The sequence below is a fragment of the Rhodococcus sp. JVH1 genome (assembly GCF_000280725.2).
In the GTDB taxonomy this organism is placed as follows: Bacteria; Actinomycetota; Actinomycetes; order Mycobacteriales; family Mycobacteriaceae; genus Rhodococcus_F; species Rhodococcus_F jostii_A.
In genome coordinates this window covers 2,808,333-2,920,458 of record NZ_CP166289.1, presented here as the reverse complement: position 1 = coordinate 2,920,458, position 112,126 = coordinate 2,808,333, and the positions used below count along the sequence as shown (strand labels likewise).

Genomic DNA, 112,126 nt, shown 5'->3' with positions numbered 1-112,126 from the left:
GTTGCAGAGCCACGAACGGGCGCGGACGGCCATCGCCGAGGGGCGCTTCGACCGCGAGATCGTTCCGTTCGGTGACGTGACGACGGACGAGGGTCCCCGCGAGACCAGCCTCGAGAAGATGGCGGCGCTGAAGACCCTCACCGAAGGGGGACGTCTCACGGCCGCGGTCGCGAGCCAGATCTCCGACGGTGCGAGCGCGGTGCTGCTGGCCTCACCGGAAGCGGTCGAGAGGTACGGCCTGACTCCCCGTGCCCGCATCCACCACCTCAGCGCCCGCGGCGCCGACCCGATCTTCATGCTCAGCGCCCCGATCCCCGCCACGCGTTACGCGCTGGAGAAGACGGGCCTGAGCATCGACGACATCGACGTGATCGAGATCAACGAGGCCTTCGCGCCGGTCGTCCTCGCATGGATCAAGGAGATCGGCGCCGACCCGGCGAAGGTCAACGTCAACGGCGGCGCGATCGCCCTCGGACACCCCCTCGGCGCGACCGGCACGAAGCTGATGGCCACCCTCCTCAACGAACTCGAACGCACCGGCGGCCGCTACGGTCTGCAGACCATCTGCGAAGGCGGCGGCACAGCCAACGCCACCATCATCGAACGCCTGTGAGTACTTGTTAACCGCGGGCGGTTGACAAGTACTCACAGGTCAGGTGCGGGCGTGACCGGCGATGTCCTCCGTGAACGCCTGCATCATCTCGGCGGTGAGGGTGGGACGCACCGTGCCGATCACGTCCAGGTAGTCCTGGGTACCGGCATGGCAGCGTCCCCCCGAGTCGACGCTGCACTCGAACGTCGCCTGCGCAACGGTCCGTGCCGCGTGCGCGACGTCGGCGGGCGTGTAGCCCTCGGTCGCGGCGACGAGGGCGGACACGTCGACCTGCTCGTTGCCGAGGTACCGCTCCCACAGGGCGTGCCGGGCCTCCGCGTCCGGCGCGCCGATCGGCAGCACATAGTCGAAACGTCCGTGACGTAGGAACGCATCATCCAGTGCGCGAACGGAATTGGTGGCGCACACCAGCAACCGTCCGCCGCGTTCACGGAAGTGGACGATCGATTTCAGCAGTTCGTTCACCACCCCGATGGACTGCGATCCGGGCCTGCGCCGCGCCGCCACCTCCTCCACCTCGTCGATGAAGACGACGACGTGCTCGAGTTCGCCCATCGACGTGAACGCCTCTCCGAGACCGGCAGCGAGACCGTTCTCGCCGGCCGCGAGCCGCGACGGGAACAGTTCGACGAACGGCCAGCCGAGCCGGCTGGCGATGGCACGCGCGAACGTCGTCTTCCCGGTTCCCGGCGGTCCGAACAGGACCACGGCGCGCGGCGGTGCCACGCCGTGGTCGGCGGCCAGCGCGGGCCGCGACAGGGGGAGCACGATCTTGCGTTCGATCAGCGACTTCTCCCGGGACATGCCGGCGACCTGTTTCCACAGTCCGGCGGGCGGTACCGCGCCGCCGAGCGTCGCCAGGACCCCGGCCGTACGGGGCGACACCGTCCCGAGCTTCTCGTAGTACGTGACTCCGCTGCGGGCGGTGAATCCGGAATTGCTCAGCGCGGTGGCACCGGTCTCACCTTCGGGGAGGAGCGCGCTCACCCGCCGCACTCCTCTGGCGAGGAGCTGGTGCTCGAGCTGCGACAGCAGGGCGCTGCCGAGCCCTTGGGCACGCCATTCGGGATCGAGGGAGAGGCGCATGACCCAGGCGCGGTCCTCATCGACGCGAGCGACCGCCGTCCCGATGATGAGACCGTCCTTCGTCGCGACGACCGCCGGGTGACGGTTCAGCAGACTTCCGACCACGTCCGACAGCGCGAACAGGGGCGGTTGGTCCGTGGTGGTGGAACTGCTGTCCATGCGCACGACGGACTCGAGATCCTCCGGTTCGAAGTCTCGGATGCTCCAGGCGTCCATGCGCCCTCCCTGATGTGGATGGCGGATCCTCAGACTACGTCTGCTGTGAGTACTTATTAACCGCCCGCGGTTAATAAGTACTCACGGGCGCGAAGCGCTACGCTCGAATCCACAGGTGACGAGTCCTGAACGGGGCCGTGATGCACGAGTTGGCAATCACCCAGAGCGTCGTCGACGCCGTCTGCGAGACCGCCGCGGGACGGACGGTCCACAGTGTGCGCGTGCAGGTGGGGGCGTTGACGGCCGTGGTCGCCGATTCGATGCAGTTCTGTTTCGAACTGGTCACCGAAGGGACCGTCGCGCACGGTGCCCGTCTCGACATCGACCACACCCCGGGCGGTGCGCACTGCCGTGAGTGCGGCGCGGACTTCGCGCTCACGGACCTGGTGTTGCTGTGCCCGTGCGGAAGTGCGGACGTGGAGGTCACGTCGGGTCGGGAACTACGAATCCTCTCGATGGAAGTGAGCTGACGCAAAATGTGTGCCACCTGTGGATGCGGAGACGAGACCGGAACCAGGATCACGGTGCCCCACGAGCACCCCCACGACCACGAGCACCCCCACGACCACGACCACGAGCATCCGCACGACCACGAGCATCCGCACGACCACGACCACGAGCACACCCACGAACACCCGCACGAGCCTGCGACCGAGACGGTGACCCTCGAGCAGAAGGTGTTGGCGAAAAACGACCTCACCGCGGAGCGCAACCGGGGCTGGCTGGCGGGGCGCGGGGTGCTCGCCCTGAACGTAATGAGTTCGCCGGGGTCGGGGAAGACGACACTCCTCGAACGCACCATCGCCGACATCGGTGGGCAGCGACGCGTGTCGGTGGTGGAGGGTGACCAGGAGACGATGCTCGACGCCAACCGCATCAAGGCGACGGGATGTGCTGTGGTGCAGGTGAACACGGGAGCCGGGTGTCACCTCGACGCCGAGATGATGCGGGACGCGCTGACCGCCCTCGACCCCGAGCCCAACTCGCTGCTGTTCATCGAGAACGTGGGGAACCTGGTCTGTCCGGCACTGTTCGATCTCGGTGAGAAGAGCAGGGTGGTGGTGATCTCGGTGACCGAGGGGACGGACAAGCCGCTCAAGTATCCGCACATGTTCGCGGCGGCGAACCTGGTGATCGTGAACAAGGCGGACCTGTTGCCGTACGTGGACTTCGACGTCGATCTCTGCACGAAGTACGCACGGTCGGTGAACCCCGACCTGCAGATGATCACGCTGTCGGCGACGACGGGTCAGGGCATTGCGCAGTGGTACGACTGGATTGCGAAGCAATGACGCCCATACACGACGGGGTCGAACTGCGCGGTGCGACGCGCCGAGGACCGTTGACATCCGCTCGACGGCGGAGCTAAATAAATATCAGCGCCACACAGGTGGGCCGACGGTCGACTCCGGTGGCGACAGGAGTTGTGTTCACTCCGGAAAGCGACCTGATATGCCGACACAGGAAGCAATCAACGCCGAGGACACCCTGATTCACGTGCTGTGGATCAATGCGGGACTCAGTTGCGACGGCGATTCGGTGGCCTTGACGGCTGCGACGCAGCCCAGTGTCGAGGAGATTGCTCTGGGAGCCCTGCCGGGCCTACCCAAAGTGGCCGTTCACTGGCCGCTGATCGACTTCGAGAACGGCCCCGAGGGCGGCGCCGACGACTTCCTGGAGTGGTTCTGGAAGGCGGATCGCGGCGAGCTCGAACCCTTCGTCCTGGTGGTGGAGGGTTCCATCCCGAACGAGCAACTTCACGACGAGGGTTACTGGTGCGGGTTCGGCAACAATCCCGAGACGGGCCAGCCGGTGACGACGAGTGAATGGCTCGATCGTCTGGCTCCGAAGGCGACGGCGATCGTCGCGGCGGGCACGTGCGCCACGTATGGCGGTATCCACGCGATGGCGGGTAACCCGACCGGTGCGATGGGCGTTCCCGACTATCTCGGCTGGGATTGGAAGTCGAAGGCGGGCATCCCGATCGTCTGCGTTCCCGGCTGCCCGATCCAACCGGACAACCTGTCGGAGACGCTGACGTATCTCCTCTACATGGCCACCGAGCAGGCGCCCATGATTCCGCTCGACGACGCTCTGCGTCCGCAGTGGCTGTTCGGGGCCACGGTGCATGAGGGCTGCGACCGCGCCGGCTACTACGAACAGGGTGATTTCGCCACCGAGTACGGCTCGCCCAAGTGCATCGTGAAGCTGGGGTGCTGGGGTCCGGTCGTCAAGTGCAACGTCCCGAAGCGGGGCTGGATCAACGGTGTCGGTGGGTGCCCGAATGTGGGCGGTATCTGCATCGGGTGCACGATGCCGGGCTTCCCGGACAAGTTCATGCCGTTCATGGACGAACCGCCGGGCGGCAAGATCTCCGCCGCGGCGTCCGGACTGTACGGATCCGCCATTCGGAGCCTCCGCAAGATCACCAAGACCACTTTGGACAAAGAGCCGCACTGGCGCAGTCGCGGTACGAAACTGACCACGGGCGCCACACGCACCTGGTAGTCCCGCTCGGGGTCTCGGGCGGTAGTCCGACGGCCTCGAACACTGAGAGGTACGTCGATGACAACGATCATTCCGGAACCTTCGCACAAGTCGGAATCCGACGGCCTGGTCGAGATGGCGTGGGATCCGATCACGCGCATCGTGGGCAGCCTGGGCATCTACACGAAGATCGATTTCAAACAGAAGGAAGTCGTGGAGTGCCACAGCACCTCGTCGATCTTCCGCGGCTATTCGATCTTCATGAAGGGTAAGGATCCCCGCGACGCCCACTTCATCACCAGCCGCATCTGCGGAATCTGTGGTGACAACCATGCGACGTGTTCGTGCTACACCCAGAACATGGCCTACGGTGTGCAGCCCCCGCACATCGGCGAGTGGATCGTCAACCTCGGCGAGGCCGCGGAATACATGTTCGACCACAACATCTTCCAGGAGAACCTCGTCGGTGTGGACTTCTGCGAGAAGATGGTCTCCGAGACCAATCCGGGGGTGCTCGCGCAGGCCGAGAAGACCGAGGCGCCGCACGCCGGCGAGCACGGCTACAAGACCATCGCCGACATCATGCGTTCGCTCAACCCGTTCACCGGTGAATTCTATCGGGAGGCGTTGCAGGTCAGCAGGTGGACGCGAGAGATGTTCTGCCTCATGGAAGGTCGGCACGTCCATCCGTCCACCCTGTATCCGGGTGGCGTGGGCACGGTCGCGACGATCCAGTTGATGACCGATTACACGACGCGTCTGATGCGCTACGTGGAGTTCATGAAGAAGGTCGTCCCCATGCACGACGACCTGTTCGACTTCTTCTACGAGGCCATGCCCGGCTACGAGAAGGTCGGCCTGCGCCGGACGCTCCTCGGCTGCTGGGGATCCTTCCAGGATCCCGCGGTGTGCAACTTCTCCTACAAGGACATGGAGAAGTGGGGACGGGCCATGTTCGTCACGCCCGGCATCGTGGTCGACGGCAAACTGATCACCACGTCCCTCGTCGACATCAATCTGGGTATCCGGATCCTGCTGGGCAGTTCCTATTACGACGACTGGACCGACCAGGAAATGTTCGTGAAGAACGATCCGCTCGGGAACCCGGTCGACCGCAGGCACCCGTGGAACCAGCACACCAACCCGCACCCGCAGAAACGCGACATGGAGGACAAGTACAGCTGGGTGATGTCGCCGCGGTGGTTCGACGGCACGGACCATCTCGCGCTGGACACCGGCGGCGGGCCGCTGGCCCGGCTCTGGAGTACCGCCCTCGCGGGTCTCGTCGACATCGGGTACGTGCAGTCGACCGGTCACAGCGTGAAGATCAACCTGCCGAAGACCGCGCTGAAGGGCCCGGTCGAGCTGGAATGGAAGATCCCGCGGTACGGCAGCAACACGATCGAGCGTGACCGGGCGCGGACGTACTTCCAGGCCTACGCGGCGGCGTGTGCGCTGCATTTCGCGGAGAAGGCGCTCGCCGAGATCCGGGCCGGGCACACGAAGACGTGGGAGAAGTTCGAGGTCCCCGACGAGGGCATCGGCTGCGGCTTCACGGAAGCGGTGCGCGGAGTTCTGTCGCACCACATGGTGATTCGCGACGGCAAGATCGCGAACTACCACCCGTATCCGCCGACCCCGTGGAACGCCAATCCCCGCGACAGCTTCGGTACGCCGGGACCGTACGAGGACGCGGTGCAGGGGCAGCCGATCTTCGAGGAGAACGATCGGGAGCACTTCAAGGGCATCGACATCATGCGGACCGTCCGCAGTTTCGATCCCTGCCTGCCCTGCGGTGTGCACATGTATCTCGGTGAGGGAAAGACGCTGGAGAAGCTGCATTCGCCCACCCAGTCCGTGACCGGCGAGTGACGAGGTACGCATGGAGAGTGGCGGATCGGAGACGTGGGGGAGTGACGAAGTAGGAGACGACCCCGATCGGTGGCGGACAGCCGGCGAGAGGATCGACAGCCTGTTGGACGCGAGTTCGACAGGTGGCTCGGTGGCACGTGAGCGCGCCGAGCAACTGGTCCGCGAGGTGGTCGAACTCTACGGCGCCGGGCTGCAGCGTGTCCTCGAGATCATCGGCGAGCGCGACGACGACCTCGTCGAACGACTGGCCGCCGACGAACTGGTGGCCAGCCTGCTGCTGGTGAACGGACTTCATCCGCACGACGTCGAGACGAGGGTCGCCACCGCGCTCGACAGTGTGCGCCCCTACCTGGGCTCCCACGGCGGTGACGTCGAACTGCTCGGCGTGGTGGAGGGTGTGGTGCGGCTTCGGCTGACCGGCAGTTGCCAGAGCTGTCCGTCCTCGGCGGTGACGTTGGAACTCGCCGTCAAGGACGCCGTGCTGGCCGCCGCACCGGAGACCGTGGACATCGAGGTGGTGGGTGCCACCCCCGCGGCCGGTTCGGGGCTGATTTCCGCGGAATCGCTGTTCTCCCACGTTCATCCGGACGGATCGGACGGGTCGAGCGGTACCGGGACGTGGGTGTCGGTGCCCGAACTCGAGGACCTCACGCCCGGGGAGGTGGCCGGATTCTCCGTGGCCGGGCTCCCGATTCTGGTGTGCCGGATCGGGGAGCAGTTGTTCGCCTACCGCGACCGCTGCGCCGCCTGCACCAACTCGCTGGCCGGGGCCACGCTGCAGCGGAAAGCGGGCGGGCAGGTGGGTGACGCGGTGCTGCGCTGTCCGTCGTGCCGGGCGCACTTCGACCCGCGCCGGGCAGGCCTCCGTCTGGACGGCGACGCCGATGCCGACACGCTGTCGCCGCTGCCGGTCCTCGTCCGTGACGGCGTCGTCTCCGTCGCGGTGCCCGCCGCGGAGGTGGCGTGATGAGCCCGTCGGGGAACGGACTGCGCATCCTGCAGCGCATCGCGTCCGAACGGCCCGCACCGGTGGTCGGGGAACGGTGCGACATGTGCGCCGTGCCGATCGCCGACGCCCATCAGCACGTCGTGAACGTTCAGGACCGGCAACTGATGTGCGTGTGCCGTGGGTGCTACCTGCTGTTCACCGACGAGAGCGCCGAACTGCGCTTCCGGGCCGTCCCGGACCGCTACCTGTCGTTCCCCGACTTCGAACTCGCACCGGGCCGCTGGGACGAACTGGAGATCCCTGTCGGGCTCGCCTTCGTGTTCCGGAACTCGCTGCTGGCCAAGACCGTCGCCTTCTATCCCGGACCGGCAGGTGCCACCGAATCGGAGCTGCCGCTCGACGCCTGGGACAGCGTCCTCGCGGCCAACCCGGCCCTCGACCGGCTGTCCGCAGACACGGAGGCGTTGCTCCTGCGGGTCCCCGAGCACGGAGACCCCGAGTGCTACCTCGTTCCCATCGACGCCTGCTACCAGCTGGTGGGCGAATTGCGGCAGGTGTGGCGGGGGTTCGACGGCGGCCAGGACGCCCGCCGGGTCATCGACACGTTCTTCCAGACGGTGCGTGCGCGCAGTCGCGTCGCGAAGGAGCCGACATGACCGAATTGTCGTTCCGCGTGGAGGACGTGTTTCCGGAACCGTTCGCGGTTGCGCCGAATCTCACTGCGCGAGTAGAGGTGACGGAGTCCAGCGGTGCCACCGTACACGCGATGGCCGTCCGCTGCCAGGTTCGCATCGACCCGCAACGTCGCCGCTACACGGACGGCGAGGCGGAGGGCCTCCTCGATCTGTTCGGGCCCCGCGAGCGGTGGACGGCCACCCTCAAACCCTTCCAATGGATGCAGACCAGCACCGTGGCCCAGGGGTTCACCGGGTCGAGTGTGGTGGAGTTGCCGCTGCCGTGCACGTACGACTTCGAGGTGACGGCCTCGAAGTATCTGCACGCCCTGGACGAGGCCGGGTCGACGGTGCCGCTCGTGTTCCTGTTCAGCGGAACGGTCTTCACTCGCGGGGTCGCCGGTTTCGGGGTGGAACGGATCCCGTGGGACCGCGAGTCGACCTACGACCTGCCGGTCGGCGTGTGGCGCGAACTGGTTCAGGCGCACTACCCGAACACGGGGTGGGTGCGCCTCGACCACGACACGCTCGCCGCGCTGGCGCGCTACAAGGCGGCGCACGGTCTGATCGGACTGGACGTCGCCATTTCGGACCTGCTGCAGGGAGCCGGGGAGGTGATCGCATGATCTCCCCGGCGTCCCTGCAGCGAGTACGTGCCGTGGCTGACGCGGTCCTGTACGAGGGCTACCTGCTGTATCCGTATCGTGCGAGTTCGTCGAAGAATCAGTCGCGGTGGCAGTTCGGAGTCCTCGGACCGTCGGGTGCGGCGGAGTCGGGGGTCGGCGAGGAACCGCGCATGTCCTGTCAGACCCTGATGCAGGCAGGCGACGGAGCGGGGGTCAACGTCACCCTCCGCTTCCTGCAGCTTCAGGTGCGCAGCATCGAACGCGTGGTCGCAGACTCGGCGGAGTTCGTTCCCGTCGACGAACTGACGGTCGCGGGCGCGAGCTGGCTCAGCTGGGACGAGGCGGTGGAGCGCGAATTCGATCTCGGCATCCTGCGCCCCGCGGAGTGGCCGGGCGAACGCCGTCTCGACGTCCACATCGACGGCGGCACGGAGGTGGAGGAACTGCGGGACGAGGACGGATCCCTCGCCGGCCGGGTGGTGCGCACCCGGTGGCCCGCGCACGCGGTCGTGACGGTGGGCAGCGACGGCGTCGACAGGCTGAACCGCGTGCGGGTGTCGGTCGAGAACGCGACCACCGCGCAGGACGCCGCCGGCTGGGACAAGGACTCGGCGATCCGGCAGTCGCTGATCGGCGCCCATCTGATCCTGGCGGCGGAGAACACCGAGTTCGTCTCACTCCTCGAACCTCCCGCGGAGGCGGAGCAACTCGCGGGAACGTGCGCGCACGAACGGTGCTACCCGGTACTGGCCGGGCTGCCGGGGGAGACGGATCTCGTCCTGGTGTCGCCGATCATCCTGTACGACCACCCCGAGGTGGCCGAGCAGAGCGACGGGGCACTGTTCGACGCCACCGAGATCGACGAGATCCTCACACTGCGCGTCATGACCCTCACCGAGGAGGAGAAGCGGCAGGCCCGCGCCACCGACCCGCTCGCCGCCCAGATCATCGACCGGTGCGACCAGATGTCGCCGGCGACGCTCGCTCAGATGCACGGCATCCTCCGAGATCCGCACCTCCCGGACCCGGATTTCCCGGACCCGCACCTCCCGGATACGGGCCTCCCCGACATGGGGCTCGTCCCGGAACTGACCGACGACATGCCGTGGTGGGATCCGGATGCCGACACAGCCGTTCGCCCCGACGTCGACGGCGTGATCGTGAACGGCGTCCGGGTGGCGAAGGGCACTGTCGTGCGGATCCACCCGTCGCGGCGGGCCGACGCCCAGGACCTGTTCTTCGCGGGACAGCTGGCTCGCGTGGTGACCGTGCACGCCGACGTCGACGGTGGCACCCACGTCGGCGTCGTGCTGGAGGACGACCCTGCGTCGGAGTTGCACGAGTGGTACGGACGGTATCTGTACTTCGCCCCGGACGAGGTGGAGCCGGTCTCGGCAGACACCGGAAAGGATGGACAGCCATGAAGATTCTCGGAGAGATGACCACCGCGGCTCTGGCGTTGGTTGTGGTCGCGGGCGTCGCGGTCGCCGTCATCGCGATCCCCGACATCAGGCGATATCTGCGTATCCGGAAAATGTGAGACGCACGTGACGGTGGGCAGGCGGGTTCTGGTTGCCGGTGTGGGCAACATCTTCTTCGGCGACGACGGTTTCGGACCCGAGGTGCTGCGCGGGGTCGCGACGAGGACGCTGCCGCCGGGAGTCCGCGCCGTCGATTTCGGCATTCGTGGAACGCATCTGGCCTACGAGCTGCTCGACGGGTGGGGCGCCCTGCTGCTGGTGGACGCGGTGCCCGGCCGTGGTGAGCCCGGCGCGCTGAGGGCATTCGAGGTGGGGCCCGATTCCGTCCCGGTTGCGCCGCTGGACGCGCACAGCATGGATCCGGGGGCGGTGTTCGGGAGTCTGCGCGCGCTCGGCGGAACCCTGCCACGGACCGTGGTCCTCGGCTGCCAGGTGGCGAACACCGGCGAGGGAATCGGGCTCTCACCGCGGGTCGAGGCCGCCGTCGGACCGGCCGTGGACTTGGTGTTCGAGATCGTGGATCAACTGCTGGAGTCCGACTCCGCGGCAACGCTGCAACCGGACGGGACGGAGGGCTGAATCATGTGTCTCGGTATTCCCGGTCAGGTGGTGCGCATGTTGGAGGGTTACGGCAACCAACTCGCGCTCGTCGACGTCGTCGGCGAACAGCGCAAGGTGAACGTCGGTATGCTGCCCGAGGACGTCAGCCTGGAACCGGGCGACTGGATCGTCATCCACATGGGTTTCGCCATGGAGAAGGTGGACCAGGCGGGGGCGGAGAAGGCCATGGCCGGGCTGGAGATGATGGGGCGGTCGCGGACGGCCGACGACGACTGACGACGCAGATCACGGCATCCCGGCCTCACGGACGTCCGGTGGTCCGGCGACGAAGTCGCGTGCCCGGTTCCAGCGGGCGTGGTAGCGCTCGCCGAATCGTGACCGGGCCCGGGCCATCCGGCGCGGTTTGTTCGGGTAGCGGCGCATCGCCCACCAGGAGTCGGGTTTGGCGAGGCGGATGGCGCCGATGATCGCCACCGGCTGGAACACGATCCCCACGATCCCGGTGACGAATTTGCCCTTGAGCATGCAGATCACCGAGATGGCGAGGGAGATGGCCAGATAGCCGATCGACGACCACCACTCCGGGGTGCCGATCCGGCCGGTCACGAGTTCGGCGCCGCCGATCATCAGACCGGTGATCATGAGCGCACAGAAGATCGCGTCCACCGACTTCCGGCCGGACGTGCTCCAATACACGTCGTCGAGGTGCACCCACAGCGCGAACTCGTCGAAGGTGAGCGCGAGGCCCACTCCGAAGAGGGCGGCGAACACGTTGAGCGCGGTGCCCTCCGGGGTGGTGGCGATCAATGCCAGCCCGGCAAGCGTCATGAACAGGATCCCGAACACCTGGTGGTGCAGGTGCACGCCGCCGACGGTGATGTCGTTGATCAGACCGCCCCCCGACTCCGCGCCGTCGTCCGTGGGCGCCGCTCCCGACCGCGACCGGATACGGCGGGTGATGGTCCGGGTGACGACGAACGTGACCAGGACCGCGAAGAACAACCACATCATGGGAAACAGGACCACTACCCGGCTGTCGCCTTCGGTGTCCACGACGATCTCGGCGAGAAGGGCCATCTCGACACTCCGTCAGGTGGGGGAAATCATCCTCTATCCGGGTATACACCCCGCTCGTGGACGGCGGACGAAGACGGGATGTTCCGCTCGACGGAGAGTCCGAGTCCGTGGCCGTCCCCGGACTCGTCGGCGGACGTCACGCCCGGAAGTGGTCCAGGGGACCGTGGTCGACGGTCGCGCCCGTGGCGGTCCACAGGCGGGTGGGGTCGTACCAGTGGTCGCGGCCGATCAGGTCGAGGTGTCGTTCGGTGAGGCCGTGCCGGGCGCCGGCGGTCAACGCGTCGTCGAAGGTGAGGCTCGTGGCCGGCAACCGGAGGCGGCCCGAGTCCGCGAGTGCCTGCCCGAGTTCGCGGACGGTCACCGAGTCGGGGTGGCAGGCGTGGAACACGTCGCCGGGGCATGCGGGGTACTGCGCGGCGAGGGCGGCGAGGAGTCGGGCGAGATCGTTCACCGCGATGATCGAGATCCGGGATCGTCCCTCGTCGACCCAGGCCCCCAACGCCTCGACGATCTGGATGAATCCGGGGACGAACCAGCGGTCGCCGGGGCCGTGGACGAAGCCGGGCCGGACGACGCAACCACCCCGCTCGAGGACGCGGTGTTCGGCGGTCAGCCTGCTCGCGCTCACCGCCGAGACGGGTGCGGGCGTGGCCTCGAACTCGCCGATTCCGGTGTGCGGCCCGGACCCGTACACGCCGATGGTGCTGACATAGATCACCCGGTTGATGCCGTTCCGGGCCGCCGCGGCAAGCAGATTCTCGGTGCCCGCGACGTTGACGGTGACGCAGTGCGCCGGGTCGTTCCCGGTGTGGGAGGCGGCATGGATCACGACATCGGCGCCGGTGAACGCCGTTTCGAGGCTCGCCGGATCGGTGAGATCCGCCCGGGCCGACACGACGCCCGGAATCTCGGACTGTGAAGGTGTGCGCGCCACCGCGGTGCAGTGGATTCCGGCCGACGCCAGTGCCGTCACGGTGGCCGATCCGACGAAGCCGGTGGCTCCCACCACCGCGACACGGACCGGCGTGGAGGGTGTTCGACCATCGTCGGTCGCGGTCGACGCTGGTACCGTCTCTCCGGGCAATGGGCGCGTAGTCCGTGCTTTCATCGTCATCGTTCTTCTCTCGTGCGGCAGGGAAAGGTGTGAACGTGGTTCAGCAGGCGCGTGCTGCGGCGACCCGACAGCAGATCGTCCGCGGGGCGGCGGAGATGTTCGAGAAGTCGGGGTTCGAAGGAGCCAGACTCGGCAACATCGTCGAGAACGCCGGAATCACGAAGGGGGCCTTGTACTTCCATTTCCGCTCGAAAGAGGACCTGGCGCGGTTCATCATCGGTGAGCAACACCGGATCTCCATCGCGTCGGTCGAGGCGATCGGCCGCGAGCAGGTTTCGGCGATCGAGCAGATCGTGATGCTCTGTCACGAGATGGCCCGGCAGATCGTGAACGACCCGATCGTGCGGGCCGGTATCCGGATCACCCTCGAACTCAGCGCCGACGACCAGGGCCCCGCCGACCCCTATCTCGACTGGATCAACAGTTGCGAGATGCTCGCCACGCGGGCCGTCGAGCAGGGGGATCTCCTCGCGGACATCGACCCGCCGAGGCTGGCGCGGTTCGTCATCGGCGCCTTCACCGGTGTCCAGACCGTCTCCCAGGTGCTGACGCAGCGCACCGACCTCGAGCAACGTGTCGACGACATGTGGGGGTTCCTGCTCCCCGGGATCATGCCCGCGGCCCGGCATCAGGACATCACCCGGATCCGCCGGGCCCGCTGGACACCCGACGACGCCGACTAGCGAGCGCATGCGCTCACCGTGGTAGGGGCCAGCGCCGCGGTCCCTCGCACGACCGCCAGTCCGCCCTGCACCAACGATCCGCGGATCGACAGCGCGCCGTCGTCGACGACGTCCAGCCGGATCGTGGCCCGCTCGTCGACTTCGGCGAAACGGTGGAACGTGGCGCCCAGGGAAACGAGGTGCGCTTCCGGCACGCCGAGCCGGGCGTAGGCGGCCTGCCGGAATGCCTCCAGCATCAGCATCCCGGGAATGTGATCACACGGGTGGTCGAACAGCACGGGGTGCGCGTCGTCGATCCGCAACTCCCACTCGTTCTCGGAACACCGGGGACCCAGGACGACGTGTGCGTCGTCGACGTGACCGACCAGCCCCGCCGGGCCGGGTGCGGGACACCACGGCGCCCCGATCGACCGCGGCCCGCGCTCACCCCACCGGGCCCGCGAGTACGCGGCCGGCGGAAACACTGACGCATGACCCGTCGCGGTGCCCACGTCCTGTCCGCCGAGCCGGAACCGCAGGTCCACGCGGAAGGCGGACAGCGCCTCGCCGCGGTACACATGCTCGGACACGGTGACCTCGACGATCACGTCGGCGGCCGACGTGCCCACTGCGAGCGCGCCGGGCACCGCCTGCACCCGGAGATGCTGCATGACGAACCGGTTCGGCAGCGGGACGGAGAAACGGGTGTGCCCCAGGTAGATCGCGGTCTGCCGGAGCGTTTCCGCCAACAGCATCGTGTCGTAGCGCCCATCCCGGGCGCGGTAGAAGCCGTGCAGGCGGGGCCACTGCGCGGCGACCACGAACCGATCCGGCCCCGGCAGCGACACACAGTCGGTGAGGAAGACCTCGGCCACGGATTGGCGATGGACGTACCTGCGCGGAACGGTCCGCTCGAACGACATCGGGGGAAGCGCATCGGGTATCGGCCGGGAAATTCGCGCCACAACCCCATCTCCCCACAGAACCGGTCGGCCCGATGCCGCGGACCCGCCGAACTATAGAACACAGACCGCGCGGTCTGTGATGTGGGGAGTGCGTCGCTACCGGCCCTTCAAGCTTCCGATCCGAAGTGACCCCGCGCTGCTGTCCTCGTCGAGTTCCTCCTCGACCTCCCGGACGTACTCCTGCGGATCTTTGTCCGAGGTGTCCACATCCTTCGTGGACCGGTGAACGAGGAAGTATTCGGCGAAGCGCCGCCCGAGCGACTCGCGAAGATCCCCCGATGCGCTGCGGAAGTCAGCGAGACCCTCGCGTTCCTCCTCGGCCATGTGCTCGTCGTTGGCCCGGCGCGTCCGGTCGACTTCCGCCCACCACTCCTCGGAGAGGATGGGGTATCCCGCCGCGGCTCGGACGCCGTCGCGGATGTCGTTGTGGTCCCCGATCGCGTCGAGGGTTTCCTCCTCGGCGTCCTCCTCGCCGACGCGGAGAAGCTGGGGATAGAAGATTTCCTCTTCGGCTGCCGCGTGCAGATCCAGGCGTTTCGCCAACGGTGTCCACACCCCCTCGACGGCAGTGATATCCACCCGACGGTGAGCCTTCAATTCGTCCAGTGCGGCGAACTGTCGTCGGAACCACTCGTGGTCGGCGAAGATCAACTCGATGATGTCAGGCATGATGCAATCCATCGTCGCACATCGGACTTATCGCTTGTCCTTCTTCGCTTGCCGCCGTGCGCCTGCGGCGATGGTGGATGCTTCGAACTTCTTGCGGCCGGAGGATTTCCGGGTGGCGTCTACGCGCGCCTTGCCGGACGAGCCGACCTTGCCGTCGCTGTCGCCGAGCTCGCTGAAGGACGGGGCGTCGCTCCGGGCGCGGGCGAGTCGCGCGTCCTTCAGGTCGCGTGCGCTTGCGCGGGCAGCCGTCGCCAATTGGCCGCTCACCCTGCTCAGCGCTGCCTCGAAGACTTCCACCTTGTCGGCATTGCGCTTGTTGGCCGCCTTACCGGCTCCGCGCGCGCCCTTGTCCGCGACCTTCGCCGCGCCTTCCTGGCGGTACAGCTTCACGTGCTTGTTGCGGGCACGGCGGACGCGGGTGTGCAGTGTGATCAGCTTGTCCTCGTCCAAGTCGGCCATCTGAGCCTTCTTGGTCTCGCGGATCAGGACGAACTCTTCTTCGGACAGCGAGTTCAGAATCTTCTTCATGTCGGCTCCGATCCGGCCACAGGCCGTGAGTTCCAGTCATGGTAGCCGGGAAACGTTCGTGTCGGTCCGTTTCCGCGAGGCCGGGGTCGCTTGCCGAAGCAGGCGCTGATTGGTCTGTGCAAGTTGCCATTCCGTCTGCTCGCGCAACCGGCCCACCCGATCCGGATCGAGACGGTCGCACACGAAATCCCAGTGCACGGCCACCCGGTCACCCACGGTGAGGTCGTTCACGAAAGCCCCCTCTGGCACGCGGTAGTCGGCCGGGTCGTCCTGCTCGGGGCCGAGGGACAACCGGGTGCCGTCCCACGACAGGCGGCGCGACCGGACGACGGCACGATCGTGATCGATGCCGACCACCTCACCCCAGCGGATGCGGCACGAGTCGAGAACCTGCAGCGGCTGAGGCATTCCGGTGTCCAATAACCGCGACCACGGATACACGCCGAACACGTGGAAGTTGTGGGTGGGGGCCGCCTCCCCGAGCAGGTCCTCGGTGAGGTGCTTCCAGTAGTGGCCGGCCTGCGACGCGAGGCGGGCGAGCAGGGCGGCGCCGAACTCGGCGCGGTCGATGCGGCCCGAGAGTTCGTCCGACGTCCAGTAGGCTCGAACAACCCTCTCGTCCAAGGGGTCCGGGATTCCGGCGAGCTGGGCGATCACCTCCTGGTACGGCCAGGCGCCGCTGAACTGCTTCGCCAGCGCCACCACGTCGGTGTCCGGCGCCCCACCGCACGCGACCGCCTGCAGGCGCTCCGAACCGGGAGGGCCGCAGTAGCCCAGGGCATTCGGGGCGTGCGCGTATTGCGCGAACACACGGTGCCCGGACGGCATCCTGTGTTCGCGCGGCATCACCGGTCAGCCTCGCTGACCCAGCAATTGCGCCGTCTCGCGGTGGAGTCGGCCGAAGTTGTAGTACGCGGCGCACGCGCCCTCGGGCGACACCATGCACGTGCCGATCGGCGTCTCCGGTGTGCAGGCCGTCCCGAACACCTTGCATTCCCACGGTTTGATGACGCCCTTGAGGACCTCACCGCACTGGCACGCCTTCGGATCCGCCACCCGCACCCCCGGCATCGAGAACTTCTCCTCGGCGTCGAACTCGGCGTAGTTCCGGTGGACCTTGAGCGCGCTCTGCGAGATGAACCCGAGCCCGCGCCATTCGAAGTGCGGACGCAGTTCGAACGTCTCGGCCATCAGTTTCAGCGCCTGCACGTTGCCCTCCGCGCGCACGACCCTCTTGTACTGGTTCTCGATCTCGCAGCGGCCCTCCCGGATCTGCTGGAGCAGCATGTGCACCGACGCGAGGATGTCGAGGGGCTCGAAGCCCGCGACCACCATCGGTTTGCCGTACACCTCGGACACGAACCGGTACGGCCGCAGGCCCACCACGGTGGACACGTGGCCCGGGCCGAGGAAGCCCGACAACCGCAGGTCGGGGGACTCGAGGATGGCCTTGATCGGCGGCACGATGGTGACGTGGTTGCAGAACACACTGAAGTTCTTCACGCCCAGCGCCCGCGCGCGCACCAACGTCACCGCGGTGGACGGCGCCGTCGTCTCGAACCCGACGGCGAAGAACACCACCTGGTGGTCGGGATTGTCGAGCGCCACCTTGAGCGCGTCCAGCGGCGAGTACACGAAGCGGACGTCCGCGCCGCGGGCCTTGGCCTCGATGAGATTGCCCTTGGATCCGGGCACCCGCATCATGTCGCCGAACGTCGTGAAGATGACGCCGGGCTGTTCGGCCAGCCACATGGCGTCGTCGACACGGCCCATGGGGATGACGCACACCGGACAGCCCGGTCCGTGCACCAGTTCGACCGATTCCGGCAGGAGATGCTCGATGCCGTGACGGTAGATGGTGTGGGTGTGCCCGCCGCACACCTCCATGAACTTGAACTCGTCACCACGGGCCAGTTCGGTGATGGATTTGACCAGGGCGCGAGCCGCCGCCGGGTCCCGGAATTCGTCGACGAACTTCATCCCTGTTACCTCGTTCTTGCTGTTGTCACGCGATTTCGGACGAGTTGAACGCGTCGATCTCGTTCACGTAGTCGGCGCCCATCTTCTGCACCTGATCCAGCGTCAGCTGCGCCTCGATCTCGTCGATCTTCGCCATCGCGAAACCGACGTGCACGAGCACCCAGTCACCGACGACGAGACCTTCTTCGGCGAGCAGTCGCACACTGATCGTTCTCTGGACGCCGTTCACGTCCACCTTGGCCAGATGCTGTTCGGCGTCGACGATGTCGACCACCTGACCGGGTATCCCCAGACACATCGTGGTTCTCCTTCTCGGGCTGTTCTTCAGCAGATTCGGGGGAGCGGGTCACCGACGAGCATGTCGACGATCCGGCTGCCGCCGAACGAGGTTCGCAGTGCGACGATGCCCGGCGGTTCGGCCAGGATCTCGCCGACTACGGTGGCATCGGCTCCCCGCGGATGGGCTCGCAGCGCCGCGACGGCCGCATCCGCCTCGTCCGCCGCGACGACGGCCACGAACTTCCCCTCGTTCGCGACGTACAGCGGGTCGATGCCGAGCATGTCGCAGGCGCCCAGCACCTGCGGCTCGATGGGCAGGGACTGCTCGTCCACGATCACCGCGAGCTGGCAGGCGTGAGCCAGTTCGTTGCACACGGTGCCGACGCCGCCGCGGGTGGCGTCCCGCATCCACCGCGTCGACGGGGCCGCCTTCAGCAGCGTCTCCACCAGCGCGTTTACCGGGGCCGTGTCGGAGGCGATGTCGGCCTCGATCGCCAGGTCACCGCGTGCGAGCATGACCGCCATGCCGTGGGCGCCGATGGTGCCCGACAACAGAACCTTGTCGCCGGCGCGCACGAGATCGGGCGACAGCCGCCTGCCCTCCGGGATGACACCGACACCGGCGGTGGAGATGTAGACGCCGTCGGCGGCGCCCTTGCCGACGACCTTGGTGTCGCCGGTCACGATCTGCACTCCGGACAGGACGGCCGCCTCGCTCATGTCGGCGACGATCTCCCGCAGTTCGGCGATCGGGAAACCCTCCTCGATGACGAACGCCGCCGACAACCACTGCGGGCGCGCACCGGACACGGCGAGATCGTTCACGGTCCCGTGCACCGCGAGATGCCCGATGGAACCGCCGGGAAAACGCAGTGGCTGAACCACGTACGAGTCGGTGGAGAACGCGAGCCGCTCACCTGAGGGCATGGTGAGCGCGGCCGCGTCACCGAGTTGCTCGAGTTCCTCGTTGCGGAACGCCTCGACGAACACCGCGTCGACGAGGGCCGCCGACGACTTCCCGCCCGCACCGTGAGCGAGTGTCACCACCTCGTCCAGCAGCCGCGGCCGGCGTTGCCGGAACTTGTCGATCCGCTCGAGGACCCGGTCTTCGCGTTCCGCCGAGGTGGCCGGTTCGGTGGTGCTCATGAAGCCTCCACGGAGTTGGGAGCGGGCCGCGTCATGTGTTCCTGGGCCACCGACCACAGCCGGTACCCGAGCATCGCGTGGCTCTCCTGGATCCGGTGGATGCTCTGCGAGTGGACGGTGTAGCAGAAGTCGAGTTCGCCGGCGGACGCCATCGCCGCCATCCGGCCGCCCTCGTGCCCCGCGAACCCGATTGTCAGCAGCCCCCGCTGTTTCGCCTCGGTGAGCGCGGTCATCAGGTCGTCGGAGTTGCCCGACGTCGACAATGCGATCGCGACGTCGCGGTCCCGGGCGTGGGCGATGATCTGCCGCTTGAAGATCAGATCGAAGCCGACGTCGTTGCCCAGCGCCGTCACCACGGCCTGATCGGCGGCGAGCGACCACGCCGCCACCGGACGTCCGCGAGCGGGACGGCTGAACAGCGATGCCAGCGTGGCGGCGTCGGTGGAGCTGCCACCGTTGCCGAACGTGTAGAGCCGGCCGCCGCGACGGAACCTGTCGGCCATGTCGATGCCGGCCGCGGTCAGTCCGTCGCCGTACTCGTCGAGGGACTCCTTCTGCAGGCGCGCGCTCTCGGCGGCCTTCCCCCGCGCGGACGCGGCGAGGTCGTCGAGGAGGCTCTGGGCGTCGGTTTCCTCCGAGTCGATGAACGGGTAGAGGAAGCTGGTGCTCTCCGAGTCGTGTGTCGTCATCGGTTCGCCTCCTGACCGGCGTCGTCGAGTCGTGTGATCGCGGCACCCGCGTGCACCAGGACGAGGTCGTTGGGCTGGACGTCGCCGAGGACGCTGACGTCCACCCACTCCTCGCCCGCGGCGGTGCGGACCAGGGCGGGTCCGAGCGGTTCGGCCGGCTCGATCACCACCTCACCGAGACGACCCTCGTCGCTGCACGTGACGCAGACCGTCTCGTCGCACTCCTCGGCGTCGGGTTTCAGCAGTCCCGAGTGCTCGAAGCAGACGTGGGTGAGTTCCCACAGCAGGTGATACATGAGGACGAACCGCCCGGTGGCCGGCACCATCGGATCCTCCGAGTCGACCCAGAGGATGTGGTTCGCCGCACCGGCCGGAGGTCGGGGGCCTGCCCCGATCCACAGCGTCATCGCGCCCCACGCCGGTGCGCGGCGCATCGCGTCGACCACGGCGGGCTCGTTCGCCGACGCCACGGCCAGCAGGATGTCGCCGGGCCTGCTCGCCACCCGGGCCTGCGCCACCGGATCGGGTTCGACGAGTGCCACCGACGGCAGCGCCCGTTTGCCCATGATCACGGGATGCACGAATTCGACGGCGACGTGATGGGCATGTGGTTCCCACTGGGGTGAGATCACCCAGAGTGTCGCACCGTCATGGAATCTGCGGGCGAGTGACAATGCTGCGGCGGCGAGATCCGCAGACAGGTCCGTGTCGACAAGGTGCCCGCCCGCCTCTGCGGTGGTGGTCATTCACTAGCTCCCGTCCCGGACCGGCCGGTCGGGGGCTGCCGACGTCACGGTCCGCGCATGGTTGCCGCGGCACCGATCACCGCCTGGCCGAGGGAGAGTCCTCCGTCGTTGGGAGGCACCCGGTGGTGGGTGAGGACTCGATAACCGCTGCTCTCCCAGTGTGCTCTCACCAGTGCGAGGAATAAACGGTTTTGAAAGACTCCTCCGGTGAGTCCGATCGTCGACGCGCCGGTCACGGTGGCGGCCCGGTCGACGAGGTCGGCGGTGGCGGCGGCGAGGGCATGGTGGAAGCCCACTGCGAGGGCCGCGGGCGGGGTCCCGTCGCGGAGTCCGGCGACCAGTCCGGACAGCAGAAGAGGCAGCCTGAGCTGGTCGTTCTGCACTTCCATGACCAGGGGAGCCGGGTGCGGGGCGGTCCGGGCGAGGGCCTCGAGTTCGATGGCCGCCTGCGCCTCGTAGGTGACCCGGTGCCTGACCCCGAGCAGCGACGCGACGCCGTCGAACAGGCGGCCCGCGCTCGTCGTCCTGACGCAACCGAGACCCGACTGAAGTTGCGACTCCACGGCCGCGCGTTCCGTGGTGGGGATCGCCTCCACGCACGGCAACCCGTCGACGTCGGTGATCCCGCACTCGTGCAGCAGAGCCAGCGCCACCCGCACCGGATTCCGGACCGCGGCGTCACCGCCCGGCAACGAGAAGGGCTGGATGTGTCCCACCCTCCTCGTGTCGAGGACGTTCGGGCCGACGAGGAGGAGTTCGCCGCCCCACACGGTGGTGTCGCAGCCGTACCCGGTCCCGTCGAACGCGACACCGAGCACCGTCGTCCCGACCAGTCCGTGTTCGGCCATCAGCGACGCGACGTGCGCGTGGTGGTGCTGCACGGTGAGCAGGGGGACGCCGGTCCTGTCGCTGTAGCGCCGGGCCCAGTGGTGCGTCGAATATCCGGGGTGCCGGTCGGCGACCACGGCCTCCGGGGTGATCCCGTGCAGATGCGTCAACTGCCGCACCGACGTCTCGAAGGCGCGCTGACTCTCCAGGCTGCCCATGTCGCCGAGATGCGCCGAGCAGAACGCGTAGTCCTGCCGGGTCAGGCAGAAGGTGTTCTTGATCTCCGCGCCCACCGCGAGGATCTCCGGGCCGTGCGCGGGGAGCACGACCGGCAGCGGTGCGAACCCGCGCGAGCGGCGGATCGGCAGCACCGCCCCGGCCTCGACCGCGAGCACGGAATCCTCACAGGGCACCGCGATGCGGCGGTCGTGCATCAGGAACACGTCGGCGATGTCCGCCAATCGAGTGCGGGCGTCGTCGTTGTCGAAACAGAGGGGTTCGCCGCTCAGATTGCCGGACGTCATCACCAGCACCCGCGGTGGGTCGACGCCGGCGCCGGGGGTCCGGGTGAACAGGAGGTGGTGCAGCGGGGTGTAGGGGAGCATCACGCCGAGGTCGTCGATCCCGGGTGCGATGCCGTCGGCAACCGACGCAGTGTTCTTCTTGCGCAGCAACAGGATCGGCCGGGCCGGGTGTCGCAGCAGTGCGCTCTCGGGCTCGGAGATCTCGCACAGCTCGGCGGCGGCGGACAGGTCCGCGGTCATCACCGCGAACGGCTTGTCCGGGCGGTGCTTGCGCGCCCGCACAGTCTCGACGGCGGCGGGGTTCGCGGCATCGCAGACGAGGTGGAATCCACCGAGGCCCTTGACCGCCACGATCCGGCCGTCCCGCAACGCCCCCTGCACCGCGGTGAGGACGGCGTCGTCCCCGTCGATCCGGTGCCCGTCGACCTCGGCGAACAGGTGCGGACCACAGTCGGGGCAGCACACCGGCTGGGCGTGGAACCGTCGATCCGCGGGGTCGCGGTACTCGGCGAGGCACTTCGCGCACAGCGGGAACTCGGCCATCGTGGTGTTGGGCCGGTCGTAGGGGAGGTCGGTGATCACCGTGAACCGGGGCCCGCAGTTGGTGCAGTTGACGAACGGGTGGCGATACCGCCGATCGTGCGGATCGGCCAGTTCGCGAAGACAATCCGCGCACGTCGCCACGTCCGGCGACACCAGCGTCCGCGCACCGGGGACGTGCCTGCTGTCGATGATCCGGAACGACTCGTCGCCGCGCACCGGCACGGGCTGGGCGGTCGCGTCGACGATCACGGCCATCGGCGGTGCGTTCGTGCGCAGCCGGCGCACGAACTCGGACACCGACGCGGACTTGCCCTCGATCTCGATGAACACGCTGACGTCGTCGTTGCCGCAGTGGCCGTGCAGTCCCAGGTCGTCGGCCAGTCGCGCGACGAACGGGCGGAAGCCGACCCCCTGCACGACCCCGTGGACCGTGATGCGCGATCGTTCGACCGTCATCCTCGGATGATTCCCCCGTCGAGGTGCTGGGCGCAAGAGTCCTCCCGCGGACGTCCGGGGGCACAGACGCACCCCTTCTCGGTTCGCGCACGCGAAATTGCGCCCGAAAACGTGCGCGGGAGCCGAAAAGGAGTGCGGCTGCCGGTCTACTCGCTGTCGACGGAGCGCGCGCCGGTGACGGCGTCGATCAACCCGTAGTCGCGCGCCTCGTCTGCGGTGAGGATCCGGTGGTCCCGCATGTCACCGCTCACCGCGTCGACGGGGCGCCCGCAGGAGTCGGCGATCCGCTGCTGCAGCCGCCGCAGCTGCTGCTCGTGGTGTTCGGCGGCGATGGCGACGTCCGACGCCGGACCGGTGCAGGAGGTCTGCGGTTCACGGAGGTGGAACGTGGCGTGCGACGCCGCCGTCCGGCGGTCGGCGGGCGCGAGGAGGGCGACCGCCATACCGCGGACGTCGCCGCGGCAGTGGACGTGCAGCGGAACCCCCATCAGGTCGAGGGTGTCGAGGAGCGTGGCGGCCGCATCGACGTCGGCGTCGACGCCGTGCAGCCACAACTGGACCTCCCCGTCGCCCGAGGCGTCGAGCAACGCGAGCGACGCCGCCGCACGGTTGGTGGCCTCGGCGTCGAGTCGGCCGGTCAGCGACACGATCCGTTTGTCGAACAGGCGCTCGGCCAGCCAGTCGGGACCGGGAGCGGGAGCGGGCACGGACGTGACGGGCATCGGCGCGGGTGGTTGCCGGGGGTCCGGCTGCCAGGGCGTGTGAAACGGCGGGACCGGTGGTGGGGTGGGTGGTGGCCAGATCATGATGATGACTCCCGATGCGCTGAGATCGTCCAGTCGACCGTCCGGCCCACGGCCTCCGCATACCGTTCGAGCGTCGACAGGCGGGGGTCGACGTCGCCGCGTTCGAGCCGTGCCACGGCCGATTGCGACGTGCCCATGTGGGCGGCGATCTCCGTCTGCGTCAGGCCGTGCTCGCGGCGGGTGGTGACGAGCTCGTCCAGCAGCGCTCGACGCCGATCGGACAGGTGCTCCAGTCCGGGAAAAGACGTGCGTCGAGGGGTGGTCGACATACCATCGATGGTATCTCGAAAACGGTATATACGGAGGGGTGCTCATGGCGAAGATTCGTGCCGCCGTCATCGGCGGCGGCATCATCGGTCTGGCGGTCGCCCGGGAACTTCTGCACCGCATGGACGCCGTCGAGGTGACGCTGTTCGAAAAGGAGACCCGGGTCGCGGCCCACCAGACCGGACACAACAGCGGCGTCGTCCACGCCGGCCTGTACTACCCGCCGGGCAGCCTCAAAGCGCGCCTGTGCCGACGTGGTGTCACCCTCCTGCAGCAGTACGCGGAGAACAAGGGCGTGGCCTACGAGGAATGCGGCAAAGTGGTGGTTGCCCACGACTCGTCCGAAGTGGCGCGGATGGACGCCATCTTCGACAGAGCGGTGGCCAACGGGGTCCCCGGCATCCGCAAGGTCGCGGGGGAGGAGATCCCCGAGATCGAACCGCACGCGCGGGGAGTCGCCGCCGTGCACTCGCCGCACACCGCGATCATCGACTACGTGGCGGTCGCGGAGGCTCTCGCCGCGGACATCGCCGCCGCGGGTGGACGCGTGCGCCTCGGCCGGGAGGTCGTGGGCCTGGACAGCCGGACCGCGGAAACGGTGGTCACCACCGGGCAGGGCAGTGAGGTCTTCGACCTGGTGGTCACGTGCGCCGGACTCCAGTCCGACCGGGTGGCACTGATGTCGGGTGAACCGCGATCGCCTCGCGTGGTGCCCTTCTTCGGCGACTACTTCCTGCTCGAACCCGAGCGGTCCTCGCTCGTGAAGGGGCTGATCTACCCGGTTCCGGACCCGCGGTACCCGTTCCTCGGCGTCCACCTCACCAAGCGGATCGACGGACGAATCATGCTCGGACCGAACGCCTTTCTCTCCTTCGGGCGGGAGGCGTACGACCGTCGGGGATGGTCGGCGTCGGACGTGATGTCGGCGGTCGGGTTTCCCGGGTTCTGGCGGTTCGCCGTGCACAACACCGCGGCGGCGGTCCGCGAGGCCCGCACCGTCCTCAGCACGGGCCAGTTCGTGAAGGAGGCGCAGAAGTACGTGCCCGACGTGCGCCGCTCCGACGTCACCCGCGGGCCCCGGGGCATCCGCGCTCAGGCGATGAACGCCGACGGCAGCCTCGAGGACGACTTCGTCATCACCGGGTCGGAACGCGTAATCCACGTCCGGAACGCGCCCTCACCGGGTGCGACGTCGTCCCTCGCCATCGCCGAACACGTCGTGACGGAAGTTCTGGCCCGCGCGACCACGTGACACGCTTCGCCCGATGTCACATCGGTGCAGTCGAAGTAGACCGATGTGACATTAAGCGACCGAAGCGGGGGTCAACGCCGGCGGAGCTGCAGCGTGAAGCCCTCGGGCATGAGGGTGAGGCGCTCGGCGACCTTCAGTCGATAGTCCGGGTCGCCCACGATGTCGTATCGACGCAGGATCGTGCCGAGGACCAGGACCGACTCGTGGAGGGCGAACTGCCTTCCGATGCAGGCGCGTTCGCCGGTCCCGAACGGCTTGTACACGTGCGCGGGGCGGGACCGGATGCGCTCGGGGAGGAAATGGTCGGGGTCGAACACCTCGGGATCGTCACCCCACACGGGGTCGCGGTGCAGGGCGGGGATGAGGACGAGCACCCAGTCGCCGACCTTCATCGGGTACTTGCCGACGAGGGTGGTGTCGACGGTTGCCTCCCTGCCGTACGCGGGGGCTGTCGGCCACAGCCGCAACGATTCGTCGAGCACCCGGCGCACGTAGCGGAGCTTCGCGATCTGCTCGAATGCGGGCTCTTCGTCGCCCCAGACCGCATCGACCTCCGCCTGCGCCTTCGCGAGGACGTCGGGATGCCGCGACAGGTAGTACAGGGCGAACGACAGTGCACCGGAGGTGGTCTCGTGTCCCGCGACCAGGAACGTCACCACCTGGTGGCGGATGTTCAACTCGTCGATGCGATGGGGGTCGTTCTCCCGGGCGGCCCGCAGCATGAGTTCGAGCAGGTCCTCGGGGCCGTCCTCGGCGCTGTCGCGGCGGGCGCGGATCACCTCGTCGACGACCTCGGCCATGTGTTCCAGGTTGGCGATGTTGCGTCGATCCGACCGTCGCATCAGCAGGCGCCCGAGCGCGCTGGACTTCACGAACGTGGTGCGCTGCGAATGGCTCAGCGCACCGACCATCGCCTGCACGAAGGGGTGCGGGCGCTCGCGTCCGAACGAGTCGAAGGAATAGCTGAAGCCGGTGCGGCCGATGGTCTCGAGCGTCAGCTTCGTCATGTCGGAGGAGACGTCGACGGGGGAGCCGTCCACCCGCTCGTCCCAGTGCTCCGTCAGTTCGCCTGCGACATCCAGCATCGTGCGGTGATACGACCGCATCGCGGATTTCGTGAACGCTGGGGCGAGGAGGTTGTGCGCCTTGCTCCAGTTCGGCTCGTGGTTGTACGCGGTGAACAAGCCGTCGCCGCCCACCTCGCGCAACGACGCGACGCCGGGTGCGAGGTGTTTCGCGAACCGGGATTCGTCGGAGAGTTCTGCGACCATGTCGGCACCGGAGGCGAATACGAACCGATTGCCGAGGACGTTGCGCTCGAAGATGGGCCCGAGTTTTCTGCCGATCTCCATCGAATTCTGCAAGGGAGTGCGGATGCTGATCCCGAAGACGTCGCCGACGACGGGAAGCCGCCATCGAGGATGCGGGATGGTCGCATCCGCCGTGGTGTGCAGTGATTCGACGCTCATGTCGACCCCCGTGTCGATGTGGCCTGCGTTACTGAATTGATGTCTAGTACGCAAGGTACCCCTTACTGAAACGGTGTCAAGCAGTACGGTGACTGGCATGACCAGCGCCCGCCGACGACTCGCCCCGGAACAGCGGCGCGCGCAGTTACTCGACATCGGCGCGCGGCTGTTCGCGGACCGCCCCTACGAGGACGTGTGGATCGAGGAGGTAGCCGAACTCGCCGAGGTGTCGCGCGGATTGATGTACCACTACTTCCCGACGAAGCGGGATTTCTTCGCCGCGATCGTCGAACGCGAATCCGAACGACTGCTCGACGTGACGGCCCCCGACTCCACCCTCCCCGTCGAGGAACAGGTCGCGGCCGGCCTCGACGCGTACTTCGAGCACGTCGCGAGCCACCGGCACGGAGTCCGGGCCATCAACCACGGCGCGCTGTCGGCCGACGCCGACATCCGGGCCATCGTCGAGCGGGAACTCGACGCCCAGCAGCGCCGCATCGTCGACGCGCTCGATCCCCCCGACGGTGAGCGGGAACTCGTCGGCGTCGCGGTGCGCGGATGGATCGCCTTCGTCCGTGCCGTCTGCATGGACTGGCTCGACCACCCGTCGATCGCCGAGGGCGAGCTACGTGAACTCTGCCTGCGCTCGCTGCGGGGCATGCTGGGTGGGCGGCTCGACTGATCCGAGGGCTGGCACTTAAATAAATCGCTTGATATATTTAAGCCGAAATCCCTTCGGTGATCAAGGAGATCCCGCATGAGTGCACCCACCGTTACGTCGCAGGGCCGAACGAGCCCGGCGAAGACCGAGGCGGAACTGCGTCGTGAACTGGCGGCGGTGTACCGCCTGCTCGCGCATTTCAAGATGACCGACCTCATCTTCACGCACGTCTCGGTCCGGATTCCCGGGCCCGAACATCATTTCCTCATCAACCCGTACGGCCTGCTCTTCGAGGAGATCACCGCCTCCAACCTGGTGAAGATCGATCTCGACGGCGAACTCGTCGAACCGTCCGAATATCACGTCAACCCTGCGGGATTCGTGATCCACGGCGCGATTCACGAGGCCCGGCCGGACGCGCAGTGCGTGCTGCACACCCACACGAAGGCCGGGTGTGCGGTGGCCGCGCAGGAGCAGGGACTGCTGCCGCTGAACCAGATCTCGATGGAGTTCTACAACCGGGTCGGCTACCACGACTACGAGGGCATCGCCCTCAACACGGCCGAACGCGTGCGGTTGGTCGAGGATCTCCGCGACCACCCCGCGATGATCCTGCGCAATCACGGACTGCTCACCGTGGGTGAATCCGCCGCCGAGGCGTTTCTGCGAATGTTCTATCTGGAGAAGGCGTGTGACATCCAGATCGCCGCCCAGGCGTCGGGTGAACTGCGCGTTCCGTCGCCCGAGATCGCCGAGCACACCGCGCGGCAGTTCGCCGGCGAGGCCACGGACGACTACGCCGACGATCAGGCTTACGAGATGGCGTGGGCGGCGCTTCTGCGGATGCTGGACCGCACCGCCCCCGACTACAAGGACTGACAGCGGCTTACAAGGACGGGCGATCACATCCCCGGTGCGGCGACGACGCCCACCGGGGATGCGCCCGTCAGGACCGCCGCGACATTGCGGGCCGACTGCTGCGCCAGGGTGCGCGCGACCTGCGGTGAGTACCACGCGGCGTGCGGGGTGATCACGAGGTTCGGGATCTGCAGGATCGGATCGTCCTGTGCGGGCGGCTCGTTCGGAAGAACATCGACGGCCGCACCGGCGAGGTGTCCACTGCGCAGCGCGGCGCCGAGCGCGTCGTGATCGACGAGTCCGCCGCGGGAGACGTTCACCAGATATCCGCCGCGCTTCATCGCGGCCAGCGCACGCTCGCCGATCAGACCCCGCGTCTCGGAAGTCAGGGGGACGTGCAGGCTCAGCACGTCGGTGCGGCGCAGCAGGTCCTCGAACTCGACCACCTCGATGCCCTCGGCCGCCAGTTCCCCGGCGCGGTCGCCCAGCCCGCGGCCGCTGACGAGGACGGTCATCCCGAGGGCTCGGGCGCGCAGTGCGAAAGCACCGGCGATCCGGCCGAAACCGTAGAGGCCCAGCACGGTTCCCGCGATCCGCCGCGGCGGCGCGGCGGTGACGTCCCACACGCCGGCATGCACGGAGCGGTCGAGGGCGTGGGTGGATCGGAGCAGTCCGAGGGTGAGCGTGAGCGCGTGATCCGCGACCTCCTCGGTGCAGTAGTCCACCGCCCGCGTGACCCAGAGGCCGCGTTCGTGGGCCGCCGACACCGGCAGGTGGTCGTACCCGGCGGACGTGGCCGACAGCAGTCGCAGGTCCGGGAGATCCGCCAGGTGACGGGGCCCCAGGCCGGTGTTCTCCGGGCCCACGAGCAAGGCGATGACGCCCGGGCCGGACGGGAACTCGGACTGGTGCACGACGTCCGCGGAAATACCCGCGGCGGCAAGCGAATCGGACAGCGCTTCGGCCGGAATGAAGTCGTCGAGGACGACGACGCGGTCGGTCATCTACCTACTGCTCCCGCATCTTCGGTGGTCCGTCGCACGGCGGCGTCCACGCAGCGCGCGGCCGCGTCCTCCGCGCTGATCGCCTTCATGACAACGGGATCCAGGATGGCCTGCAATGCAAGACCGTCGGTCAGTGCCACCAGCGCGACGGTGACGGCGTCCGCGTCGAGGTCGGTGGAGACGGTGCCCTCCCGCTGTGCGGCGACGACCGACTCGCGCACGACGCCCCGCCAGCGGGCGAGGAAGGCCGCGATCTCACCGCGCGCCGTTTCCTCGGCCGCACCCTCCGCGTAGAAGAACAGGAACACGCGGGTCATCGCCAGTCGGCGTTCGTCGAGCGGCAGGATGCTGGCGGTGATGTTCCGCAGCTTCTCGATCGGGCCGGCGCCCTCCTCGTCGAGGATCGTGCGGTACCGGTCGCCCTGGATGTCGCCGGCCCGGCGCAGCGCCGCGAGGAGCAGTTCGTGCCGGGATCCGAAGTAGTGGTTCAACACTCCGGTCGACCACCCGCTCTCCTCCGCCACCGCTCGCGTGGTGACGGCGGAGATCCCCTCCCGGGCGATCAACGCGAGAACGGCGTCGGCGAGCGCCCGTCTCCGCTCGTCGTGGTCGACGATCTTCGGCACGATCATTCCTCCCGCTCGTGCGCACTCACTTTCGTGCGCTGATGCCACTCAGGCTATCGGTGCCGGGACCGGAACCGGGTCTTCCTCGTCCTTTCCCGACACTCGCGCGTTCCACACCGACATCACGTTCGCCGGGGTGGGTTCGGTGATCAGGCTGGTGGCCACGAACAGCACCAGGGCGCTGACGAGTCCGACGTACACCGGTTCGTTCGCCATGACGTCACCGACGACGAACATCGTCGCGATTGTCGCCACGGTACCCACCGCCATGGCCGCCATGGCCGCGGTTCCGGTGGCGCGCTTCCAGACCAGGCCACCGAGGATCGGGACGAGGAGCCCGCCGACCAGGATGTCGTAGGCGATCGTGAGCGCGGAGACGATGTCGTTGATGAGCGCGGCGATCACGATGCTGACGAGGCCGATCACGATCACGTAGAGGCGGTTGCCGCGTACGTCGGCTTCCGGATCGGACGTGTCCAGCTCGGGGCGTGTGCGGCCGAAGATCTGGGCGACCAGCGGAAGGACGTCCTGCCGGGCTACGGTGGCGGTGGCGATCAGTGCGCCGGACGCGGTTGACATCATCGCGGCCACCGCGGCGGCGAGGACGATGCCGCTGAGGCCGACGGGCAGGACGTGGACGGCGACGTCGGCGTACACGTCGTCGGACGACCCGATGTCGGGCATGAGGGCCGACGCGGCCAGGCCGATCAGTGCGCCCGCGACGCCGTACAGCAGGCAGTAGATGCCGGCGGTGACGCCGCCCCACCGTGCGACCTCCGGCGACTTCGCGGTGAACACCCGCTGCCAGATGTCCTGTCCGATGAGGATGCCGAGCGTATAGACGACGAAGAACGTGATGATGGTGCCGGTGCCGATGGTGCCGAGCCCGAGTGCCTGTTCGCCCACGCGCTCCTTGATGCCGGCGTACCCGCCCGCCTTGCTCCATGTGAACGGGAGGAGCAGGACGAAGACGCCGATGGTCTTGATGACGAACTGGACGACGTCGGTGAGCGTGATCGACCACATGCCGCCCATCGCCGAGTAGGCCACGACGATGAGGCCGCCGAGGACCACCGACAGTGTCCGGTCGAAGCCGAACAGCACGTTGAAGATGGTGGCGTAGGCGATCGTGGAGGTGACGGTGAGCATGAGGGTGTAGGCCATCATCACGAGACCGGACGCGCCGGTGGCGTCGATGCCGTACCGGAGTTTCAGCATCCCGGAGACGGTGTAGACCTTCAGGCGCTGGATCCGCGCGGCGAAGAGCAGGCTGAGCAGGAGAACGCCGGCGGCGATCGACACGACCAGCCACATTCCGGAGATGCCGTACTTGTAGCCGAGGCCGACGCCGCCGACGGTGGAGGCGCCGCCGATGACGACCGCCGCCATCGTGCTGGTGTAGAGGAATCCGCCGAGGCGGCGGCCGGCGACGAGGTATTCGCTGGAGTTGCTCGCCCGGCGTTTGCCCCACCAGCCGAACGCGAGCATCGCGCCCAGGTAGATCAGGATGATGGTGATGTCCATGGTGCGTCCTTCACGTGTCCTAGCGGATCGGTGATGACGGGCGCGGTGGTCCCGTCGGTGCCGGTCTCGTCAGACCGTTGCCCTAGACGGTAGGAGAACATTGACGTGAAATAAATCACTTGATACAAATAATCACTTCAGAAAATCGTGAAGTAATGGTGCGAGCCAGCTCACACCCTGTTTTCGACCCCGCCGGAGGAGTGCGATGCGCAGCTCGCTGCCCGATCTGAAGCTCCTCCAGATCTTCGCGGCCGTTGTCCGCCACCAGGGGTTCGCGCCCGCGCAGCAGGAACTCGGACTGTCCGCCTCCGCGATCAGCACCTACATGAGCCAGCTCGAACGGCACCTCGGCATCGTCCTGTGTCACCGCGGCCGGGCCGGATTCGGTCTCACCAGCAAGGGCGAGCTCTACCACAAGGAATGCCTGCGCATCCTCGGCGAACTCGAGGGCTTCGAACGCTACGGCGCCGCGCTGCAGGGGGAGCTCCGGGGAACCCTCACCATCGGCGTTCTCGATTCCACCGTCACCGACGCCACGCTGCCGCTCGCCGACGTGATCGGCGTGTTCAGCAAGGACCACCCCGCCGTCTACCTCGACCTGAAGATCCAGACCCCGCACGAATTGCAGGTCGGCGTGCTCGACGACCGGATCGACGTCGCAGTCGGCGCGTTCGCCTCACCGATGAACGGTCTCGTCTCCCAGGCGCTGCACCGGGAGCAGCACTGGCTGTACTGCAGCGACAAGCATCCGCTGTTCGGCAGGAAGCGGGTGCCGCCGGAGGTCATCACGCAACAGCGGATGGTGACCCGCGGCTACTGGTCCGAGCAGGAACTCGCCCGCCAGGGGTTCCCCCAACCGTCGGCGACGGTGGAGAACATGGAGGCGCAGCTCATCCTCGTGCTGTCCGGCGCGTACATCGGATACCTGCCCGAGCACTACGCGGAGTACTGGGTGGACCGGAACCGGCTCCGCCCGATCCTGCCGGCGTCGTTCGGCTATCAAGCACCGTTTTCGCTGATCTACCGGCGGGGCCGGGCCCGCGAACCGATGGTCCTCACGTTCCGCGAGTTCGTCCGGACCAGCATGGGTAGCTGACCGCCGCTCACCGGGTCGGGGAGCCCAGTTCGGCCGACAGCGCACGGCAACGCTCGACGAGAACCTGACCGTGCTGGGCGCAGAGTGCGTCGTCGAGGCGGAACGTCGGCCCGATGATGCTGAGCGCGCCCACGATCCGCCCCACCGCGTCGTAGATCGGGGCCGCCACACCCGTCGACTGGTCCTCGATGGTGTCGTGGGCGATCGCGTATCCCTCGCTCTGCAGGTCGCCCCGCAGCGCGGCGCCGACGGCCGTGCCCTCGAGCGGCACCGTCTGCCCCACCCATCCCATGTGCCGGATCGCGTGGGTGCCCTCGATCTGCGCGAGATACAGGGCTGTGCCCTTCGGGCCGTGGGTCGACAGGTACGTGGATTCGCGGGTTCCCTCCGCGATCGCGACCATCGCGGGCCGGGCCCGGGACAGCAGCTGGTTGTCGCTGATCGCCCGGGCGCCGATCTGGAGAAGTCGCGGCCCGGCCCGGTAGACGTTGTCGTCGCCGCGGACCAGGAATTCGCTCTGCTCCATGCTGCGGATCAGGCGCAGTGCGGTACTCGTGGCGAGGCCGGCGGCTTTCGCGGCGTCGCCGAGCGTCAAGCCGCCCTGCTCGGTGATCGCGCCGAGCAGTTCGAAGGTGCGGCTCGCGCTGCGGGTCACATCTCCGGGGGCCATGGGTTCTCTCCTGATTGTCGCGGGTGTCGGCGTGAATCTACCGCGACGCGATCTCGGACAGCAGGGGCTGCCGGTGTTCGTCGAGCAGCGGGCTGCGGCGGACCCCGGGGCGCGCGCTGTCGCCGAACACGACCGGCTGCCGGACGTAGTCGATCGTTCCCGCGACCGGATGATCGAACGACTCCACGAGTCCCCGGTGCCTGCTCTGCTCGGACGACAACGCCTGTTCCACGTTCCAGATCTCGGAGCTCGCCAGTCCGGCCGCGCCGAGGACCGCGACCACCTCGGCAACCGTCTTGTCCTTCGCCCAGATCTCGATCTCCGCGCGCAGGGCCGGTTCGTGATCGGTGCGGGACGTGTCGTCGGCGAAACGGTTGTCGCCGAGAAGGTCTGCGCGATCCATGGTGCGGGCGAGCTTCTCGAATCCGGACTGGCTGGCGACGGCCAGGACGAACTGGCCGTCCGACGCCCGGTACGTGTCGAACGGGGTGGAGACGGGATGGCGATTGCCCACTCCCACCGGTGCGACCCCCGACGCCTGCAACTGGCTGTGCGCGGTGGGGAGCATGGCCAGCATGCTGTCGAACATGGCGACGTCGAGGTGTTGCCCCACACCCGATTCCCGCGTGCCGACCAGGGCGGAGCTGATGCCCCACGCCGCGAACAGTCCCGCGACGAGGTCGCCGAACGATTCGCCGAGCCGGGTCGGCCCGGATTCGGGGGAACCGGTGATGCTCATGATCCCCGACATCGCCTGCACGACGAGGTCGTAGGCGGCCGAACCCGCGAGCGGCCCGTCCTGCCCGAAACCAGAGATGGACGCGTAGACGAGCCGGGGGTTGCGGGTGTGGACGGTGTCGTAGTCGATGCCGAGGCGGGCGGTCACGCCGGGCCGGAAATTCTCGACGAGAACATCCGCCGTGTCGAGCAGGTCGAACAGCACCTTCCGGTCCGAGTCGTCCTTGAGATTCAGTGCCAGCGAGCGTTTTCCGCGGTTCAGCACGTTGAAATAGATGCTCTCGCCGTCGCGGAACGGGCCCAGGTGCCGCGAGTCCTCGCCGGCGGCGGGCTCGATCTTGACGACGTCGGCGCCGGCGTCTGCGAGCAGCGCCGTGCAATACGGTCCGGCGAGGACGCGGGAGAGATCGACGACGCGGACGCCGTCCAGGGGAGGCAGGGGAGGCATCACAGGCCCTCTCAGAAGTCGGTCGAGCGCGGGGACGGCGCGTTGGAGGCGATGGTGAGCAGCTGGATCTGCGAGGTGCCCTCGAAGATCCGGAGGATCCGGCAGTCGCGGTAGAGGCGTTCGATCTCGGATTCGCGCATGAAACCGGCGCCGCCGTGAATCTGCACGGTCTGGTCGACGATCGAGAAGCAGGCCTCCGTGGCCACGTACTTCGACACGGACGCGGCGCGGCGCAGGTCGGCCCCGGCATCCTTCACGTCCGCCGCCCAGTCCGCGGTGACGCGGGAGGCGACGAGCTGCGCGTCGCACGCGCCCAGCAGCAGCTGAATCGCCTGGAATTCGGCGATGGGGTGTCCGAACTGCTTGCGCTCGGCCGCGTAGGAGCGTCCCAGTTCCCAAGCGCGCAGGGCGATTCCGTTGGCCATCGCGGCCACATCGATGCGGGCGCGGTTGAGGGCGGTGAGCGCGATGTTGCCGCCGCGGCCCTCCGTTCCCACCACGGCGTCGGGGGGAAGCACCACGTCGTCGAGGAAGACGGTGTAGGTGGGGGCGGACCGGATGCCCAGCTTGTCCTGGGGCTCGGAGTAACTCACGCCGGGGGTGCCCTGGGGGAGGACGAAGGCGGTGATGCCGCGGAAGCCAGCGGACGGATCGGTCTTGGCGAAGAGGACGACCAGGTCGGCCTCCTTGGCGTTGGAGATGTACGTCTTCGAACCGGACAGGTGCCACCCGTCGTCCTCGCGCCGCGCCGTCGTGCGCATCGAGGCGATGTCGGAGCCGGCGTCCGGTTCGGTGAGGGCGAACCCGGCGAGCAGCTCACCGGACGCGAGCCGGGGCAGCCACCGGCGCTTCTGCTCCTCGGTTCCGCCGACGAGGATCGGCTCGAGCCCCAGGTAGTGCGCGGTGTAGATCGAGGCGAGGGCGGCGTCGGTGCGGGCCACCTCCTCGATCGCGATCAGCTGTGTCTTGGTGGACAGGCCCAGTCCGCCGAACTCCTCGGGCACCGAGATGCCCATCAGGTCCTGTTCGCCCAGTCGCTTCACCAACTCCGCCGGGAACTCCCGCGTCTCGTCACGGAACGCCGCGCCGGGGTGGATCTCACGGTTGGCGAATGCACGCACTGCGCCGCGGAACTCGGCGGCGTCGAGCAGCTGATCGGTCACGGAAACTCCTGTCGGAAGATCGGGATTGCCACCTAGTGAAATGACAATGCCACTTGGTGGCATATCGACTATGAAGGAGACCGGCGAATTTGTCCAGGGGTGCCGGTGTCCACGGCACGGAAGCGGGTACTCGACCACGGACGCACAGCGCACACTCCGTGCGGCACGGCAGAGGGAGGCTTCATGCGCACGATCACACGAGGGATCGTCACCGCGGGAACGATGATCGGCGCGGTTTTCGCCGGCGCGGGGACGGGCGTGGCGGAACCCGCCGTGCCGTCCGGCACGTATCAGGGAACGACCACCGCGCCGGCGGGTGAGTTGATCTGGAAGGGCAAGACGTTCCAGGGCGGCACGGTCGTCAACAACTTCGCGTTCGGTCTGACCGGTCTCGCGGGCACGACCTCGCAGGACGGGAACGGAAACACCGTCATCGACTACGGCCCATCGGGTCTGGGGTTCCTGACCGACAGGATTTCCCCCAACGCAGACGGGACCTACACCGGGGCCGTGTACGTGGGCGGCAACCAGGTGGGAAGCTTCGGCCTCGCGAGATAGCTGTCCCGGGGCCTGTCACCACAACGAGGCCGCACCGCTCGGGTGCGACCTCGTCACAGTGTCATCTGCGACCTCGTCGCAGTGTCATCGGGGCGTCGGTCAGACGGCCCGGACATTCTGGGCCTGCGGGCCCTTCTGGCCCTGTCCGACCTCGAATTCCACCCGCTGGTTCTCCTCCAGCGACTTGTAGCCGCTGCCCGAGATCTCGGAGTAGTGAACGAACACGTCCGCGCTGCCGTCGTCCGGCGCTATGAATCCGAAGCCCTTCTCGCTGTTGAACCACTTCACAACACCCTGCGCCATACCGTTCACTCCCTGCAGTTGCCGCCCGGGACCTCACATCGAGATCCCGTTCGCGTGGATATCATCCTGTCATCAAGGCGCGCGTGCTTCCAGTGGTACGCCCACGATTCCTGCGAATCCGGGGCGCTGTACCAGGTCTGCGGAAGAAATTTTCCCCCTCGACCGATGATTCTGCCCCTCGGGGGCGGTCCTACCTGCGACCGAGAATCACCATCCCGAACGAGGAGAACCGATGAATTCCACATCGACCGCCACCGCCGACGCCCGGATCCTCGACGTCCCCGGTGCCGGGCTGTACTACGAAGTGCGGGGCACGGGTCCCGTCGTGGTGCTCGTCGGCGCCCCGATGGACGCCGACTCCTTCGCGCCGGCGGCGGATCTGCTCTCGTCCGACTACACCGTGCTCACGACGGACCCGCGGGGCATCCACCGCAGCCCGGTCGACGACCGGGATCGCGATTCGACCCCGGAGATGCGCGCGGACGACCTCGCCCGGCTCCTGATGCACCTCGACGCGGGCCCTGCCGTGGTGTTCGGCTCCAGCGGCGGCGCCGTCAGTGCGCTCGCGCTGGTGCAGGCGCATTCCGAGCTGGTCCACACCGTGATCGCCCACGAGCCGCCGCTGGACGAGTTACTCGACGACCGCGAGCAGCTGCGCGTGAAGACCGACGAGATCATCGACACCCACCTGACCGGGGATGTCGTGGGGGCGTGGAGGAAGTTCCTGGCCCTGGCGAACATCCACCTGCCCGAGGAAGCGTTCCAGCAGATGTTCGCGGGCGAACGGGATGCGCAGACGGAGGCGGACGACTACTTCCAGCACGCGCACATGCTGCGCCCCACCACCCGCTGGTGCCCGGACGTCACCGCCCTGAGCTCGGCGCCCACCCGCGTCGTGGTCGGGATCGGCGAGGAGTCGGGTGGCCAACTCTGCGACCGTACGTCGCGGGCGCTCGCCGCCGGACTGGGCGTCGAGCCCACTATGTTCCCCGGCGACCACATCGGCTTCGCCCACGACCCCGCCGCGTTCGTCACCCGTCTGCGCGCAGTGCTGGGGGAGGTCTGAGCGGACGCTCCCGGGTGACCTCACACCGCGATCGGGATGCGTTTCGTGACGATCCGATGGATCAACCGGGCGGCGGTGCGGGCCGTGCGGTTGTCGATGTCGAACGACGGATTGAGCTCGGCCACATCGCACACCGCGAGTTTTCCGCTGGCGGCGACGGCGTCGCACACGAATTGGATCGTCTCCGCCGGAACGCCGTACGCGGCGGGAGCGCTCACTCCCGGCGCGACCGCGGCGGGAAGGACGTCGAGGTCGATGGTGAGGTAGACGAGATCGACGTCCGACAGGAACTCGCTGACGAAGACGGCCACCCGGTGCCGGTCGGAGACCGAGCAGTCGTCGTCCAGGAGGTAGCGGACGTCGTATCCGCGTGCGGTGTCGAACAGTGCGGTGGTGTTGCTCGGCTGGCTGATGCCGAGCACGGAGTACTGCAGGGCGGTGCCCGACGCATGCTCCTGTTCGAGGATCTGCCGGAACGGTGTGCCCGAACTCGGGACCGGATCGGACCGCAGGTCGAAGTGGGCGTCCAGGTTCAGGATCCCGATCCGCCGCTTGGGTGTGCGGACGGCGGCCTGTGCCAGACCGAGGTACGTCCCGTAGGCCACCTCGTGGCCGCCGCCGAGGACCACCGGGAACTGGCCGGCGTCGAGCGTCGCGGCGACCACGGAGCCGAGCGCCATCTGCCCGGCCTCGAGACGATTGTCGGTGACCGCGACGGTGCCGGCGTCGTAGACGCGGAGCGGCTCGGCGAGCGCCATCGACGACAGCGCGCCCCGCAGCGCGTCCGGGCCGCGCGCCGCCCCGCGGCGTCCCTTGTTCCGCTCCACGCCCTCGTCGCTCGAGAAACCGATCAGCACGCAGGCGCCGGGCTCGGCGCCGTCGTGAAGGGGCGTCACGGCCTGGTGCCAGCGGAGGTGGTGACTCGACGTGCCGTCCACCCTGCCGACCCAGGGGGGCGGGGGAATCAGCAGGTTCTCCATCATCGCAGGGCCCTCGCTTTCTCGTGACCGGTGTGCGCGGACCAGGCGAGTTCGCCGCCCCGCCACACATCGCTGACCAGGGGGACGCCGGGCCGGTAGGCCAAGTGTAGGTACGACGGCGCGTCCAGCGCGAGGACATCGGCCCGCGCGCCGGGACGCAGGACCCCGACGTCGGCACGTTGCAGCGCGCGGGCACCGCCCGCCGTGGCCGCCCAGATGGCTTCGTCCGGGGTCATGTGCATGTCCCGCACCGCGATCGCGATGCAGAACGGCAGGCTGGTGGTGTAGCTGGTGCCGGGGTTGCAATCCGCACCGAGCGCCACCGTGACACCCGCGTCGAGCAGGGCCCGGGCGTCCGGGTACTTGTTGCGGGTCGAGAAATCCGCGCCGGGCAGGAGAGTGGCCACCGTCGAACTCTGCGCCAGCGCATCGATGTCGGCCTGCGTGGTGTAGCAGACGTGGTCGACGGACGCGGCCCCCAGTTCGACGGCGAGCTGGACCCCGGGGCCCTCGCGGAGCTGGTTGCCGTGGACGCGGGGGATCAGGCCCTTCGCCATCCCGGCGGTGAGAACGGCGTGTGCCTGATCGCGGTCGAACGCGCCGGTCTCGCAGAACACGTCGATCCATTTCGCCTGCGGTGCACAGGCGTCGATCATCTCCGAGCACACCATGGCGACGTAGTCGTCGGCCCGCCCCGCGTATTCCGGCGGCGGAACGTGAGCGGCGAGCAGCGTCACCTCGTCGGTGAGGGAGGCTGCGATCCTCGTGCTGCGCAGTTCGTGCGCGACCGTCTGCCCGTACCCGGTCTTGCACTCCACGGTGGTGCTGCCCGACCGCAGGGACTCGTCCAGCAGTCGCCGCGTGTTCGCCTGCAGTTGTTCGTCGGTCGCGTTCCGTGTCGCCTCGATCGTGTTGCGGATGCCACCCGCCGCGTACGGCTGTCCCGCCATCCGCGCCGCGAATTCCTCCGCCCGTTCCCCGCCGAACACGAGATGCGAGTGGCTCTCCACGAAGCCCGGCAGCACCGCCCGGCCGTCGAGATCGTGCCCGACGTCCCCGGCCGGCGCCGAGTCGGCGCTGCCGACCCAGGCCACCACGCCGCCGTCGAAGACGACGGCGGCGTCGCGGATCAGCCCGAGCGGACCTTCCCCCACTGTCGGGTCGTTGGTCACCAGGGTGCCGATGCCGGTCAGCACTGTGGAGCGGGAGGTGTTCGCTGTCACTGCTGTTCCTTCCAGTGGTTCGAAAATACGGTCGCTCGGGCCTGCGATCATCCTTCGGACATCGGCACGCGCACGCCACGCTCCTTGGCGACGTCGATCGCATGGTCGTATCCGGCGTCGACGTGCCGGATGACGCCCATGCCGGGATCGTTGGTCAGAACCCGCTCCAGCTTCTCGGCGGCCAGGTCGGTGCCGTCCGCGATGCACACCTGACCGGCGTGGATGGACCGTCCCATGCCGACGCCGCCGCCCTGGTGGATGGACACCCACGACGCCCCCGACGCGGTGTTGACGAGTGCGTTGAGCAACGGCCAGTCGGCGATCGCGTCGGAGCCGTCGAGCATCGACTCGGTCTCGCGGTACGGGGAGGCGACGGATCCGGAATCGAGGTGATCGCGGCCGATGGCGACGGGCGCGGACAGCTCGCCGGACGCCACCATCTCGTTGAACTTCAGGCCGGCCTTGTGCCGTTCGCCGTAGCCGAGCCAGCAGATCCGGGCCGGCAGACCCTCGAACGCCACCTTCTCGCCCGCCATCGTGATCCAGCGCTTCAGGTGCTCGTTCTCGGGGAACAGTTCGAGGATCGCCTTGTCGGTGGCGGCGATGTCCTTCGGGTCACCCGACAGCGCGGCCCAGCGGAACGGGCCGAGGCCCTCCTCGAACAGCGGACGGATGTAGGCGGGCACGAATCCGGGGAAGTCGAACGCGCGGTAGTAGCCGGCCTTGCGGGCCTCGTCACGGATGGAGTTGCCGTAGTCGAACACCTCGGCGCCCTTGTCGAGGAAGCCGACCATCGCGGCGACGTGCCGTGCCATCGATGCGCGGGAGTCCTCGGTGAACTTCACCGGGTCCTTGTCGGCCATCGCCTTCATGTCGGCGAAATCGATCCCGAGCGGCAGGTACGACAGCGGGTCGTGTGCCGACGTCTGGTCGGTGACGATGTCGATGGGGGCGTTCATGGCGAGCAGTTCGGGGAAGATCTCCGCGGCGTTGCCTTCGAGGCCGATCGACAGCGGGCGCTTCGCGTCGCGGGCCTCGATCGCGAGACGCAGGGCGTCGTGGATGTCGGTGGCCTTGGTGTCGAGGTACTTGTGCGCGATCCGGCGGTCGATGCGAGTGACGTCGCAGTCGACGCAGATCGCGACGCCGTCGTTCATCGTCACGGCGAGGGGCTGGGCGCCGCCCATGCCGCCGAGTCCGGCCGTCAGCGTGATGGTGCCTGCGAGCGAGCCGCCGAAGCGCTTCCGGGCGACCGCGCCGAACGTCTCGTACGTGCCCTGCAGGATGCCCTGCGTGCCGATGTAGATCCACGACCCGGCCGTCATCTGCCCGTACATGATCAGGCCGAGGGCGTCGAGCTTGCGGAACTCCTCCCAGTTGGCCCAGTCGCCCACCAGGTTCGAGTTCGCGAGGAGGACGCGGGGCGCCCACTCGCTGGTGCGGAACACGCCGACCGGCTTCCCGGACTGCACCAGCATCGTCTCGTCCGACTTCAGGGTCTTCAACGTCCGGACCATCGCGTCGAACGCCTCCCAGCTGCGCGCGGCCTTGCCGGTGCCGCCGTAGACGACGAGCGAGTCGGGATGCTCGGCGACCTCGGGGTCGAGGTTGTTCATCAGCATGCGCAGGGCGCCTTCTTGCTGCCAGCCGAGAGTCGTCAGTTCGGTGCCGCGGGGCGCCGACACGTGGCGGGGTCCGGAAACCGGAGGCGTCGTGGTGGTCATGTCGTGTACTCCTTGATGGTCGAACGAGGAAGAGGGAATAGTCTGGGTGTCAGCGTGATTCACAGTCGCGAATCCGCCATCGCGGTATTCGCCGGATAGATCATCGACGGGGGCGGGTTGCTGCTGCGCCGCGCGAGTGGGTAGTAGATGGCGCCGGTGAAGACGATGCCGACGATCCACGAGATGTCCGCGCCGCCCAGCATTTCCGTGACGGGCCCGGTGTAGAGCTTCTGGGCGAGGAACGGGATCTGCGCGAGAACGCCGACGGTGTAACAGATCATCGCCGTCTTGTTCCAGCGGCCGTAGCGGCCCGCCGGGTCGTACAGCGCCGGGATGTCCACGCGCTCCTTGGAGATGAGGTAGTAGTCGATCAGGTTGATGGCGCTCCAGGGGGTGAAGACCATCAGCAGGACGAGGACGAAGTTCTTGAAGTTGTTGAGGAAGTCGGCGCTGGCGCCGATCGCGATCAGCATCGAGATGGCGACGAACCCGATGATGTACAGGGTGCGGGCCCGGGACGAGATACGCGACTGTCCGTTGAAAGCGGTCACCGTGGTGAGGATCGACATGAATCCGCCGTAGGCGTTGAGGCAGTTGACGGTGAGCTTCCCGACCAGGATCACCAGGTAGATCATCAGGGCGATCGCGGCGGGTCCGGCGAGTTCGCCGATGAAGCCGACCTGGTCGCTGAGGAACGCATCCCCGGCCACGGCGGCGACGAGTGCGCCCAGCGTCATCGACCACTGCGAGCCGATCACGCTGCCCGCGAACGTCGACCAGAACGTCGTCCGCTCGCTCGTCGAGCGCGGCAGGTAGCGGGAGTAGTCCGCGACGTACGGTCCGAACGTCAGCTGCCAGCCGGCGCCGAGCGAGATCGCGAGAAGGAACGTGACGATGTCGAAGTCCTTGTTCCCGACGAACGCGGCCACGTCGTACTCGGCGAACAAGCGGATCGCGAGGTAGGTGAATCCGAGGATGCCGACGACGGTCGCGATCTTGCCGACCACGTGAATGAGTTTGTATCCGGTCACTGCCACGAATGCGGTCATCGCGCCGAAGATGAGGATGCCGACCGTCGGGCTGTCGATGTGGAGGATCTCGTTCACGGCCTGACCTGCGAGGACGCTGCCGGTGGCGGCGAAACCGAGGTACATCAGGACGACGAGGACCAGCGGGAGCACGGCGCCCAGAACGCCGAACTGGGCCCGGCTCGAGATCATCTGGGGCAGGCCGAGACGCGGTCCCTGGGCGGAGTGCAGCGCCATGACGGCACCGCCGAAGACATTGCCGATCAGCAGGCCCACGATGGCCCACAGTGCGTCGGCGCCGAAGACGACCGCGAGGGCGCCGTCGACGATCGCGGTGATCTGCATGTTGGCGCCGAACCAGAGCGTGAACTGGCTGCGCGGAGATCCGTGACGCTCGTCGTCCGGAACGACGTCGATGGTGCGACGCTCCGGCGCGAGGCTGATCTCGGGAGGTCCCTCGTGTGTCATAGGCCTGTTTGTCTCTCTGTGACGAGTCCGGCGCTGCTGGGTCGGTCCCGGGTGCTCTGTCCCATGTCCTGAATCCAGTGTGCTCTGACTCACGTTTTTTATCGCCTTAGATGTATAGTCCTGTATAGACAACCCCCTGTCAAGCGTTCTCCAAGGACCCAGCCGAGAGGCGTGCCGGCCCGCCACTGCACCAGTCGGGAGTGTCGATGCTTCCGACGGAAGGTACTGACATGAGAGTAATTTCGACGTCCTCACATTCGCTCGAGCGCGATGAACAGCAGTTTTCCGCTCCGGAAGCGCCCGAGCGTTTCCGCGACCTCTACCTCCGCACCGCCGGCCATCCCTCCGCCGACGGCGCAGATCCGCAGGCGCGTGATCGCATCGCGAACACGCACCTCGAGACCGGGTGGAACCGGAACCCCGGGACCGCGGTGGTGCGCGGAATCGACGCCGCAGACCCCAGCGGGATCGGGCCCGCGGTGCAGATCGTCACCGACGACATGGCCCTGCTCGTCGAATCGGTACTGCTGACCGCGGCCAGGGTCGGCGCCCCGATCGAGGAGGCGCTGCATCCGGTCCTCGTCGCCCGCCGCTCGGAGTCGGGCACCCTCACCGACCTTCTCCCGATCTCCGACTCCGGGACGGCGGAGTCGTGGATTCACGCGGGTCTGCGCTCCGACACGCCGGACTCGGTCGTCGCCGCACTGGTCGAGGCGTTGAACACCGTCCTCGCCGACGTACGCCGGGTGGACCGCGATCTGGCGCGCATGCGCGAACTGCAGATCCAGGTCTCCGACCGACTCGACTCGCAGACCGGGCAGGATTCGCTGTCCGAAGAACTCCGCGAGGCCGCCGACTTCCTGCGCTGGTGCGAGGCGGGCAACTTCACCGTCCTCGGGTACGCGCGGTACGGCGCCGACGGCGCACCCGAGGAGAGTCTCGGCGTGCTCCACGACCGGGAGGGCGATCGGGCGCCGGCCCCGGAACCCGGCCCCGTCCTCGCGATCGGGCAGGCGGCGCTTCCGGTGTCCGTGCACCGGTCGTCGTACCCGTCGGTGGTCGGAGTTCGGGCCGGAGGAGTGGAGCACCGCTTCGTCGGCGCGTTCACCCCCGCGGGAAGGCACGAGAACGTCCTGGACATCCCGGGCGCGGGACGCAGGGTGCGGGCCCTGCTCGACCGGGCCGGTTTCGACATCGACTCGTTCTCCGGGCAGGCCGTGCTGCAGGTCGTGCAGGCGCTGCCGCTGACCGAGTTGTTCGCGGCGAGCCCGGACTCGCTGCACTCGGCCCTCACCGAGGTCGCCGGCATCACCGCGCGCGAGCACATTCACCTCTTCCTGCGCACGGACGTCCCGGGCGAGAGCATGTCGGCGCTGGTGTTCATTCCCCGCGATCGGTACAACACCCGGACGCGCCTGGCGGCCCAGCGCGTCCTGCTGGACGAACTGGACGGCACCGCAGTCGAATACACCACGAACGTGTCGGAGTACCCGCTCGCGATGGTGCACTTCACGATGCGGGTCCCGGTGGACACCGAGGTGACGGACACCCGGCGACTGGAGATTCAGCGTCGAATCTCCCGGGCCTGCCGGACCTGGGACGACCGGTTCCGCGACGAACTCGACACCGCCGAACGTGATCTCCTCGCACACTATTCGGAGCATTTCCCGGAGGTGTACAAGCACGATTTCGACGCCCGGCGAGCCCATGCCGATCTGGTGGTGTTCGAGAGACTGACGGACGGCGCGATCGACACGCGGCTCGACGCGAACGCGGCGGAGTGGCGCTTCACGTTCTTCGTCGGCGGTGCACCCGCCTCGCTCAGCGATGTACTCCCGATCCTGCAGAGCATGGGTGTCGCGGTCCTCGACGAGCGCCCGTACACGGTCGCGAACAGTCGCGGAACGGTGTGCTGGATGTACGAGTTCGGGATCCGCTACGCGTCGCCGGGGCCGGTGGACGACGCGCTGCCGCGTCGTTTCACGGAGACCTTCGCCGCGGCCTGGGCGTCCCGCGCCGAGACGGACAGCTTCAACGAACTCGTGCTCCGCGCGGGCCTGGACTGGCGTGAGGTGGAGGTGCTGCGGGCATACGCGCGGTACCTGCGGCAGGGTGGATTCCCGTACAGCCAGAACCACATCGCCACGGTCCTCGGTGATCATCCGGAGATCTCCCAGGCGCTGATCCGGCTGTTCGCCGCGAGGTTCGATCCGGACGGCACGGATCCGGACGGCGCTCAGGAGTGCGGCGAACTGATCGCGTCGCTGGAAACGGCGATCGGCGACGTCCTCGGCCTGGACGCCGACCGCATCCTGCGCGCCTACCTGAACGTGGTGCTGGCGACGCTGCGCACCAACCGCTACGCCCGCCCGGGCCGGGAACGGCAGGTCCTGTCGTTCAAGTTCGATCCGCAGCGGATCCCGGAACTGCCGCAGCCGAGACCCCGCTTCGAGATCTACGTCTACTCGCCGTGGGTCGAGGGCGTGCACATGCGGTTCGGCGCCGTGGCGCGGGGAGGGCTGCGGTGGTCCGACCGCAAGGAGGACTTCCGCACCGAGGTGCTCGGCCTGGTGAAGGCGCAGGCGGTCAAGAACTCGGTGATCGTGCCTGTCGGCGCGAAGGGCGGGTTCGTCGTCGCGCGCCCGCCCGCGCCCACCGGCGACCCGCTGCGCGATCGGGACGCCCAGCGCGCCGAGGGTGTTCGCTGCTACCGCAGCTTCATCAGCGGACTGCTGGACGTCACCGACAACGTGGACCTCGCGACCGGTGCCGTGATCCCGGCGCCGCGGGTGGTGCGGCACGACGGCGACGACACGTACCTCGTCGTCGCCGCGGACAAGGGCACCGCGACGTTCTCCGACATCGCCAACGACGTTGCGGCACGGTACGGGTTCTGGCTGGGTGACGCGTTCGCGTCGGGCGGATCCGTCGGGTACGACCACAAGGCGCTCGGCATCACCGCCCGCGGCGCGTGGGAGAGCGTGAAGCGGCACTTCCGGGAAATGGGGATCGACACCCAGTCGCAGGAGTTCACGGCCGTCGGGATCGGCGACATGAGCGGCGACGTGTTCGGCAACGGAATGCTTGCGAGCCCGCACATCCGGCTCGTCGCCGCGTTCGACCACCGGCACGTGTTCCTCGACCCGAACCCCGACGCGGCCACGTCCTTCGCGGAGCGGGAACGGCTCTTCGCGCTGCCGAGGTCGTCGTGGGCGGACTATGCGCCCGGTCTGATCAGCGCCGGCGGCGGAGTGTGGGAACGATCGAGGAAGAGTGTTCCGATCAGCGAGGAGGCGCGGCGCGCTCTCGGACTGAACCCCGGGACCACCGAACTGTCCCCACCCGACCTCGTCCGCGCGATCCTGCGGGCACCGGTGGATCTGCTGTGGAACGGCGGCATCGGGACATACGTGAAGTCGGGCACCGAAACCCACCTCGACGTGGGGGACAAGAGCAACGACGGCGTCCGCGTCGACGGCGCCGACGTGCGGGCCCGGGTGGTCGGTGAGGGCGGCAACCTCGGCTTCACCCAGTTGGGACGCATCGAATTCTCCCGCTCCGGAGGGCGAATCAACACGGACGCTCTCGACAACTCGGCGGGCGTGAACTGCTCCGACCACGAGGTCAACATCAAGGTCCTGCTCGACGCCCTGGTCAGCGGCGGCCGTCTCCCCGCCGACGACCGCGCCGGTCTGCTCGCCGAGATGTCCGGGGAGGTGTCGCGACTCGTACTCTCCGACAACGTCGCCCAGAACGACGTGCTGGGCACGTGCCGGGCCGACGCCGCCGCGTCCCTCACGGTGCACGGACGGCTCATCGGCCATCTGGAAGGGCGCTACGGTCTGGACCGCGCCATCGAGGTGCTGCCGTCCAGGAAGGAGATCGCCGCCCGGGAGCGCGCGGAGACGGGACTCACCTCGCCGGAACTCGCGACCCTCATGGCGCACGTCAAGCTGGCGCTGAAGTCGGACCTGCTGGCCGGCGACCTCCCCGACAGTCCGGCATTCTCGGACGCCCTCGCCGGGTATTTCCCGCGCAGGCTCCGGGAGTCCTTCGGCGACGCCATCGGCGACCATCCGCTGCGCCGGGAGATCGTCGCGACGGTCCTCACCAACGACGTCGTCGACAACGGCGGCATCACCTACGCCTTCCGGTTGGGCGAGGAGGCCGGGGCGAGCAGCGCCGACGCCGTGCGGGCCTTCGCGGTGGTGTCGGCCGTGTTCGACCTGCCGTCGCTCCGGCGCGACATCCGCGACGCCGACCTCGACGCCGCGCTCTCGGACGACCTCACGCTGTTCACCCGGCGGCTGCTCGACCGGGCGTCGCGCTGGATGCTGACCCGCAGGCCCCAGCCGCTCGCGGTCGGGGCGGAGATCGCCCGATTCCGTGACCGCGTCGCGGACCTGACACCGCACGTCGCGGGCTGGCTTTGCGGTGAGGACGCGGAGAATCTCCGGAGTCGAACGGCCGCGCTGGTGGCCCGCGGTGTCCCCGCGGACCTGGCCGGACGTGTGCAACTGCTCCTGGACCGGTTCGCGCTGCTGGACATCGTCGAGATCGCCGACATCACCCAACGCGATCCCCGCGAAGTGGCCGAGGTGTACTACCGGCTCGGGGAGTGCCTCGGGTTGGTGCACCTCCTGGTGGGGGTCTCGCAGCTGGGACGGGGAACCCGGTGGAACGCGCTGGCCCGGTTGTCGTTGCGCGACGAGTTGTACGACACGGTCCGGGCCCTGTGCCTCGACGTGATCTCGGGCAGTGAAGTGGTCGACACCGCGGAACAGAAGATCGGGGAGTGGGAGGACCGCAATGCCGCCCGGCTGGCGCGCGCCCGGCACACGCTCGACGCCGTCGAGGAATCGGGGGAGCACGACCTCGCCGCCCTCTCCGTCGCGACCAGGCAACTGCGCAGCATGGTGAGGTGACACGAGGCGCACCGCGCGATGAGGGCTTACCCGTGCAGTCGGCCGATAGACTGCAACGGCCGACTGCACGGGAAGTTCATCGGTGTTGCAGAGGGATGGGTGTCAGTGGTGGAGATCGCAGTAGTCGACGCGGAGCTTGCTGCGTTGTACAACGGACCGGGGACGGAGTCGGCCCCGGCGTACGAACGCGTCAAGCAGCTGATCGTGTCGCAGATCAACGCCGGCCGCTGGCAGGAGGGCGATCAGCTGCCCTCGGAGAATCAGCTCGTGGGCGCTCTCGGCCTCTCCCGCATGACCATCAACCGCGCGCTGCGCGAACTCAGCGCCGAGGGTCTCGTGGTGCGCCTGATGGGTGTGGGGACGTTCGTCGCGGCCACGAAGACAGCGTCGTCCCTGTTCGAGGTCAAGAACATCGCGGACGAGATCCAGCAACGCGGACACCGCCATCGAACCGAAGTGGTGTACGTGCGTGAGGAAGACGCCGATCCGGCGAACGCCTTCATCCGGGATTCGATCCGCGGCAAGGTGTTCCACTCGCTGATGATCCACTACGAGGACGACACACCGATCCAGCTCGAAGACCGGTTCGTCAATCCCGCCGAGGCGCCCGGGTACCTCGATCAGGACTTCACCCAGCAGACGCCCAATCACTATCTGAGCGTGGAAGCTCCCCTGACGAGGGGCGAGCACGTCGTCGAAGCGATCCTCGCGTCGCCCGAGGAATGCCGGCTCCTCCACATCGACCGCGCTGAACCGTGCCTGATGATCCGGCGCCGCACGTGGTCCTCGCGGGGGCTCGTCAGCGCCGCGCGTCTTGTCCATCCCGGTTCGCGGAACCGGCTCGAAGGGACGTTCGGAACAGCCTGACCGGGGTAGATGCGGACAGGAGACTCACGGCTGCACGTCCTTCGTCTGCGGGGCGGGCCACGTGAGGTGGCCCGCGTGGATGTCGGAGATCGTCGACGTGATCCAGGCGAGTTCGCTCCGCGCCGCGTGGAGTGCGTAATCCGCTTCGACGACGAACAGCGCGGGCACTCCGTCGTCGAGCGCTCGGGTGAGCCGTTCCTGGTCGGATTCGATTCTCGCGGTGAGTCGTTCGGCGCGCTCGGTCAGTGCGTCGACGGCGCCCTCGCCTCCCAGCGCGCCGAGGTAGCTGATCGCCGCGAAGAACGGTGAGAACTCTCGTGCGGCACTGCGGATCTGGAGGTCGAGTCGCCTCACGAGTTCCGCGTGCCCGGCCTCGGTGAGGGCGTAGACGGTGCGGGCGGGCCGACCTTCCCGTTGCGCACGTTCGTGTTCCTCGATCCAGCCCGCCGCGGCGAGGGCCGCGACCACATTGTTCAGCGAACCGCGATTGAGCGGCCACTGGCCCTCCTCGCTGCGCTCGCGCAGCGTGACCTCCAACTGGTACGGGTGCATCGGCGATTCGAGGAGCAGGCCGAGCACCGGCAGGACGAGAGGATTGTCGAGGGCGCGCGCAGGCATGGTTGAAATATATCAGTTTAAATAAACTATGACGAAGTGCGCGGTTCGGGTACCACGACCTCGCCTTTGTCACGATTGGGTCACGGCCCGCTACGGTGGATCGTTGACCACGACGCCGATCATGAAAGAACAAATTCTTGTTACAGAGTGAATCGAAGTTCAGGGCTTATCGTCTCCACGCCGTCGCGCTCCTTGTGGGCGTCCTCTCCTTGGGGGCGGTGGCCTACCGGGAGTTCGATGCGGCGACGGGCTACCTGATGGACCTTTCCGTGTTCCGCGACGCCGGCTACGCCTTCGTCAGCGGGCTGCCGCTCTACTCCCCGGACTTCCCGAGCAGTTCCGGGTTCAGGTTCATCTACGCACCCTTCGCGGCGATCCTCTTCGCGCCGATGGCGGAGATCGACCCCGCGGTCCTGCAGGCGCTGTGGTGCGCCCTCAATCTCGGGCTCGTGTGGTGGATGGTCAAGGCGGCGCTGTCGAAGCTCGACGTCGCACGCCCCGAACTTCTCGCTCTGCTGTCGATGGGCCCGGTGCTTCTCCTCGAGCCGATGCGCTCGAACTTCGACTTCGGTCAGATCAATATCATCCTGATGGCACTGGTGGTCGCCGACTGCACTGGTGCGATCCCGAAGCGGTTCCGCGGAGTCGCCATCGGCCTCGCCGCGGCCGTCAAGATCACCCCGGCAGCCTTTCTCCTGGTCCTGCTCGTCCGCCGCGACTTCCGCTCGATCGGACGATCCCTCGCCACCATCCTGGTCACCGTCGGCCTCGGGTTCTGGCTCCTGCCGCAGTCGTCGGTGTGGTTCTGGACCACCGAGTTCTTCGCCACCGGCCGTGCGGGCGCGCCCGACTTCTTCCGCAACCAGGCCGTCACCGGCGTCATCGCGCGACTCGGGGCGGAGGGCCGGCTGGCCAGCGTGCTGTGGGTGCTCAGCGCAGCCGTCATCGTGTCCGCCGCGGCGTGGTCGGCGTACCGCTTCACCCGGTCCGGTGAGCACCTGATCGCGCTGTCGATCGTAGCCCTGGCATCCCTGCTCGCCGCGCCGTTCGCCGTCACCCACCACTGGGCGTACAGCATCCTGCTGATCCCGATCCTGATCGCACCGCAGTACCGCAGCTGGCGACCCCTCATCGGCGCCGCCACCCTGATCTTCCTGATCGGCCCGAACTTCGTGCTGCAGTCCTCGTCGTCCGGCTGGGTGGAAGCGGCCGTGCGTGAGGTGATCGGAAGCTCGCAGTGCCTCATCGCGCTGGTCCTGCTCGGCGCGGCCGTCGTGGCCGCGCGGTCCCGCACCCCACTACCGGACGTCGAGACGGACGCCGTGCCCGCGGACGAAGACGCGCTGGAGCCCGCCCGCAGCTGAGGCCGCGCTACCCCCCGGCGGGCAAATGTACTTTCCGGCGCCTCAGGTGCGCCGAAAGGTACATTCGCCCAGTGCCGAGGAGCCGCGCAGAGGGCCGGGCGGCGCTATCGTCGAGTCATGTGCCGAAACATCACCGAGTTGCGCGGACTCGAACCGGCGGCCACCGCGGAGGAGATCGAGGCGGCGGCGCGTCAGTACGTTCGGAAGGTCAGCGGAATACAGAAGCTGTCGGACGCCAACCGTGAGCCCTTCGAGGAGGCGGTAGCCGTCGTCACCGAGGCCACCACGAAGCTGCTCGCGGCACTGCCGCCGCGGAAGCAGCCGCCGCAGACGATGCCCCCGCTGCGACGGCCGGAGGTCCGGGCGCGCATCGCGGCGAAGGCCGCGTCATCCAGCTGAGCGCGGCGAAGGCCGCGTCATCCAGCTGAGCGCGGCGGAGGCCGCCACCGCCTAGCCCGACGAACGGGACGCTCGTCGCGTCCGATCGAACGAGCGTCCCGTTGGTTCAGGCGCGGAGGGCGCCGAGTGCGTCGATGCGTTTGATGGCGTCGGCGACGATGCCGTCGATGAGGTCCTTGCATGTGGGCAGGTCGTCGAGCAGCCCGACGACCTGCCCGGAGGCGAGGACGCCGGCGTGGGTGTTGCCTTCGACGAGCCCGGCCTTGAGCAGCATCGGGGTGTTGGCGGCCATGATGATCTGCTGCCAGGTGCGGTCGCTGGACTTCTTCATGGCGAGGCCGTCCTTGACGAGCGTCGACCATTTCATGCCGGTCATGGCCTTGAACTTGGACGCGTTGCGGGCGGCCGCGACCAGGCCGCGCATGTTGCCGGAGTGTTCGAGGCTGTTGACGAGGTCGGTGTTGAGGACCCGGTGGGGCATGCCGTCGACCTTGCGGGAGACGGTGGTGTCCTGCAGTCCCCGGGCGAGGTATTCCTGTTTGACGGAGTCGGGGACCGTCGATTCCTGGGTGAGCAGGAAGCGGGTGCCCATCGCGACGCCTGCGGCGCCGTAGGCGAGGGCGGCCGCGAGCCCGCGTCCGTCGTAGAAGCCGCCCGCTGCGACGACGGGGATGTCGACGGCGTCGAGCACCGAGGGCAGTAGCAGTGTGGTGGCCACGGGCCCGGTGTGCCCGCCGCCCTCGCCGCCCTGCACGATCACCGCGTCGGCGCCCCACGACGCGACCTTCTTGGCGTGTTTGGCGGCGCCGATCGACGGGATGACCACCACGCCAGCGGCTTTCAGCTTCGCGATCAGTTCCTGCTTCGGTGCCAGCGCGAACGACGCGACGCGCACGTTCTCCCGGATGAGCAGGTCGATGCGATGCGGGGCGTCGGACGCGTCGGCGCGGATGTTGACGCCGAACGGTTTGTCGGTGAGGGTCTTCGTCTTCGCGATCGCCGATTCGAGTTCGGTGTATGTCATCGTCGCCGATGCCAGGATGCCGAGACCGCCGGCGTTGGCGGTGCCGGCGACGAGCCGCGGTCCGGCCACCCAGCCCATCCCGGTCTGGACCACCGGGTGCTGCACGCCGACCAACTCGGTCAGCGCGGTGCGGAGCGTGCTCATACCGACACCTCCCGGTCGCGCAGGCTGCGGGGGTCGAGGACCTCGCGGATCAGCCGCAGTTCTTCGTCGGTGGGTTCGCGGGTCACGCCGGCGTCGGCGAGCCCTGCGACCTCGAACGAGGTGTTGTCGGCGACCTGGTCGGCGGTGACGCCGGGGTGCAGCGACAGCGCCCGGAACGTGTGGTCGGGTCCGCCGAAGTCGAACACCCCGAGGTTGCTCACCACCCGGTGCAGGTGGTGGAAGCGGTAGGCGGGGTTCTCCGGGTCGATCTGGTCGTAGCCGACGCCCGAGACGATGTCGACCGTGTCGCAGAACACCCGCGACGAGTGCTTGCCCACCCAGTAGCTGGTGGGGTGGTTGATCGTGTTGCCGGGTGCGCCGCGGACGCCGAACATCTGACGCGTCGGCTGCTGCAGCGGACCGAACGCCGACAGGTTCTGGTTGCCGTGCCGGTCGATCTGGTTGGCGCCCATCACCACGTGCCGGCGGCCGGAGGCGACGACGTCGAATACCTTCCGGAACGGCATCCAGCCCTCGATCGGGGCCTTCACGCCGACGGCGGGGGTGTCCGCGAAGATCAGGGCCTCACCGTCGGTGATCAGCAGGTCGGGTTCGGTGGTCAGTCGCGCGAGCCGGGCGCCGATCAGGGGCAGGGTGGCCATCGGGCTGGCCATGATCTCGCCTGCCCCGGAGAAGATGTCGGCGCACGCGATCGCGCAGTACTCCGCGCGGGTGACTTCGGTGATCGTCTCGCTCATGCCTGCTCCTCTGCAAATTTCTTCACGGCGGCCTGGTAGTCGTCCTCGCTGCCGGACAGGTAGGTGGCGACGAACTGCTGCCACGCCTCGGGGGTCTTCGCCGATTCGGCGTAGTGGCGCTGGAACTTCTCGTCGCGTCCGTAGCTGTCTCCGGCGAGGGTGAAGTGGGCGCCGTTCGGGGCCTCCACCACGCCGTCGACCATCATGCGGTTGAGGATGAGGTTCTGCAGTGGAACGGTTTTCACCAGTTCCTCGGTTTCCACCACGCGTTCGACGGAGACGAACCGCTTCTCGGCGGCCGCGCAGTACAGGTCGTCGAAGTAGGGGTCGACTCCGGTGTAGGCGGCGTTGCCGTGCTTGTCACCGAGGTTCAGATGGACCAGGGCCGCATCGAGATTGAGGGCGGGCATCGCGATCAGCGTCTCCGACTTGCCGGACGCGTCGGGGTAGGGGGAGGTGACGGTGCGCAGTTCGTCGCCCCAGAATCTCCGGACGTCGGAGCCGAGCCCGGCGCGGATCGGCAGGAACGGCAGCCGGGCGGCGGCGGCCTCGAGGCCGCACTTGACCATGCCCTCGTCCATTTCGCGGACCTCGATCTCACCCGCGGTCCGCGCCTTCGCGAACCACGGGTCGTAGAACGGGGCCGAATCGAGGGACACGAAACCGTAGTACGCCTTCGTGACCTTGCCCGCCGAGCACAGCAACCCCAGGTCGGGGCCGCCGTAGGTGACGACGGTGAGGTCGGTGACATCCGAACGCAGCAGCGCCCGCACCAGCGCCATCGGCTTGCGGCGCGAACCCCACCCGCCGATGCCGATGGTCATCCCGCTGCGCAGTTCCCCGACCGCGTCGTCGAGCGAGATCCTCTTGTCGCGCTTGCTCGCCATCGATGTCAGCCTTTCCTGTTGTTCGAGTGGGAGCGGGGCTTGCCGGTCTCGACGAACTCGTCGCGGTGCTCGTCCGAGACGCCGGCCAGGTTGAGCTCGAAGGTGTAGCCCTGCTCGAGGCGGTAACTGGTCTTCACGTCGACGGGGTCGATGCCGTTGATGGCTTCCTTGGCGCAGCGGATGACCCGGGTGTCCTTGGCCGCGATCTTGGCGGCGATGTCGCGGGCGGTGTCGTCGAGTTTCTCGCGCGGCACCACCTCGTACACCGATCCGAAGTGCTGGAGTTGCTGGGCGGTGACGTTCTGCGCCGTGTAGTACAGCGTGCGCATCATGTGCTGGGGGACGAGCCGGGCGAGGTGGGTGGCGGCGCCGAGTGCGCCGCGGTCGACCTCGGGCAGTCCGAAAACGGCGTCGTCGGACGCCACGATCACGTCGGCGTTCCCGACCAGGCCGATGCCGCCGCCGACGCAGAATCCGTTGACCGCGACCACCACGGGCACGGCGCAGTCGTAGACGGCGGCGAACGCGGCCGCGCAGCCCCGGTTGGCGTCGACCAGCGCGCCGTAACCGTCGGTGGCCTGCATTTCCTTGATGTCGACGCCGGCGTTGAACCCGCGTCCCTCCGCTCTCAGGATCACCACGTGGGTGTCCGGATTCCGGCCCGCGTCGAGTACGGCGTCGGCCAACTCGAACCAGCCCCGGGACGGGATGGCGTTCACGGGCGGGTAGTCGACGGTGACCGTGGTGATGCCGTCTCCGTCGGTGGTGGAGGTGATGCCCATGGCATGTTCCTAACGTCTTGTACCGAACCAAGCGATTGCTTGGTAAGTTAGCACATGTGCGGGCCCGACAGCTCTGAGCTGGGCCTGCCGGAACATGCAACAGCGGAGGTATTCGTGGATTCAGGTCTGAACGGGGCGATCGTGCTCGTGACCGGCGGCGTTCGCGGGGTGGGCGCAGGCATCAGCCGCACCTTCCTGCGGGCGGGCGCAACGGTGGTGGCCTGCGCCCGCCGGCCGGGAGAGGCGCCGGTGGAGGTGGACGGCCGGGCGATCGAATTCCTGCCCTGCGACATCCGTGACCCGGAGCAGGTGCAGGGTCTCGCCGATCGGATCGTGCAACGGCACGGACGGCTGGACGTCCTGGTCAACAACGCCGGCGGCGCACCGTTCGCGCTCGCCGCGGATGCGAGTCCGAAGTTCCACTCCAAGATCGTCGAGCTGAATCTGCTCGCCCCGCTGCTGGTGTCGCAGATCGCGAATGCGGTGATGCAGAAGCAGGATTCGGGCGGTGCGATCGTGAACATCTCCAGCGTCAGCGGCTCGCGACCGTCGCCCGGCACCGCGGCATACGGTGCGGCGAAGGCGGGGGTCGACAGTCTCACCGGCAGTCTCGCGGTCGAGTGGGCACCCAAGGTGCGGGTCAACTCGGTGGTCGTCGGCCTGGTCCGCACCGAACTCGCGCATCTGCACTACGGCGACGAGGCGGGGATCGCGGCGGTCGGGGACACGGTCCCGCTGGGCCGGATGGCCTGCCCCGAGGACATCGGCAACTGCGCGGTGTTCCTGGCTTCACCGCTGGCGGCGTACGTCAGCGGTTCGACACTGACCGTCCACGGCGGCGGAGAACGTCCCGCCTTCCTGGCGGCAGCTACAGCATCTACAGAGGAGAAGGCATGAGTGGAGTGGTCGACGGTCGCGTCGTCATCGTGACGGGCGCCGGACGCGGAATCGGACGCGCCCACGCGCTGGCGTTCGCCGCCGAGGGCGCCAAGGTCGTGGTCAACGACATCGGAGCCGGCATCGACGGTTCCGCCACCGGGGAGAGCCCCGCCGAACAGGTGGTCGCGGAGATCGTCGCCGCGGGCGGCGAGGCCGTCGTGAACGGCGACGACGTCGCGGACTGGGCGGGCGCCGAGAACCTGATCAACACCGCCATTCACACGTACGGACGCCTGGACGTGCTGGTGAACAACGCCGGGTTCCTGCGCGACCGCATGCTCGTCGGGATGAGCGAGCAGGAGTGGGACGCCGTCGTGCGCGTCCATCTGAAGGGACACTTCGCGACGCTGCGCCACGCCGCCGCGTACTGGCGCGCCGAGGCGAAGGCGGGTAACCCGGTCGACGCCCGGATCGTCAACACCAGTTCCGGTGCCGGACTGCAGGGTTCGATCGGCCAGGGCAATTACGCCGCCGCGAAGGCGGGCATCGCGGAGATGACCATTCAGGCGGCCGCGGAACTGAAGAACTACGGCGTCACCGTCAATGCGATCGCCCCGGCCGCACGCACCCGGATGACCGTCGGCGCCGGCGGTGCGATGGCGGAGGCGATGGCCGCCCCCGAGGAGGGTTTCGACGCGATGGCGCCGGAGAACATCTCCCCGCTCGTCGTGTGGCTGGGCAGCACGGAGTCGAAGGACGTCACCGGACGCGTGTTCGAGGTGGAGGGAGGCAAGATCACCGTCGCCGAGGGCTGGCGGCACGGCCCCACCCAGGACAAGGGTGCGCGCTGGGAACCGAAGGAGATCGGACCCGTCGTCGCCGACCTGCTCGCGAAGGCCGAAACCCCGGTTCCGGTGTACGGCGCCTGAGCAGGTGAGTGGCGAAGTGTGCTGGGGCACGCATTGCCACTCACCTGCTGCGCGGAGAACTGGAGAGTTGTTTGGACACATTGATAAACAGGTGTCCAGAAGTTAGTGTGCAAGAAGGAAAAGGCTAACGGCCAAGGAGAATTCGTGAAATTCGGCATTACGTTGTTTACGAGTGACCGCGGGATCGGGCCGGCCTCGGCTGCGAGGGGTGCAGAGGCCAACGGGTTCGACTCGTTCTACGTGCCCGAGCACACGCACATTCCGGTGAAACGCGATGCGGCGCATCCTCAGACGGGCGACGCTTCGCTGCCCGACGACCGCTACATGCGCACCCTCGACCCGTGGGTGGCGCTGGCGTCGGCGTCGGCGGTCACGGAGCGGATCGAACTGGGGACGTCGGTGGCGCTGCCGGTGGAGCACGACCCGATCACGCTGGCCAAGACGATCGCCTCGCTCGACCACCTCAGCGGCGGGCGGGTGACCCTCGGCGTGGGGTATGGGTGGAATCTGGACGAGCTCACCGATCACAACGTTCCGCCCGGACGGCGCCGGACGATGCTGCGCGAGTACCTCGAGGCGATGCGTGCGCTGTGGACGCAGGACGAGGCGTCCTACGACGGCGAGTTCGTGAGCTTCGGTCCGAGCTGGGCGTGGCCCAAGCCGTCCCGGGTGCCTCCGGTGATCGTCGGCGCCGCCGGCAACGACAAGAACTTCCGATGGATCGTGAAATCGGCCGACGGGTGGATGACCACTCCGATCGAGCAGGACATCGACGACCGCGTTGCGACGCTACGACGGATGTGGCGTGAGGCCGGCCGGGCCGGCGAACCGCGGATCGTGGTGCTCGACGGCAAGCCGGACGTGGACAAACTGCGGCGGTGGAAGGACCTCGGCGTCACCGAGGTCGTGTACGGACTGCCCGACCGCAGTGAGGAAGAGGTCTTGGCGTACCTGGGCCGTCTGTCCGGAAAACTCGAGGGATTGCGCGAGTCGACCGCGGTGGGATGAGTGAGTGCGGTTGGATGGGATGAGGGCACACCCGAGTAGGAACGTGTTCTAGTATGCTGCCAACTGCTCGAGGAGAGGCCGAAGTCCGTGCGCATCGCACTCTTGTCGTATCGAAGCAAGCCCCACTGTGGTGGGCAGGGTGTGTACGTACGCCATCTCAGCCGTGAGCTGGTCGAACTCGGCCATCAGGTCGAGGTGTTCTCGGGGCAGCCGTACCCGGACGTCGACCCGCGGGTGACGCTGACGAAGGTCCCCAGCCTCGACCTGTATCGCGAGCCGGATCCGTTCAGAACGCCGCACCCGCGCGAGTTCCGCGACGCCGTCGACGTGCTCGAGGTCGCGACCATGTGGACGGCCGGTTTCCCGGAGCCGCTCACGTTCAGCCTCCGCGCCGCGCGACTGCTGAAGCAGCGCGCCGACGAGTTCGACGTGGTGCACGACAATCAGTGCCTCGGCTACGGGCTGCTACAACTCCAGAAGGCCGGACTCCCCGTCGTCGCCACCATCCACCACCCGATCACCCGCGACCGGGAACTGGACCTGGCGTCGGCGAAGTGGTGGCGCCAGGTGACGGTCCGGCGCTGGTACGGATTCCTGCGGATGCAGAAGCGGGTGGCGCGTGCCATCCCCGCGCTGTTGACGGTGTCGCAGTCCTCCGCCGACGACATCAGCGCGGCCTTCGACGTTCCTGCCGGAAACCTGCAGACCATCCCGTTGGGCGTCGATACCGAGGTGTTCCGGCCCCCGGCCGCCGCACGGGTTCCGGGCCGCGTCGTGTGCGTCGCCAGCGCCGACATGCCCCTCAAGGGGGTGTCGACGCTCCTCGAGGCGGTGGCGAAGGTGCACACCGAGCGCGCCGTCGAACTGGTGCTGGTCACCAAACTCGCGCCCGGGGGAGTGACGGAGAAGCTCATCGAGGAGCTGGCCATCGGCGACGTCGTCCGGACGGTGTCGGGTATCGACGACGCCGAACTGGCGTCGCTGCTGGCGTCGGCCGACGTCGCGTGCGTCCCGTCGCTGTACGAGGGCTTCTCGCTGCCCGCCGTCGAGGCGATGGCGTGCGGCACCCCGCTGGTGGCGAGCCGCGCCGGTGCCATTCCCGAGGTGGTGGGAACGGACGAGGAGGCGTGTGTGCTGGTGACGCCGGGCGACCCCCAGGAACTTGCGGACGTGCTGGGCGCGTTACTCGACGATCCGCAGCGCCGCGCCCGGCTCGGCGACGGTGGCCGTCGGCGAGTGCTCGAGCGCTACAGCTGGGCCGCCGTGGCCGCGAAAACCGCGCAGACCTATGCCGAAGCGATAGCGCAGACCCGTCAAGGAGGCCGACCGTGCTGACCGTGGACTTCGACCGGCTGGGTGTGAAGCCCGGCGACAAGGTGATCGACATCGGGGCGGGCGCCGGGCGGCACTCGTTCGAGCTGTATCGACGCGGCGCCGACGTCATCGCCTTCGACCAGAACGCCGACGAACTTGCGGATGTCGAGAAGATGTTCGTGGCGATGGCCGAGGTCGGTGAGGTCCCGGCTGGAGCCTCGGCTCGGGTGGAGGTCGGCGATGCGCTGAACCTGCCGTACGAGGATGCGACGTTCGACGTGGTTCTCATCTCCGAGGTCCTCGAACACGTGCCGCGCGACGGCCGGGCCATCGCCGAGCTGACCCGCATTCTCAAGCCGGGTGGTGTTGCGGCGGTGACGGTTCCGCGGTGGCTGCCGGAGAAGATCTGCTGGGCGCTGTCCGACGCGTACCACGAGGTGGAGGGTGGCCACGTCCGCATCTACCGCGCCGACGAGCTGGCGGAGAAGCTGACGGCCGCCGGCCTGGAGGTCCGGGGCCGGGATCACGCCCACGCCCTCCATTCGCCGTACTGGTGGCTCAAGTGTGCGGTGGGGGTGGAAAACAACGACAACCCCCTCGCGAAGGCGTATCACCAGGTTCTGGTGTGGGACATGATGAAAGCCCCCTGGCTCACGCGCACCGCAGAGATGGTCCTCAACCCCGTGGTCGGCAAGAGCGTCGTGTTCTACCTCGAGAAGCCGAGGGAACCGAGCGTGGTGAAGGCGCCGCGGTGAGAGCCGCCGGCGTCCCGTCGGTTCCGAACGTGTTGTCGGAGAGCCAGGTCAGGCAGACGGCACGGTCGATCGCGGCAGCGCAGGAGTCGTCGGGGGCGCTGCCGTGGTTTCCCGGTGGGCACACCGACCCGTGGGATCACGTCGAGTCTGCTATGGCACTCACCGTCGCCGGCCTGATCGACGAGGCGGAGGGCGCGTACGAGTGGTCGCGGCGCACACAACGACCGGACGGTTCGTGGCCGATGAAGTTCCGTGACGGGGCCGTGGAGAATCACGATTCCGACAGCAACTTCTGCGCCTATCTCGCGGTGGGGGTGTGGCACCACTACCTGATCACCGGCAACCGGGATTTCGTCGACACCCTATGGCCGTCCGTGCAGGGCGGTCTCGATTTCGTGGTCGACATGCAGTCGTCGAGCGGCGAAATTTGGTGGGCCCGCGGCGAGAACGGTCAGGACTGCCCCGAGGCGCTGCTGACCGGGAACTCCAGCATTCACCACAGCCTGCACTGCGGGCTGCTCCTCGCCCGGCTGGTCGACGAACCGCAGCCGGAATGGGAGTTCGCGAAATATACCCTGGGTCACGCGATCAGGCAGCACCCGGAGGCGTTCGCGATCAAGGACGAATACTCGATGGACTGGTACTACCCGATCCTCGGGGGCGCCGTCCGCGGTGAGGTCGCGTCGGACCGCATCGCGTCGCGGTGGGACGACTTCGTGGTCGAGGGACTCGGCATCCGCTGCGTGGACCACCGGCCATGGGTGACCGGCGCCGAAACATGCGAACTGGTGCTGGCGCTCGACGCGATGGGGGAACACAGCCGCGCGCTCGCACAGTTCACCGCCATGCAGCATCTGCGGGATCCGGACGGCTCGTACTGGACGGGGCTCGTCTACAACGACGGCAAGCGGTGGCCGGTCGAGCAGACCACGTGGACGGGCGGGGCGATGATCCTCGCCGCGGACGCGTTGTCCCGCACCACGCCCGGACACGGGATCTTCCGGGACGCGGCGCTGCCCGTGGGACTACCGATCGGCCTCGACCGCTGCGGCGACTACTGTCACGCCAGCGGTTCGCCCGTCTGACCGCCCACCCGCTCGAGAACGCGAAGCGACCCGGTGACGGACGTTTCCTTGAATTGTCCTGTCGCCAGCGCCCGTTCGTAGATCTCGAACGGCGGGCGTCCGCCGTCCGCCGGGTCGGGGAACACGTCGTGGATCACCAGGGCGCCGCCGACGTTCACCCACGGCGCCCACCCCTCGAGATCCGCCGACGCCGCCTCCGACGTGTGGCCGCCGTCGATGAACACGAAGTGCACGGGAGTGCGCCAGAATGTCGCGACCGTCGACGACCGGCCCAGCACACCCACGACGTAGTCCTCGAGCCCCGAGTCGGCCATCGTGTGCCGGAACCGGCCGACCGTGTCGAGCAGACCGGTGTGCGGGTCGACGAACGCCGGTTCGTGATATTCCCAGCCGGGCTGATGCTCCTCGGAACCGTGGTGGTGATCGATCGTGACGATGCGGGCGGCCCGCGCCTTTGCCGCCGCCCCGAGATAGATCGTCGAACGACCGCAGTACGTGCCGATCTCGACGCCTACCCCGCCGGGGGGCAGGTACTGCATCGCGGCCTCGTGCAGGGCCGTCCCCTCGTCCTCCGGCATGAAGCCGGGCGTGGAGTCGGCGAGTCGGAGAAGCTCTGGTGTCAGGTGTTCGGTGCTCATGTGGCCTCTGCATCCGGGGCGGCCGCTCTGGCCGCTTTCTTCCGCTTGTGTAGCACCCCGCCGATCATCGAGTCGAGTTTCGTCCCCAACGGCCAGCCCACGTAGTGGCACAGGAACAGCGCGATCTCCCGGAGTTGGTCCTCGTCCAGTTCCTCGTTGTGCAGGGCCGCCCCCACCTGGATCTCGGCGACGTCGACGAGCCCCTGCGCGGTGAGCGCACCGAGGAGGAGAAGCCGGCGGTCGCGGATGCTCAGCCCGGGCCGCGACCAGATGTCGGCGAACAGGTGGTCGGCGGTGACGGCGAAATGCGCGCCGGGCCCGTCCTGCATCTCGAATCCGTAGACCTTCTCCATCATGGCCAGGCCGCGGGTGCGGGTGTCGTCCGTCATGGTTGCTCCTTCTTGTCGACGGTGCTGTCGACGCCGAGTCCAGGACCCAGGCCCGTGAGCGCGAGCCGGGCGAGCGGCAGCGCGACGTCGAGTCGTTCGCCGAGCCCGATCGCCAGCGACAGGTCCTTCTCCCCGAGGTCTCGGACGTGGGTCATGATCGGGTACCAGTTGTCGGTCTCGTCGAGAGCGTCAGTGGTGTCGCGGAGCATGATCGCGCCGGCGCCACCGGTGATCGCGTCGGTGTGCCGGACGACCTTGCCGAGTTCGGTGATGTCGAGACCGGCGGCCTCGGCGAGCCGCTGCGCCTCGGCGGCAGCCGTGAACGAGATGAAATGCAGCAGGTTGCGGGCCAGCTTCATCCGCGTTCCCGCGCCCACATCTCCGGCGTGCACGACGAGTTCGGCCCAGTGCCCGAACGGCTCCCGCACCTTCTCGAACGCGTCGTCGCTCGCCCCGACCATCACCGCGAGCTTCCCCTCGAGCGCGCCGGGGGCGCCGCCGCTGACGGGCGCGTCGATCAGGTCGACGCCGTGCGCCCGGCAGCGGTCGGCGAGTTCGACGGCGGTGACGTCGCTGATGGTGGAGTGCACTGCCACGACGGTGCCCGGCCGCGCGGTGTCGAGGATCTGTGTGACGACCGCGCGCACCTGCTCGTCGTTCAGCACGGTCACCGAGATGACGTCCGCGTTCTCCGCCACCTCCCGCGGGCTCGACGTCACCCTCGCGCCCGCCTTGCCGAACGGTTCCAGCGCCTCCGGCCGGGTGTCGCACACGATGAGTCCGCCGGGGCGGTTCAGCAGCCGCTTGGCCATGGGCGCACCCATGTTGCCGAGGCCGATGTAGCCGACGGATACCTGTTCGGTCGTGGTCATGACCGAAAAATCTGTCCGCCGTCGACGTTGAAGATCTGCCCGGTTATCCAGCCGGCCTCGTCGGAGAGCAGGAACAGGCAGGCACCGACGAGGTCGTCGGGGGTGCCCATCCGCTTCAGCGGCAACGTCTTGACCATGTCTGCCACCATATTTCCCGGCGTGACGGTGCGGGTGGCTTCGGTGTCGATCGGTCCGGGCGCGATGGCGTTGACCCGGATGTTCATGCCGCCCACCTCGTGGGCGAGCTGCTGGGTGAGGCCGTTGATCCCGACTTTCGCGAGTCCGTAGAAGCCGGAGTACAGCCAGGCGGCCGTGGACGACTGGTTGACGATCGATCCGCCACCGCCGCTGTTCATGTGCGGCCACACCGCGCGGGTCACGTTGAGGGCGCCGTCGAAGTTCACGGCCATGAACTTCTTGTAGTAGTCCCACGGCACGGTGATGAGGAGGTCGAGCTTCATGCCGCCGTAGATCGCGGCGTTGTTCACGAGATGGTCGATGCCGCCGAACTTCTCGACCGTGAAATCGGCGAGGTGCTTCGCCGAGTCCTCGTCGGCGACGTCGACGTCCTTGAACACCGCGATCCCGCCGTCCGCGCTGATCTGCTTGGCCACGGTCTCACCGAGCTCCGCATTGAGATCGGCCACCACCACGTTCGCACCCTCGCGGGCGAGGGCGCGCGCGTAGCCCTCGCCGATGCCCTGGGCGGCGCCGGTGACGATGGCGGTCTTCCCGTCGAAACGTCCCATATCGATTGACTCCCTCTTACTGGGCCGGTTCCGCGACCAGCTTGGTTTCCACGTATTCCTCGAAGCCGGCCACACCCATCTCGCGGCCGATTCCGGACTGCTTGTAACCGCCGAACGGGGCGTCGGCGGAATACCAGACGCCGCCGTTGACGCTGAGCGTTCCGGTGCGCACGCCGTCGACCACTCGCTTCACGCGTGCGGGGTCCGCGCCCCACACCGACCCGGACAGCCCGTACGGCGAGTCGTTGGCGATGCTGATCGCGTCCTCGTCGCCGTCGTGGGGAATGATCACCAGCACGGGTCCGAAGATCTCTTCCCGCGCCACCCGCGCGGTGTTGTCGAGGCCGGCGATCAGAGTGGGTTCGACGAAGAATCCGCGGTCCCGATCGGCCGGGCGGCCACCACCGACCACGATCGTGCCACCCTCTTCACGCGCGAGCCGCAGGTAGTCCTCGACGCGGGCGCGTTGCCGCGCGGAGACGAGGGGACCGCAGATGGTGCCGGGCTTCGCAGGATCATCCGCGTGCAATCCGCGGAGTGTCCGGGCCGTGGCCTCGACCGCCTCGTCGTACTTCTCGCGGGGAACGAGCAGCCGGGTGGTGATGGCACAGCCCTGCCCCGCATGGGTGGACACGGTGAACGCGGCGACCCCGCACGCACCGGCGAGGTCGGCGTCGTCGAGCACGATGAACGCCGATTTGCCGCCGAGTTCGAGGAACACCTTCTTCAGCGAATCGGACGCGGCCGCCATCACGGCCTTGCCCGTCGTGGTCGATCCGGTGAACGACACGAGGTCGACGCGGGGGTCGGTGGAGAGCTGAGCGCCGAGGGAGTGGTCGCTCGACGTGACGATGTTGACGACACCGGCCGGGAGGTCGGTCTCCTCGGCGATCAGATGCCCGACGAGGGCGGCGCACCACGGAGTGTCGGGGGCGGGCTTGAGGACCACCGTGTTGCCGGCCGCCAGCGCGGGGCCGATCTTGGCGAAGTTGATCTGGTGCGGGAAGTTCCACGGTGTGATGGCCCCGACGACGCCGACGGCCTCCTTGAGGACGCGTCGGCGGGTCTTGATGCCCATCGGTGTGGCGATGCCCAGATCCTGTTCCCAGGAATAGCTTTCGGCGAGGTCCGCGAAGTACCCGAGGTCGGCGACCGGGCCTTCGAGTTGCGGTCCGCTGGTGAGGAAGGCCGGGGCGCCGACCTCGGCGATGGTGATGTCGCGCAGTTCCTCGATGTGGGACTGCAGTACGTCGCGCAGCTGCCGCAGGCAGCGGGCGCGGAAGGCGTGGTCGCGGGACCACGTGGTGTCGTCGAAGGCCCGCCGGGCCGCTGCGATCGCGGCGTCCATGTCGGACGCGGTGGCGTCGGCGGCCCTCCCCAGTACCTCCTCGGTGGCCGGGTTGATCACCTCGAACGTGCCGCCGGAGCCGGGAATCAGTTTGCCGTCGACCAGGAGAGCGGAGCTGTCGGTGGGGCGCAGAGTCATGGATTTTCGCTTCCGAATCGGGTGGGTGTCACAGCGATCTCTGAAAACTGGACATGTGTCTGGACTATAGTTTGAACAACTGGATGCCGCAATGACGAGTTGCCGGAGGTGCGATGAATTCACGCGACGAGAGACGGCTGGACGGGCGAGGCGCCGTCGTCACCGGCTCGAGCCGGGGGATCGGCCGGGCGGTCGCGCACGCGCTCGCGGCGGAGGGAGCCGGCGTGGTGGTCAACGGCCGTGATCCCGATGCGGCGGAGAAGGTCGCCGAGGAGATCGTGCTCGGCGGTGGCCGGGCGATCGCGGTGGCTGGTTCGGCCGCCGTCGACGGCGTCGCGGAGGCGCTGGTCGATGCCGCGGAATGTGCATTCGGCCAGGTGGACGTGCTGATCAACTGCGCCGGCGTCGCGGAGCCTGCCGGGTCGTCCATCCTCACCGTCACCGACGAACAGTGGCGCGAACTCGTCGATGCGCACCTGACGGCGACGTTCCGCACTTGCCGGGCCGCGGCGCCCCTGATGGCGGAACGGAGGCGCGGAGCCATCGTGAACACGAGTTCGTTCGCGTTCCTCGGCGATTACGGCGGAACCGGATATCCCGCCGGCAAGGGGGCGGTCAACAGCCTGACCCTCGCCATCGCGGCCGAACTGGCCGAGTCCGGCGTCCGCGCCAACGTCGTGTGCCCCGGGGCGAAGACCCGGTTGTCGGTGGGAGCGGAGTACGAGCGGCACATCGAGGAACTGCACAGACGCGGGATGCTCGACGACGCAACGCGCTACGGCTCGCTGCATCCGGCACCCGCCGACTACGTCGCCCAGCTGTACGCGTTCCTGGCCACCGACCTCGCTGCCGGAATCACCGGCGGGATCTTCGCCGGATCAGGGTGCTTTGTCGGCAGATTCGGCCGGCCGACGCCGACGGTGCTGGCCTACCGCGACCACGAGACCGAGCCGCCGTGGTCGCTCGACGAGTTGGCGGAGTTGGTGGGTTCCGCTCACGGTGAGCGGTGATTGAATGGTCCGGCATCACATGGGCCACGACTTCGTCGTAGGCGGCCGGCCGCGACGTGTCCCGGAATGATCAGCCCTACGTCCCGTAGGGATAAGTCTTTCGGACCCCGTGCCACTACTATGGAATGCATCACGCCGCGGGAACTCGACGCCTACATCGGCAGAACCCGCGTCCCGCACGGGCGAGTGAAATCGTCCCGCCGTACGCGGCGGGCGACGCCGCGTACGAATCAAGGTCGAAAATAGCACGAGCGCAAATACTCTCGGTGATCACGTCGCTCTGGCGGCGGATAGCGGCTCGTGGAATCGACTTGTGCCTGGGCGAAAGCGGCCCAATGAAGCTGACGCAGAGGCCCGCGGATAGCCGAGCACTTGGTGTCGGAATTACGCACGGAGAGAATGTATGTTGTTTTGCACCAAAATTGTTCGACAGTGTCCTCCCGGTGAATGTGCTGGTGACGGACGATCGCATGCAACGATAATTCCACGATCTGGCCGACGATCGACGTTGCCTCCACTGTTCGGTCTGGCACGGTTCGATGTGTTGGTCCGCTGGGTGAGACGGAGGTGGGCGTCGGCAGGGCCGGGTAGGGACAGGCGACGGTCGGACCCGAACACCGCGCTGGGCTATTTGGAGCAGCTTCCGGCGCTGAGGTTGCTCGAGCGGCTTCCGGTTCCCGCCCTCGCTGTCGATGATGAGGGGGTGATTGTGCATGCCAACCCGGCACTCCAGCGGATGCTGGGGTATCCCGAGCACTGGTTTGCCGGGTGTTCGGTCGCGGACGTGGTCGTTTCGGCGTCGTCGCCGGGCGGCCCCGCATCGGTGGCGTTGCTGCGGGACTTTGCGGGGAAGGTAATCGAACTCGCCCATCGCGAAGGTTTCGTTGTGCGTGCAGCGGTGAGCAGGTCGGTGTTGCGCCGGAAGGATGACCCCGTCACGTTCGTGTGTTTCCAGGACCTCACAGAGCAGTTGTGGGGCGGTGGGCGGGCCCCCGAATTCGAGTGATGTCGTCGCCCGGTTTCCTCGCAGTACCGAGGGTGAGCCTGCGCGGCCAGCTCACCGCCAGTGTCGTCTCTCCACGCGCCGGCGGGCTAGGGGACGAGGTGATCTCCTCCGACGTGCCGACCACCCGGGCGCGCGAGGGATTCGCGGCAACCGAACGGTGTCGCCGGCTGTTGCGTGGGCCCGGGTGTCGGCGAACGTGATCGCCGCGATCTCGACGTGGCGGCCGAACCCTTCTGACGCCTGGGTCTGAGAACGGCAACAATTGGGGTAATGGCCTTTCAGGACGGGGTGTGCGTTCGCTCCGGCCACCCGACGCTGGACAGTGCTCCGCGCAGCACCGATTCGTAGATCGAGTCCAGGTCGAGTTCGTCGCCGAGGAAGTCGGTGTTCACCAGCATGACGAAACCGTGCATGGCGGCGAAGATGCTGACGGCCGCGTCGAGGGTGTCCTCGGGCGGCAGTCCGCACGACGCCAGCATCGTGCGCAGCGCCGTGTTCGCATCGAGTGCCGCGGAGATGAAGGCGTCGCGGTCCACCGGGCTGGTGGTCAGCGTCTGATACCGATGCGGATGGCGAGTTGCCCAGACGCGGTGCGCGTCGACGAGTGCGCGGAGGCCGTCGGGACCGGTCCGGCCCATGGCGATCTCGCGCAGATGGGCACCGAGTTCCGCCATGGTGCGCACCTGGACTGCACCGCGGATGTCGTCGAGGTTGCGGACGTGGTTGTAGAGCGATGCGGTGACGACGTTCAGCCGGGCGGAGAGACTCGTCATCGACAGTGGCTCCCAGCCGAGTTCGTCGATGATCTCGATCGCGGCATCCACGACCTTGTCTCGCGTGAGTGTGCGACGTCGGATCGGTCCGTTCTGCCCTTTCGCCATGGGCCCAGCATAAGGGCTTCCATTATAAATGAAAGTGTGTAGTTTAAGACGCATCCCATTCGTTTATCGATCGAGGAGCAGTGTATGACCGCGTCTCGGATTGATCTCAAGTCCCCCGACGTCTACGCGGAAGGGGTCCCCTACGCGTTCTTCGACCACCTGCGGGCGAGCGAACCCGTCTATTGGCAGCCCGAGGAGAACGGCACCGGATTCTGGGCGGTCACCAAGCATGCCGACGTCGTCGCCGTGTCCCGCGACAGCGCGACGTTCTCGTCGGCGGTGGGCACCACTCAGATCGACGATTTCGACGAGCTGACCCGCGCGAAGCAGGCCGCCATGCTCGTCAACCTCGACCCGCCCGACCACACCCGGCTGCGGCAGCTCGTCAGCCGCGGATTCACCCCGCGCACAGTCAAAGTGCTCGAGGGTCACATCCGCAACATCTGTGCCCGGATCGTCGATCGGCTGCTCGAGGCACGCGACGTCGACTTCGTTCCCGAGGCGGCGGCACCGTTGCCGCTCGAGGTCATCGCGGCGCTGCTGGGTGCGCCCGCCGGGGACGTGGACAAGCTCTACGACTGGTCCAACCGGATGATCGGCTTCGACGATCCCGAGTACGGCACCACCCAGGCGGACGGCGAAATGGCCGCGGCGGAGATCTTTCTGTACGCCAACGAGCTTGCGGCGCAACGCCGCATCGAGCCTCGCGACGACATCGTCACCAGGCTCGTGCAGCCGGACGAGAACGGCGACACGCTCACCGAGATGGAATTCAACATGTTCTTCGTCCTCCTCGTGGTGGCGGGGAACGAAACGACGCGCAACGCGACCGCCGGTGGGATGCAGGCCTTCATCGATCATCCCGATCAGTGGCGACGACTGCAGTCCGAGCCGGAACTGGCTGCGAGCGCGGTGGAGGAGATCCTGCGGTGGGTGACCCCGGTGATGGATTTCCGGCGCACCGCCACCCGGGACGCCTACATCGGCGATCAGTTGGTCAGGGCCGGCGACAAGGTGGTGATCTATTATCCGAGCGCCAACCGGGACGAGGACGTCTTCGACGAGCCGTACCGGTTCGACATCGGCCGGAGCCCCAACCCGCAGGTCGCGTTCGGCGGTAGCGGGGTGCACTTCTGCCTCGGTGCCCACCTGGCGCGGCTCGAATTGAAGATCCTCTTCGAGACGCTCGCCGCGCGGATCGACCGCGTCGAACCCACCGGGCCAGTCGTCCGGCTGCGGTCGAATTTCATCAGCGGCATCAAGACGATGCCCGTGCGAATTCACCCGCGCAGTCCCGTGTGAGAGCCGATTTTCGTTGCCAGCCGACGGCAACTGTAGTAGCGTCCAGACACGTGTCCAGTAGTATGAATTTCGAGTCCACCCGCCGCCGTCTGACCGAGAAGCAGGCCGACACCGTCGACCGCCTCACCAAAGCGGCAGTCGAAGTACTGCGCGAAGAGGGATTCGCGGGACTCACCGTCCGCTCGGTGGCCGGCATCGCCGGGGTCGCGCCCGCGACGGCCTACACGTACTTCTCGTCCAAGGAGCACCTCGTCGCCGAGGTCTTCTGGCGGCGCCTCGCCGCCTCACCGCAGCCGGTGGACGAGGGACTCGATCGCACCGGACGCGTGGTCGCCGTGCTCCGCCACATCGCACTCCTGGTGGCGGACGAACCCGAACTCGCCGGAGCCGTCACCAACGCACTGCTCGGCCGCGACCCCGACGTGGAACACCTCCGAGCCCGCATCGGGCTGGAGATCCGCGACCGCCTCGCCACCGCACTGGGCGAGGGCCACGATCCCGACGTCCTCGAGGCGCTGGAGCTGTTGTACGCCGGCGGCCTGGTTCGCGCCGGAATGGGATACGGGTCCTACGCCCAATTCGCCGATCGACTCGAAACTTCCGCCAAGCTGATTCTGGAGTAGATGCCATGACCGCAGCCTCGATGCCCGGGGTGTCACACAATCCGGTGACGTTCAACCCGTACGACTATGGCTTCCATGAAGATCCGTACGTCACGTATCGAAGACTGCGGGAAGAAGCGCCGCTCTACTACAACGAGGAACTCGACTTCTGGGCGTTGTCCCGGCACGAGGACGTCGTCGCGGCGTTCCGCGACAACCAGCGCCTGTCGAGCGCGAACGGGGTGTCGCTCGACCCGGCGGCCTACGGTCCGCACGCCCACAAGACGATGTCCTTTCTGGCGCTCGACGATCCGCGGCACATGCGGATGCGGCAGCTGGTGTCCCGCGGCTTCACCCCGCGGCGGGTGAACGAACTGGAGGGGCGGATCCTGGATCTGACGCGACAGTACCTCGACCCGGCGCTCGCGGCGGGTGAGTTCGACTGGATCGGCGAGTTCGCCGGCAAGCTCCCGATGGACGTGATCTCGGAACTGATGGGGGTGCCGGAGGCCGACCGCGTCGAACTCCGGCGCCTCGCCGACCTGGTGGTGCACCGCGAGGAGGGCGTCCTCGACGTGCCCCACGCCGCGATGGAGGCGTCGCTCTACCTCGTCGGCTACTACGCCGACATGCTGGCCGAGCGGCGCAGGAAACCGACCGAGGACCTCACGTCCGCCCTGCTCGAGGCGGAGATCGACGGCGACCGGCTCACCGACGACGAGATCATCGCCTTCATGTTCCTGATGGTCGTGGCGGGCAACGAGACCACCACCAAACTCCTCGGCAATGCGCTGTACTGGGGTTTCCGCTATCCGGGCCAGGCTCGGAACGTGTTCGAGGATGCGAGTCGGGTGCCGGAGTGGGTGGAGGAGACCCTGCGCTTCGACACGTCCAGCCAGATGGTCGCGCGGACGGCGTCCGTCGACCTGGACTTCCACGATCGGACGATTCCCGCCGGCGACAAGGTGCTGATCCTCATCGGCTCCGCGAACCGCGACTCGGCGGTGTTCGAGGACGCCGACGAATACCGGATCGGCCGGGACACGTCCAACAAGCTCGCGAGCTTCGGCGGCGGCACCCACTTCTGCCTGGGCGCCCACATGGCGCGGCTCGAAGCGCGGATCGCGCTCACCGAACTCGTCTCCCGCATCGACGACTACGACATCGACGAGGCGAACAGTGTGCGCGTCCACTCGACCAACGTGCGCGGTTTCGCCACCCTCCCCATGAAAGTGCAGGTCCGCGATGCCTAGGTTCGAGCCCAACCCGCAGCGTCGCCCGTCGATCGTCGCCGGGGCGTCGTCGGGAATCGGCACGGCGACCGCCTACGCGCTGGCCGAGGCCGGTCACCCCGTCGCGCTCGGTGCCCGCCGGGTGGCCGACTGTGAGGAGATCGCGGAGAAGATCCGCAGCAACGGGGGAGAGGCGTTCGCGCACTACCTCGACGTCACCGACACCGCATCCGTCGACGAATTCGTCACGGCGGCGGAAGAGGTGCTCGGTCCCACCGAGATCGCGTTGTCGGGGGCCGGCGACCTGGAGTTCTCCGTCGCGCACGAGATGGACCCTGACCAGTTCCTGGGACAGGTCGACGTCCACCTGGTCGGTGCGCAGCGTCTCGCGCACCGCATCCTTCCCGGCATGATCGAACGCAGGCGCGGAGACTTCGTCCTGATCGGATCCGATTGCGCCGACACCCCCCGGCCCCGGATGGGCGCCTACAACGCCGCGAAGGCCGGTGTCGAGATGATGGGCCGGCAGATGCGAATGGAACTGGAAGGCACCGGCGTCCGGGCGTCGGTCGTGCGTCCGGGACCCACGCAGACGTCCATGGGGATGAACACCACCGAGGAGGTCATCGGACCCGTCCTCGAAGACTGGGCGAAATGGGGATTCGCCCGGCACTCGTACTTCCTGCGCGCCTCCGCGATCGCGGACGCCGTCGTCGCCGCCGTCAGTGCGCCCCGCGGTGCACACGTGGTGCTGATCGAGGTGCAGCCCGAGGCGCCCCTGCGAAAGGACGGAGAATGAACCTGGCTACCCCGCAACGTGTGTCCGGCGGTGAGCACGAGCACGGACATCTCGAAGAATTGCGCACCGACCCGATCGCGCTGATGCGCCGTGTCCGGGAGGAGTGCGGCAACGTCGGCGTGTTCCAGCTCGCCGACAAGAAGGTGGTGCTGCTGTCCGGCGCCGAGGCCAACGAATTCTTCTTCCGCTCCACCGACGAGGATCTCGACCAGCAGGCCGCCTACCCGTTCATGAAGCCGATCTTCGGCGAGGGGGTCGTCTTCGACGCGAGCCCCGAACGTCGCAAGGAGATGCTGCACAACCAGGCGTTGCGCGGCGAGCAGATGAAGGGCCACGCCGCGACGATCGCGCACGAGGTCGACCGCATGGTGGCGCAGTGGGGCGACGAGGGGGAGATCGATCTCCTCGAATTCTTCGCGGAGCTGACCATTTACACGTCCTCGGCCTGCCTGATCGGTAAGAAGTTCCGGGAGCAACTCGACGGCCGGTTCGCGCACCTCTACCACGAGCTCGAGCAGGGCACCGACCCCATCGCGTACGTCGACGCCTACGCCCCGATCGAGAGCTTCCGCCGGCGGGACGAGGCGAGGGTGCAGTTGGTGGCCCTCGTCCAGGAGATCATGAACGGGCGCATCGAGAACCCTCCTCAGGGCAAGGAGGATCGCGACATGCTCGACGTGCTCGTCTCGATCAAGGACGAGGACGGCAACGAGCGCTTCACGGCGGACGAGATCACCGGCATGTTCATCTCGATGATGTTCGCCGGGCACCACACCACGTCCGGCACCGCGGCCTGGACCCTGATCGAGTTGCTGCGGCACCCGGACTACGCGAAACAGGTGGTCGCCGAACTCGACGACCTCTATTCGGACGGCTCCGACATCAGCTTCGGGGCGCTCCGGCAGATCCCGAAACTCGAAGCGGTGCTGAAGGAGACGCTGCGGTTGCACCCGCCGCTGATCATCCTGCTGCGCGTCGCGCGGGGCGAGTTCGAAGTCGGGGGCTACCGGATCGCCGAGAACGACCTGGTGGCAGCCACACCGGCGATATCCAACCGGATCGCGGAGGACTTCCCGAACCCCGACACGTTCGATCCCGAGCGTTACATCGACCCCAACCAGGAAGACATCGTCAACCGCTGGACGTGGATTCCGTTCGGCGCGGGCAGGCACCGCTGCGTCGGGGCCGCGTTCGCGCTGATGCAGTTGAAGGCGATCTTCTCGATTCTTCTGCAGGACTGGGAGTTCGAGATGGCACAACCCTCCGAGACGTACCGCAACGATCACAGCAAGATGGTGGTGCAGCTGCAGCAGCCGTGCACCGTGAGGTACCGGAAGCGAAGCACGTGATGAAGGTCGAAGCCGATCTCGACCTGTGCCAGGGTCATGCCGTGTGCGAGATGGAGGCACCCGACGTCTTCGTCGTCCCGAAGCACGGCAAGGTCGAGATCCTCGACACCGACCCACCCGAGAACCTGCGCGCGGAAGTCGAGAGCGCCGTGCGTTTCTGCCCGACCCAGGCCCTGCGGATCCTCGCGGACGACGACTCTGAAGGAGACAGCTGATGGTGCAGTTCGATCGAAGGATCGGCCCGGAGGTGCAGTTCGATCGTGCGGAGCTCGATGAGATGGTGCAGCGTTGGGTGGACGAGAACAAGCGGTGCGAATCGCTCGGCGACTGGAAGCCGCTGGCCGAGATGTACACCGAGGACGCCACGTACGGATGGAACTACGGGCCGAAGGACGACTTCATGGCCGTCGGCCGGGACGAGATCCGCGACCTTGCACTCGGGCAGGAAATGGACGGGCTCGAGGGCTGGGAGTACCCGTACCAGCAGTTCGTCATCGACGACCGCAGCGGCGACGTCATCGGATTCTGGAAGCAGGTGTCCGAACGAACCCGCGACGACGGCACGCACTATCAGGTGACGGGAATCGGCGGCAGCTGGTTTCGGTACGGCGGAAACTTCCAATGGTCCTGGCAGCGTGACTTCTTCGACTTCGGTAACGTCTCGAGCCTGTTCCTCGAGATGATCACGAACAACGCGATGTCCGACGGCATGAACGCGCGGATCGAGCGCGCGACGTCCGGTCGGCCGCCGGGGTGGTATCCGGTCGGCAAGGCCCCGGTCCCGCTGTGGTGAGTACGGTGAAGGTTCCGTCGTCGTTCGCCGATCTGTCCCGCGAGGATCTCGCGATTCTCGTTCCGGAACTGCTCCTGTGCGGTCATCTCATCGACCGCTCCGGTATGCCGCACCTGATCGGGGCGTTCGGTCGCGAGGGCATGACGCAGGTCGCAATCGAGGAGTGGATGGCGTCGAGCCCCCTCTACACGCGGCGGATGCAACGTGCGCTGGGATTCGAGGGCGACGGCGTCGTGACGATCTTCAAGGGTCTGCAACTCGACATCGGTGCGCCGCCCCAGTTCATGGACTTCCGGTACCACGTCACCGATCACGATCACGGCGAGTTCTGGCTGGATCACTGCGGGGCGTTGATGGACGTCGAACCGATGGGCGACGAGTACGTCACGGCGATGTGCCACGACATCGAGGACCCGACGTTCGACGCCACCGCACTGGCCACCAACCCGCACGCGCAGGTGCGTCCCGTGCACCGTCCGCCCCGCAGACCTGCGGACCGGACACCGCACTGCCTCTGGACGGTCACCATCGACGACACAAACGTGCCACCTCCGATTCCGGAAGGGCTGGTGACGGTGGGGAAGTCGCGGGCGGCGACGGTCGAGTTGTCGCCGATCGTCACCGGCGGGCCGGGACAGCACGACTACGCGGGTGCGCTCCTCGACGACCTGCGGTTCCCGGACTTCTCCCATTCGGCTCTGACCCGGATCGCGGAGGAGGTGTGCCTGCAGCAGCACCTGCTGACCCTCGGTTTCCTGCTCGCGGTGCGGGCCCGCACCGATGCCGAAGCCGCACTCGACATCGCGCGCAAGCAACTCACCGGCATCGCCGGCCTCACGTCGGAACGGATCCGGAACGCGCTCGGGCTACCCGCTGATCTCGAGGGTCTCGCCGTCGTCCTCGCCGTGCATCCGGCGTTCAATCCCCGTCAGTACGTGGACGTCACGATCACCCTCGGCGACCGCATGCTGCTGACCCTCGGCCGGAACTGCGGAGCCGGGGAGGACGGCGCGTGGCCGTCCATGATCGACGCCGAGCACCTCGGGCCGTTGACTGCGCTCGTGCGCGGGGTGTCGCCGCGGTTCGCGGTGCAGGTGGTCGAGGAGACGGAAGCGGTGCTGACCGTGGAGATCGTGATCGGTGAGCCGCCCGCGAAGGAAGCACCCGAGGTGGCGCTCACCCGGTTCAGCACGGGAGCCGACTTCGCGTTCACCGATCGAGGAATACCCCTACCACTCACAGTCGTCTGAGAGAGGACGCCCCCCGTGGCTTACAACCTTGCAGACCTCTTCGACCATTCCGTCGACGCGATGCCGGAACGGGTGGCGCTGATCTGCGGCGCCCGACGCGTCACCTACCGCGAGCTGGAGGACCGCGCCAACAGGCTGGCCCACCACTTCCTGGAGGTCGGGCTGACCACCGGCTCGCACATCGGCGTGCACCTGCACAACTCCATCGAGACCATGGAGACGTTGCTGGCGGCGTACAAGATTCGTGCGGTCCCGGTCAACATCAACTACCGCTACACCAGCGACGAACTCGCCTACGTCTACGGCAACGCGGAACTCGACGCCGTGGTCCATCATCGGCTCTATTCGCCGCGCATCGCGGAGGTCCTGCCTTCGCTGCCGAGGATCCGGCACACCGTTGTCGTCGAGGACGATCTCGGCGGCGCCGGTGTGCCCAGCGACTCGGTGCCGTACGAGGAGGCGCTGTCCGGCAGTGGCGACCGGGATTTCGGCGAACGGAGCTCCGAAGACCTGTTCATCATGTACACCGGCGGCACCACCGGACGTCCGAAGGGTGTGGTGTGGACGCACGAGGCGATCTGGCGCGTCCTCGCGGGCGGTCTCGACTTCTACACCGGTGAGGCGATCGAGGACGAGTACCAGCAGTCGCGGGTCGGGTCGCAGAGTGAGCCGACCCTGTGGTTCGCGTTGCCGCCGTTGATCCACGCGGCCGCGATGATGCCGACGTTCACCGCGCTGTTCAGCGGAAACACCGTGCTGCTGGAATCGAAGTTCGACGCCGACCGGACGTGGGAACTCGTCGAGCGGCACAAGGTACAGATCCTCATCATCACCGGCGACGCGATGGGACGGCCGCTGATCGAGGCGCATCAGCCGTCGCGCACCGACACGTCGAGCCTGGGTGTCGTGGCATCCGGGGCCGCGCTGTTCTCACCGGTGATCAAGGACGCCTTCCTCGACGCGTTCCCGGGACTGCTGGTGTCCGATTCGATCGGCGCGTCGGAAACAGGCTTCGGCGGAATCGGTTTCGCGACCAAGGGGGAGAAACAGGTGGGCGGTCCCCGGGTACCTGCCGGCCGGTACGCCCTGGTGATCGACGAGGACGACGTTCCCGTCGAGCCGGGCTCGGGGAGGGACGGCTGGTTCGCGAAGGGCGGGTACGTCCCGCTGGGTTACTACAACGACCCGGAGAAGACCCGGGAGATCTTCCGGGAGGTCGACGGGCGACCGGTCGTCGTCACCGGCGACCGCGCGCGGATCGAGGCCGACGGATCGATCACCCTGCTCGGCCGCGGCAACATGGTGATCAACACCGGCGGCGAGAAGGTGTTCGCCGAAGAGGTCGAGAGTGCGGTGAAGTCATACCGCGACGTCTACGACGCCATCGTGGTCGGCGTCCCCGACGAACGGTGGGGGCACCGGGTCTCCGCGGTCGTGCAGGCGCGCGACGGTCGGGGCGTCGACTTCGCCGGACTCGAGGAATACGTGCGGCAGAGCCTGGCCGGCTACAAGATTCCGCGGCTGGTGTGGGTGGAAGACACCGTCCAGCGCACACCGAGTGGCAAGCCCGATTACCGCTGGGCTCAGGGCGTCACCAAACAGCGCGACCCCGACCACCGCACGTGAGTGGCGAAGCGTGCGGGAGCACGCTTCGCCACTCACGTACGGGTCAGGCGGGAGCGCGGACGACCAGGACCGTTCCCGGGAACTCCGCGGCAAGCTCCTGACGGCTGTGCTTCACGGCCGCGGTGCCGTAGCCCTTCTTCCGGGCGTCGGGGGCGATCCAGATGGCCACGTCGACCTCGCGTCCCGACAGTTCACCGAACACCATGCCGACGGCCGTGTTCTCCGCGGTGTCCTCGCACACGAACCATGCCGCGGACTCGTCGTCGACTCGGCTCAGGCCTTCCGTGCGTTCCTTCTCGACCCGCTCCGCGGACCACTGCGTGCCCGCGTCGTCGACCTGCTCGCCGCAGCGGCGCCGGAACAGTTCGGCGTCTTCCTCGGTGTCGGTGAACGGACGGAGGCGGAAGTTCCGCCCGGTGCTCGCCGGCCGGTCCGTCGACGTCCATTCGAGGGTGGCGTCGAGGTCCTTCAGTTCCGTCTGGATGCGGAGCCGTTCGACCTTGGTGAGGCGGCGGAACGTCAGGTTGAGGACGGCTTCCGCGTACGCCTCGGACGTGTCGAGGAGCCCGGCGACGGTGGTGAGGGCCTCGGCGTGATCCTCGCTGTCGACGATGGCGTCGAGCACCTCGTGGCGCTGCTCGAGTGCACGCAGCAGTACCGCGGTGAGCTCTCGACGGTCGTGTATCCGATCTTGAACCTGTGTACTCATGTCTGCAATTCCTCGCCTCGGCCGTCGTACAAGTCCGTACGCGTCAATACTGCAAGAAGTCGTCCGACATGGCACCCGTTACTCGGCGGTACATACACGCTCTATCGGGGAGTGCAGACCACGACGGGGATCGTGCGGTCGGTCCAGGCCTGGTAGTTGTCGAAATCCGGATACATGTCGACGAGCCGCGGCCACAGGCGCGCGCGTTCCTCGGGGTCCGCCACGTGGGCGGTCATCGGCCGGACCCGCGACTTCACCTGGACGGTCACGTCGGGGTTCGCGCGCAGGTTGAGGTACCACATCGGGTGCTTCGGGAGGCCGCCCTGCGAGGCGACGAGGACGATGCGGTCGCCGTCCTCGAGGAACAGCAGCGGGCTGATCCGCGGCTCGCCGCTCTTCCGTCCCGTGGTGGTGAGCAGGCAGACGGGCAACCCGCGGGGGAAGGCGCTGCCCACCCGCCACTTGCTGCCCAGTCGCCCGCCCGTCCGCCGGTACAGCACGACGTTGATCTTCGACATCCACTTGATGAAGGAGACCGTCCACTTCGAGTCGAGGCCGGGCGGTCGGGCGGGTGCGGGTGCGTTCATCAGGAAATCCTAGATCCGCTCGATGATGGTTCCGGTGGCGAGTGCGCCGCCGGCGCACATCGTGATCAGTGCCGTCGACCCGTCGGTGCGCTCGAGTTCGTGCAGCGCGGTGGTGATGAGCCGAGAGCCGGTGCTGCCCACGGGATGTCCGAGTGCGAGCGCACCGCCGTTGACGTTGACCCTGTCCATGTCGGGCTCGTGCACCGACGCCCACGACAGCAGCACCGACGCGAACGCTTCGTTCACCTCGAACAAGTCGAGGTCGCCGATCTTCATGCCGCTGCGTTCGAGGACGCGCGCCGTGGCCTGGACGGGACCGTCGAGGTGGAATTCGGGTTCGGAGCCGACGAGCGCCTGGGAGATGATGCGGGCCCGGGGTTTCAGACCGAGGGCGCGCGCCCTGGCCTCGTCCATCAGCATGACGGCGGCGGCGCCGTCGGAGATCTGCGAGGACGTGCCCGCCGTGTGGATGCCGCCCTCGAGTACGGGCTTCAGCTTGGCGAGCGACTCCGCGGTGGTGTCGCGCAGACCCTGATCGCGCGTCACGACCCGGGTCTCACCGGTGAGGTTGCCGTCCTTGTCGACGACGGGTGCGGTCACCTGCAGCACTTCCCGGTCGAAACGCCCTTCGTCCCAGGCCTGCTTGGCGCGTGCCTGCGAACGGACTCCGAGCGCCTCGACGTCGGCGCGGGTGATTCCGCGGCGACGGGCGATGCGTTCGGCCGCCTCGAACTGGTTGGGCATGTCGATGTCCCAGTCGGCGGGCCTGCGCGGTCCGGCGTTCTCGCCGACGTTCGCGCCGAGCGGCACCTGGCTCATCGCTTCGATGCCGCAGGCGATTCCGACGTCGATCGCGTCGGTGGCGATCAGACCGGCGACGAGGTGGTTGGCCTGCTGCGCGGAGCCGCACTGGCAGTCGATCGTGGTGGCGCCGACCTGCCAGGGCAGTCCGGCATGCAGCCACGCTGTCCGGGTGATGTTGTTCGACTGCGCACCGGCCTGGGTGACGCAACCACCGATCACCTGCTCCACCAGTTCGGGGTCGATGCCGGAGCGGTCGATGATGCCCCGCTGAGCGGCGCCGAGGATCTCGACGGCGTGCAATCCGGACAGCCAGCCACCGCGCTTTCCGATCGGGGTGCGTACTGCCTCGACGATTACTGGTGTGCCCACGGTGGGCTCCTTTCCTTGTCCTCAGAAAATAGAACAGGTTCTGCTGTCCGGGCAAGGTCTGAATGAGCTTTCCTTTGCTAGTCGCCCGGCTTGTGCTTCAATGCTAGTAGAACGTGTTCCACATCACGGAGTGGTGTATGGCTTAGGGCAGGAGACAGCAGTGGCGCAGCCCAATCTTCCAGAGGGTTTCGACTTCACCGACCCGGACGTCTACGCAGAGCGCATCCCCTACCAGGAATTCGCCGAACTGCGGAAGACTGCCCCGATCTGGTGGAACCCGCAGCCGCCGGAGATCGGTGGCTTCCACGACGACGGCTACTGGGTCGTCAGCAAGCTCGAGGACGTCAAGGAGGTGTCGCGGCGCAGCGACGTCTTCTCCACACACGAGAACACCGCGATCGTGCGCTTCGCCGACGACATTCCGCGCGAGAACATCGAGATGCAGCGGTTCATCCTCATCAACAAGGACGCTCCCGAGCACACCAAGCTCCGCAAACTCGTCTCCCGCGGCTTCACGCCCCGCGCGATCAACAGCCTGCGCGAAGAACTCACCGAACGCGCCGAGAAGATCGTGAAGGAGGCCGCCGAATCGGGGGCAGGCGACTTCGTCACCCAGGTGGCGTGTGAACTTCCGCTGCAGGCGATCGCCGAACTGCTCGGTGTGCCGCAGGAGGATCGCCTGAAGGTCTTCGACTGGTCGAACCAGATGACGGGCTACGACGACCCCGAACTGGACATCGACCCGCAGGCCGCGTCGATGGAGATCCTCGGCTACGCGTACCAGATGGCGGACGAGCGCAAGAAGTGCCCCGCCGACGACATCGTCACGACGCTGATCGAAGCGGATATCGATGGAAATGAGCTTTCTCCCGAGGAATTCGGTTTCTTCGTGATCCTGCTGGCGGTCGCAGGCAACGAGACCACCCGCAATGCCATCACACACGGGATGATGGCGTTCCTGGACCATCCCGATCAGTGGGAGCTCTATAAGAAGGAGCGCCCCAAGACGACGGCGGACGAGATCGTCCGGTGGGCGACCCCGGTCAACTCGTTCCAGCGCACCGCACTGGAAGACACCGAACTCGGCGGAGTGCAGATCAAGAAGGGGCAGCGAGTCGTAATGCTGTACGGCTCCGCGAACTTCGACGAGGACGCGTTCGAGAACCCGGAGAAGTTCGACATCATGCGGGAGAACAACCCGCACGTCGGATTCGGCGGAACGGGCGCACACTTCTGCCTCGGCGCCAATCTGGCGCGACTCGAGATCGACCTGATCTTCAATGCGATTGCGGATCACCTGCCCGATATCAGTAAGCTGGGAGATCCGCGGCGGTTGCGCTCGGGCTGGCTCAACGGTATCAAGGAGTTTCAGGTCGATTACAAGACTGCGTCAGGCGGTTGCCCGGTCAGACACTGACCCCCTGATTCAGCGGCGTCGGAGGGCACCCTCATCCTCTCCGACGCCGCTGTTCTCCTTCTGTCCGAGGAAGGTGGGAGTAGGTCGTGACTGTGCGGTCCATCGTCCACGACCTGGGTGGCATGTTCTCGGCGCCGGGAGACCCGAGCGTCACCGCTGCCATCGGCGCATTCCTCCGCCGCCTGGACCCCGCGCCCCGTCTCCTCGGGTTCGGCGAGCCCATGCACGGGGAGGAGAGCTTCCTGCTGCTCCGCAATCAGGTGTTCCGGTTCCTCGTCGAACACGAGGGCTATCGCTCCATCGCGATCGAAAGCAGTTGCCTGAAGGGGATACTCGTCGACTCCTTCGTGCGGGGCGCGGACCACCGGTCGCTCGACGACGTCATGCAGCACGGTTTCAGCCACGGCTTCGGTGAGTCCCGGGCGAACCGCGACCTGATCGAGTGGATGGCCGAATACAACCGTCGACGCGAACCGGACGAGCAACTCCGATTCTTCGGATTCGACGCCCCCATCGAGATGACGTCCGCGGACAGCCCGAGGCAGGCCCTGACCTTCCTCGACACCTACCTGCGGACCCACCTCGACGAGCAGGATCTGCCCTGCACTCCGGACAGGATCTCCGCGCTGATCGGCGACGACGACCGCTGGAGCAACCCGGCCGTCGCCGTGGACCCGGCCCAGGCCGTCGGTGCCACCCACGAGGCCGTCGAGTTGCGTCTCGTCGCCGACGACCTGATGGCGCTGCTCGCGTCGCAGGTGCCTCGCCTCGTCGACGAAGGCACGCGAGACGAAGTGTGGGAGGCCGAGCTTCACGGTCGCGTTGCCACCCGCCTGCTCAGCTATCACGCGGGAATGGCAGAGAACTCTCCACGCCGCATCACGAGGCTCCTGGGAATCCGCGACACCCTCATGGCGGACAACCTGTCCGCGCTGGTGCAGCGGGAGGCCGACCGAGGCCCGACGTTCGTCTTCGCTCACAACGGCCATCTGTCGACAGGCGAAACCCACTGGGATCTCGCTGGACTGCATCTGCACTGGTGGTGCGCCGGTGCCCACCTGGGCCTGCGGCTCGGCGATGCGTACACGGTCATAGGTGGGGCCGTCGGGGAGGCGCCCGGCCACGGCATCGGGACGCCGCCACCCGACTCCGTCGAGGGCCGGCTCTTCGCCGTGGGGGAGAGCTGTCTCGTACCTGCCGCGCCGGTGGCCCGCAGGACCGGCGACGTGGAGAAGCGTGCCGATCCGTCGGGCAACTCCACGTACTTCCCGCTGGACCCCGCCGGCCTCGGCGAACTCGACGCGATCCTCTTCGTCCGGCACCTCGACGACGCCGGCACGTGAGCCGGGCGCTCAGACCTTGCGCAGTGTCTTCATCGCCCGCTCGACCTCCCAGAAGGCCCGCAGGGACGTGATCTTGCCGTCCTCGTTCACGCGATAGATGATTACGCACTCGGCGTCGATCTGCGATCCCCCAACGATCGACCGTATGGTCCCGATGTTCGCGTTCTCGTTCCCGCACACCAGTGAATCGGAGATGAGGAACTCGATCGATTCGGTGGTCGCGATCGTCATGTCGTAGAACCGGGAGATCGCGTCGAGGCCGCGGTGACCCTTGCCTTCGGGGTCGAAACCCGAAGGGCCGACCGGGTCTTCGACAATCGCGTCCTCGGCGAACAGGGCCAGCCACTCGTCCTTGCGCCTGCCGCTCGCCGCCTCGCGGGAAGCCTGCCCGGCGAGGCGGGCAGGATGGTCCGTCGTCGTCATGTCCACACCCCTATCCGATGTACTGGTCGGCGAACTTGCGCAGCGAGTCCTGCTTGGCCTCGAGTGGTCCGTCGAAGCCGATGCCGTCGAAAACCCACGGGACGACGATCGTGTCGGTCACTCCGGCGTCCGCCAATTCGGCGTAGCCGTCCTTGCCGAAACGGTCGATGCACACGGTCTGGATCTCGTAGGGCAGATCGGCTCGGCCGTACTCCTCCCGGAGTTCCCGCAATCGCGTGATGACCTGGACGAGATCGTCGAACTTGATCATCGCGGACGTCCAGCCGTCGCCCACCCGGGCGGCGCGCCGCAGCGCGACATCGGTGTGTCCGCCGACGTAGAACGGCACCGGCTTCGTCGGCGCCGGGCTCATCTGCAGGCGGTCGAAGTCGAAGAACTCGCCGTGGTACTCGACCATGCCGCCGCCGAGGATCAGCTTGATGACGTCGATCATCTCGTCGACGCGCGCACCACGCTTCTTGTACGGCACTCCGCACCATTCGAATTCTTCGGGTGCCCAGCCGATCCCGACGCCGAACCCGAAACGGTTACCGATGAGGTTGGCGACCGAACCCACCTGGCGGGCGAGGAGCACCGGGTTGCGGGAGCCCAGTTTGAGGACCTGGGTGTAGAACTCAATCTTCGACGTCACCGCGCCCATCGCGGCCGCCGCGATCAGCGGATCCACCCACGGGGTTTCCTCGTTCCACATCCGCGAGCCGTCCGGTGTGTACGGGTAGTCGGCGCTCTGCTTCTCCATGAAGAACAGTGAGTCGGGGAGGGCGATGGACGAGAACCCGCACTCCTCGGCTGTTCTCGCGAGAGCAGGCAGTTGGTCGAGGGGATTCATGGCGATGCCGACGGTGAACTTCATGGTGATGTCCCGCTCCTAATTGTTCGGCCGGTCGGAACCGACCACCCACATCGAGAAGTACTGCGAACCGCCGCCATAGGCGTGGCCGAGTGCCTTGCGTGCGTCCTTCACCTGATGGTCTCCGGCGCGGTGCATCACCTGCATCGCCGACTCGGCGAACCGGATCATGCCCGAGGCGCCGATGGGATTGGACGACAGGACGCCGCCGGACGCGTTGAGCGGAAGCCGGCCGCCGATCGCGGTCTCGCCCGCCTCGGTGAGTTTCCAGCCCTCACCCTCGGAGACGAAGCCCAGATTCTCGAGCCACATCGGTTCGAACCAGGAGAAGGGGACGTAGATTTCGGCCACGTCGATCTCGTCGAGCGGGTCCTTGATGCCCGCGGCCTTCCACAGCGCGGCCGCCGCGTCCCGGCCGGCCTGCGGATTCACCTGGTCGCGTCCCGCGAACGTGGTGGGCTCGGTGCGCATCGCGGTGGCGTGGATCCAGGCCACCTCACGACCGTCCGCCGTGACCTGCTCGGCTGCCTCCTCGTTGCCGATCACCATCGCGCAGGCGCCGTCCGAGGACGGACACGTCTCGTCGTAGCGGATGGGATCCCACAGCATCTGCGAGGCCTGCACGGATTCGAGCGTGATGTCGGGTTGCTTGAGGTGGGCGTACGGATTGAGGCTGCCGTTCAGCCGGTCCTTCACCGCCACCATCGCGCCGATGTGATCGGGTGCGCCCGACCGCCGGATGTACGAGCGGACGTGCGGGGCGAAGTAGCCGCCCGCGCCCGCGCCGACCGGCATGTGGAATGGAATGGGGGTGGACAGCGCCCACATGGCATTCGACTCGGACTGCTTCTCCCACGCCACCGTCAGCACCCGCTTGTGCACCCCCGACTTCACGAGACTCGACGCGACCACCGCGGTCGAGCCCCCGACCGAGCCTGCGGTGTGCACGCGCAGGAGCGGTTTGCCGTTGGCGCCCAGCGCGTCCGACATCGCGAGCTCCGGCATCATCGAACCCTCGAAGAGGTCGGGGGCCTTCCCGATCACGACGGCGTCGATGTCGTCCCAGCCCACCCGGGCGTCTTCCATCGCGCGGTCGATCGCCTCGCGAACCAGCCCCGCCATGGACACGTCGTGCCGCTTCGCCACGTAATGCGTCTGACCGGTGCCGAGCACCGCGGCCAATTGATTCGCCATCAGTTGCGTCCCTCCAAGACTGCGACCAGATTCTGTTGCAGCACAGCACCACTCGTAGCGTGCGCCAGCGTGCGCCCGGCGTTGCCGTCCATGATGGCCTTGGCTGCGTAACCTATGCGTTCCAGACCCGCCGCGAACATCGGATTCCCGCTCAGCGGGCCGCCCGACGGATTGATCGCCGTCGCATCGGACAGTCCGATGGCCTCGCGGAGGATCAGTTCCTGATGGGTGAACGGCCCGTGCAGTTCGGCCACGTCGATTCCGCCGACGTCCCCTCCGGTGGCGGCGCGGGCGGACGCCGTCGTCGACGGCGAGACCGTCAGGTCGCGGGCACCGAAGTTCGGGGAATCGATCCGATGCTCGATCCCGGTGATCCACGCCGGCCGCTCACACAGCTCACGGGCACGATCGCCCGCGGCGAGCACGACAGCGGCGGCGCCGTCCGTGATCGGTGCACAGTCGTGGGCGCGCAACGGGTCCGCGACGAACGGGCTGGCGAGCAGTGCGTTGATGTCGACGTGCCCCGACAGCTGGGTGTTCGGATTGCTCTCCGCCGCGGCCCGGCTGCGCGCGGCCACGGCCGCCATCTCCTCGGACGTCCACTTTCCGGCATCGAGTCCGAGGCGGGCCTGCAGTCCGGCGAGCGACACGGAGTCGAGCGCGAGCGGGGTGACCAGGTAGGGGTCGAGTTGCATCGACAGGATCTTGCGGAGGTTGCCCGCCGACGACTTCCCGAAGCCGTAGACGAGGGCTGTGTCGACCTCGCCGGTCATGATCTTGATCCAGGCCTCGTAGAACGCCCACGCCGCATCCATCTCGACGTGCGACTCGTTGATCGGCGGAACCGCCCCGATCGAGTCGACGGCGGAGATGAAGGAGAATGAACGGCCGGCCAGGTAGTCCGACGACCCCGAACACCAGAAACCGATGTCGGACTTGGTGATTCCGAGGTCCTCGTACAGCTGCTGGAAGCAGGGAACCAGCATCTCGACGCCGTTGGTGGTGCCGGTGGTCTCGCGCACGTGCGGTGCGTGCGCGAACCCGACGACTGCGATATCTGTCATTGTGCCGCGCCCTTACAGGTGGTGTTTGTAGGTGTCGTACTCGGCGTCGGGCTCACCCGTCGGCCTGAAGTACTCGATGTTCTCGAGGGTGTAACCCCACTCCTCGCGCGGCTTCCACTTGGCCTCCACGCGCATGCCCATCCGCACGTCGGTGGCGTCGCAGTCGAGGATCAGGTGCAGGAACGCGATGTCCGCGCCGTCGAGAAGCACGTAGGCGGCGACGTACGGCGGCTTGATCCGCTGTCCGAGGAACGGGACGTTCACGATGCAGAACGTGGTGACGATGCCCCTGTCCGGCAGTTCCACCTGTTCCTTCGTCGGGATGCCGTCGGTGGGGTTGGCGCTGCGCGGCGGGATGTACACCTTGCCGTCCGGTCCGGTGCGACCACCGATCAGCTTGCCCGCCTTCAGCCCTCGGAGGTAGTAGCTCTCCTCTGCGGAGGCGGAGTGCATGTAGTCGAGATCGATCGGCGTCGTGACCATCGTGACCGGTTCCGACTCCGTGGTCGGTTCGGGTTCGCCCGCCGACTCCCCGGGCTCGAAGCACACGATGTCCTGGATGCGCCCGACGCGCTCCTGCGCCCATCTCGCCCGGACCCGCATACCCGTGCTCATTGCGGCGGGGGAGCCGACGTCCACGGCATGCACCAGGGACGTGTCGGCGCCGTCGAGCTTGATCAGCGCCCACGCGAAGGGCGTGGTGAGTGGCTGTCCGGCAATCGGTTCCGGCATCCACGTCCAGCTCACCACGGTCCCGGCGTCGGAAACCCCGACGAAGTCGGTGAGAGGTTCGGCGGTGTTCGGGTCGAATTCGGGCGGTGGCACGTAGACGCGTCCGTCCGAACCGCGGGCGCCGATGACCTTGCGGTCGCGCAGCGCGGTCACGAAGGCTCCGATGGTCGGACCCACCGATCGGGTGTAGTCGAATTGAAGTTTCAGCGGGGCGCTCAACGGTTCGTTCGAGAATTTTTCGGCCACCGCGCTCTTTCCCATGCTCACAACTTCGAGTAGAACAGGTTCTAGTGTTTGTGGCAAGGGTCACTTATGACGACGGTCGATGCGGAGGCACACGATGAAGCTCGGGTTGCAACTGGGATACTGGGGCGCACAGCCGCCGGCGAATGTCCCGGAATTGATCGCCGCCGCCGAAGCCGAAGGATTCGACGCCGTCTTCGCCGCCGAATCGTGGGGATCCGACGCCTTCACCCCCCTCGCCTGGTGGGGTTCGAGCACCCGACGCGTCCGTCTGGGCACGTCCGTCGTCCAGACCTCCGCCCGCACACCCACCAGCACCGCCATGCACGCACTCACCCTCGACCACCTCAGCGGCGGCCGGGCCATCCTCGGACTCGGCGTGTCCGGGCCGCAGGTCGTCGAAGGGTGGTACGGGCAGCCGTTCACGAAACCGCTCGCCCGCACCCGCGAATACGTCTCCATCATCCGGAAGGTGCTGTCGCGGGAGGAACCCGTCACCAGCGACGGCCCGCACTTCCCGCTGCCCTACACCGGGCCCGGCAGCACCGGCCTCGGGAAACCGCTCAAGCCGATCACTCACCCGCTCCGTGCCGACATCCCCATCTGGCTCGGCGCCGAAGGTCCGAAGAACGTCGCGCTCACCGCCGAGATCGCCGACGGCTGGCTCGCCATCTACTACTCGCCGCGCCTCGCGCCCATGTACAACGAATGGCTCGACGAAGGCTTCGCCCGCCCCGGAGCCCGACGCAGCCGCGAAGACTTCGAAGTCGCAGCCACCTGTCAGGTGATCGTCACCGAAGACCGCGCCGCCGCCATCGCCGGCCTCAAACCGATCACCGCGCTGTACGTCGGCGGCATGGGCGCCCCCGAACTCAACTTCCACGCCCAGGTCTACACCCGCATGGGCTACGGCGAGCAGGTCGAGGAAATCGGGCGCCTCTTCCGCGCAGGCCGCAAAGACGAAGCGGCCGCCGTCGTCCCCGACGAGATGGTCACCGAGACCATGATCATCGGCAACGTCGACGAAGTCCGCGCCGACGTCAAACGCTGGGCCGACGCCGGCGTCACCATGCTCCTCGTCTCCTGCCGCGACGCCGACCACGTCCGCGAACTGTCCGCGGCGGTCCTCGGCTGACCTCCCCCGGCCGGGCGAATGTACCTTTCGGCGCACCTGAGGCGTTGAACGGTGCATTCACCCGCGCGCTTCGAGCATCCGGACCTCCGGCCGGGGGCGGGACGACGCCAGCTGATAGTGCGACCGGAGGTCGGCGATCACGCGGTCGGGGTCGTCGCGGACAGCGCTCGGTAGCGTCGGCAGCACGATGATGCCGTGGTTCTGCATCCGGGTGCGGCGCTCGACGGTCGACTTGTACGCCTTCGGTGCCAGATGCCAGTCGAGGGAGTCGATGTCCCACGCAAATGCGACGTCGTCGATCCAGCCGTCCGGCATGGCGATGAACTGCCCGGCGGCATCGACGATCCTACGGTTGAAGACCATTCGTGGCAGTCCGCTGCGCAACCACAGTCTGCGGGCTTCGGCTTCGGACACCGAGTGGACGTCGGCACTCACTTCGCGCAGCACTGTCCGGGGGAGTGCTGCACCCCGTCCACTACCCGAGTCCAACTCCGCGATCAGCTCGGCGACGCTCACCTCGCCTCGCTGGACCACCTCGGCGATGAGGGATCGAGTGCTGTCCAGGGTGCGGCACCGTCGTGCCGCATCGAGCAACGCGCGTGGTAGCGGGGCGCAGGGAAGCCCGTTGCGCGTCACCGGCACCGGCAACCGCGTCGTACGTTCGACGAGAACGAAGCCCGTGGACTGCACGCGCCGATGCGTGGCGATCAGAACATGGGCGTCGCCCGAGTACGACGTTCCGTAGCCGTATTCGTGCAGCGCGGCCCGCCCGGTGAGCACTGCGTTCTCGCCGCTGAGCACGATCGCGGCCACCGCACACTGACGCGCGGTCGGCCGACCGTTGCCGAGCATCACGACACCCGGAAGGATGCGTTGCCACGGCCCGCCCGGACGGCATCGAGCGTCGATCGCCGAATTCGACACTCCCCACTGCCTCAACTCGGCGGTGCGGATGATTCCGGACCGGCTCACTCCGTACAGGTCTTCGAGGCGATGCCCCCACTCTCCCCGTCGCATGGAGTCGATGATGGCTCATACGGTGTCGGCGGCGTGCTCGGTCACCAGGCGATTTGGTGAGCCTGTGGATAAGTAGGGGGCTGTGGATAGCCCTCACACCCTGGGCGAATGTACCTCTCGGCGCCCTAGCTGCGCCGAACGGTACATTCACCCGGGATCAGTGCACGCCGGGTCAGCGGCCCTCGAACTTCGGCGCGCGCTTTTCGGAGAAGGCGCGGGGGCCTTCCTTCGCGTCGGCGCTCTTGAAGACCTCGGTGCCGAGGGCGGCGTCGACTTGAAATGCCTCCTCCTCGTGCATGCCTTCGGTGTCGCGGATGGTCTTCAGGATCGCCTGGACGGCGAGGGGTCCGTTGGCGGAGATGAGGTCGGCGAGTTCGAGGGCCTTGTCGAGGGCCTGACCGTCGGGGACGACGTGTCCGATGAGGCCGATCTCTTTGGCCTCGGGGGCTTTGATGTGGCGTCCGGTGAGCAGGATGTCGGCGGCGACGGTGTATGGGATCTGCCGGACGAGGCGCACGGCGGAGCCGCCGAGGGGGAAGAGTCCCCATTTGGCTTCGGAGACACCGAATTTGGCGCTCTCTCCGGCGACGCGGATGTCGGTGCCCTGCAGGATCTCGGTACCGCCGGCGATGGCGGGACCCTCGACTGCGGCGATGAGGGGCTTGGTGAGGCGCCGTCCCTTCAGGAGCGCCTCGATCTTGGACAGGTCCCAGCCGCCGCCGGAGAACGAGTCGCCGGGGTGCTGCGATGTCATGGCCTTGAGGTCGGCGCCCGCGCAGAATGCGCCGCCTGCGCCGGTGAGGATGGCGACCCGGATGTCCGGGTCGGAGTCGACCTGATCCCACGCGTCCCGCATGATCGCCATCATTTCGCCGGACAGCGCGTTCTTCGCCTCGGGGCGGTTCATCGTGACGATGAGGACGTGCCCGCGCTTCTCCACGAGGCAGTGCGGCGACTGTGCCGAAATGTCGGATTTCTCGGTCGTTGTAGAGGACACTGAAGTCTCCCGAAGGGTGTGTGAGCTGGCTCTCAAATTGGGTCTTGCCAGAAACGGTAACACGTTCTACTTTGTTGACGTGGCCCTTAATATCGCAGACCTCGTAGAGCACGCAATCGACCTCGTTCCGGACCGCGTCGCGTTGGTGTCCGACGACCGGGAAGTGACGTACGCGCAGATGGAGGAGAGGGCCAATCGCCTCGGCCACTACCTGCGCGAACAGGGTGTTCAGCCCGGCGACAAAGTGGGCATCTACTGCCGGAACACCATCGAGGCCATCGAGGCCATGGTGGCGGTCTTCAAGATCCGTGCCGTGATGGTGAACGTCAACTACCGGTACATCGAGAACGAGTTGCAATACATCTTCGACAATTCGGACATGGTCGCGCTCGTTCACGAGCGCCGCTACTCCGACAAGGTGGCGAACGTGCTCCCCGAGACGCCGCTCCTGAAGACCACCGTCGTGGTCGAGGACGGCACCGATCTCGAGTACGAGGGCATCGAATACGAGGCCGCACTCGCGCAGGGTTCCCCCGACCGCGACTTCGGCGAGCGCACTGGCGACGACCTGTACATGCTCTACACCGGTGGCACCACCGGCAAGCCCAAGGGCGTCATGTGGCGTCACGAGGACGTCTGGCGGGTGCTCGGCGGCGGCATCAACTTCATGACCGGTGAATACGTCGAGGACGAGTGGGATCTCGCGAAGCTGGGCGCCGAGAGCCCCGGCATGACCCGCTTCCCGATCCCGCCGATGATCCACGGCGGCAGCCAGTGGGCGGTGTTCCAGAGTCTGTTCGGCGGCGGAAAGTGCGTGATGCACCCCGAATTCGACGGCCACGACGTGTGGCGGATCGTCGATCAGCACAAGGTCAACCTCATCTTCATCACCGGCGACGCGATGGCGCGACCGATGCTCGACGCGCTGGTGGAGGGCGACAAGGCGAGCGGCGAGCCCTACGACCTGTCGTCGCTGTTCCTGATGGCGAGTTCGGCGGCACTGTTCTCGCCCAGCATCAAGGAGAAGTACCTCGAACTGCTGCCCAACCGGATGATCACCGACTCCATCGGTTCGTCCGAGACCGGTTTCGGCGGCCTCAGCGTGGTCGCGAAGGGCGACTCGCACGGCGGCGGCCCGACGGTGAAGATCGACGCGTCCACGTCCGTCCTCGGTGAGGACGGGAACCCGGTGGAGCCCGGGTCCGGCGTGGTCGGCATCCTGGCGCGCAAGGGGCACATCCCGATCGGCTACTACAAGGACGAAGAGAAGACCAAGGCCACGTTCAAGGAGATCAACGGCATCCGTTACTCCATCCCGGGCGACTTCGCGCAGGTGGAGGCGGACGGCACGGTGACGATGCTCGGCCGCGGCTCGGTGTCCATCAACAGCGGCGGCGAGAAGATCTTCCCCGAGGAGGTCGAGGGCGCACTCAAGTCGCATCCCGACGTCTTCGACGCGCTCGTGGTCGGCATTCCCGACGAACGCTTCGGCCAGCGCGTCGCCGCCGTCATCCAGACCCGGGGTGGGGCGCGGCCGGGCCTGCACGAGATCGCCGACGCGGCGCGCAAGGAGATTGCGGGATACAAGGTTCCGCGCAGCCTCTGGTTCGTCGACGAGATCAAGCGCTCGCCGGCGGGTAAGCCCGACTACCGCTGGGCCAAGGAACAGACCGAGACCCGACCGGCCGACGACCACAACGGCAACGGCTCGCCAGAAAGCAAAGGCGCGTAAATGCACACGAGTTTGAGCGAGAAGTTCGGCATCGAGTACCCGGTCTTCGGGTTCACTCCCTCCGAAGACGTTGCCGCGGCGATCTCCCGGGCCGGCGGTCTGGGTGTGCTCGGCTGCGTCCGGTTCAACGACCCCGAGGAACTCGAGGCCGTCCTGTCGTGGATGGACGAGAACACCGACGGCAAGCCGTACGGCGTCGACATCGTGATGCCCGCAAAGGTCCCCACCGAGGGCACGTCGGTAGACCTCGAGTCGCTGATCCCCGCGGAACACCGCGCGTTCGTCGACCGGACCCTGGCCGATCTGGGGGTGCCGCCGTTGGATTCGGGTGCCGAACACGCGACCGGTGTGCTCGGCTGGCTGCACTCGGTGGCGCGTTCGCATGTGGACGTCGCGCTGAATCATCGAATTGCGTTGATCGCCAACGCCCTCGGTTCGCCACCGAAGGACGTCATCGACCAGGCCCACGAGAAGGGCGTTCCGGTGGCCGCGCTGGCCGGCGCCGTCGAGCACGCGCGCAGGCACGTCGCGAACGGTGTCGACATCGTCATCGCGCAGGGGTACGAGGCCGGTGGGCACACCGGTGAGATCGCGTCGATGGTGCTGGTTCCCGAGATCGTCGATGCCATCGGTGATTCCGCCGCGGTCCTCGCGGCCGGGGGTATCGGCAGTGGACGTCAGGTCGCTGCTGCGCTGTCGCTGGGGGCGGCGGGGGTGTGGATGGGGTCGTACTGGCTCACCACGTCCGAGTACAAACTCGGCAGCGCGTCGTCCGAGGGGCCGTCGGCGATCCAGCGTGCCCTGCTGGGTGCGACGTCCGCCGACACGGTGCGGTCCCGGATCTACTCGGGGAAGCCCGCGCGCCTGCTCAAGACCAAGTGGACCGACGCCTGGTCGAAGCCGGACGCACCGGCGCCGCTGCCGATGCCGCTGCAGAATTTGCTGGTCAGCGAGGCGCATCAGCGGATCGCCGCGTCCGAGAACCCGGATGTCGTCGCGATGCCGGTGGGGCAGATCGTCGGCCGGATGAACGAGATCCGTCCGGTGGCCGAGGTGATGGACGAACTCGTCAAGGGCTTCGACTCGGCGGTCTCCCGCCTCGACAGCTTCCGGTAGCCGGTGTGAGTGGCAAAGTATGCGTCAGCACACTTTGCCACTCACCTGGGGGAGTAGCCGGTTCCGTCGCGGACCCACACCGGATCGGTGCACTCGGCGGCCTCGGCGCTCAACACGCGGGTGAGGACCTTGAACGTGGCGGTCCGCGGGAACTCGGCACACACCCGGATCAGACTCGGACGCTGCTTCGGACCCAGGTCGGACTGCGCGTCGAGGAAGCGTGTGAAGGCCACCGGGTCGAAGTCACGCGTCGGGACGACGGCCGCCATCACCCGGTCCCCGGTTTCGGGGTCGGGCACCGCGTACACCGACACCTGGGCGAAGCCGTCGTACCGCATCAGGATGCGTTCGATGGGCGCCGAACCGATGTTCTCGCCGTCGACGCGCAACCATCCGGAACTACGCCCCGCGAAGTACACGAACCCGTCGGCGTCCCGGTACGCGAGGTCGCCGCTCCAGTACTTGCCGTCGCGGATCCGCTCGGCGTCGGCCTCGGGATTGTTGTAGTAGCCCGCGAACGCACCGGACCCCGCGACGTTGACGAGTTCGCCGGTCGCGGCCTCGGCATTGAGCACCCGGCCTGCGGAATCGAATTCGGCGGGGGGACAAGGCTTGCCGGTCTCGGGGTCGAGGATCGCGATGCCCTCGGGGAGCTTGCCCAGAGAACCTGCCGGCGCCCCGGGGGTGCCGGAGATGGCGACACCGCCCTCGGTGGAGCCGAATCCGTCGACCACCGCGGTGCCGAAGCGGCGCGCGAACGCCGCGACCGCGGGCGCGGACCCCTCGTTGCCGTACATCACTCGCAGGGTGTTGTGGGCGTCGTCGGGCAACTCCGGGGTAGCCAGCACATACGACAGCGGCTTTCCGACGTAGTTGGCGTACGTGACGCCGAATTTCCGCACATCGGACAGGAAGTTGGACGCGGAGAACTTGCGCCGCAGCGCAATCGAGCTGTGCCCCGCGAGTGCCACGGACCAGGCCGCCATCATGGCGTTGGAATGGAACATGGGCATCGACATGTAGACGACGTCGTCCGGGGTCAGGCCGAAGCGTCCGGCGAGCATGATGCCGGGCCCGGTGATCTTCGCGTGGGTGCAGCGCACCGCCTTCGGATCGCCGCTCGTGCCGGACGTGAAGATGAGCATGAACAGGTCGCGGGCCGCGGCTGCCCTCGGCGTGAATTCGGGGCGCTTCTCGGCGAGCAGGGCGGACCATGCGCGGGAATCCATGTCGACGACGGGAACACCCGGGTCGAGACCGTCCAGCAGCGCGGACTGCCCGGATTCGGTGAAGACCACCTGGCAGTCGGCCAGCGCGATGTCGCGGGCCAGCGCCTCTCCGCGTCGAGTGGTGTTGAGCCCCACGAGGACGGCGCCGGACAGCGCCGCAGCCCCGGCGAGGAGCGAGAACTCGGGGACGTTGTCCATCAGGACACCGAAGTGCCGGGGCCGCCGTGCGTCGAGCAGATCTTCGAGGATCGCGGCGCGCCGCAGGCTCGCCCGTACGTGTTCGGACCACGACAGGAACCGGTCCTCGAAGTACAGGCCCTGGGCGCCCGACTTCGAGACGCCCAGGAGCAGATCCGATACCGTGCGCGCGAGCGTGGCGGTCATGCCGGGACGGTGGCCAGTTCGGCGCCGAGGATCCGCAGCTGCTGGGTGGCCGAGCCGAGCCGGAACTCGAGTGCCTTGGCGGCGAGGAAGTACCGGTGCACGGGGTGGTCCTCGTCGAGTCCGACGCCACCGTGGACGTGGACGAGGGTGTGGGCCACCCGGTGCCCGGCGTCGGACGCCCAGAAGTTGGCGGTCTGGATGTCGCCTTCGCTGGGCAGGCCCTCGCTGAGCCGCCACGCCGCCTGCCACAGCGTGAGCCGGACGCCCTTCACATCGATGTAGCCGTCCGCGAGGCGCTGGGCCACGGCCTGGAAACTGCCGATGGGCCGCCCGAACTGCACCCGCTCGCGGGCGTAGGCGGCGGTGAGTTTCAGGGCTTCGTCGAGGACGCCGTACTGGTACGCGCAGGCGCCGAGCGAGCCGCGCTCGACGAGCCATGCCACGATCTCGCTGCCCCGGTCGACGGCGCCGAGCACGCGGTCCTCGGCCAGCGACACTCCGTGGAGGGTCACCTCACCGGTGCTGGCCAGGTCGACGGTCTGCTGGCGGGTGACGGTCACTCCGGCGTCGTCGGGGCGGACGAGGAAGACGGCCACACCGTCCGGGGTGGTCGCCGGGACCAGGAAGAGGTCGCCGGACGGTGCCGCGTCGACGACGATCTTGGTGCCGTCGAGGGTCCAGCCGTCCGCGCCGCGTTCGGCGCGCGTGACGGGTGCACCCGGATTGTCGTTGAGTTCCTCGTCGAGGGCGACGGTGAGGATCTTCTCTCCACTCGCGGCCGGAGTACCCCAGTCGGACCGCTGCTGTTCGGTCCCGTATTTCGCGATCGCGCCTGCCGCCATCACGATCGACGACAGATAGGGCACCGGCGCGACGGCGCGGCCCAGTTCGACGAGGATGCTGCACTGCTCGAGGACGCCGAAACCGTCGCCGCCCAACGACTCCGGCAGCGCGGCGCTCAGGACGCCGGACGACGCGAGTGCCGACCACAGCCTGCGATCGAGGCGGTCCTCCGCGTCGTCGAGTTCACGGAGACGGTCGTTGGTGACGAGGTCCGAGACGATTCCTCGGGTGAGGCCGGCCAGATCCTGCTGGGCCTCGGTGGGGGTGAAGTCCATTGTCGTAGTCCTAACGCTTCGCTGGGGGCAGGCCGAGGGCGGTCATGGCGATGATGTCGCGCTGCACCTCGTTGGTTCCGCCGCCGAACGTGAGGATCAGCGACGACCGGTGCATCCGTTCGAGTCGCCCGCGCAGCAGGACACCGGGGGAGTTCTGCCGCAGCGTGGCCGAAGGCCCGAGGATCTCCATCAGCAGCCGGTACGCCTCCGTGGCGAACTCCGTGCCGTAGACCTTGTTGGCCGACGCCGCCTCCGGGCCCGGCGCGTGGTCGGTGGACGAGGCGATCTCCCAGTTCATCAACTTGAGGTACTCGGCCTTGGCGTGGACCCGGGCCAGATTGATCTGCACCCATTCCTGGTCGATGACGCGGCGGCCGTCCGGCAGTTTGGTGTTCTGCGCCCATTCGCGCACTTCACGCTGGGCGGTGAGGACCGGCCCGGCGGAGGTCAGGGCGACGCGCTCGTGGTTGAGCTGATTGGTGATCAGTGCCCAGCCGCCGTGTTCGGGGCCGACCAGCGCGGACGACGGAACCCGAACGTCCTGGTAGTAGGTGGCGCTCGTGTCCGGACCCGCCATCGTGTGGACGGGGGTGTACGAGAAGCCTTCGGCGGTGGTCGGGACGATCAGCATGCTGATGCCCTTGTGCTTCTTGGCTTCGGGATCGGTACGGCAGGCCAGCCACACGTAGTCGGCGTACGCGATCAGGCTCGTCCACATCTTCTGGCCGTTGATGACGTAGTCGTCGCCGTCCTTGACGGCGGTCGTGCGCAGGCTGGCGAGGTCGGTGCCCGCTTCGGGCTCGGAGTAGCCGATGGAGAAGTGCAGTTCGCCGGCGGAGATCTTGGGCAGGAAGAACGACTTCTGCTCGGGGGTGCCGAAGTGCATGATCGTCGGTGCCACCGAGTTGATGGTGAGGAAGGGGACCGGGGCGCCGGCGATGGCGGCCTCATCCGTGAAGATCAGCTGCTCCATGGCCGACCGTTCCTGGCCGCCGTACTCCTTGGGCCACCCGAGCGTCAGCCAGCCGTCCTTGCCCATCTGGGCGACGACGTCGCGGTAGACGTTGCCCTCGCCGTATTCGCCGGTGGTGGCGGCCAGTGCCTCTCGACGCTCCGGCGTCATCAGCTTCGCGAAGTACGCGCGCAGCTCTTCCCGCAGCTGCTGCTGCTGCGGTGTGTAGGTGATGTGCATCGAAATACCTCTCCAGTCCGAGAGCGGAATCAGCTGAAATCTGGCACAGGTTCCAGTCTCTGCGGTGCATTCGCGGAGCCGGCCCCGACCGGCCCCGGAGCGTGCCCGGTAGGCGTGCTCGCAGTCGTGGAACGAATCATTGCACACGACTGGAACAGGTTCTAGTGTTATCGCAGGAACGAAGTGCGCCACAGCCCGGCGGCACCCGGATCCGCGAGTGGCGAGACGAGGAGAAGTGAGGGTTGCCATGGAGGTCAGAGTTGATTTCGACCGTTGCGAGGCCAATGGTGTGTGCGTGGGGGTCGCACCCGACATCTTCGAGCTCGACGACGACGATCAGCTGCACATTTCGAGTGCCGTTCCTCCCGCTGACCGGGAGGAAGACGTGCGTACGGCGATCGCCCAGTGTCCGAGGGCCGCACTCACCGAGCACCCCTGAGGATTGTTGCCCGGAATGAGAACACGTTCTACAGTGACGTCGACCTACCGCCGTGTCGTGTTCGCGACCTCCGGCGAGTGCACAGAACCAGGAGAGCGTGTTCATGAATGCTGTGGCTGACCGCGATGTGAACGTGGACGGCAAGGTCGCCGTCGTGACCGGCGCCGGATCCGGCCTCGGAAAGTTCGAGGCGATCGCACTGGCCCGCGCCGGTGCGTCCGTCGTCGTCAACGACCTGGTCGCGAACGACGCCGTGGAGGCAACCCTAGACGAGATCCGGGGCCTGGGCGCGAAGGTCGAGTTCGTGGCAGGCGACATCGGGGAACGGTCCACCGCCGACGCGATCATGGAGGCGGCGCAGAGCCGGCTCGGCAGCCTCGACATCCTGGTGAACAACGCGGGCATCACGCGGGATCGCATGCTGTTCAACATGTCCGACGAGGACTGGGATCTGGTGCTGAAAGTTCATCTGCGCGGACACTTCCTGCTGTGCCGCGCAGCCGCCTCGTACTGGCGGGGCAAGTCCAAGGAAGCCGGTGCGCCCGTGTACGGGCGCATCGTCAACACCTCGTCCGAGGCGGGACTGCTCGGCCCCGAGGGGCAGGCGAACTACGGCGCCGCCAAGGCGGGTATCACGGCGCTCACGCTGTCGGCGGCCCGTGGGCTGTCGCGGTACGGCGTCCGAGCCAACGCGATCTGCCCCCGGGCCCGCACGTCGATGACGGAGAACGTCTTCGGCGAGGCACCGGCCGAGGGGGTCGACCCGTTGTCTCCCGAGCACGTGGCCGCGCTGGTCGCCTACCTCGCATCGCCTGCCGCCGACTCCGTGAACGGTCAGGTCTTCGTCGTCTACGGCCCGATGGTGGCGTTGATGGCGGCACCGGTCGTGGAGCGGCGTTTCGACGCCGCGGACGGTCGGTGGACACCCGGCGCGCTCGCGGCGGAGCTCGGAAACTACTTCGTGGATCGGGATCCTGCCGCCATGTTCTCGGCCTCCGCGGCGCTCCGCGAACTGGGCTGATCTGCGTCCCCGGGGCCGAAGAACCGACACGAAGGTTGTTTCCGTATCGTTTCCGCAGGTAATGCCCCCGCGATGGGCGATACTGAAGGCAACTGAAGAGCGGCGGAACGGGGGCCGGGTGACCGTGGAGGGGTGTTCGAGTGGTGTGCCGGATATGACTAGATCGTGTTCTAGTTCTGCTGTCGTCGAACAGTTCGATCGAGCGTGCCCAGCCGGTCTGGCGACTCCCGGGGCCGGCCTCCTCGTGCGGTCGCCTGGAACCGGGGCCGACGACGATTTCGACGGTCGTCGGTTTGCGATGAAATTCGTTCAAAGTTCTTGTGCCATAACCTCTTGAGTCCACATCTCGGCCTCCCGCTCAGCGCGAACCGTCGGTTCCGATCGGGCGGAGACACGCCCGGCATTTCAGTCGAATTCGGCCCTCGGGGCGTGCTGAATGTGGGACGATTCTTGCTGATGAGCGACCACCTTTGACAGGTGAACACGTTCTAGTTAATATGGCCTGAGTCGCAGACCGCTGGGGGGCTGGGCTCGAACTGACAGTCGGTGCTGGGCGAGAACATGGACGAGGAGGACGGATGGTAGACCTCCTCGAGGTGCCGTTGCGTGCGGTCGGCGGGTTCTTCACGATGTCGGGCGAAACGTTGAGGGCAGTCTTCTCGAGGCCCTTCCAGCGTCGCGAGTTCGTGGACCAGGCGTGGTTCGTCGCCCGGGTCTCGATGGTGCCCACCGTGCTGGTGGCCATCCCGTTCACCGTCCTGGTGAGCTTCACGATCAACATCCTCCTCCGCGAGATCGGCGCCGCCGACCTCAGTGGCGCCGGCGCCGCTCTCGGCACCGTCACCCAGGTCGGTCCCATCGTCACCGTGCTCATCGTGGCGGGTGCAGGCGCCACCGCCATCTGCGCAGACCTCTCCGCCCGCACCATCCGCGAAGAGATCGACGCGATGCGGGTGCTGGGCATCAATCCGATCCACCGCCTGGTCGTGCCACGAGTGCTGGCGTCGACCGTCGTGGCGCTCCTGCTCAACGGGCTGGTCTGCACCATCGGCATCCTCGGTGGCTTCGTCTTCTCGGTCTACATCCAGGACGTCAACCCGGGTGCGTTCGTCAACGGCATCACCCTGCTCACCGGATTCGGGGAGCTCGTCATCTCGGAAGTCAAAGCCGGTCTGTTCGGCATGATCGCCGGTCTCGTCGCCGCCTACCTCGGCCTGAACGTCAGGGGTGGCGCGAAGAGCGTCGGTGACGCCGTCAACCAGACCGTCGTGTTCTCGTTCATGGCCCTGTTCGTGGTCAACGTTCTCGTCACCGCCGTCGGCATCAAGCTGACGGCAGGGTGATCGACATGGTGGTGGAGTAGATGGCACTAGCGGCGGCCGGGCGCTTTCCCCGAACTCGCAAACGGTTCGCGTCGGCGTCCCGCTCGATCGACCGGCTCGGTGAGCAGGCGCTGTTCTTCGCGCGTGCCATCGGATGGGCGCCCCGCGCCCTGATGCACTACCCGAAGGAGACGCTGCGGCTCATCGCCGAGATCAGCATGGGCACGGGTGCGCTCGCGGTAATCGGCGGAACGGTCGTCATCGTCGGCTTCCTGACCCTGTTCACCGGCGGCACCATCGCGGTGCAGGGGTACAGCTCGCTCGGCAACATCGGCGTCGAGGCCCTCACCGGCTTCTTCGCGGCCTTCATCAACGTGCGTATCGCGGCGCCTGTCATCGCGGGCATCGGGCTTGCGGCCACCATCGGCGCCGGCTCCACCGCCCAGCTCGGCGCCATGCGCGTCTCGGAGGAGATCGACGCGCTGGAGACGATGGCGATCCCGTCGATTCCGTACCTGGTCAGCACCCGTGTGATGGCGGGGATGATCGCCATCATCCCGCTGTACGCCCTCGCGGTGATCGCGTCGTTCATGGCCAGCCGGTTCGCGACCGTGGTGCTGTACGACCAGTCGTCCGGCGTGTACGACCACTACTTCTCGACGTTCCTGATACCGACGGACATCCTGTGGTCGTTCGCGCAGGCCATCGTCATGGCGATCGCGATCATGCTCATCCACACCTACTACGGTTTCAACGCCTCGGGCGGTCCGGTCGGCGTCGGTGTGGCCGTCGGCAACGCGGTGCGCTCCTCGCTGATCGCCGTCGTCACCGTCACCCTGCTCATCTCGCTCGCCATCTACGGCGGGTCCGGCAACTTCAACCTTTCGGGATAGGAGTGCCGGTAGATGACTGATTCGGGTGGGAAGAAGAAGCTCGCGGCACTCGTCCTCGTGGTGAGTCTTCTCGCGATCATCGGTGTGTCACTGGCCATGTTCAACGGAACCTTCAGCGAGACCACGCCCGTCACCGTCACGTCGGATCGTTCCGGGCTGGTGATGGAACCCGACGCCAAGGTCAAGCTCCTCGGTGTCGAGGTCGGCCGCGTCGGCTCCATCGAACACGTGACGGACGGCGCCGAGCTGAAACTGGCGATGTACCCCGACATGATGTCGCTGATTCCCTCCAACGCCACCGTGGAGATCAAGTCCACCACCGTGTTCGGCGCCAAGTACGTCAACTTCGTGATGCCGGACAACCCGTCGTCCACCCCTCTTCAGGCAGGGGACGTCATCGCGTCCGACAACGTCACCGTCGAGTTCAACACGGTCTTCCAGCACCTGTCCGACGTGCTGGCGCAGGTACAGCCGGAGAAGCTCAACGCCACCCTCGGCGCGATCTCCTCGGCGCTGCGCGGGCGCGGCGAGGAACTCGGCGCCCTGCTCGAGCAGAGCGACAGCTACCTGGCGAAGATGAATCCGAGTCTTCCTCAGCTGCAGGAAGATTTCGCGAAGGCCGCGCAGGTCACCGACGTGTACGCCGACACCGCACCGGATCTGCTGCGAGTGCTCGACAACGCGACGGCCACCAGCGGCACCGTCGTCGACGAACAGGACAACCTGGATGCCGTGCTGCTCAACGTCACCGGGCTGGCCGACACGGCCAACACCGTACTGACCGAGAACGAGCAGAACCTGAACTCCTCTCTCGACCTGTTGCTCCCGACGACGGATCTACTGGCCGAGTACTCGCCCGAGATCTCCTGCTTCATCGTCGGCCTGAACAATGTGATCCCCCTCGCCGAACAGCTCATCGGTGGCAATCAGCCGGGCATCGCGCTGAGCGCCAGCTTCATGTACGGGCAGGAGCCGTACACCTATCCGAAGGACCTGCCGAAAGTGAATGCGACAGGTGGGCCGAACTGCCACGGTCTTCCCAATCCTGATCTCAGCAAGCATGCGAACTTCGTCGTGGCCGACACCGGAACGGTGCCGTTCGTGCCGTCGACGGAAGTCCAGGTGCACCTGCCCAAGGTGTTCCAGCTGTTGTTCGCGGGTGTGTACCCCGGGCAGGGTGGGCAGTGACAGTGCGAGCGACCACGGTCAAGCTGTTGATCTTCGCGACGGTGATGTCGGTGATCTTCGCCGGACTCGCCCTGGTGTTCAGCCAGTACCGGTTCAGCAGCTCCGACGGGTACCACGCCACGTTCACCGACGTGTCCGGGCTCAAGCCCGGCGACAAGGTGCGCATCGCCGGCGTTCCCGTCGGCGCCGTCGAGAAGGTGAGCATCGACGACGACAACCTCGCCGACGTCGACTTCACCGTCGACACCAAGTACTCGCTGTTCGACGGGACCAAGGCCACGGTGCGGTACGAGAACCTCGTCGGCGACCGGTACATGGAACTTCTCGAAGGCGCCGGTTCGGTGGAACCGCTACCGGACGGTGGATCCATTCCCGTCGAGAACACTTCTCCTGCACTCGATCTCGACCTTCTGCTGGGTGGGTTCAAACCGTTGCTGCGGGCCTTGGACCCGCAGCAGGTCAACGACCTGTCCCAGGCGCTGGTCCAGGTGTTCCAGGGGCAGGGCGGAACGCTCGTCTCGCTCCTCGGCAGCACGAGTTCGTTCACGAACACCCTCGCCGACCGGGACCAGTTGATCGGTGAGGTGATCACGAACCTCAACCAGGTGCTCGGCACCATCAACGACCGCGGCGACCAGTTCCGGTCGACGCTCGACCAGTTGCAGCAGCTGGTCAGCGGGCTCTCCCAGGACCGCGATCAGATCGGTGACGCCATTCCCCGCATCGCGGGGGCGACGGGCGATCTCGCGAATCTGCTCGAAGGTGCGCGGCCACCGTTGCAGAGCACGATCGCCGAGGCCAACCGCACTGCAACCCAGCTCCAGGCGGGGGAGGACGACCTCGACTGGGTGTTCCAGAATCTGCCCGACGCCTACCGGAGGCTCATCCGCATCGGCACGTACGGCAGCTTCTTCCAGATGTACGTCTGCACGGCGACTTTCAAGTTCTCCGGCCCGGACGGATCGGATCTGCTCCTCAACATGCCGGGCGGTCAGACGGCAGGGAGGTGTGCACCGTAGCCATGAAACGCGAACGTAATCCCGTGCAGGTGGGAATCATCGGTGTCGCCATCGCGAGCATGATCGTGATCGCGACCCTGCAATACGATCAGCTGCAATTCCTTTCGGGCGGAACGCAGTACTCCGCCTACTTCGAGGACGCGGGTGGGCTGATGACCGGCGACGCGGTGACGCTCGCCGGCGTCGACGTCGGGAAGGTCGCCGAGGTCGAACTCGACGAGCAGCACGTGCTCGTCACGTTCACGATCGAGGACGGCATCGTCCTGGGCGACGCAACCGAGGCGAACATCAAGACCAACACCGTTCTCGGGCGCAAGTCGCTGGCCGTCACCCCGCTCGGGTACGAGACGATGCCGGTGGGGTCGACGATTCCGTTGGAACGCACCAACTCTCCGTACTCCCTCAACGACGCGCTCGGGGACCTGTCGAACACCGTGTCCGAGCTCGACACCGATGAGGTCAACAACGCGTTGAACGCAATGTCCGGCGCTCTCGAGAACACACCGCCCGAGCTGCGTACAGCACTGGACGGCCTGACCCGGTTGTCGGAGAGCATCAATTCGCGGGACGAGACGCTGCGACAGCTGCTCTCGCGTGCCGAGAACGTGACGGGAATCCTCGCCGAGCGCAGCGGGCAGATCAACTCGCTGATCGTCGACGGGAATCAGCTGTTCGGCGAGCTCGACCGTCGCCGCACGGCGATCAGCCAGCTGATCGTGAACATCTCCGCGGTGTCCCGGCAGCTCACGGGACTCGTCCAGGACAACGAGGAGCAGATGAAACCGACGCTCGACAAACTGAACTCGGTGGTCGATGTCCTGCAGCGGAACAAGGACAACATCTCGCAGGCGCTCGACGGCCTCGCGCCGTACGCCACTCAACTCGGCGAGTCGGTCGGTAGCGGGCCGTTCTTCATGGCGTACGTCTACAACATCGGCATCGGCAACCTGCTCCAGGGGCTCAGCGACGCGGTGACGTGGCCGGAGCACCTCCCCAACGACCTTCAGGCCTACCTGCAGACAGGTCCGTCCATCGAGCTGAGGGAACCGCCGCGATGACGACGAACCCGGAGATCACCAACACGCGGAAGAAGTGGCTGATCCGCGGCGGCGTCGCCGCGGTCGTGGTGGTGCTGATCGTCGGCGCCGCAGTGATGTTCGTGCCCAAGCTCTTCCAGAACACGATCACCGCGTACTTCCCGACGACCACCGGGCTGTACTCGGGCGACGACGTCCGCGTCCTCGGTGTGAAGGTGGGGACGATCGACTCGATCGAGCCCGGCGCCGATTTCGCACGGGTGACGATGAACGTGCAGAAGAGCGTCGAGATCCCGGCCGACGCGAAGGCCGTCATCGTCGCACCCAGCCTGGTGTCGGGACGGTTCGTTCAGCTGACACCCGTGTACGCGGGTGGGCCGACGATGGGCGACGGCGCGAGCATCCCCGTGGAGCGCTCGGCCGTTCCGGTGGAGTGGGACGAGATCAAGACCGAGCTGAACAAGCTGTCGGAGGCACTCGGGCCGCAGGGCGCCGACCCGCAGGGGTCGCTCGGCACGTTCATCGACACCGCCGCCGACAATCTCGACGGCAACGGAGAGTCGTTGCGGAACACGCTGCGGGAACTGTCGGAGACCATGCGGACCCTGTCCGACGGTCGGACCGACCTGTTCTCCACCATCCGCAACCTGCAGACGTTCGTGGCGGCTCTGTCGTCGAGCAACGAGCAGATCGTGCAGTTCGAGGGACGGCTCGCGTCGGTGTCGAACATGCTCGCTACCAACTCCGACGAACTCGGAACCGCGCTGAACGATCTCGACCTCGCGCTCGGTGACGTCAACCGGTTCGTGGCGGAGAACCGCGCCGCCCTCAGTGAGCAGGTCGGCCGTCTGGCGGACGCCACCCAGGTGCTCGCCGACAAGAGGCCGCAGATCGAGCAGGTGCTCCACGTGGCGCCCACGGCGCTGGCCAACTTCAGCAACATCTACAAGCCGGCGCAGGGGTCACTGGTCGGTGCGGTCGCGTTTGCGAACCTCGCGAACCCCGTGAACTTCATGTGCGGCGCCATCCAGAGCCTCCAGGCCAACGAGGCGAATCGGAGTGCGGACCTGTGCACGCAGTACCTGTCGCCGGTCCTGAACTCGCTGACGATGAACTATCTGCCCGTCCTCACCAACCCGACGACGGGAGTGAATGCGTTCCCGGATCAGATCGAGTACACCCCGCCGAGCCTCGAGGCCTCCGTACCTCCGCGGTCCGCGCCGCCGATGACCGGGGCCCTCGCCGGGATGCCGACCGTCGCCGTGCCCAAGGACCTGAACGATCTGCTGCAGCCGGGAGGTGGGCGATGACGAAGCACACACGGGTGCGTCGCGGCGGTATCGCGGCCGTGGCGATCACGTTGTCCCTCACCCTCACCGGGTGTGAGTGGGAAGGGCTGAACTCGCTTCCCCTGCCGGGCACCGAGGGACAGGGCGACGACGCCTACACGGTCGAGATCCAGATGCCCAATGTCACGACGCTGTCGCAGAACTCGCCCGTCCGCGTGAACGACGTGACGGTGGGCTCGGTGACGGGCATCGACGTGCAGGACTGGCACGCACTGGTCACCGTCTCGATCAACGGCGACGTCCAACTGCCTGCCAACGCGACCGCCAAGATCGGCCAGACCAGCCTCCTCGGCTCGCAGCACCTCGAACTGGCTCCGCCGACCGACGCCGAGCCCGAGGGCCGGCTCGAGAACGGCGACGTGATCCCCATCGAGCGGGCGGGCGCCTACCCGACCACCGAGCAGACGTTGTCGTCCCTGTCGGTGGTGCTCAACGGTGGCGGCATCGCCCAGGTCCGGGACATCACCACGGAACTCAACGCCGCACTGGACGGCCGGGAGGACTCGATCCGCGACCTTCTTCCGCAGCTCGACCAGCTCGTCACGAGCCTCGACCGGCAGCGCGGCGACATCATCGGGGCGATGGAGGGGCTGGACCGTCTTGCGGGCACCGTCAACGAGCAGAAGGCCACCCTGGACGCGGCGCTGGACGGTATCCCGCCCGCGCTGGAAGTGCTCGTCACCCAACGGCAGAACCTCACCACCGCACTGGTCGAGGTGGGCAAGCTCAGCGACACCGCGTCGCGTCTCGTGGAGAGTAGCGGCGAGGAACTGAAGGCGAATCTGGCAAACCTCACACCGGTGCTGCGTGAGCTCGCCAACTCAGGGAGCGCGTTGACCGAGGTGCTCACGCTGATGCTCACGTACCCGTTCCCGATGAAGACGATGGACAAGGCGATTCAGGGTGACTACGCGAACCTCATGATGACGATCGACATGACCAACGAACGCCTCGACAACAACTTCCTGACCGGAACCGGCCTCGGCGGATCGCTCGGCGGCGTCGAGGGCGCCGTGGGATCGCTCGCCGGGGTGGCCGGGCAGTCGGGTGATCCCCTGCAGGCGCCCCTGCAGCCGGCTCCCGCACCGCCGGTGATTCCGGGGCTTCCGCAGATACCCGGGCTTCCGCAGATCCCGGGCCTTCCGCCGCAACTGGGAGGGGCGCCGACACCATGAGAATGACGAGATTCGTTCGCATTCAGCTGATCATCTTCTCGATTCTCACCGTCATCGGGCTCGTGGTGATGTCGATCCAGTACGTGAAGGTGCCGGTGCTGTTCGGCGTCGGGCGCTACGAGGTGAGCGTCCGACTGCCGTCTACCGGTGGGCTCTACTCGCACGCCAATGTCGCCTACCGCGGCACCAACATCGGTGTCGTCGAGAACGTGACCCTCACCGGCGACGGTGTGGAAGCGAAGATGTCACTCGACAGCGACTACAAGATTCCGGCCGATGTCGACGCGGCAGTCAAGAGCGTGTCGGCGGTCGGCGAACAGTACGTCGATCTGATTCCCCGGGACGGCGCCGCCGAGGCGAACGGCCCGTACCTCGCGGACGGCGACGTGATCCCGTTGGACCGGGCCACCATTCCGCAGGATGTCGGCGAAATGCTCGACCAGGCCGACGAACTGCTCGCCAGCATTTCGGACACCAGGCTGCAGACGGTGATCGACGAGGCGTTCACGGCGTTCAACGGATCGGGCCCCGACCTGCAGCGGCTCATCGACTCGGCCCGGTTGTTCGTCGAGGAGGCCGACGCGAACAGCGACGCGACGAAGGCCCTGATCGACCAGGTCGGCCCACTGCTCGACACCCAGGTGGTCAGCAGCGACGCCATCCGGTCGTGGTCCCAGGACCTGGTGACGTTCACCGACCAGTTGCGGGCGAGCGACCCGAGCCTGCGGTCGGTGCTGGAGAAGGGCCCGGGAACGGCGCAGGAAGCCACCCAGCTGTTCCAGGACCTGCAGCCGACACTGCCGATTCTGCTGCGGAATCTGGTGAGCGTCGGCCAGGTCGGGGTGATCTACAACAAGAGCATCGAACAGGTGCTGGTCATCTACCCACCCCTGACCGCGGCGCTCGTGACGGCCGCGACCGGCGGGCCGGTGGAGGACGGCGCGATCGTCGACTTCGCCCTGCAACTGCACGACCCGCCGGCCTGCACGACGGGATTCCTGCCCCCGGAGCAACGCCGGTCGGGAGATCAGACCGACCCGATCGCAACACCGAACGACCTGTACTGCAAGGCCGCTCCGGACGACCCGGCCGTGGTGCGCGGCGCGCGGAACCTGCCGTGCATGGAGTTCCCGGGACGTCGCGCGCCGACGGTCGAGGCGTGCCGCGAGGGCTGGGAGGCGTCGGGCAACAACCCGCCGTACGGGCCGATCATGCCGCCGGATGTACCCTCGTACACAGCCGTTCCGAGTTCCTACGAAGGCGCCGCGGGTGCACCGGTCGCGGCCGTGCCCTACGACCCGGCCACCGGTAGCTTCATTGGTTCGGATGGAAAGACGTACACCCAACCGGATCTGGCGGTGCAGGGAAAGGACGCGACGTGGCAGACGATGATGACAGGTCAGCAGATTTGAGTTCCAGCACAGACGAGCGCGCAACCGACCCCGCGGAGCAGGCGACCGAGCAGACCTCCGCCGCGAAGGACCGGAGCAGGCGCAGGGCGGTCCGGCACGCCGGCCCGCCGGTGGGGGAGACCGACGCCCCGAAGCCGGTGGTCCTCGCCAAGCCGGCGGACATGCACGCCGCGCCCGACGCGGGAAAGGTGTCGACGGCGAAGGCCGCGTCCCCGGACGCTCCGGCCCCCGACGCACCGAAGCAGCGTCGTCCCCTGAAGTCGTTGCTCGTGTGGGGTGTTACCGCGGTGGTCGTCGTCGCACTGGTCGTCGCGGCGGTGGTCCTGCTGCTCGACCAACAGTCCGCACGGGAACGGGACGACCGCCGTCAGGCCTTCGTCGACACGGCCCGGCAGACGGTGCTCAACCTGACAACCATCCATCCCGAGACCGCGAAGGAAGACGTCGACCGGATCATCGCCGGCGCATCGGGTCAGTTCCTCGAAGAGTTCCAGGGCCGTGAGGATCCGTTCGTCGGCGTCGTGCGGGACGCGAATGTGACCACCGAGGGCCAGGTTGTCGAGGCCGGTGTCGAGAACGGGAGCGAGACGTCGATCTCGGCGAACGTTCTGGTGGCCGCGCGGACGATGGTCAGCAGCAAGGAACAGCCCGAACCCTCACCGCGCGACTTCCGAATGCGAGTGACCGTCAGCGACGTCGACGGCAAGTTGACCGCATCGAAGGTGGAGTTCGTCCCATGACCGACAACAACGAAGACAAGCGAAAGTTCGCCGTCACCAAGCAGACAGCGCTGAAGATCGCGGCCGCGGTGGTGGTGGTCGCCCTTGCCGTGGTGGTGGGATTCCTCTGGTACGACCACCGGCAGGACCAACTCGCGGAGCAGGCGCGCACCGAGGCCGTCGACGCCGCGGGCAAGCAGGCCGTCGCGATGCTGGCCTACGATTTCGCCGACGTCGACAACCAGCTGGCCGCTGCCGCAGACGGACTCACCGGTTCGTTCCGCGACGACTACACCACCCTCGTGCAGGAAACCATCGCGCCGGGCGCCAAGGAGAAGCAACTCACCGTGCAGGTGTCGGTTCAGGCCGCCGCGCCCGTGTCGACCACACCCGACGAGGCGGTGGTTCTGCTGTACCTCAACCAGACGACGACGAGCGCCGACGCTCCCGACGCCCGGACGTCGGGCAGCCGCGTACGGGTGTCGCTGCAGAAGGTCGACGACCGCTGGCTCGTCGATCAGCTGACCCCGGTGTAGCGGTGCCGGACCCCACGCCGACCGTAGCGGAACTACTTGCTGCCGTGGGGCGTTCACCGTCCGCGGTCGCGGTGCACGACCGCGCCGCGTGGGTCGGGCTGTTCTCGGACGGCGCTCGGGTCAACGACCCGGTGGGCTCGCGGGCACACGTCGGCACGGCGGCGATCGAACGGCTCTACGACACGTTCATCGCCCCAAACGCGATCACGTTCCATGTGAAGCGGGACGTGGTGTGCGGAATGACAGTGGTCCGTGACCTCGACCTCGAGACCCGGATGTCGACGGGAGTGGTGCTGACGGTGCCGATGCACCTGCGCTACGACCTCGTGGCGGAGTCGGATGTCGTGGCCGTCGACGGGTTGTATGCGCACTGGGAACTGTCCGTGATGATCGCCCAGCTGGCCGCGGCGGGGTGGCGGGGCGCGGCGGCGTCGGTGAAGCTGGCACCGCAACTTCTCGCGAATCAGGGCGTGCTCGGTGTAACAGGTTTTATGCGGGGCCTGCGGACCGTCGGGCGCCCAGGCAGGAATGCCGCCACCGGATTTCTGGTCGCCGTCCGCCGTCAGGACACGACCGCAATGTCGGAGAGACTCGCTCCCGGTGCGGTTCTCGAACTGTCACCGGGTGTCCCGCTTTCACCCGCTCGCTTCGCGGACAGTCTCCGTGACCTGCAGTGGAGCAAGATGATCGTGGCGGGGCGTGCCGTCACCGCATCCGTGCGCGCGGCCGCGTGGGAGGGTGTGGCCCTGCTGGAGTTCGCACACCGATCCCATGAGATCTCACGAGTGCGAATGTTCGTCGAGGCGGTCACCCCCTTCACAAAGTGAAACAAGTTCTAGTACTGTCGGGGTCTCCTGGCCGACTGCCGACGCACGATGTTGCGTCGCGGGGCCACAACCGAACGGGGAGTCGTCGATGAAGGTTGCAGTAACCGGCGCCGCGGGATTCGTGGGCAACAATCTGCTGAATCTGCTGGTCGAGGCGGGGCACGAGGTGACCGCAATCGACCGCGTGCGTTCCCGGTACGCACCCGAATACGGGGTCACGTGGGTGAACGCCGACGTCCTCGACGTCGAATCCATGAAGCGGGCGCTCGAGGGCGCCGAGGTGGTCTACCACCTGGTCGCGATGATCACCCTCGCCCAGAAGGACGACCTGGCCTGGACCGTCAACACCAAGGGTGTGCGTACCGTCGCCGAAGCCGCTCTCGCAGTGGGTGTTCGGCGGATGGTGCATTGCAGTTCCGTGCACTCCTTCGATCAGAGCAGTTGCGGCGGAACGCTCGACGAGAACTCGCCCCGGTCCGTCGACGCGTCGATCCCGGTGTACGACAGGTCCAAATGGGCGGGCGAGATCGAACTCCGCGAAGTGGTCGAGGCCGGGCTCGACGCGGTGATCTGCAATCCCACCGGGGTGTACGGGCCCGTCGACTACGGACTGTCACGAGTGAACGCATTGCTGCGCAACGCCGCTCGCGGCCGGGTTCCCGCGGCGGTGCAGGGCGGGTTCGACTTCGTCGACGTCCGGGACGTCGCCGCCGGACTGATCGCCGCCGGGGAGAAGGGCCGGACCGGTGAGAACTACCTGATCTCGGGGCACATGCTCGGCATGCACGATGCCGTGAGGAGGGCTGCGCGTGCGGCGGGTCGTCGGGGGCCGCTGTACTCGTTCCCACTCAGCGTCATCGAACGCGTGCTGCCGATCGCCGAACCGATCGGGACCCGGTTCGGCTCCGACGTGCTGTCGCGGTCCGCGATGTCGGCGCTGCTCGCGGCGCCCGTCATCGACGGCAGCAAGGCGCGGTCCGAACTCGGCTACGTTCCGCGTCCCGCCGACGAGACGATCCGCGACTTCGTCGGTTTCCTGGTGACGTCCGGTCAGCTGAGCCGGGGAGGTCAGTTCTCCCCGGTCGCGTCCTCGTTGTAGTCGGACTCGGAGGCCTCGGCGGGCGCGATCAGCGCGGGGCCGGCGGCGCCGCCGTGAGCGAGGGCGTCGAGGAAGGACCTGGCCCACCGGTCGACGTCGTGTGCGAGGACCTGCCTGCGCAGGGCCCGCATGTGGCGTCGGCCGTCCTCCTTCGGCTGGCCCAGGGCCTGCTCCATCGCGTCCTTGACGCTGTCGAGATCGTGCGGATTGCACAGGAACGCCTGACGCAGTTCGGCGGCCGCGCCCGTGAACTCGCTGAGCAGCAGTGCGCCGCCGAGGTCACTGCGGCACGCCACGTACTCCTTGGCGACGAGGTTCATGCCGTCGCGCAGCGGAGTCACCAGCATCACGTCGGCGGCGACGAAGAACGCGATCAGCTCCTCGCGGGGGATCGGCCGGTGCAGGTAGTGCACCACCGGCCTGCCGACCTCGCTGTACTCGCCGTTGATCCGCGACACCTTGCGTTCGATGTCGTCGCGCATCTGCACGTAGCTGTCGACCCGCTCGCGGCTCGGCGTGGCCAGCTGCACCATCACCGTGTCGGCGGGATCGATGCGCTGCTCGTCGAGCAACTCGTGCAGCGCGGCGAGGCGGACGTCGATGCCCTTCGTGTAATCGAGGCGGTCGACGCCGAGCATGATGTGCTTGGGATTGCCCAGTTCGTTGCGGATCTTCTTGGCGCGGTCCCGGATCGACTTGGATCGGGACTGTTCGTCCAGCTGCCCCGAATCGATGGAGATCGGAAACGCGCCGACGCGCACCGTGCGGAACCCCACCTGCACGACGCCCAGCTTGGAGCGGACACCCACGTTGCCGCGGGACGTCTGCTGACCGGCGAGTTTGCGGGCCAGGTAGAGGAAGTTCTGGGCACCGCCCGGGAGGTGGAACCCGATCAGGTCGGCACCGAGCAGGCCCTCGATGATCTCGGTGCGCCACGGCATCTGCATGAACAGTTCCACCGGCGGGAACGGAATGTGCAGGAAGAACCCGATCGTGAGGTCGGGGCGGAGCATGCGCAGCATCTTCGGAACGAGCTGCAGCTGATAATCCTGGATCCACACCGTGGCCCCGTGCGCGGCCGCCTTCGACGTGGCCTCCGCGAAACGCCGGTTGACCTCGACGTAGGCGTTCCACCAGTCGCGGTTGTATTCGGGCTTGACGATGACGTCGTGGTAGAGCGGCCAGAGGGTGGCGTTGGAGAAGCCCTCGTAGTAGTCGGCGATCTCCGCGGCGCTGAGCGGAACCGGGTAGAGCTCGAGGTCGTCCTCCACGACGGGGTCGAGTTCGGCGTCCGCGACCCCCGCCCAGCCGACCCATGCGCCCTTGTTGCGGCGCAGGATCGGCTCGAGCGCGGTGACGAGGCCACCGGGGCTGCGCTTCCAGCGCGTGGTGCCGTCCGGAAGGCGTTCGAGGTCGACGGGGAGTCGGTTCGCTACGACGACGAAGTCGGCTTGCCCGGAAACAGGATCAGAAGTCGAGCGTGATGACGATGCTGACGATTCCGAACTGGCAGCCACGGGCTTCCTTCGCAGTCGAAGTGGATGAAATTCTCAGTCGAGCTTGCTGGTGGGTCCGATTCCGAGCATGGAGAGCAGCATCCTGCACTCGTCGGCATCTTCGGCGTATGCAGCGACAACGCGCTGCGCCTGGCGGGCGGTCTCGTCGGCTAGGGGTTCGAGATCCTCGTCCGCGATGTCGTTTTCGGCGGTCGTCTTCGCGGCCATCTTTGTCCTCTCGGGCTTGCTGCTGCATCACGCGCAGTAGTTCGTATCGGCGACTCTATGAGAACCGGGCATGTCAACGCTAGTTGCCCATCGATTAGGGTTCATCTAGTTAGGGTCTGCTTACTTCGTAGGTGGGTGGGGAAGCGTCGGCATTGGGAGTTACGCGCGTGAAGACTGGTGGCACCGCAATTCTGCTTCGCACGCTCGTGCGGAATCGTGTTCGGCTGGGGATCGGCACCGTGCTCGTCTGCCTGCATCAGGTGGC

Annotated in this window: 113 protein-coding genes (2 of these 113 only partly in view); 60 read left to right on the top strand and 53 right to left on the bottom strand. The window is 67.4% G+C overall.

Annotated features, from left to right (window positions below):
- On the top strand, window positions 1–613 hold the 3' portion of the coding sequence (locus tag JVH1_RS13250) for an acetyl-CoA C-acetyltransferase (protein WP_009477674.1). It extends 536 nt beyond the left edge of the window; 613 of the gene's 1,149 nt are visible here — the last part of the coding sequence; its start codon lies beyond the left edge, outside the window; it ends in the stop codon at window positions 611–613.
- A gap of 39 nt (window positions 614–652) precedes the next feature.
- On the opposite strand, the gene JVH1_RS13245 is transcribed toward JVH1_RS13250, so the two are convergent.
- Entirely contained in the window at window positions 653–1,915 is a 1,263-nt protein-coding gene (locus tag JVH1_RS13245) for an ATP-binding protein (protein WP_009477675.1), read from the bottom strand.
- 140 nt (window positions 1,916–2,055) lie between these two features.
- Here JVH1_RS13245 and JVH1_RS13240 point away from each other — a divergent pair, with 140 nt between their 5' ends.
- The 11 genes from JVH1_RS13240 to JVH1_RS13190 all read left to right on the top strand — a co-directional run bounded on the left by JVH1_RS13240 (window position 2,056) and on the right by JVH1_RS13190 (window position 10,841).
- A complete protein-coding gene (locus JVH1_RS13240; RefSeq protein WP_007300861.1) occupies window positions 2,056–2,385 on the top strand; it encodes a hydrogenase maturation nickel metallochaperone HypA in 330 nt (109 codons plus the stop codon).
- Between the two features lie 6 nt (window positions 2,386–2,391).
- The gene (gene hypB / locus JVH1_RS13235; RefSeq protein ID WP_011596967.1) at window positions 2,392–3,207 is read left to right on the top strand and encodes a hydrogenase nickel incorporation protein HypB; all 816 of its coding nucleotides are present in this window, start codon (window positions 2,392–2,394) and stop codon (window positions 3,205–3,207) included.
- 160 nt (window positions 3,208–3,367) lie between these two features.
- On the top strand, window positions 3,368–4,423 hold the full coding sequence (locus JVH1_RS13230; RefSeq protein WP_005258614.1) for a hydrogenase expression protein HypE: 1,056 nt from the start codon (window positions 3,368–3,370) through the stop codon (window positions 4,421–4,423).
- 57 nt (window positions 4,424–4,480) lie between these two features.
- Window positions 4,481–6,274 (top strand): nickel-dependent hydrogenase large subunit, encoded by a 1,794-nt coding sequence (locus JVH1_RS13225; RefSeq protein WP_009477678.1) that lies wholly within the window; start codon window positions 4,481–4,483, stop codon window positions 6,272–6,274.
- A gap of 10 nt (window positions 6,275–6,284) precedes the next feature.
- Window positions 6,285–7,241: a NifU family protein gene (locus JVH1_RS13220; protein ID WP_051033757.1), complete on the top strand. Its 957-nt coding sequence runs from the start codon at window positions 6,285–6,287 to the stop codon at window positions 7,239–7,241.
- Complete coding sequence (locus tag JVH1_RS13215) at window positions 7,241–7,879, top strand: DUF5947 family protein (protein ID WP_009477680.1); 639 nt, start codon at window positions 7,241–7,243, stop codon at window positions 7,877–7,879. The genes JVH1_RS13220 and JVH1_RS13215 overlap by 1 nt, the downstream gene beginning before the upstream one ends.
- Window positions 7,876–8,523 carry a DUF6084 family protein gene (locus JVH1_RS13210; protein WP_009477681.1) on the top strand — a complete coding sequence of 216 codons (648 nt, stop codon included), beginning with the start codon at window positions 7,876–7,878 and terminating at the stop codon, window positions 8,521–8,523. The genes JVH1_RS13215 and JVH1_RS13210 overlap by 4 nt, the downstream gene beginning before the upstream one ends.
- Entirely contained in the window at window positions 8,520–9,947 is a 1,428-nt protein-coding gene (locus JVH1_RS13205) for a hypothetical protein (RefSeq protein WP_009477682.1), read from the top strand. The genes JVH1_RS13210 and JVH1_RS13205 overlap by 4 nt, the downstream gene beginning before the upstream one ends.
- The gene (locus JVH1_RS13200; RefSeq protein WP_009477683.1) at window positions 9,944–10,063 is read left to right on the top strand and encodes a hypothetical protein; all 120 of its coding nucleotides are present in this window, start codon (window positions 9,944–9,946) and stop codon (window positions 10,061–10,063) included. Before JVH1_RS13205 ends, JVH1_RS13200 begins: the two co-directional genes overlap by 4 nt.
- Window positions 10,064–10,070: 7 nt before the next feature.
- Window positions 10,071–10,583 carry a hydrogenase maturation protease gene (locus JVH1_RS13195; protein ID WP_009477684.1) on the top strand — a complete coding sequence of 171 codons (513 nt, stop codon included), beginning with the start codon at window positions 10,071–10,073 and terminating at the stop codon, window positions 10,581–10,583.
- Window positions 10,584–10,586: 3 nt separating this feature from the next.
- Entirely contained in the window at window positions 10,587–10,841 is a 255-nt protein-coding gene (locus JVH1_RS13190) for a HypC/HybG/HupF family hydrogenase formation chaperone (protein ID WP_009477685.1), read from the top strand.
- Window positions 10,842–10,850: 9 nt separating this feature from the next.
- Here JVH1_RS13190 and JVH1_RS13185 read toward each other — a convergent pair whose 3' ends face one another.
- The gene (locus JVH1_RS13185) at window positions 10,851–11,642 is read right to left on the bottom strand and encodes a hypothetical protein (RefSeq protein ID WP_009477686.1); all 792 of its coding nucleotides are present in this window, start codon (window positions 11,640–11,642) and stop codon (window positions 10,851–10,853) included.
- A 136-nt stretch (window positions 11,643–11,778) separates the two neighbouring features.
- Window positions 11,779–12,756 carry an NAD(P)-dependent oxidoreductase gene (locus tag JVH1_RS13180; RefSeq protein ID WP_043780870.1) on the bottom strand — a complete coding sequence of 326 codons (978 nt, stop codon included), beginning with the start codon at window positions 12,754–12,756 and terminating at the stop codon, window positions 11,779–11,781.
- Window positions 12,757–12,791: 35 nt separating this feature from the next.
- On the opposite strand from JVH1_RS13180, the gene JVH1_RS13175 reads away from it, so the two are divergent.
- Complete coding sequence (locus JVH1_RS13175) at window positions 12,792–13,439, top strand: ScbR family autoregulator-binding transcription factor (protein WP_043781020.1); 648 nt, start codon at window positions 12,792–12,794, stop codon at window positions 13,437–13,439.
- Here JVH1_RS13175 and JVH1_RS13170 read toward each other — a convergent pair.
- The 12 genes from JVH1_RS13170 to JVH1_RS13115 all read right to left on the bottom strand — a co-directional run bounded on the left by JVH1_RS13170 (window position 13,436) and on the right by JVH1_RS13115 (window position 23,846).
- Entirely contained in the window at window positions 13,436–14,383 is a 948-nt protein-coding gene (locus JVH1_RS13170) for a ScbA/BarX family gamma-butyrolactone biosynthesis protein (protein ID WP_009477690.1), read from the bottom strand. The two genes, JVH1_RS13175 and JVH1_RS13170, sit on opposite strands and share 4 nt — an antisense overlap.
- Before the next feature lie 96 nt (window positions 14,384–14,479).
- The gene (locus JVH1_RS13165) at window positions 14,480–15,052 is read right to left on the bottom strand and encodes a hemerythrin domain-containing protein (RefSeq protein ID WP_043780872.1); all 573 of its coding nucleotides are present in this window, start codon (window positions 15,050–15,052) and stop codon (window positions 14,480–14,482) included.
- A 27-nt stretch (window positions 15,053–15,079) separates the two neighbouring features.
- Window positions 15,080–15,580, bottom strand: a complete 501-nt coding sequence (locus JVH1_RS13160) for a hypothetical protein (RefSeq protein WP_009477692.1) — start codon at window positions 15,578–15,580, stop codon at window positions 15,080–15,082.
- Window positions 15,581–15,616: 36 nt separating this feature from the next.
- A complete protein-coding gene (locus JVH1_RS13155; protein WP_043781022.1) occupies window positions 15,617–16,408 on the bottom strand; it encodes a DUF6390 family protein in 792 nt (263 codons plus the stop codon).
- A gap of 24 nt (window positions 16,409–16,432) precedes the next feature.
- The gene (hypD, locus tag JVH1_RS13150) at window positions 16,433–17,560 is read right to left on the bottom strand and encodes a hydrogenase formation protein HypD (protein WP_005258643.1); all 1,128 of its coding nucleotides are present in this window, start codon (window positions 17,558–17,560) and stop codon (window positions 16,433–16,435) included.
- A 25-nt stretch (window positions 17,561–17,585) separates the two neighbouring features.
- Window positions 17,586–17,858 carry a HypC/HybG/HupF family hydrogenase formation chaperone gene (locus tag JVH1_RS13145; protein ID WP_005244643.1) on the bottom strand — a complete coding sequence of 91 codons (273 nt, stop codon included), beginning with the start codon at window positions 17,856–17,858 and terminating at the stop codon, window positions 17,586–17,588.
- 26 nt (window positions 17,859–17,884) lie between these two features.
- Window positions 17,885–18,985 (bottom strand): hydrogenase expression/formation protein HypE, encoded by a 1,101-nt coding sequence (hypE, locus tag JVH1_RS13140; RefSeq protein WP_009477694.1) that lies wholly within the window; start codon window positions 18,983–18,985, stop codon window positions 17,885–17,887.
- On the bottom strand, window positions 18,982–19,674 hold the full coding sequence (locus tag JVH1_RS13135) for an SIS domain-containing protein (RefSeq protein WP_011596981.1): 693 nt from the start codon (window positions 19,672–19,674) through the stop codon (window positions 18,982–18,984). The genes hypE and JVH1_RS13135 overlap by 4 nt, the downstream gene beginning before the upstream one ends.
- Complete coding sequence (locus JVH1_RS13130) at window positions 19,671–20,420, bottom strand: HypC/HybG/HupF family hydrogenase formation chaperone (protein WP_016884043.1); 750 nt, start codon at window positions 20,418–20,420, stop codon at window positions 19,671–19,673. Before JVH1_RS13130 ends, JVH1_RS13135 begins: the two co-directional genes overlap by 4 nt.
- A gap of 44 nt (window positions 20,421–20,464) precedes the next feature.
- Window positions 20,465–22,771: a carbamoyltransferase HypF gene (gene hypF, locus JVH1_RS13125; protein ID WP_009477695.1), complete on the bottom strand. Its 2,307-nt coding sequence runs from the start codon at window positions 22,769–22,771 to the stop codon at window positions 20,465–20,467.
- Between the two features lie 146 nt (window positions 22,772–22,917).
- Window positions 22,918–23,493, bottom strand: a complete 576-nt coding sequence (locus JVH1_RS13120; RefSeq protein ID WP_009477696.1) for an ATP-dependent Clp protease proteolytic subunit — start codon at window positions 23,491–23,493, stop codon at window positions 22,918–22,920.
- A gap of 80 nt (window positions 23,494–23,573) precedes the next feature.
- On the bottom strand, window positions 23,574–23,846 hold the full coding sequence (locus JVH1_RS13115) for a helix-turn-helix transcriptional regulator (protein WP_009477697.1): 273 nt from the start codon (window positions 23,844–23,846) through the stop codon (window positions 23,574–23,576).
- A 44-nt stretch (window positions 23,847–23,890) separates the two neighbouring features.
- Between JVH1_RS13115 and lhgO the strand changes: the two genes are divergently transcribed.
- The gene (gene lhgO / locus JVH1_RS13110; RefSeq protein ID WP_009477698.1) at window positions 23,891–25,096 is read left to right on the top strand and encodes an L-2-hydroxyglutarate oxidase; all 1,206 of its coding nucleotides are present in this window, start codon (window positions 23,891–23,893) and stop codon (window positions 25,094–25,096) included.
- Between the two features lie 71 nt (window positions 25,097–25,167).
- Here lhgO and JVH1_RS13105 read toward each other — a convergent pair whose 3' ends face one another.
- A complete protein-coding gene (locus JVH1_RS13105; protein ID WP_009477699.1) occupies window positions 25,168–26,565 on the bottom strand; it encodes a cytochrome P450 in 1,398 nt (465 codons plus the stop codon).
- A 97-nt stretch (window positions 26,566–26,662) separates the two neighbouring features.
- On the opposite strand from JVH1_RS13105, the gene JVH1_RS13100 reads away from it, so the two are divergent.
- A complete protein-coding gene (locus tag JVH1_RS13100) occupies window positions 26,663–27,247 on the top strand; it encodes a TetR/AcrR family transcriptional regulator (RefSeq protein ID WP_009477700.1) in 585 nt (194 codons plus the stop codon).
- A 75-nt stretch (window positions 27,248–27,322) separates the two neighbouring features.
- Entirely contained in the window at window positions 27,323–28,105 is a 783-nt protein-coding gene (locus JVH1_RS13095) for a class II aldolase/adducin family protein (RefSeq protein ID WP_009477701.1), read from the top strand.
- 23 nt (window positions 28,106–28,128) lie between these two features.
- Here the strand turns inward: JVH1_RS13095 and JVH1_RS13090 are convergent, their stop codons facing one another.
- From JVH1_RS13090 to JVH1_RS13080, 3 genes are read right to left on the bottom strand one after another with little or no spacing between them, the layout of a single operon-like run.
- A complete protein-coding gene (locus JVH1_RS13090; RefSeq protein WP_009477702.1) occupies window positions 28,129–29,088 on the bottom strand; it encodes a C-terminal binding protein in 960 nt (319 codons plus the stop codon).
- Window positions 29,085–29,720 carry a TetR/AcrR family transcriptional regulator gene (locus tag JVH1_RS13085; protein WP_009477703.1) on the bottom strand — a complete coding sequence of 212 codons (636 nt, stop codon included), beginning with the start codon at window positions 29,718–29,720 and terminating at the stop codon, window positions 29,085–29,087. The genes JVH1_RS13090 and JVH1_RS13085 overlap by 4 nt, the downstream gene beginning before the upstream one ends.
- Window positions 29,721–29,762: 42 nt before the next feature.
- Window positions 29,763–31,238, bottom strand: a complete 1,476-nt coding sequence (locus JVH1_RS13080) for a sodium:solute symporter (RefSeq protein ID WP_009477704.1) — start codon at window positions 31,236–31,238, stop codon at window positions 29,763–29,765.
- A 205-nt stretch (window positions 31,239–31,443) separates the two neighbouring features.
- Between JVH1_RS13080 and JVH1_RS13075 the strand changes: the two genes are divergently transcribed.
- Window positions 31,444–32,334: a LysR family transcriptional regulator gene (locus tag JVH1_RS13075; RefSeq protein WP_009477705.1), complete on the top strand. Its 891-nt coding sequence runs from the start codon at window positions 31,444–31,446 to the stop codon at window positions 32,332–32,334.
- Window positions 32,335–32,341: 7 nt separating this feature from the next.
- Here the strand turns inward: JVH1_RS13075 and JVH1_RS13070 are convergent, their stop codons facing one another.
- The 3 genes from JVH1_RS13070 to JVH1_RS13060 are packed head-to-tail and all read right to left on the bottom strand — an operon-like array spanning window position 32,342 to window position 35,353.
- The gene (locus tag JVH1_RS13070; RefSeq protein ID WP_009477706.1) at window positions 32,342–33,004 is read right to left on the bottom strand and encodes an IclR family transcriptional regulator; all 663 of its coding nucleotides are present in this window, start codon (window positions 33,002–33,004) and stop codon (window positions 32,342–32,344) included.
- A gap of 37 nt (window positions 33,005–33,041) precedes the next feature.
- Window positions 33,042–34,190: a CaiB/BaiF CoA-transferase family protein gene (locus JVH1_RS13065; RefSeq protein WP_043780883.1), complete on the bottom strand. Its 1,149-nt coding sequence runs from the start codon at window positions 34,188–34,190 to the stop codon at window positions 33,042–33,044.
- 11 nt (window positions 34,191–34,201) lie between these two features.
- Window positions 34,202–35,353: an acyl-CoA dehydrogenase family protein gene (locus JVH1_RS13060; protein WP_009477708.1), complete on the bottom strand. Its 1,152-nt coding sequence runs from the start codon at window positions 35,351–35,353 to the stop codon at window positions 34,202–34,204.
- Window positions 35,354–35,536: 183 nt separating this feature from the next.
- Between JVH1_RS13060 and JVH1_RS13055 the strand changes: the two genes are divergently transcribed.
- Complete coding sequence (locus tag JVH1_RS13055; protein WP_009477709.1) at window positions 35,537–35,911, top strand: hypothetical protein; 375 nt, start codon at window positions 35,537–35,539, stop codon at window positions 35,909–35,911.
- A gap of 99 nt (window positions 35,912–36,010) precedes the next feature.
- On the opposite strand, the gene JVH1_RS13050 is transcribed toward JVH1_RS13055, so the two are convergent.
- Window positions 36,011–36,214: a cold-shock protein gene (locus JVH1_RS13050; protein ID WP_005244612.1), complete on the bottom strand. Its 204-nt coding sequence runs from the start codon at window positions 36,212–36,214 to the stop codon at window positions 36,011–36,013.
- A gap of 232 nt (window positions 36,215–36,446) precedes the next feature.
- Between JVH1_RS13050 and JVH1_RS13045 the strand changes: the two genes are divergently transcribed.
- Window positions 36,447–37,280 (top strand): alpha/beta fold hydrolase, encoded by an 834-nt coding sequence (locus JVH1_RS13045; protein ID WP_009477710.1) that lies wholly within the window; start codon window positions 36,447–36,449, stop codon window positions 37,278–37,280.
- Between the two features lie 20 nt (window positions 37,281–37,300).
- On the opposite strand, the gene hutG is transcribed toward JVH1_RS13045, so the two are convergent.
- The 4 genes from hutG to JVH1_RS13025 are packed head-to-tail and all read right to left on the bottom strand — an operon-like array spanning window position 37,301 to window position 42,703.
- Window positions 37,301–38,263, bottom strand: coding sequence for a formimidoylglutamase (hutG, locus tag JVH1_RS13040; RefSeq protein WP_009477711.1), 963 nt, complete (start codon window positions 38,261–38,263; stop codon window positions 37,301–37,303).
- A complete protein-coding gene (gene hutI / locus JVH1_RS13035; protein WP_011596997.1) occupies window positions 38,260–39,483 on the bottom strand; it encodes an imidazolonepropionase in 1,224 nt (407 codons plus the stop codon). The genes hutG and hutI overlap by 4 nt, the downstream gene beginning before the upstream one ends.
- 47 nt (window positions 39,484–39,530) lie before the next feature.
- Window positions 39,531–41,207 (bottom strand): urocanate hydratase, encoded by a 1,677-nt coding sequence (gene hutU, locus JVH1_RS13030; RefSeq protein ID WP_009477713.1) that lies wholly within the window; start codon window positions 41,205–41,207, stop codon window positions 39,531–39,533.
- A 59-nt stretch (window positions 41,208–41,266) separates the two neighbouring features.
- Window positions 41,267–42,703 carry a cytosine permease gene (locus JVH1_RS13025; protein WP_009477714.1) on the bottom strand — a complete coding sequence of 479 codons (1,437 nt, stop codon included), beginning with the start codon at window positions 42,701–42,703 and terminating at the stop codon, window positions 41,267–41,269.
- Window positions 42,704–42,933: 230 nt separating this feature from the next.
- On the opposite strand from JVH1_RS13025, the gene JVH1_RS13020 reads away from it, so the two are divergent.
- Window positions 42,934–47,628 carry an NAD-glutamate dehydrogenase gene (locus tag JVH1_RS13020; protein ID WP_009477715.1) on the top strand — a complete coding sequence of 1,565 codons (4,695 nt, stop codon included), beginning with the start codon at window positions 42,934–42,936 and terminating at the stop codon, window positions 47,626–47,628.
- A gap of 99 nt (window positions 47,629–47,727) precedes the next feature.
- On the top strand, window positions 47,728–48,495 hold the full coding sequence (hutC, locus tag JVH1_RS13015; protein WP_043781026.1) for a histidine utilization repressor: 768 nt from the start codon (window positions 47,728–47,730) through the stop codon (window positions 48,493–48,495).
- Window positions 48,496–48,519: 24 nt separating this feature from the next.
- On the opposite strand, the gene JVH1_RS13010 is transcribed toward hutC, so the two are convergent.
- Entirely contained in the window at window positions 48,520–49,113 is a 594-nt protein-coding gene (locus JVH1_RS13010; protein ID WP_009477717.1) for a PadR family transcriptional regulator, read from the bottom strand.
- A 137-nt stretch (window positions 49,114–49,250) separates the two neighbouring features.
- Between JVH1_RS13010 and JVH1_RS13005 the strand changes: the two genes are divergently transcribed.
- Together JVH1_RS13005 and JVH1_RS13000 are read left to right on the top strand one after the other, a co-directional pair.
- Window positions 49,251–50,477, top strand: coding sequence for a glycosyltransferase family 87 protein (locus JVH1_RS13005; protein ID WP_043780885.1), 1,227 nt, complete (start codon window positions 49,251–49,253; stop codon window positions 50,475–50,477).
- Window positions 50,478–50,594: 117 nt separating this feature from the next.
- Complete coding sequence (locus JVH1_RS13000; protein ID WP_009477719.1) at window positions 50,595–50,876, top strand: DUF2277 domain-containing protein; 282 nt, start codon at window positions 50,595–50,597, stop codon at window positions 50,874–50,876.
- A 106-nt stretch (window positions 50,877–50,982) separates the two neighbouring features.
- Here the strand turns inward: JVH1_RS13000 and ipdC are convergent, their stop codons facing one another.
- The 4 genes from ipdC to echA20 are packed head-to-tail and all read right to left on the bottom strand — an operon-like array spanning window position 50,983 to window position 54,471.
- A complete protein-coding gene (ipdC, locus tag JVH1_RS12995) occupies window positions 50,983–52,044 on the bottom strand; it encodes a (3aS,4S,5R,7aS)-5-hydroxy-7a-methyl-1-oxo-octahydro-1H-indene-4-carboxyl-CoA dehydrogenase (RefSeq protein WP_009477720.1) in 1,062 nt (353 codons plus the stop codon).
- Complete coding sequence (ipdB, locus tag JVH1_RS12990; protein ID WP_009477721.1) at window positions 52,041–52,802, bottom strand: cholesterol ring-cleaving hydrolase subunit IpdB; 762 nt, start codon at window positions 52,800–52,802, stop codon at window positions 52,041–52,043. Before ipdB ends, ipdC begins: the two co-directional genes overlap by 4 nt.
- On the bottom strand, window positions 52,799–53,689 hold the full coding sequence (gene ipdA / locus JVH1_RS12985) for a cholesterol ring-cleaving hydrolase subunit IpdA (protein WP_009477722.1): 891 nt from the start codon (window positions 53,687–53,689) through the stop codon (window positions 52,799–52,801). Before ipdA ends, ipdB begins: the two co-directional genes overlap by 4 nt.
- Before the next feature lie 5 nt (window positions 53,690–53,694).
- A complete protein-coding gene (gene echA20, locus JVH1_RS12980; RefSeq protein WP_007300903.1) occupies window positions 53,695–54,471 on the bottom strand; it encodes a (7aS)-7a-methyl-1,5-dioxo-2,3,5,6,7,7a-hexahydro-1H-indene-carboxyl-CoA hydrolase in 777 nt (258 codons plus the stop codon).
- A 114-nt stretch (window positions 54,472–54,585) separates the two neighbouring features.
- Here echA20 and JVH1_RS12975 point away from each other — a divergent pair, with 114 nt between their 5' ends.
- The 6 genes from JVH1_RS12975 (at window position 54,586) to JVH1_RS12950 (ending at window position 60,441) form a co-directional block, all read left to right on the top strand.
- Window positions 54,586–55,368 (top strand): SDR family oxidoreductase, encoded by a 783-nt coding sequence (locus JVH1_RS12975; protein ID WP_043781028.1) that lies wholly within the window; start codon window positions 54,586–54,588, stop codon window positions 55,366–55,368.
- Window positions 55,365–56,279, top strand: a complete 915-nt coding sequence (locus JVH1_RS12970; protein WP_043780888.1) for an SDR family oxidoreductase — start codon at window positions 55,365–55,367, stop codon at window positions 56,277–56,279. Before JVH1_RS12975 ends, JVH1_RS12970 begins: the two co-directional genes overlap by 4 nt.
- Before the next feature lie 144 nt (window positions 56,280–56,423).
- Window positions 56,424–57,287: an LLM class F420-dependent oxidoreductase gene (locus tag JVH1_RS12965; RefSeq protein ID WP_009477723.1), complete on the top strand. Its 864-nt coding sequence runs from the start codon at window positions 56,424–56,426 to the stop codon at window positions 57,285–57,287.
- 87 nt (window positions 57,288–57,374) lie between these two features.
- Window positions 57,375–58,622 (top strand): glycosyltransferase family 4 protein, encoded by a 1,248-nt coding sequence (locus tag JVH1_RS12960; RefSeq protein WP_043780890.1) that lies wholly within the window; start codon window positions 57,375–57,377, stop codon window positions 58,620–58,622.
- Window positions 58,616–59,356, top strand: a complete 741-nt coding sequence (locus tag JVH1_RS12955; RefSeq protein WP_009477725.1) for a class I SAM-dependent methyltransferase — start codon at window positions 58,616–58,618, stop codon at window positions 59,354–59,356. Before JVH1_RS12960 ends, JVH1_RS12955 begins: the two co-directional genes overlap by 7 nt.
- Entirely contained in the window at window positions 59,353–60,441 is a 1,089-nt protein-coding gene (locus tag JVH1_RS12950; protein WP_009477726.1) for a prenyltransferase, read from the top strand. Before JVH1_RS12955 ends, JVH1_RS12950 begins: the two co-directional genes overlap by 4 nt.
- On the opposite strand, the gene JVH1_RS12945 is transcribed toward JVH1_RS12950, so the two are convergent.
- The 5 genes from JVH1_RS12945 to JVH1_RS12925 are packed head-to-tail and all read right to left on the bottom strand — an operon-like array spanning window position 60,417 to window position 64,575.
- Window positions 60,417–61,079 (bottom strand): class I SAM-dependent methyltransferase, encoded by a 663-nt coding sequence (locus JVH1_RS12945; protein ID WP_009477727.1) that lies wholly within the window; start codon window positions 61,077–61,079, stop codon window positions 60,417–60,419. The two genes, JVH1_RS12950 and JVH1_RS12945, sit on opposite strands and share 25 nt — an antisense overlap.
- Complete coding sequence (locus JVH1_RS12940; protein WP_005244588.1) at window positions 61,076–61,468, bottom strand: carboxymuconolactone decarboxylase family protein; 393 nt, start codon at window positions 61,466–61,468, stop codon at window positions 61,076–61,078. Before JVH1_RS12940 ends, JVH1_RS12945 begins: the two co-directional genes overlap by 4 nt.
- Window positions 61,465–62,340, bottom strand: a complete 876-nt coding sequence (locus tag JVH1_RS12935; RefSeq protein ID WP_009477728.1) for an NAD(P)-dependent oxidoreductase — start codon at window positions 62,338–62,340, stop codon at window positions 61,465–61,467. Before JVH1_RS12935 ends, JVH1_RS12940 begins: the two co-directional genes overlap by 4 nt.
- A complete protein-coding gene (locus JVH1_RS12930) occupies window positions 62,337–63,089 on the bottom strand; it encodes an SDR family oxidoreductase (RefSeq protein ID WP_009477729.1) in 753 nt (250 codons plus the stop codon). The genes JVH1_RS12935 and JVH1_RS12930 overlap by 4 nt, the downstream gene beginning before the upstream one ends.
- A 16-nt stretch (window positions 63,090–63,105) precedes the next feature.
- The gene (locus tag JVH1_RS12925; protein ID WP_009477730.1) at window positions 63,106–64,575 is read right to left on the bottom strand and encodes an aldehyde dehydrogenase; all 1,470 of its coding nucleotides are present in this window, start codon (window positions 64,573–64,575) and stop codon (window positions 63,106–63,108) included.
- 113 nt (window positions 64,576–64,688) lie between these two features.
- Between JVH1_RS12925 and JVH1_RS12920 the strand changes: the two genes are divergently transcribed.
- Both JVH1_RS12920 and JVH1_RS12915 read left to right on the top strand, forming a co-directional pair.
- Entirely contained in the window at window positions 64,689–65,585 is an 897-nt protein-coding gene (locus JVH1_RS12920; protein ID WP_009477731.1) for an SDR family NAD(P)-dependent oxidoreductase, read from the top strand.
- Between the two features lie 541 nt (window positions 65,586–66,126).
- Window positions 66,127–66,591 carry a PAS domain-containing protein gene (locus JVH1_RS12915; protein ID WP_237735251.1) on the top strand — a complete coding sequence of 155 codons (465 nt, stop codon included), beginning with the start codon at window positions 66,127–66,129 and terminating at the stop codon, window positions 66,589–66,591.
- Window positions 66,592–66,869: 278 nt separating this feature from the next.
- Here JVH1_RS12915 and JVH1_RS12910 read toward each other — a convergent pair whose 3' ends face one another.
- A complete protein-coding gene (locus tag JVH1_RS12910; protein WP_009477734.1) occupies window positions 66,870–67,472 on the bottom strand; it encodes a TetR/AcrR family transcriptional regulator in 603 nt (200 codons plus the stop codon).
- 84 nt (window positions 67,473–67,556) lie between these two features.
- On the opposite strand from JVH1_RS12910, the gene JVH1_RS12905 reads away from it, so the two are divergent.
- The 9 genes from JVH1_RS12905 to JVH1_RS12865 all read left to right on the top strand — a co-directional run bounded on the left by JVH1_RS12905 (window position 67,557) and on the right by JVH1_RS12865 (window position 76,425).
- Complete coding sequence (locus JVH1_RS12905; RefSeq protein ID WP_009477735.1) at window positions 67,557–68,774, top strand: cytochrome P450; 1,218 nt, start codon at window positions 67,557–67,559, stop codon at window positions 68,772–68,774.
- Between the two features lie 62 nt (window positions 68,775–68,836).
- Complete coding sequence (locus tag JVH1_RS12900; protein ID WP_009477736.1) at window positions 68,837–69,397, top strand: TetR/AcrR family transcriptional regulator; 561 nt, start codon at window positions 68,837–68,839, stop codon at window positions 69,395–69,397.
- Window positions 69,398–69,402: 5 nt separating this feature from the next.
- Window positions 69,403–70,629, top strand: coding sequence for a cytochrome P450 (locus tag JVH1_RS12895; protein ID WP_009477737.1), 1,227 nt, complete (start codon window positions 69,403–69,405; stop codon window positions 70,627–70,629).
- Entirely contained in the window at window positions 70,622–71,407 is a 786-nt protein-coding gene (locus JVH1_RS12890; protein ID WP_009477738.1) for an SDR family oxidoreductase, read from the top strand. Before JVH1_RS12895 ends, JVH1_RS12890 begins: the two co-directional genes overlap by 8 nt.
- Window positions 71,404–72,756: a cytochrome P450 gene (locus JVH1_RS12885; protein ID WP_005244575.1), complete on the top strand. Its 1,353-nt coding sequence runs from the start codon at window positions 71,404–71,406 to the stop codon at window positions 72,754–72,756. The genes JVH1_RS12890 and JVH1_RS12885 overlap by 4 nt, the downstream gene beginning before the upstream one ends.
- Complete coding sequence (locus tag JVH1_RS12880; protein WP_005244574.1) at window positions 72,756–72,971, top strand: ferredoxin; 216 nt, start codon at window positions 72,756–72,758, stop codon at window positions 72,969–72,971. The genes JVH1_RS12885 and JVH1_RS12880 overlap by 1 nt, the downstream gene beginning before the upstream one ends.
- Window positions 72,971–73,549 (top strand): hypothetical protein, encoded by a 579-nt coding sequence (locus JVH1_RS12875; RefSeq protein WP_009477740.1) that lies wholly within the window; start codon window positions 72,971–72,973, stop codon window positions 73,547–73,549. Before JVH1_RS12880 ends, JVH1_RS12875 begins: the two co-directional genes overlap by 1 nt.
- Window positions 73,543–74,799, top strand: coding sequence for a hypothetical protein (locus tag JVH1_RS12870; RefSeq protein WP_043780898.1), 1,257 nt, complete (start codon window positions 73,543–73,545; stop codon window positions 74,797–74,799). The genes JVH1_RS12875 and JVH1_RS12870 overlap by 7 nt, the downstream gene beginning before the upstream one ends.
- 15 nt (window positions 74,800–74,814) lie before the next feature.
- Window positions 74,815–76,425: an acyl-CoA synthetase gene (locus JVH1_RS12865; RefSeq protein ID WP_009477742.1), complete on the top strand. Its 1,611-nt coding sequence runs from the start codon at window positions 74,815–74,817 to the stop codon at window positions 76,423–76,425.
- A gap of 43 nt (window positions 76,426–76,468) precedes the next feature.
- Here the strand turns inward: JVH1_RS12865 and JVH1_RS12860 are convergent, their stop codons facing one another.
- From JVH1_RS12860 to JVH1_RS12850, 3 genes are all read right to left on the bottom strand, one after another.
- Window positions 76,469–77,134 (bottom strand): GNAT family N-acetyltransferase, encoded by a 666-nt coding sequence (locus JVH1_RS12860; protein ID WP_009477743.1) that lies wholly within the window; start codon window positions 77,132–77,134, stop codon window positions 76,469–76,471.
- A 101-nt stretch (window positions 77,135–77,235) separates the two neighbouring features.
- Window positions 77,236–77,721: a nitroreductase family deazaflavin-dependent oxidoreductase gene (locus tag JVH1_RS12855; protein WP_009477744.1), complete on the bottom strand. Its 486-nt coding sequence runs from the start codon at window positions 77,719–77,721 to the stop codon at window positions 77,236–77,238.
- A gap of 9 nt (window positions 77,722–77,730) precedes the next feature.
- A complete protein-coding gene (locus tag JVH1_RS12850; RefSeq protein ID WP_009477745.1) occupies window positions 77,731–78,894 on the bottom strand; it encodes a steroid 3-ketoacyl-CoA thiolase in 1,164 nt (387 codons plus the stop codon).
- Window positions 78,895–79,054: 160 nt separating this feature from the next.
- Here JVH1_RS12850 and JVH1_RS12845 point away from each other — a divergent pair, with 160 nt between their 5' ends.
- Together JVH1_RS12845 and JVH1_RS12840 are read left to right on the top strand one after the other, a co-directional pair.
- A complete protein-coding gene (locus tag JVH1_RS12845; protein WP_009477746.1) occupies window positions 79,055–80,311 on the top strand; it encodes a cytochrome P450 in 1,257 nt (418 codons plus the stop codon).
- Between the two features lie 86 nt (window positions 80,312–80,397).
- Window positions 80,398–81,654 (top strand): erythromycin esterase family protein, encoded by a 1,257-nt coding sequence (locus JVH1_RS12840; protein ID WP_043780903.1) that lies wholly within the window; start codon window positions 80,398–80,400, stop codon window positions 81,652–81,654.
- A 9-nt stretch (window positions 81,655–81,663) separates the two neighbouring features.
- On the opposite strand, the gene JVH1_RS12835 is transcribed toward JVH1_RS12840, so the two are convergent.
- Genes JVH1_RS12835 through JVH1_RS12815 form a run of 5 tightly spaced genes read right to left on the bottom strand, consistent with a single transcriptional unit; the run spans window position 81,664 to window position 86,199 of the window.
- Window positions 81,664–82,077: a nuclear transport factor 2 family protein gene (locus JVH1_RS12835; RefSeq protein WP_043781031.1), complete on the bottom strand. Its 414-nt coding sequence runs from the start codon at window positions 82,075–82,077 to the stop codon at window positions 81,664–81,666.
- A 10-nt stretch (window positions 82,078–82,087) separates the two neighbouring features.
- Window positions 82,088–82,951, bottom strand: coding sequence for a TIGR03619 family F420-dependent LLM class oxidoreductase (locus tag JVH1_RS12830; protein WP_009477749.1), 864 nt, complete (start codon window positions 82,949–82,951; stop codon window positions 82,088–82,090).
- Between the two features lie 15 nt (window positions 82,952–82,966).
- Window positions 82,967–84,142, bottom strand: coding sequence for a thiolase domain-containing protein (locus JVH1_RS12825; protein ID WP_009477750.1), 1,176 nt, complete (start codon window positions 84,140–84,142; stop codon window positions 82,967–82,969).
- Window positions 84,142–85,206 carry a thiolase domain-containing protein gene (locus JVH1_RS12820; RefSeq protein ID WP_009477751.1) on the bottom strand — a complete coding sequence of 355 codons (1,065 nt, stop codon included), beginning with the start codon at window positions 85,204–85,206 and terminating at the stop codon, window positions 84,142–84,144. The genes JVH1_RS12825 and JVH1_RS12820 overlap by 1 nt, the downstream gene beginning before the upstream one ends.
- Window positions 85,207–85,218: 12 nt before the next feature.
- Window positions 85,219–86,199: a Zn-ribbon domain-containing OB-fold protein gene (locus JVH1_RS12815; RefSeq protein WP_009477752.1), complete on the bottom strand. Its 981-nt coding sequence runs from the start codon at window positions 86,197–86,199 to the stop codon at window positions 85,219–85,221.
- Between the two features lie 79 nt (window positions 86,200–86,278).
- Between JVH1_RS12815 and JVH1_RS12810 the strand changes: the two genes are divergently transcribed.
- Window positions 86,279–87,316 (top strand): LLM class F420-dependent oxidoreductase, encoded by a 1,038-nt coding sequence (locus tag JVH1_RS12810; RefSeq protein WP_009477753.1) that lies wholly within the window; start codon window positions 86,279–86,281, stop codon window positions 87,314–87,316.
- 57 nt (window positions 87,317–87,373) lie between these two features.
- On the opposite strand, the gene JVH1_RS12805 is transcribed toward JVH1_RS12810, so the two are convergent.
- The gene (locus JVH1_RS12805; RefSeq protein WP_009477754.1) at window positions 87,374–88,333 is read right to left on the bottom strand and encodes a hypothetical protein; all 960 of its coding nucleotides are present in this window, start codon (window positions 88,331–88,333) and stop codon (window positions 87,374–87,376) included.
- A gap of 172 nt (window positions 88,334–88,505) precedes the next feature.
- A complete protein-coding gene (locus JVH1_RS12800) occupies window positions 88,506–89,330 on the bottom strand; it encodes a crotonase/enoyl-CoA hydratase family protein (protein WP_009477755.1) in 825 nt (274 codons plus the stop codon).
- 79 nt (window positions 89,331–89,409) lie between these two features.
- Between JVH1_RS12800 and JVH1_RS12795 the strand changes: the two genes are divergently transcribed.
- On the top strand, window positions 89,410–91,062 hold the full coding sequence (locus tag JVH1_RS12795; protein WP_009477756.1) for an acyl-CoA synthetase: 1,653 nt from the start codon (window positions 89,410–89,412) through the stop codon (window positions 91,060–91,062).
- The gene (locus JVH1_RS12790; protein WP_009477757.1) at window positions 91,063–92,178 is read left to right on the top strand and encodes a nitronate monooxygenase family protein; all 1,116 of its coding nucleotides are present in this window, start codon (window positions 91,063–91,065) and stop codon (window positions 92,176–92,178) included.
- 41 nt (window positions 92,179–92,219) lie between these two features.
- Here JVH1_RS12790 and JVH1_RS12785 read toward each other — a convergent pair whose 3' ends face one another.
- From JVH1_RS12785 to JVH1_RS12775, 3 genes are read right to left on the bottom strand one after another with little or no spacing between them, the layout of a single operon-like run.
- Complete coding sequence (locus JVH1_RS12785; RefSeq protein ID WP_009477758.1) at window positions 92,220–93,791, bottom strand: long-chain-fatty-acid--CoA ligase; 1,572 nt, start codon at window positions 93,789–93,791, stop codon at window positions 92,220–92,222.
- Complete coding sequence (locus JVH1_RS12780) at window positions 93,788–94,909, bottom strand: acyl-CoA dehydrogenase family protein (RefSeq protein ID WP_009477759.1); 1,122 nt, start codon at window positions 94,907–94,909, stop codon at window positions 93,788–93,790. Before JVH1_RS12780 ends, JVH1_RS12785 begins: the two co-directional genes overlap by 4 nt.
- Before the next feature lie 10 nt (window positions 94,910–94,919).
- The gene (locus tag JVH1_RS12775; protein WP_009477760.1) at window positions 94,920–96,101 is read right to left on the bottom strand and encodes an acyl-CoA dehydrogenase family protein; all 1,182 of its coding nucleotides are present in this window, start codon (window positions 96,099–96,101) and stop codon (window positions 94,920–94,922) included.
- Between the two features lie 247 nt (window positions 96,102–96,348).
- Here JVH1_RS12775 and JVH1_RS12770 point away from each other — a divergent pair, with 247 nt between their 5' ends.
- The 14 genes from JVH1_RS12770 to JVH1_RS12705 all read left to right on the top strand — a co-directional run bounded on the left by JVH1_RS12770 (window position 96,349) and on the right by JVH1_RS12705 (window position 110,137).
- Window positions 96,349–96,540: a ferredoxin gene (locus JVH1_RS12770; RefSeq protein WP_043781032.1), complete on the top strand. Its 192-nt coding sequence runs from the start codon at window positions 96,349–96,351 to the stop codon at window positions 96,538–96,540.
- Between the two features lie 103 nt (window positions 96,541–96,643).
- Window positions 96,644–97,561, top strand: coding sequence for a 3-oxoacyl-ACP reductase (locus tag JVH1_RS12765; RefSeq protein WP_043781033.1), 918 nt, complete (start codon window positions 96,644–96,646; stop codon window positions 97,559–97,561).
- 578 nt (window positions 97,562–98,139) lie between these two features.
- A complete protein-coding gene (locus JVH1_RS12760) occupies window positions 98,140–98,904 on the top strand; it encodes an ABC transporter permease (RefSeq protein WP_009477764.1) in 765 nt (254 codons plus the stop codon).
- 20 nt (window positions 98,905–98,924) lie between these two features.
- Window positions 98,925–99,776, top strand: coding sequence for an ABC transporter permease (locus tag JVH1_RS12755; protein WP_005244538.1), 852 nt, complete (start codon window positions 98,925–98,927; stop codon window positions 99,774–99,776).
- Window positions 99,777–99,788: 12 nt separating this feature from the next.
- Window positions 99,789–100,964: an MCE family protein gene (locus JVH1_RS12750; RefSeq protein ID WP_009477765.1), complete on the top strand. Its 1,176-nt coding sequence runs from the start codon at window positions 99,789–99,791 to the stop codon at window positions 100,962–100,964.
- Window positions 100,961–101,983, top strand: coding sequence for an MCE family protein (locus JVH1_RS12745; protein WP_083849817.1), 1,023 nt, complete (start codon window positions 100,961–100,963; stop codon window positions 101,981–101,983). Before JVH1_RS12750 ends, JVH1_RS12745 begins: the two co-directional genes overlap by 4 nt.
- A 2-nt stretch (window positions 101,984–101,985) precedes the next feature.
- Window positions 101,986–103,041 carry an MCE family protein gene (locus tag JVH1_RS12740; RefSeq protein ID WP_009477767.1) on the top strand — a complete coding sequence of 352 codons (1,056 nt, stop codon included), beginning with the start codon at window positions 101,986–101,988 and terminating at the stop codon, window positions 103,039–103,041.
- Window positions 103,038–104,330 carry an MCE family protein gene (locus JVH1_RS12735; RefSeq protein WP_009477768.1) on the top strand — a complete coding sequence of 431 codons (1,293 nt, stop codon included), beginning with the start codon at window positions 103,038–103,040 and terminating at the stop codon, window positions 104,328–104,330. The genes JVH1_RS12740 and JVH1_RS12735 overlap by 4 nt, the downstream gene beginning before the upstream one ends.
- Window positions 104,327–105,544, top strand: coding sequence for an MCE family protein (locus JVH1_RS12730; RefSeq protein WP_011597043.1), 1,218 nt, complete (start codon window positions 104,327–104,329; stop codon window positions 105,542–105,544). The genes JVH1_RS12735 and JVH1_RS12730 overlap by 4 nt, the downstream gene beginning before the upstream one ends.
- Entirely contained in the window at window positions 105,541–106,956 is a 1,416-nt protein-coding gene (locus JVH1_RS12725) for an MCE family protein (protein WP_043780908.1), read from the top strand. Before JVH1_RS12730 ends, JVH1_RS12725 begins: the two co-directional genes overlap by 4 nt.
- Window positions 106,953–107,696 carry a hypothetical protein gene (locus JVH1_RS12720; protein WP_043780911.1) on the top strand — a complete coding sequence of 248 codons (744 nt, stop codon included), beginning with the start codon at window positions 106,953–106,955 and terminating at the stop codon, window positions 107,694–107,696. The genes JVH1_RS12725 and JVH1_RS12720 overlap by 4 nt, the downstream gene beginning before the upstream one ends.
- Complete coding sequence (locus JVH1_RS12715) at window positions 107,693–108,211, top strand: hypothetical protein (RefSeq protein WP_009477772.1); 519 nt, start codon at window positions 107,693–107,695, stop codon at window positions 108,209–108,211. Before JVH1_RS12720 ends, JVH1_RS12715 begins: the two co-directional genes overlap by 4 nt.
- Before the next feature lie 2 nt (window positions 108,212–108,213).
- Entirely contained in the window at window positions 108,214–109,038 is an 825-nt protein-coding gene (locus JVH1_RS12710; RefSeq protein ID WP_009477773.1) for a nuclear transport factor 2 family protein, read from the top strand.
- An 88-nt stretch (window positions 109,039–109,126) separates the two neighbouring features.
- Window positions 109,127–110,137, top strand: coding sequence for an NAD-dependent epimerase/dehydratase family protein (locus JVH1_RS12705; protein ID WP_009477774.1), 1,011 nt, complete (start codon window positions 109,127–109,129; stop codon window positions 110,135–110,137).
- Here JVH1_RS12705 and JVH1_RS12700 read toward each other — a convergent pair.
- Both JVH1_RS12700 and JVH1_RS12695 read right to left on the bottom strand, forming a co-directional pair.
- Window positions 110,107–111,654: a trehalose-6-phosphate synthase gene (locus tag JVH1_RS12700; protein ID WP_009477775.1), complete on the bottom strand. Its 1,548-nt coding sequence runs from the start codon at window positions 111,652–111,654 to the stop codon at window positions 110,107–110,109. The genes JVH1_RS12705 and JVH1_RS12700 overlap by 31 nt on opposite strands.
- Before the next feature lie 33 nt (window positions 111,655–111,687).
- Window positions 111,688–111,861: a hypothetical protein gene (locus tag JVH1_RS12695; protein ID WP_005262874.1), complete on the bottom strand. Its 174-nt coding sequence runs from the start codon at window positions 111,859–111,861 to the stop codon at window positions 111,688–111,690.
- A gap of 167 nt (window positions 111,862–112,028) precedes the next feature.
- On the opposite strand from JVH1_RS12695, the gene JVH1_RS12690 reads away from it, so the two are divergent.
- Window positions 112,029–112,126 carry the 5' end (the start) of an ABC transporter ATP-binding protein gene (locus JVH1_RS12690; RefSeq protein ID WP_043780914.1) on the top strand. 1,606 nt of this gene lie beyond the right edge of the window, so 98 of the gene's 1,704 nt are visible here — the first part of the coding sequence; the start codon lies at window positions 112,029–112,031; the stop codon falls past the right edge of the window.

What these genes read in the sequence shown, in the direction of transcription:
- JVH1_RS13245 (WP_009477675.1), bottom strand. Translation starts at nt 1,915, where the DNA reads ATGGACGCCTGGAGCATCCGAGACTTCGAACCGGAGGATCTCGAGTCC.
- JVH1_RS13240 (WP_007300861.1), top strand. Translation starts at nt 2,056, where the DNA reads ATGCACGAGTTGGCAATCACCCAGAGCGTCGTCGACGCCGTCTGCGAG.
- hypB (WP_011596967.1), top strand. Translation starts at nt 2,392, where the DNA reads ATGTGTGCCACCTGTGGATGCGGAGACGAGACCGGAACCAGGATCACG.
- JVH1_RS13230 (WP_005258614.1), top strand. Translation starts at nt 3,368, where the DNA reads ATGCCGACACAGGAAGCAATCAACGCCGAGGACACCCTGATTCACGTG.
- JVH1_RS13225 (WP_009477678.1), top strand. Translation starts at nt 4,481, where the DNA reads ATGACAACGATCATTCCGGAACCTTCGCACAAGTCGGAATCCGACGGC.
- JVH1_RS13220 (WP_051033757.1), top strand. Translation starts at nt 6,285, where the DNA reads ATGGAGAGTGGCGGATCGGAGACGTGGGGGAGTGACGAAGTAGGAGAC.
- JVH1_RS13215 (WP_009477680.1), top strand. Translation starts at nt 7,241, where the DNA reads ATGAGCCCGTCGGGGAACGGACTGCGCATCCTGCAGCGCATCGCGTCC.
- JVH1_RS13210 (WP_009477681.1), top strand. Translation starts at nt 7,876, where the DNA reads ATGACCGAATTGTCGTTCCGCGTGGAGGACGTGTTTCCGGAACCGTTC.
- JVH1_RS13205 (WP_009477682.1), top strand. Translation starts at nt 8,520, where the DNA reads ATGATCTCCCCGGCGTCCCTGCAGCGAGTACGTGCCGTGGCTGACGCG.
- JVH1_RS13200 (WP_009477683.1), top strand. Translation starts at nt 9,944, where the DNA reads ATGAAGATTCTCGGAGAGATGACCACCGCGGCTCTGGCGTTGGTTGTG.
- JVH1_RS13190 (WP_009477685.1), top strand. Translation starts at nt 10,587, where the DNA reads ATGTGTCTCGGTATTCCCGGTCAGGTGGTGCGCATGTTGGAGGGTTAC.
- JVH1_RS13185 (WP_009477686.1), bottom strand. Translation starts at nt 11,642, where the DNA reads ATGGCCCTTCTCGCCGAGATCGTCGTGGACACCGAAGGCGACAGCCGG.
- JVH1_RS13180 (WP_043780870.1), bottom strand. Translation starts at nt 12,756, where the DNA reads ATGACGATGAAAGCACGGACTACGCGCCCATTGCCCGGAGAGACGGTA.
- JVH1_RS13165 (WP_043780872.1), bottom strand. Translation starts at nt 15,052, where the DNA reads ATGCCTGACATCATCGAGTTGATCTTCGCCGACCACGAGTGGTTCCGA.
- JVH1_RS13160 (WP_009477692.1), bottom strand. Translation starts at nt 15,580, where the DNA reads ATGAAGAAGATTCTGAACTCGCTGTCCGAAGAAGAGTTCGTCCTGATC.
- JVH1_RS13155 (WP_043781022.1), bottom strand. Translation starts at nt 16,408, where the DNA reads ATGCCGTCCGGGCACCGTGTGTTCGCGCAATACGCGCACGCCCCGAAT.
- hypD (WP_005258643.1), bottom strand. Translation starts at nt 17,560, where the DNA reads ATGAAGTTCGTCGACGAATTCCGGGACCCGGCGGCGGCTCGCGCCCTG.
- JVH1_RS13145 (WP_005244643.1), bottom strand. Translation starts at nt 17,858, where the DNA reads ATGTGTCTGGGGATACCCGGTCAGGTGGTCGACATCGTCGACGCCGAA.
- hypE (WP_009477694.1), bottom strand. Translation starts at nt 18,985, where the DNA reads ATGAGCACCACCGAACCGGCCACCTCGGCGGAACGCGAAGACCGGGTC.
- JVH1_RS13135 (WP_011596981.1), bottom strand. Translation starts at nt 19,674, where the DNA reads ATGACGACACACGACTCGGAGAGCACCAGCTTCCTCTACCCGTTCATC.
- JVH1_RS13130 (WP_016884043.1), bottom strand. Translation starts at nt 20,420, where the DNA reads ATGACCACCACCGCAGAGGCGGGCGGGCACCTTGTCGACACGGACCTG.
- hypF (WP_009477695.1), bottom strand. Translation starts at nt 22,771, where the DNA reads ATGACGGTCGAACGATCGCGCATCACGGTCCACGGGGTCGTGCAGGGG.
- JVH1_RS13120 (WP_009477696.1), bottom strand. Translation starts at nt 23,493, where the DNA reads ATGCCCGTCACGTCCGTGCCCGCTCCCGCTCCCGGTCCCGACTGGCTG.
- JVH1_RS13115 (WP_009477697.1), bottom strand. Translation starts at nt 23,846, where the DNA reads ATGTCGACCACCCCTCGACGCACGTCTTTTCCCGGACTGGAGCACCTG.
- lhgO (WP_009477698.1), top strand. Translation starts at nt 23,891, where the DNA reads ATGGCGAAGATTCGTGCCGCCGTCATCGGCGGCGGCATCATCGGTCTG.
- JVH1_RS13105 (WP_009477699.1), bottom strand. Translation starts at nt 26,565, where the DNA reads ATGAGCGTCGAATCACTGCACACCACGGCGGATGCGACCATCCCGCAT.
- JVH1_RS13100 (WP_009477700.1), top strand. Translation starts at nt 26,663, where the DNA reads ATGACCAGCGCCCGCCGACGACTCGCCCCGGAACAGCGGCGCGCGCAG.
- JVH1_RS13095 (WP_009477701.1), top strand. Translation starts at nt 27,323, where the DNA reads ATGAGTGCACCCACCGTTACGTCGCAGGGCCGAACGAGCCCGGCGAAG.
- JVH1_RS13090 (WP_009477702.1), bottom strand. Translation starts at nt 29,088, where the DNA reads ATGACCGACCGCGTCGTCGTCCTCGACGACTTCATTCCGGCCGAAGCG.
- JVH1_RS13085 (WP_009477703.1), bottom strand. Translation starts at nt 29,720, where the DNA reads ATGATCGTGCCGAAGATCGTCGACCACGACGAGCGGAGACGGGCGCTC.
- JVH1_RS13080 (WP_009477704.1), bottom strand. Translation starts at nt 31,238, where the DNA reads ATGGACATCACCATCATCCTGATCTACCTGGGCGCGATGCTCGCGTTC.
- JVH1_RS13075 (WP_009477705.1), top strand. Translation starts at nt 31,444, where the DNA reads ATGCGCAGCTCGCTGCCCGATCTGAAGCTCCTCCAGATCTTCGCGGCC.
- JVH1_RS13070 (WP_009477706.1), bottom strand. Translation starts at nt 33,004, where the DNA reads ATGGCCCCCGGAGATGTGACCCGCAGCGCGAGCCGCACCTTCGAACTG.
- JVH1_RS13065 (WP_043780883.1), bottom strand. Translation starts at nt 34,190, where the DNA reads ATGCCTCCCCTGCCTCCCCTGGACGGCGTCCGCGTCGTCGATCTCTCC.
- JVH1_RS13055 (WP_009477709.1), top strand. Translation starts at nt 35,537, where the DNA reads ATGCGCACGATCACACGAGGGATCGTCACCGCGGGAACGATGATCGGC.
- JVH1_RS13050 (WP_005244612.1), bottom strand. Translation starts at nt 36,214, where the DNA reads ATGGCGCAGGGTGTTGTGAAGTGGTTCAACAGCGAGAAGGGCTTCGGA.
- JVH1_RS13045 (WP_009477710.1), top strand. Translation starts at nt 36,447, where the DNA reads ATGAATTCCACATCGACCGCCACCGCCGACGCCCGGATCCTCGACGTC.
- hutG (WP_009477711.1), bottom strand. Translation starts at nt 38,263, where the DNA reads ATGATGGAGAACCTGCTGATTCCCCCGCCCCCCTGGGTCGGCAGGGTG.
- hutU (WP_009477713.1), bottom strand. Translation starts at nt 41,207, where the DNA reads ATGACCACCACGACGCCTCCGGTTTCCGGACCCCGCCACGTGTCGGCG.
- JVH1_RS13025 (WP_009477714.1), bottom strand. Translation starts at nt 42,703, where the DNA reads ATGACACACGAGGGACCTCCCGAGATCAGCCTCGCGCCGGAGCGTCGC.
- JVH1_RS13020 (WP_009477715.1), top strand. Translation starts at nt 42,934, where the DNA reads ATGAGAGTAATTTCGACGTCCTCACATTCGCTCGAGCGCGATGAACAG.
- JVH1_RS13010 (WP_009477717.1), bottom strand. Translation starts at nt 49,113, where the DNA reads ATGCCTGCGCGCGCCCTCGACAATCCTCTCGTCCTGCCGGTGCTCGGC.
- JVH1_RS13000 (WP_009477719.1), top strand. Translation starts at nt 50,595, where the DNA reads ATGTGCCGAAACATCACCGAGTTGCGCGGACTCGAACCGGCGGCCACC.
- ipdC (WP_009477720.1), bottom strand. Translation starts at nt 52,044, where the DNA reads ATGAGCACGCTCCGCACCGCGCTGACCGAGTTGGTCGGCGTGCAGCAC.
- ipdB (WP_009477721.1), bottom strand. Translation starts at nt 52,802, where the DNA reads ATGAGCGAGACGATCACCGAAGTCACCCGCGCGGAGTACTGCGCGATC.
- ipdA (WP_009477722.1), bottom strand. Translation starts at nt 53,689, where the DNA reads ATGGCGAGCAAGCGCGACAAGAGGATCTCGCTCGACGACGCGGTCGGG.
- echA20 (WP_007300903.1), bottom strand. Translation starts at nt 54,471, where the DNA reads ATGGGCATCACCTCCACCACCGACGGAGACGGCATCACCACGGTCACC.
- JVH1_RS12970 (WP_043780888.1), top strand. Translation starts at nt 55,365, where the DNA reads ATGAGTGGAGTGGTCGACGGTCGCGTCGTCATCGTGACGGGCGCCGGA.
- JVH1_RS12945 (WP_009477727.1), bottom strand. Translation starts at nt 61,079, where the DNA reads ATGAGCACCGAACACCTGACACCAGAGCTTCTCCGACTCGCCGACTCC.
- JVH1_RS12940 (WP_005244588.1), bottom strand. Translation starts at nt 61,468, where the DNA reads ATGACGGACGACACCCGCACCCGCGGCCTGGCCATGATGGAGAAGGTC.
- JVH1_RS12935 (WP_009477728.1), bottom strand. Translation starts at nt 62,340, where the DNA reads ATGACCACGACCGAACAGGTATCCGTCGGCTACATCGGCCTCGGCAAC.
- JVH1_RS12930 (WP_009477729.1), bottom strand. Translation starts at nt 63,089, where the DNA reads ATGGGACGTTTCGACGGGAAGACCGCCATCGTCACCGGCGCCGCCCAG.
- JVH1_RS12925 (WP_009477730.1), bottom strand. Translation starts at nt 64,575, where the DNA reads ATGACTCTGCGCCCCACCGACAGCTCCGCTCTCCTGGTCGACGGCAAA.
- JVH1_RS12920 (WP_009477731.1), top strand. Translation starts at nt 64,689, where the DNA reads ATGAATTCACGCGACGAGAGACGGCTGGACGGGCGAGGCGCCGTCGTC.
- JVH1_RS12910 (WP_009477734.1), bottom strand. Translation starts at nt 67,472, where the DNA reads ATGGCGAAAGGGCAGAACGGACCGATCCGACGTCGCACACTCACGCGA.
- JVH1_RS12905 (WP_009477735.1), top strand. Translation starts at nt 67,557, where the DNA reads ATGACCGCGTCTCGGATTGATCTCAAGTCCCCCGACGTCTACGCGGAA.
- JVH1_RS12900 (WP_009477736.1), top strand. Translation starts at nt 68,837, where the DNA reads ATGAATTTCGAGTCCACCCGCCGCCGTCTGACCGAGAAGCAGGCCGAC.
- JVH1_RS12895 (WP_009477737.1), top strand. Translation starts at nt 69,403, where the DNA reads ATGACCGCAGCCTCGATGCCCGGGGTGTCACACAATCCGGTGACGTTC.
- JVH1_RS12890 (WP_009477738.1), top strand. Translation starts at nt 70,622, where the DNA reads ATGCCTAGGTTCGAGCCCAACCCGCAGCGTCGCCCGTCGATCGTCGCC.
- JVH1_RS12885 (WP_005244575.1), top strand. Translation starts at nt 71,404, where the DNA reads ATGAACCTGGCTACCCCGCAACGTGTGTCCGGCGGTGAGCACGAGCAC.
- JVH1_RS12880 (WP_005244574.1), top strand. Translation starts at nt 72,756, where the DNA reads ATGAAGGTCGAAGCCGATCTCGACCTGTGCCAGGGTCATGCCGTGTGC.
- JVH1_RS12875 (WP_009477740.1), top strand. Translation starts at nt 72,971, where the DNA reads ATGGTGCAGTTCGATCGAAGGATCGGCCCGGAGGTGCAGTTCGATCGT.
- JVH1_RS12860 (WP_009477743.1), bottom strand. Translation starts at nt 77,134, where the DNA reads ATGAGTACACAGGTTCAAGATCGGATACACGACCGTCGAGAGCTCACC.
- JVH1_RS12855 (WP_009477744.1), bottom strand. Translation starts at nt 77,721, where the DNA reads ATGAACGCACCCGCACCCGCCCGACCGCCCGGCCTCGACTCGAAGTGG.
- JVH1_RS12835 (WP_043781031.1), bottom strand. Translation starts at nt 82,077, where the DNA reads ATGACGACGACGGACCATCCTGCCCGCCTCGCCGGGCAGGCTTCCCGC.
- JVH1_RS12830 (WP_009477749.1), bottom strand. Translation starts at nt 82,951, where the DNA reads ATGAAGTTCACCGTCGGCATCGCCATGAATCCCCTCGACCAACTGCCT.
- JVH1_RS12825 (WP_009477750.1), bottom strand. Translation starts at nt 84,142, where the DNA reads ATGGCGAATCAATTGGCCGCGGTGCTCGGCACCGGTCAGACGCATTAC.
- JVH1_RS12820 (WP_009477751.1), bottom strand. Translation starts at nt 85,206, where the DNA reads ATGACAGATATCGCAGTCGTCGGGTTCGCGCACGCACCGCACGTGCGC.
- JVH1_RS12815 (WP_009477752.1), bottom strand. Translation starts at nt 86,199, where the DNA reads ATGGGAAAGAGCGCGGTGGCCGAAAAATTCTCGAACGAACCGTTGAGC.
- JVH1_RS12810 (WP_009477753.1), top strand. Translation starts at nt 86,279, where the DNA reads ATGAAGCTCGGGTTGCAACTGGGATACTGGGGCGCACAGCCGCCGGCG.
- JVH1_RS12805 (WP_009477754.1), bottom strand. Translation starts at nt 88,333, where the DNA reads ATGCGACGGGGAGAGTGGGGGCATCGCCTCGAAGACCTGTACGGAGTG.
- JVH1_RS12790 (WP_009477757.1), top strand. Translation starts at nt 91,063, where the DNA reads ATGCACACGAGTTTGAGCGAGAAGTTCGGCATCGAGTACCCGGTCTTC.
- JVH1_RS12785 (WP_009477758.1), bottom strand. Translation starts at nt 93,791, where the DNA reads ATGACCGCCACGCTCGCGCGCACGGTATCGGATCTGCTCCTGGGCGTC.
- JVH1_RS12780 (WP_009477759.1), bottom strand. Translation starts at nt 94,909, where the DNA reads ATGGACTTCACCCCCACCGAGGCCCAGCAGGATCTGGCCGGCCTCACC.
- JVH1_RS12775 (WP_009477760.1), bottom strand. Translation starts at nt 96,101, where the DNA reads ATGCACATCACCTACACACCGCAGCAGCAGCAGCTGCGGGAAGAGCTG.
- JVH1_RS12770 (WP_043781032.1), top strand. Translation starts at nt 96,349, where the DNA reads ATGGAGGTCAGAGTTGATTTCGACCGTTGCGAGGCCAATGGTGTGTGC.
- JVH1_RS12765 (WP_043781033.1), top strand. Translation starts at nt 96,644, where the DNA reads ATGAATGCTGTGGCTGACCGCGATGTGAACGTGGACGGCAAGGTCGCC.
- JVH1_RS12760 (WP_009477764.1), top strand. Translation starts at nt 98,140, where the DNA reads ATGGTAGACCTCCTCGAGGTGCCGTTGCGTGCGGTCGGCGGGTTCTTC.
- JVH1_RS12755 (WP_005244538.1), top strand. Translation starts at nt 98,925, where the DNA reads ATGGCACTAGCGGCGGCCGGGCGCTTTCCCCGAACTCGCAAACGGTTC.
- JVH1_RS12750 (WP_009477765.1), top strand. Translation starts at nt 99,789, where the DNA reads ATGACTGATTCGGGTGGGAAGAAGAAGCTCGCGGCACTCGTCCTCGTG.
- JVH1_RS12740 (WP_009477767.1), top strand. Translation starts at nt 101,986, where the DNA reads ATGAAACGCGAACGTAATCCCGTGCAGGTGGGAATCATCGGTGTCGCC.
- JVH1_RS12735 (WP_009477768.1), top strand. Translation starts at nt 103,038, where the DNA reads ATGACGACGAACCCGGAGATCACCAACACGCGGAAGAAGTGGCTGATC.
- JVH1_RS12730 (WP_011597043.1), top strand. Translation starts at nt 104,327, where the DNA reads ATGACGAAGCACACACGGGTGCGTCGCGGCGGTATCGCGGCCGTGGCG.
- JVH1_RS12725 (WP_043780908.1), top strand. Translation starts at nt 105,541, where the DNA reads ATGAGAATGACGAGATTCGTTCGCATTCAGCTGATCATCTTCTCGATT.
- JVH1_RS12715 (WP_009477772.1), top strand. Translation starts at nt 107,693, where the DNA reads ATGACCGACAACAACGAAGACAAGCGAAAGTTCGCCGTCACCAAGCAG.
- JVH1_RS12705 (WP_009477774.1), top strand. Translation starts at nt 109,127, where the DNA reads ATGAAGGTTGCAGTAACCGGCGCCGCGGGATTCGTGGGCAACAATCTG.
- JVH1_RS12695 (WP_005262874.1), bottom strand. Translation starts at nt 111,861, where the DNA reads ATGGCCGCGAAGACGACCGCCGAAAACGACATCGCGGACGAGGATCTC.